The following is a 113,739-nucleotide window of genomic DNA, read 5'->3' on the forward strand; positions in this document are numbered from 1 at the left end:
TCGCCGGCGGGTTCGAAGACGATCCGGGACCGCAACTGGCGGAACCCGGTCCGTTCCAGTTCCGCCACCACCGCCACCCGGTGGGCGTCCACGTCGGCGACCACCTCCCGGGCGCCGCCGTCGGTCAGCGCCCCGACCGCCTCGGCCAGCAGTTCACCCCGGACTGCGTCGTCGAGCAGCCCGAGGTAGGCGATGAGGGGGTAGCAGGCCTGCCCGGCCGTGCCGACCAGGCCGACCGGCTCCCCGGCGTGCAACGCGACGCGCCAGTCCCCGACCGGGCCGGTCAGCCAGGCCAGCGGGTCGGTGGCCAGGTCCACGCCGCCGACCGCCAGTGCCATCTCCCTGCCGGTGAGCACGTCCGGGTCGGCGACCCGGGCGACCAGGGCATTGATCTCCGCCGCGTCGACGGCCGGCCGGAAGGTGTACCGCCCGGAGGCAGCCGGCAACGGCGCGCCCGTCCAGGAGCATCTCAGCCGCTCGCCGCGCTCGACGAGCCCGGCGAGCCGGGCCGCCGCCATCGGCGCCTTCATCACGGCCAGCACCTCCGGGCGGCGCCGCCAGTGCGCCGGCATGGCGGCGTAGTACCGCCGCGGACCGCCCAGCGCCTCGTGGGCGGCGCGCAACAGCGCCGCACCCACCGCCGGCTCGGCGGCCAGGTCGAACCGTTCCAGCCACGGGTCGCCGACGGCACCCGGCGGGAGGACCCAGGCGGCCCGGCCGACCACGCGGCCGGCACGGAGGGCGACCCAGGTGTTCTCCGGCCGGAAGCCGCCGCCGGCGAGCCCGTCGGCGTAGGCGACCTGGCGCAGTTGGGGTAGGGGGTCAGGCATGGAGTCGAACAGAGTTTCCTCGCCCGCGACGAGCGGGCGGATGACCAGATCGGTCATGGATTGATCCTCCGGAAAGCGAATGCCCCGGGTCAGATCCGCGTGGACGCCGGGACGCGGAGGGGGCGCAGAACATCGGACATTGTTCTGACCTCCTCCCGGCTCGACGGCGTGCCGAAGAACTTACTTGCCGGGCCGGCCCTCCGCAAGGCGATTGATCATCCGACCGGTGCCGCCGGCCGGCGCTGACGTCATTCGGCATGACAACGGCCGCAGCTCCGCTAGCCTGCACCGGAATGAGCTCACGATTCGGCCGACCAGTCGGAGGGTATCGGGTGCGGGTGCTTCCTACCGGTGACAACGACAACGCCGCCGACGGTTCCGGAGCGCGGGTCGCCCCCGCGGGACGGAAGCGTCGGCGCCAGCGCATTGTGATCTTCCTGGCCGTGTTCGCGCTGCTCGCCGGCTCCGGCCTGGTGGCCGGCGGCTACTACTTCGACAGCGTGCCCACCCCGGCCGACCTCAGGCTGCCGGAGTCGACCACGGTCTACTACGCCGACGGCCGTACCAAGATGGCGACGCTGGGCGCGGAAAACCGGACCATCGTGCCGTACGACCAGATGAACGACTCCGCCAAGCAGGCGATCGTGGCGGCCGAGGACCGCAGCTTCTGGACCAACCGGGGCATCGACTTCTCCGGCGTGCTTCGCGCCGCCTGGTCGAACGTGACCGGCGGCCAGCGGCAGGGCGCGTCGACGATCACCCAGCAGTACGCGCGGGTGGCCGCCGACCTCAACGGCGTCACCTACTCCCGGAAGCTCCGTGAGGCGGTCATCGCCTGGAAGCTCGACGACAAGTACTCCAAGGAGGAGATCCTCGGCTTCTACCTGAACACCGTGCCGTTCGGCCGGGGCGCGTACGGCATCGAGGCGGCGGCGCAGACGTACTTCGGCAAGACCGTCCGGCGCGACGCGCCGGCGGCGAACCAGCTGACCCCGGCGGAGGCGATGGTGCTCTGCGCGATGGTGAAGCAGCCGGAGGCCGACCCGAACGACCCCGAGGGCTCGCCCGGTTACGACCCGCGGCGCAACGCGAAGGCGAAGCAGAACTCGATCGACCGGTGGAACTACATCCGGGACGGCATGGTGCAGCTGGGCTACCTGTCGGCCGAGGACGCGGCGAACCTGGCGTATCCCGACGACGTGAAGCCGGTCGACCCGAACGCCGGCCCGTCCGGTCTCGACCGACCGACCGGCCTGGTGGTCAACCACGTGCTGAGCGAGCTGCGGCAGACCGACGAGTTCAAGGGCAAACCGGCCGACTTCATCCGCAACGGCGGCTTCAAGATCGTCACCACCATCGACAAGCGGGTCCAGGACGCGGCCGAGGCGGCCGCCGACATCCGGCGCGACAGTGCGCCGGAGGCGGTCCGCGGACAGCCGAAGAACTGGCAGGCGGCACTGGTGGCGGTGGAACCGGGCACCGGCCGGGTGCTGGGCTACTACGGCGGCAACGACGGCGCCGGCGCCGACTACGCCGGGTGGTACTACGACGAGAACGGGCAGGCCCGCGGCTTCGGCCAGCACCCGCCGGGATCGTCGTTCAAGGTCTACGACCTGGCCGCCGCCGTGCGCGACAAGATCTCGGTCAAGCAGCACTTCGACTCCCCGGAGACCAAGGAGTTCCCGGAGTCCGGCCGGACCAAGGGCAGTCCCGCCGGCCCGATCCGCAACGCCGAGCACGCGCCGTGCCAGCCGGACTGCGCGCTGTGGGAGGCCACCGTCGCCTCGCTCAACGTCACCTACTTCGAGCTGACCGAGAAGCTCGGCACCGCGAAGGTGATCGACATGGCCACCCGGGCCGGCGTCGACTCGATGTGGGCCACCGAGCGGGGCAACCCGCGGCCGCAGCGGGTCGAACTGCGCGGGCAGCCGGCCGAGGAGGTGGCGGGACGCTTCTCCACCGAGGTCGGCATCGGCCAGTACGGCATCGCCGTGCAGGACCACGCCAACGGGATGGCGACGTTCGCCGCCGGCGGCAAGCGGGCGGAGCAGCACTTTGTCCGGTCGGTCACCAAGGGTGACGAGCGCCTCTTCGAGGAGCGGCTGGTGCAGACCGACGTCGGGCTCGACGAGGAGGCGATCAACCAGCTCGACTGGACGCTGAGCCGGGTGAAGGCGGCCAAGCTGGACAACGGGTGGGACTCGGCCGGCAAGACCGGCACCTGGCAGGCCGGCCAGAGCACCACCCAGAACGTGCACACCTGGATGGTCGGCTACACCGGCGCGCTCGCGGCCGCGGTGTGGCTCGGCACCACCGACGGCAAGCCGCTGCGCACGAAGGACGGCAGCTACGAGGTGTACGGGTCTACCGGGCCGGGGCCGATCTGGCGGCAGTTCATGGAGCAGGCCACCGCCGCGCTGAAGCTCGACCCGGACAAGTACCGGTTCGGCACCCCGGAGTTCCCGGACGACGCCCCGGAACCCACCGCGACCCCGGAGCAGCCGGAGCCGACCAGCGCGTCCCCGACGCCTTCGGTCCGGCCGACGCCGAGCGCCCGGCCGACCTGCGACCCGGAGCCGTGCGGCAGCGCGAGCCCGCGCCCGAGCCCGAGCGGCCTGCCGACCCTGCTGCCCTCGCGGTCGCTGAGCCCTTCGCCGAGCCTGTCACCGTCGCGCACCAAGCCGCCACGGTGACGGCGACCGCGGGGCGCAGGCGTCAGCGCAGCCGGTTGGCCCACCGCCAGTTCGACAGGAAGCCGTGCTTGCGATCACCGAAGAAGTAGGACCAGGCGGGGCTGGCGACGTACGGGCCGATCTCGTCGAAGGCCGCCTTCGCCTCCGCCCGCCGGTCGGACAGGGCGTAGGCGAGGGCGAGCCAGTTGCGGCACACCATCGCGTCGGCGTGGGCGGGCGTCCCGGCCGCCCGCCACTTCGCCACGCAGGCGTCGAGTTCCCGCTGCACCTCGGGCCGCTGGAAGTACCGGCGGGAGGCGAGTAGCCCTTTCGGCGTGGGCGTACCCCAGTTGAACTCGCGCATCGCGTACTCGAATTGGGCGAAGACCGGGAGCATCGTCACGCCGGCGCCGGGCGGCGCGGCGGCGGCGGTCGACCGGGCCAGCCCGAACATGGCGTCGTGCGAGCCGAACCACTTCTCGCAGTGGAAGCTCACCGCCGCCAGGTGCGCCGCGAAGTGGAACCGGTCCCGGCGGCGCACCTCGGCGAGCGCCTCGGCGAACTCCTGCTGCCGGCCGCGGCCGCCGGCGAACATGGCCCACAGCACGTCGACCCAGGGCACGGGATCGTCCGGCGCCAGCGCGATCGCCTGCCGCCCCACCACGGCCGCCTGGGCCGACAGTTCGGCGAAGCCGACGAACCGCTCCGGGGTGGTGTCGGCCGCCGGGGCGGAGCCACGGGCGCGACTCGCCCGTTCCGCGAGGGTCGACGCCCAGATCGCCGCCGCCGTCGGGTCGTCCGGGATCGCCGCGCGCCAGGCGTCGAGCCAGGCACCGTCGTCCGCCGCCGCCACACTCAGCGTCCACACCCGCCGGCCCCGCCGTTCCCAGTCGGAGCCGGCGGCCTCGACCACGTCCCACGCGGCCTGCCAGTCGCCGCCGAACGCCTTGTCCCGCGCGGCCCGCAGGTCGAGGTCGTCGAGGGCCGGGTCGAGGTCAACGGCCGGCTCGACGGGCTGCGGACCACGGTTGAAGAGATTTCGGAACACGGCGGGAGCATAACGGCCAGGTCGGACGGGCATGGGCCCCGACGGCACCGCGGTCAGGGGGCCAGCACCAGTTCGCGCGGCGTGCCGTCGAGGGTCGGCGCGTCGGCCGGAAGCCGGCAGGGTCCCGGCCGGAGTGGCCGTCGCACGGGTCGGTCGACTGACCCGCCGACGCGCGAGGTGCCGGGTACGGAGGCAACCGCCTCCGTACCCGGCACCGGTTCGCTACAGCTCCCGGACCCGCACGTCGCGGATCTCGATCAGGTCGTTGGTGCCGTGGTTCTGCAACCCGACGAACCCGCTGAGGAACTGACGCAGGTCGGTGGGCGGGTCGCCCTGGCGGGACGATGCCTTGCCCGGCGTGTTGTCGAACTCGTTGATCACCACACCGTTGCGGATGATCGTGTAGTGCTGCCCGACGACGCGGACCTCGTAGTCGTTCCACTGGCCCTTCGGGGTCACGCCGGCCCGGTCCAGCCCGACCGGGTCGAAGTTGTAGATCGACCCGGTCTTCTGCGGCTCACCGGTGGACCCGTCGTAGATCTGGATCTCGTGGCCGCAGTAGATCGCGACCCAGGCCTGGGACGTCCGGGCCGACCCGACCGTGCCGCAACTGCCGGCCGGCCGCTGGTCCACCGGGGTCCGCGGATCGGGGAACCGGGTGAAGACGCCGCTGTTGGCGCTGACCCCGTCGGCGGAGACGTCCCGGAACTTCATCCGCAGGGAGAAGTCGGCGAACTCGTCCTTGGCGTACCAGAGCATGCCGAGGCCGCCGGAGCTGCGGATCGAGCCGTCGGCTCGCAGCGCGAACGATCCACCGGGGGCCTGCCGCCAGTCGGCCAACGACTGGGCCGTGCCGTCGAAGAGCGACCGGTACCCGGGGATCTTGCCGATCTCGGACTGGGCGGCCGCGGTGTTCAGCCTGGTGGCCTCCCGGTTGTCCACGACGTCGTCGGCGCGGAGCTGGGTGACCACGTCGGCGACGTGGCTGACGAACTGGCCGTGGTTCGGCCAGGCGCGCTCGTCGTCGATCAGGTCGTTGATCGTGCAGTTGCCGCCGGCCTGCCGGTTGGTCACCCCGGTGTCGGTGTCGAGCAGTTGCACCGTCTTGCGGCCGTCCGGCGCGGCGCAGCCAGCGACGACCTCGATCTTCGCGGTGGCCACCTCGCCGTCGGCGTAGGTCACCTTGAGCGTGGCCTGGTACGTGCCGTAGTCGGCGTAGGTGTGCGTGGGGTTGGCCTCGTGCGACGGCGCGCTGCCGTCACCGAAGTTCCACTCCCAGGCGACGCCGCCGGCCCTGGCGCTGGAGAAGGCGATCGTCTTCGGCTCGCTCTGCGCCACGGCCCGGGCCATGGCGTCGCCGGGCCGCGGCGTCGCCGGGCCGCCCTGGTAGGCGATCCGGATCAGTTTCTGGTTCGGGTGCAGGCTGAAGAAGCCACCGGCGTAGTCCAGCATGTACAGCGCGCCGTCCGGGCCGAACTTGGCGTCCATCCAGGACTGGAGCTGGTTGGCGCCGTTGCCGGAGCGGATGATCTGGCGCAGATCCTCGGCGAAGGCCGGCGGGCCGTGGTCCGCGACCTTGTCCGGGTCGACGGTGACGGCGACCCGGTTGTTGGCGTTGGACTGGTCACCGATGAACCACTTGTTGTCCCAGTACGCCGGCCAGGCGACGCCGCTGTCGGTGTCCACCTTTTCCCGCTGGTAGGTCGGTCCGTCCATGATGGCCTGACCGCCGCCCTTGAGGTACGGCTGGGTGAACGTCTCCTCGCCGGGCTGGTACGTCGGCAGGCCGCTGCCGTCGGTCCGCTTCGGGTAGACCGGACCGCCGCCCTGCGGCGAGTACCAGATCATGTTGTCCCGGGCCGGCGGGATGTTGACCAGCCCGGTGTTGCGCGGCGAGGTGTTCTTCAGGTTGGCGCAGTCGTACCAGCCGGTCAGCACGGTCGCGTCGGTGGTGCTGCGGTCCCGGTAGGGCTGCCGGTTGCCCATGCAGTACGGCCAGCCCTGGTTACCCGCCGAGGTGATGATCGTGGCGGTCTCGTACTTCGCCGGGCCGAGGTCCGGACTGGGGCCGCCGGCGTCCGGGCCGACCCAGGCGGCGGTCAGCCAGTGGTTGACCGGGTCCCAGGCGATCCGGGCGATGTTGCGTACGCCCATCACGTAGATCTCCGGGCGGGTCTTGCCGCCGCCCTCCTCCGTGCCGGTGAACAGGTTGCCCGACGGGATCGTGTAGGTGCCGTCCGCCTCCGGGTGGATGCGCAGGATCTTGCCGTTGAGGTCGTTGGTGTTGCCGGAGGTACGCCGGGCGTCCTGGAACGAGGTGCCCTTGTAGTCCTGGGTCCAGTTGTTGCCGGAGTAGCCGTTGGACCCGCCGGAGGAGTTGCTGTCACCGGTGCCGATGTACAGGTTGCCGCTCTCGTCGAAGGTCATCCCGCCACCGGCGTGGCAGCAGCTGTGGATCTGGGTGTCCCAGTGCAGCAGATCCTTGCGGGTGCCCTGGTCGATGGACTGCTTCGCGGCGTCGTAGGTGAACCGGGAGATCGTCCGCTGGCCGATCCGCCGGTCCCGGTCGATGGACTCGTGCGGCATCCAGTAGGCGTAGACCCAGCCGTTCTGCGCGAACTTCGGGTCGAGGGTGATGCCGACCAGGCCCTCCTCGTTCTTCACCAGCTCGCTACCGCTGCCCCGGTTGCCCATCACGGCGAGGGTGGTGAGCAGCTTGACCTGCTTGGTCTTCGGGTCCCACTGGTGGATCGTGCCGCAGCCGAGACCCACCTTGGGGTCGTCCCAGCTGGCGACCGGCCCGGTCGGGCAGGCCGCCTTGCCGATGTAGAAGACCTTCCCGTCGGGGGCGACGGTCAGGCCGTGCGGTTCGCCGATCTGGTCGAGCTGACCCGCCTGGTTGGTGGCGGTGAGCCGGTCGATCCGGTAGTTCGACGCGATGGTGGCCTGGCAGTCACCACGCACCATGCCGGTCGCCCACCTGATCGCGCCGGCCAGGTGGCCCTGGAACTGCTTGTCCCCGGTCCAGCTCTCCTCGGTGCGTCCCATGCCGGTGTAGAACGACCGGCCACCGTCGTAGTCCTGGCACCACGAGATGGGGTGGAACGGCCCGTTGCCGCTCAGCCCCGCGTTGTAGGTACCCTCCTCGACCTGCGCGACGGTGTGGACCCTGCCGGTCGGGCTCGGGTCCCAGTTGATCCACTGGTCCGAGCGGGTCCAGGTCAGCGGCAGCCCCTTGTTGGCCGGGTGCTGCCGGTCGGTGACGTCGACGACCGCCCGTTGCACGGTGCTGTCCGGGGCGGGCCCGGCGTCGGGGCCGATCAGCCACAGCTCGGCCAGCTGGATCAGCGGCTCCCCGCTGTTCGCGGTGATGTTCAGCCGGTAGTGCTGGTACGCCTTGCCGTTGGTGAAGCTGTACTGCTTGGTCTGGAACCGCTGCGGAAAGGTCTCCCCGGTCCGGGCGTCCAGGTCGGTCCAGGTGCTGCCGTCCTCGGAGCCCTGCAGGGTCCAGTTCTTCGGGTCCCGGCCCGGGAAGTCGTTGGCCGAGGTCAGCGCGTACCGGGAGACCACCACCGGCTTGGCCAGCTTCGCCGCCAGCCAACCGGTCGGGTTGAACGTCAGCCACTTGGTGCCCGTCGACCCGTCGATCGCCTTCGCGGCGGTCTCGTTCGGCGGGTTCTCGGCGCTCGCCGTGGCCGAGACCGGCTTCTCGGCGTTCGGCAGGCCGGCGGCCGGACGGCTGCCGATCAGGCCGGTGAACCACGACGACTCCGGCTGGGCCCGCGCGGCGTCGTGGACGCCGACGAAACCACCACCGCCCTTGACGTACGCCTGGAAGGCGGCTTCCTGGGCGTCGTTGAGCGTCACCCCGTTGGCGGACAGGAACACCACGCCCCGGTAGCGGGCCAGGTTGCCGAAGGTGAACACGGCCGGGTCGGCGGAGTCGTCGACGGTGAAGCCGTGCTGCTCGCCCAGCTCCCGGATGGTGGCGGTGGCCTTGGCGACCGGGTCGTCCTGCTTGTCTGTCGGGCCTTGGAAGACCAGCACCTTCACCGCCGCCGCGGCCTCGGCGGCGGCCGCCGGGGTGGGGCTGACGGCCTGGGCGGGCAGGGCCAGCACGCCGAGCGCCAGCGCGGCGCTCGACGCCAGGGCGCCGACGCGGCGCGCCGCGGGGACGCGACGGGTGGTGGTGAGGGTGGGTGGGGTGGGTGTGGTGGAACCCGTCGAGTCGGCGCGGAGGCGTCCGACCCAGCGGGAGAACCGGAAATGGCGACTGTGAGCCATCTCGACTCCTCCTGGGATGAGGGACAGGATCTTCCGGGTCGTGCCGCTGCCGGTGCGGTGAAGCGCTCACCGGAGCAGGATGGGACCAGCAGCCACCCGGTCCGCGGGCGTCGGTGACCGCGGACCGGACCGCTGGTCAGTCGTGCTGGTGCGCGGTGCCCTCGGTGGCCGGTGCGGCGGTGGTGCCGGCGGTGGCCGGCGCGGCCGCCGGGTGCTGGTGGTCCATGCCCGGCGGCATCTGCCCGTTCTCGTCGAGGACGTGCAGCATCGTGGACATGCCGGCGTCGGAATGGAACTGCATGTGGCAGTGCAGCATCCAGTGCCCCGGTCCGACCGAGTCGCCGGCCACCACCTGGAGGCCGAAGGAGTCGCCCGGGCCGAGCGTCTTGTTGTCGATGACCGGTACGGAGTCGGCGAACGGCTGCCCGTTGGCCACCATGCCGGTCCGGGTGTCCGCCCAGGAGTGCCCGTGCAGGTGGAAGGTGTGCATGTCGTTGCCGATCCCGATGACGACGAACTCCACCCGCTCCCCCTTGCGGGCGACCAGGCAGGTGGGACCGGGCTGCGGGTTGGCCGCGTCGCAGGTGTCGGTGGCGTCGCCGCGGCGCAGGTTGATGCTCTGCCGGTCGCCGAAGGCGGTCACGTAGGTCCGGTCCGGCTTCGGGTCGCCCGGCCGTCGGACGACCAGGCCGCCGAAGAGCCCGGCGGAGAGTCCCTGGGTGCCGTGCGGGCCACCCACCACGTGGTCGTGGTACCACCAGTAACCGGCCGTGCCCTGGGCGCCGGTCCGCTGGTTGCGGGGCGCGGCGTACCAGGTGTACGTGCGCGACTCACCGGGCGGGACGTACGACACGCTCTGCACCGTGCCGTCGGACTGCTGCGTGTACTTGACCCCGTGCACGTGCAGCGAGACGCCCAGCGGATGGGCCGGGTTGGTGCGCAGCGCCGTCAGCGTCTCGGCGGAGACCTGGTTGTGCAGGGTGATCGCCAGGCACTCCCCCTCCATCATCTCCATCGTCGGCCCGGGGTAGGAGGCCGTCTCCGGGGTGAGGCCGTAGCCGAGCCGGATCTGGGTGCCGTCCCTGGGCAGTTCCACCGCGTACAGCTGGAGGCTGCGATCCGGCTTGACGCAGCCGTCCGGACGCTCGGCGAACATCCCGGTGCCGGCGGCCGCCAGCCCGCCGGCGCCGACCAGGGTGAGCAGCACGACCGCCGCGACCACCAGCATCCGCCGCGCCCCGGGGCGCGGACGGTCGGGCCGGGGCGCGGGCTCCGAAGTCGGCTCGGCCTCCGCCAGTCGCCAGGCGCTCACCGGTCGCCCCGCAGCTCGACCATGCGCCCGTAACTGCGCTCGGCGGCGCCCAGCGAACCGGGCGGATTCGGCTGGGCGTTCGGCGCGGAGTCCTGCTCCCACAGGAACTCGAACCGCCCACGGCCGGTCAGCTCGCCGAAGAAGTCGGCGAACGGGATGACCCCGGCGCCGAACTCCACGTCCAGGTACGAGTTGCCCTGCTGCGGGTCGGGCAGCGGGACGCCGTCCTTGACGTGGAACAGCGGGAAGCGGTCGGGATGGGCGTTTACGTAGTCGACCGGGCGGAAGCCGGGGTACTTGCGGGCCCCGCCGTACGCCCAGAGGATGTCCATCTCCAGGTACACGTACCGCGGGTCGGTCAGCTCCAGGAACAGGTCGTACAGCCGTACGTCGGGGCGGTCGACCGCGAAGCTGAACTCGATCGTGTGGTTGTGCTGGTAGAGCTTGATCCCCCGGGCCGCGGCGGCGGCACCCCACGCGTTGAACTCCGCGGCGGCCGCGTGGTACCCGGCGATCGTGCGGTCGCCGGTGGGCGCCTGGGCGGTGCCCAGAGCCGGCATGCCGAGGGTCTCGGCGACGTCGAGCTCCCACTCGAGGTTGGTCCGGAAGTCGTTCAGGCCGCGGTGGCTGCCCGCCGCCTTCAGCCCGTTGTCGTCCAGCAGCCGCCGGATCTGCTCCGGCGTGATCGCGCCGACGGCACCCTGGGTGTAACCGGCGAACTCCACCTCCCGGTAGCCGATGCGGGAGAGTTCCTCGAAGACCGCCGCGAAGCCGACCTGCGCGATCTTGTCCCGGACGCTGTAGAGCTGGATGCCCAGGTGGCCGCGCGGGATCAGATGACCGTTCGAGTCGCTCGACGCGCAGGCCGGCGCGGCCCCGGTGAGGCTGGCCGCGCTGACCGCGACCGTGGACCCGGCGAGCCCGCGTAACAGCGTACGGCGATCGATCCTGTTCTTTGCCATGGTTGGTTCCCTTCGCTCGATCAGCAGCAGGTGGTCGAGTTGGCGGCGGTGGAGGCCGACCCGTTGGGGCAGCACGGGTTCAGCGGCGCGATCCGCACGTCGCGGAAGCTGATGACGTCGGCGGTGCCGTGGTTCTGCAGGCCGAGGTATCCGCGCGCGCTCTGCCGTCCGGCCCCGCCGGGGTCGTCGGCCCGGGGCGGGCTGAAGACCGCGTCCGGGGTGTTCACGTACTCGTTGATCAGCTCCCCGTTCCGGAAGACGGAGTAGTGCTGGCCGACCACCCGGATCTCGTAGTCGTTCCAGGTGCCCTTCGCGGTGACGTGGGCGCCGGCCAGGTCCACCCGGTCGAAGCCGTACACCGAGCCGCTCTTGTACTGGTCGCCGTCGGGTCGGTCGAGGATCTGGAGTTCGTGGCCGTACTTGATGGCCACCCACTCCGGACGCGACTCGGCGGGGTGCTGGCGCACGTCCGGGAAGCGGACGAAGACGCCGCTGTTGGCCCGGCCGTCCCCGGGTGCGTCGTCGCGCCACCGCAGCTTCAGCGAGAAGTCGCCGTACGCGGTGACCGGGAACCACAGCATGCCGAGGCCCGGTACGGGCTTGCTGGTGATCGAACCGTCCGCGTTCCGGGTGAATCCGCCCGCACCGACCTGCTGCCAGCGGCCGAACGAGGCGGCGGTGGAGTCGAGGATCGGCTGGTAGCCGTTCTTCTCGTCCGGCTTGCCGACGCCGGAGCGGCCGGCGGCGCTCACCAGTCGCCCGTGCTCCTGGTGGGTGATGACGCCCAGGTGGTGCAGGTGCTCGGCGACCGCGGTCAGGTAGGAGACGAACTCGCCGTGGTCGGGCCAGGCCCGCTCGTCGGCGATGACGTTGTTGATCGTGCAGTCGCCCTCGACGACCCGGTTGGGCACGCCGCTGTCCACGGTGCCGAGCCACACGGTCGGGCGGGTGTCCTTCACCGGGCAGTCCGGCCCCGGTCCGCTCGCCACCACGGTGAACGTGACCGACGCCGTGCCCGAGGTGTTGCCGGCCTTGTCGGTGGCCCGGTAGCTGAGGGTGTGCTGGCCGGGCTGGTTCACGGTGACCGGCATCGTGTACCGGCTGTAGGGCTGCCCGTCGAGGGAGTACTCGACCCGGTCGACGCCCGACCCCGCGTCGGCGGCCGACAGCGTGACCGTGGCGCTGCCCAGGTAGGCGCCGTTGTCGTCCAGCTGGCCGGTCACGGCGGCGGTCGCCGTGGGCGGGGTGGTGTCCGCCGGTGGCGTCTGCACCACCGTGAACGACACCGACTGCGCCGAGGACGTGTTACCCGCCTTGTCCGTCGCCCGGTACGACACCGCATGCTGGCCCGGCTGGTTCACCGTCACCGGCGCGGAATAGGCGGCGTAGGGCTGCCCGTCGAGGGAGTACTCGATCCGGTCGACACCGGAGCCGCTGTCGGTCGCCGAGAGGGTGACCGTCGCGCTGCCGACGTAGGCGCCCGTGGCGTCCTTGTCTCCGGTCACCGCTGCCGTCACCGTGGGCGGAGTGGTGTCGGCCGGCGGCGTCTGCACCACCGCGAACGACACCGACTGCGCCGACGAGGTGTTACCCGCCTTGTCGGTCGCCCGGTACGACACCGCATGCTGGCCCGGCTGGTTCACCGTCACCGGCGCCGCATAGGCGGCGTAGGCGCCTCCGTCGAGGGAGTACTCGATCCGGTCGACCCCCGACCCGGTGTCCGCCGCCGACAGGGTGACCGTCGCGCTGCCGACATAGGCGCCGGTGGCGTCCTTCTGGCCGGTGACCGCCGCGGTCACCGTCGGCGGAGTGGTGTCCGCCGGCGGCGTCTGCACCACCGCGAACGACACCGACTGCGCCGACGACGTGTTACCCGCCTTGTCCGTCGCCCGGTACGACACCGTGTGCTGCCCCGGCTGGTTCACCACCACCGGCGCGGAATAGGCGGCGTAGGGCTGCCCGTCGAGGGAGTACTCGATCCGGTCGACGCCCGACCCGGCGTCCGTCGCGGTCAGGGTGACCGTGGCGGTGTCCAGGTACGCGCCGGTGGCGTCCTTCTGGCCGAGCACCGCCGCGGTCACCGTCGGCGGGGTGGTGTCGGCCGGCGGCGTCTGCACCACCGCGAACGACACCGACTGCGCCGACGAGGTGTTGCCCGCCTTGTCGGTGGCCCGATAGGTGACCGTGTGCTGACCGGTCTGATTCACCGTCACCGGCGCGGAGTAGCCGGCGTAGGCGCCCCCGTCCAGGGAGTACTCGATCCGGTCCACGCCCGAGCCGCTGTCCGTCGCCGACAGGGTCACCGTCGCACTGCCGACATAGGCGCCCGTGGCGTCCTTCTGGCCGGTCACCGCCGCCATCACCGTCGGCGGGGTGGTGTCCGCCGGCGGCGTCTGCACCACCGCGAACGACACCGACTGCGCCGACGAGGTGTTACCCGCCTTGTCGGTGGCCCGATAGGTGACCGTGTGCTGACCGGTCTGGTTCACCGTCACCGGCGCCGAATAGGTACCGTACGTGCCCCCGTCCAGGGAGTACTCGATCCGGGACACCCCCGAGCCGGTGTCGGTCGCCGACAGGGTCACCGTCGCGCTGCCCACGTACGCGCCGGTCGCGTCCTTCTCCCCGGACACCGCGGCCGTCACGGTCGGTGCCGTGGTGTCCGATCCTCCGTCGGAGACGACCAGGAGTCCGGTCATGCCGCCGTGGCCCGGAATCGAGCAGAAGTACCGGTAGGTGCCGGGCGTGAGGACCACGTCGACCGTCCACCGGCCCCCGTTGCTGTCCGATGGATCGGCCAGGATGTTCACGTCGACGTCGCTGTTGTACGCGGGGTTCCCGGTCTCGAAGGTGAGGGTGTGCTGCATGCCGGTGGTGTTGCCGGTGGCCGCGCTGTTCTCGAACACGAGGGTGGCCGGTCCCGCCGTGGCGGTCGTCGGCGCCGACCGGTACGCCAGGAAGTTGTCGCCGGCGGTCCAGGTGAGGACCTGGGCCTGCAGTTGCGGCGACGGCGCGGTCACTCCGGCCGCCGCCGACCGTTCCGGTTCGGACGGGCGCGCGTTCGCCGGGGCCGCGTTCAGCCCGGCGGCGAGCAGCACCAGCGTGACGACGGCTGCCAACGATCTCCGCAGCCGGCTCCGGGAGAGCCGGCCTCGCGCTGGGTCTGGATTCATGGATGCCTCTTTCACGGTCCGGGTAACACCGGGCGGAGCGTGCGCGGCCCGTGTCATGGGTGGTGAGAGCTGCCGGTGGTGCTTCTCGGTCCCGCCGACCCCTCCCAGGCCGCACGGGATCCCCGGCCGTGGCCAGCGGTCACGGTCGTCCTATATGGAGGGACGGTGCACGGTCAGCGGCGAGCCGGATCGCACGCGGGATCGGACGCGGTAGCGCGTCGGAGCTGAGAAATCGGCGGGTACGGACGGACATCGGTCGACCCGTTGCGCATGCCCGCGCTGGGTCGCCGTGCTACGGCGCTGACCCGGGGTGGCCATCGCTGGCCGGTCGTGGCCCCCGGTCGTGTTGCGCCGGCCCGAGGCCACTGTCGAGACCTACCGTGCCGGTAGTTCATCTCGATGAAACATATTGATGCGCCTGACCCTACTAACTTCCTTTCAGGGTGTCCATAGCTTTCGTTGGTGCCACAACGACTTTTCGATGCCACAGACGAAAGTGGACTGACGAGTAGCTTGGCCCCCCATCGATACCGCTGGGTCGGGCCTTCGCGTCCTGGCCCGGACGGCGTGCCGTCGGCGGCGGGTCACGCCGGCGCGGCGAGGACATCACCCGAACAGCGGCGGCCCTGGGCGCCTGGGCGGAGGACCATCGTCCGTTCAGGGTCGCGCGACCGCCGGAAGGGTCGGGCGGCAGGGCAACTCGGCCGAGGGGCGAAGATGCACCATCTGCATCCAGCGGCAATCCGCGCAACTTGGGCGCAGGTCCGTCCGCTACCGAGTACATAAGGGCTGATCAGGGGCTATTGAAGATCATGGCTTCCTGAATCGACGGTGTCGCCGGCACATCGGCAAGAAGACGGTTGCCCCGGTCACCCATTGATCTGTACCGCTGCCCGTGTGATCGTGCTGCCACGAGTCACCGACCCCGGTGGCTCGGATGGTCGGTCAGTCGATCCGGGCACGCCGGCAGCTCCGGAGACCACCATCGTCCGCCCCGCAGCTTGCGCGCGGCGCGCGCCCCTACCGGGCTCCGTGCGCCGCCTAGGAACAGGAGCACACCCCCTTGAAGCTCTCACCCCGTCTCGTCGCGCTCTCCGGCGCGGCCGCGGCCGGACTGGTCGCCGCCGGCACCGCCGTGGCCGTCCAGGCCGCGCCGCCCAGCCCCACCCCCGACACGGCCCAGGCCCGCACCCTCGCCGCCAGCTCGGCCAGCGCGCTCGTCGCCAGCCGCCCCGGGTACCTGCACGCCAGCTCGGACGAGGCCTTCGTCCAGCAGCCCGTCATCACCTCCGAGGGCACCCAGTACGTGCCCTACGAGCGCACCTACCGGGGCCTGCCGGTGACCGGTGGCGACTTCGTCCTGGCCACCGACTCCGCCGGCAACCTCAAGTACGCCTCCGTCGCACAGCAGCGGAGCATCGGCAGCCTCGCCACGACGCCGAAGCTCAAGGCCACCGCGGCGGAGAAGACCGCGCGCGCCCAGCTCAAGTCGGTGAGCACCGTCGAGGGCACCGCGCTTGTCGTCTACACCCTCGGCAGCACTCCGGCCCTGGCCTGGGAGACCACCCTGCGCGGCACGGACGCGGAGGGCCCGAGCCGGCTCACCGTGGACGTGGACGCGGTGACCGGCAAGGTGCTGCGCACGCAGGAGCACATCGTCCACGGCAGCGGCAGCGGCGCGTGGAACGGGCCGGTCACCCTGAACACCACGCTGTCGGGCAGCACGTACTCCATGAGGGACCCGAGCGTCACCAACCAGAGCTGCCAGGACGCCGCGAACAACACGACGTTCTCCGGCCCGGACGACGCCTGGGGCAACGGCACCGCCACCAACAAGGAGACCGGCTGCGTCGACGCGCTCTTCGCCGCGCAGACCGAGCACAAGATGCTGTCGCAGTGGCTGGGCCGCAACGGCGCCAACGGCAGCGGCGGCGCCTGGCCGATCCGGGTCGGCCTGAACGACCAGAACGCCTACTACGACGGTACCCAGGTGCAGATCGGCAAGAACACCGCGGGCCAGTGGATCAGCTCGCTCGACGTGGTCGCCCACGAGATCGGCCACGGCATCGACGACAACACCCCGGGCGGCATCTCCGGTAACGGGACGCAGGAATTCGTCGCGGACACCTTCGGCGCGGCGACCGAGTGGTTCGCCAACGAGCCCTCCACCTACGACGCCCCCGACTTCCTGGTCGGCGAGAAGATCAACCTGGTGGGCAGCGGCCCGATCCGCAACATGTACAACCCGGCGACGCTGGGCGACCCCAACTGCTACTCCAGCAGCATCCCCAGCACCGAGGTGCACGCCGCGGCCGGCCCCGGCAACCACTGGTTCTACCTGCTGGCCATGGGCAGCAACCCGACCAACGGCCAGCCGACCAGCTCGACCTGCAACGGCAGCACCGTGACCGGCCTCGGCATCCAGAAGGCCATGAAGATCATGTACAACGCGATGCTGCTGAAGACCTCGTCCTCGTCGTACCTGAAGTACCGCGTCTGGACCCTGCAGGCGGCGAAGAACCTCTACCCCACCGGCTGCACCGAGTTCAACACGGTGAAGGCCGCCTGGAACGCCGTGAGCGTGCCGGCCCAGACCGGCGAGCCGACGTGCAGCAGCACCACGCCCACCCCGACCACCACGACCACCCCGCCGTCGGGGACGTGCTCCGGTCAGAAGCTGGTCAACCCCGGCTTCGAGTCCGGCAACGTCAGCTGGACCGCCTCGTCGGGCGTGATCACCAACTCGTCCAGCCAGGCCGCGCACGGCGGTTCGTACAAGGCGTGGCTCGACGGGTACGGCTCGACCCACACCGACACGCTGTCGCAGTCGGTGAGCATCCCGGCCGGATGCCGGGCGACGCTCTCCTTCTACCTGCACATCGACACGGCCGAGTCGGGCAGCACCGTCTACGACAGGCTGACCGTCAAGGCCGGCGGTTCCACCCTGGCGACGTACTCCAACGTGAACGCCGCCGCCGGCTACGTCCTGAAGTCCTTCGACGTCTCGTCGCTGGCCGGCACCACCGCGACCATCTCGTTCAGCGGTGTGGAGGACAGCTCGCTGCAGACCTCCTTCGTCGTCGACGACACCGCGCTCACCCTGAGCTGATCACCACCGGAGCGGTCGGTCGTCGTTTTCCCGGCGGCCGACCGCTTCCCGGTGTCAGCCGTAGGTGGGCTGCTGCGGCCAGCCTGTCCGACCGGAGCACCGACACGTCCCGGAGCCGTCGCCGGGCGGCCGCCGGCCCGCGGTCAGCCCGTCCGGCCGACCAGCCGGGCGGCGGCGTTCTCCATCGCCTCGCCGAACATCTCCAGCTGCCGCCTCGACTGCTCCGGCTGGCCGCCCAGCCGGGCGGCCAGGGCGTCCACGTCGGCCCGCGCCGAGGCGCTGACCTGAGCCTCCAGGTCGGCGAGGGCGGCGTTGGCGGCCACCACGATGTGTGCGCAGAGCGCCTCGATCCCCTGCGCGGACAGCCCCGGGTCGACGGTGACGGACGCCAGCCGCCCGCCCTGGACGGCCACGACCCGCACCAGCCCGCCGGCGGCCGTGCCCTCGGCGCGGAGCAACTGTTCCGCATCGCCGTCGGAGTGCTCGGCCGGCCGGGAGCGCATGGCCGACAACGCCTGCTGCGTCCGGGTCAGAAGCTCGTCGAGGCTCGCGGCTGCGGAGAACGGTTCGTTGGTCATAGCCGCGCTTTCTTCATGTCCTTCACGAGCACCGTGACGATAGCAATCACCGAGCGGGTCCGCCCGCCGCACCGGCCCGACCGCCACCAGCGGGGCGTGGGGACGGCGAACGCCCGGCCGGAGAGCCGGCCGGGCGTTCGCGGTGGCGCCGGGTCCGACCCGGTGGGCTCGGCTCCGGCGGTACGTCAGCGCAGGCGCAGCCGCTGACCGGGGAAGATGAGCCCCGGGTCGGCGCCGACCACGCGCTTGTTGCGCTCGTACAGCGCGTGCCAGCCGCCGGCCAGATCCCGCACGTCAGCGATCATCGACAGCGTGTCGCCCGGCTTGACCACGTAGCTGCCCGAGCCGCCCGTGGCCGGCGCGGTACGCCGCGAGCTCCGGGTGGCCGGCTGGTCGCCGCGCGAGGACCGCTTTGAGGAGCCGGCCTTCGACGTCGACCCGGAGTCCGAGCGGGACTTCTTCGTGGTCCCCGAGTCCGAGCGGGACGAGTAGTGCTTGGTCGAGCCGCCCTTCTTTCCGCAGACCGGCCAGGCGCCGATGCCCTGGCCGTCGAGGACCTTCTCGGCGATGGCGATCTGCTCGCTGCGGCTGGCGAGGTCGGCCCGGCTGGCGTACTTCTGGCCGCCGTAGCCGTTCCAGGTGCTCTTGGAGAACTGCAGGCCGCCGTAGTAGCCGTTGCCGGTGTTGATGTGCCAGTTGCCGCCGGACTCGCACTGGGCGATGGCGTCCCAGTTCACGCTGGCGGCGCTGGCCGGCGCAGCCGGGCCGAGGATCGCGGCGGCGCCGGTGGCGGCGCCGACGACGAGCGCCCCGACGGCGATCCGACGCGAGCTGGTCCGGCGGTGGCGTGCGGTGTGTTCAGTTGCCATGTGTGGTTTCCTCCACGCCGACGAGGTGAGCTGTCGGGTTCGGGCCGAGGAGCCCGGCCGCCGGTCGGCGGCTTCACCCCGAGGTGTCGAGCACCGAGGAACGTGTGGGTCCCCCGCTCCCGCCTGAGGTCGAGGTACCACCGGGCCGGCGGCGGGATTAGGCGTTGCCGGCCCGTGGTGTCCGCGATCGCGAACGGATACGACGTTAGGAACGGTTTGGCACGATCGCCCACTTCTTGTGAAGTTCTTCACCCGGCCGGGCGAAGGCGCGGGATTCCGAGTTGCGACACTCCCGAACGTGCAATAGGGAGGCCGCCGGGTTGTCGCCCGGCGGCCTCCGCGTACTCCCGTTCAGTACGTCAGGCCGTAGCCCTGGGCGAAGAGCGGTACCTGCCCGTCGCCGGCGTTGATCGGCTGCTGGCTGACCGCGTTCATCCAGGTCATCGGCAGTTTTCCGGTCGGCCCGGCACCGAAGAGGACATCCGCCACCCCGGCCCCCTCGGTGCCGGGCAGCCAGGACGCCAGCAGCGCGTTCCAGGCGGGCAGTTCGGTGGCGATGTCCAGTGGCCGGCCGGAAACCAGCACCACGATCACCGGCACGCCGGCGTTGCGCAGGGTCGAGATGGTGCGCAGGTCCTCCCGGTCCAGGCTCATGCTGCCGGTCCGGTCACCCTGGCCCTCCGCGTACGGCGTCTCCCCCACCACCGCTATCGCGGCCCGGTAGGTGCGGTCGATGCCGGTGCCGCGCTGGTTGTAGGTGATCGTCGTGGTCGGACCGACCGCGGTCCGGATGCCCTGCAGGATCGTGGTGCCCGGGGTGATGTTGCCGGACGAACCCTGCCAGGAGATGGTCCAGCCACCGCTCTGGTTGCCAATGTTGTCGGCGTTCTTCCCGGCCACGAAGATTTTGTTGTTGTCCCGGGCCAGCGGCAGCACGCCGCCGGCGTTCTTCAGCAGCACCTGGGACTCGCGGACGGCCTGCCGGGCGAGTGCCCGGTGCGCGGCGTTGCCGACGGTCGGGGTGAGGCTCCGGTCGGTGTACGGGCGCTCGAAGAGGCCGAGCTCGAACTTCTTGGTGAGGATGCGCCGGTTCGCGTCGTCGATCCGGCTCAGCGGGACATGTCCGTTCTGGACCTCGGCCCGGAGGGTGCTGATGAAGGTCTTCCAGGCGCTGGGCACCATCACCATGTCGATGCCGGCGTTGACCGCCGCGGTGACCTCGGCGGCGGTGAAGCCCCCGGCGCCGTCGATCTGGTCGATGCCGTTCCAGTCGGAGACGACGAAGCCGGTGAACCCGAGCTCCCCCTTGAGGACGGTGGTGATCAGGTACTGGTTGCCGTGCAACTTGACGCCGTTCCAGCTGCTGTAGGAGATCATCACCGAGCCGACGCCGCGCTGCACCGCCGCCTGGAACGGAGGCAGGTGGACAGCGCGCAGCTCCGCCTCGGTCAGCTGGGTGTCGCCCTGGTCGTCGCCGCCGGTGGTGCCGCCGTCGCCGAGGTAGTGCTTGGCGGTGGCGAGCACCGAGGTGGGCCCGCCGAGGGTGGCGCCCTGCAGGCCGGTGACCAGCGTGGACATGTCCGAGGGCAGATCGGGTGTCTCACCGAACGACTCGTAGGTGCGACCCCAGCGGTCGTTGCGGGCCACGCAGAGGCAGGGCGCGAAGTCCCAGTCGACGCCGGTGCCGGAGACCTCCTCGGCCACCGCCTGCCCGATCTGCTGCACCAGGGCCGGGTCGCGGGTCGCCCCGAGCCCGATGTTGTGCGGGAAGATCGTCGCCCCGGAGACGTTGTTGTGCCCGTGCACGGCGTCCACGCCGTAGATCATGGGGATGGCGAGCGGGGTGGCGAGGGCGGCCCGCTGGAAGCCGTCGTACATGTCGGCCCAGGCGGTGGGGGTGTTGGGGGTGGGAGCCGAGCCGCCGCCGGAGAGGATCGAGCCGAGCCGGTAGGTGGTGAGGTCGGCCTGGGTCACCGAGCCGCGCTCGGCCTGGGTCATCTGGCCGATCTTCTCGTCCAGGGTCATCCGGGCGAGCAGGTCGGCGACGCGGGTGGCGACGGGCAGCGTGGGGTCCTGGTAGGGGAAGCTGGCGGCGGTGGCCGGGCCGGGCACGGCCAGCGCGGTCACCGCGACGAGGAGCAGGGCGAGGCTGAGCGGACGGCGGACACGGTGGTGGCGGGTCACGGGTCACTCCTCTCGGAGGAACGGATGCCGGTGCACCGCACCATATGCGAACCGAACATCGATGGGCACCGCTGAACGCCCTGACCTGTGAAGAATCCTGCCGATTCCTCGGGACCGCTGATCGCCGGAAAACGCCCCGCCCCGCCCGCGGTGTTCCCGGGGTCGGCGTGACCTAGCTGACTTTTGGTTTCCTAAGTCAGCCGGGTAGCGTCACCGGCATGACCGACCTCCTCGCGCAGCGCGACTCCTGGCAGAACAGCAACTGCTCGATCGCCCGGGCGGTCGAGGTGGTGGGCAACCGCTCCACCCTGCTGCTGCTGCGCGAGGCCTCGTTCGGCACCCGCCGCTTCGACGACTTCGCCCGGCGGGTCGGCATCAGCGAGCCGGTCGCCGCGGCACGGCTGAAGCAGCTCGTCGCCGACGGCCTGCTCGAACGCCGCCCCTACCGGGAGCCGGGGCAGCGCACCCGGGACGAATACCAGCTCACCCGCAAGGGGCAGGAGTTGCTGCCCGCACTCACCGCGCTGCGGCAGTGGGGGGACGCCTGGGCCGCCGACGACGCCGGCCCGTCGGTCCGCGTCGAGCACCAAGACTGCGGCGCCGCCGTGCACGCCCGACTGCGGTGCGACGCGGGGCACGACGTGCCACCCGCCGAGATCGACGTCCGCCCGGGCCCCGGACTGCTGCCCGCCTGACCGGTCAACCGGTCGACCCCACCCTTCGAACATCAGGAGCTGGACATGAAGATCGCTGGACGCACCGCCCTCGTCACCGGGGCCAACCGCGGCTTCGGCCGCCACCTCGCCGCCGAACTGGTGGCCCGTGGCGCCACCGTGTACGCCGGCGCCCGCAACCCGGACAGCGTCGACCTGCCCGGGGTCACCCCGGTCCGGCTGGACATCACCGACCCGGACTCGGTGGCCGCGGCCGCCGAACTGGCCGGGGACGTCACGCTGCTGGTGAACAACGCCGGCATCAGCACCGGGGCGGACCTGCTCGACGCCGACCCGGCGACGATCCGGCTGGAGATGGAGACCCACTACTTCGGCACGCTGTCGGTGGTGCGGGCGTTCGCGCCGCGCATCGTCGCCAACGGCGGCGGGACCATCCTGAACATTCTCTCCGCGCTGTCCTGGGTGACCTTCCCCGGCGTGGGGGCGTACGGCGCGGCCAAGGCCGCCGAGTGGTCGATGACCAACGCGCTGCGGGCGCAGCTCGCCGACCGGGGCGTCCGCGTCGCGGGCCTGCACGTCGGCTACATGGACACCGACATGACGGCCACGGTGACCGCGCCGAAGTCGGACCCGGTCGAGATCGCCCGGATCGCCGTCGACGGCATCGAGGCGGACCGGTACGAGATCGTCGCCGACGAGACCTCCCGGCAGGTCCTCGCGGGCCTGTCCGGCGGGGTGGCCGCGCTCTACCCCGACCTGCCCTGACCAACCCGCGCGCGGCGGTCCCCGGGGGATCCGCCGCGCGCCGGGGCGGGTGGGCGCACAATGGCGGCATGCGACAGGGCTTCGCGCACCAGGCGGTCCTCGGCATGGGGCCGGACGATGACCCGGCCGCCCCCGGGGCCGCCATCACGACCGTCCTGTGCGGCCACTGGGAGCACCCTGCGCCGTGCCCGGTGGCGCCGCACCACACCCGCGCGGAGCGCGACGGAGACGAGCTGCGCCTGCGGGTCCTCTTCGCCACCGAGCCGGACCGGGAACAGCGGGTGCGGGCCGACATCGACCGGGCCCTCGGCGGCGGCGAGCTGACCGGCCCGGACGGGCGGACGGCCCGCTGGCGGCTGCTGCGCAGCGGGCCGGCCGAGCCAGCCGTCGAGGAGGCGGCGCACCTGGAGCGGCTGGCGCGCGGGTAGCGCCCGTCCGCCGGCCAGGGCAACGGCCGGCGGACGGGTACCCGTCACACCGTGCGGGCGAGCCGGTCGGCGAGGATCCGGGTGAACCGGGACGGGTCGGCCAGCTCCCCGCCCTCGGCGAGCAACGCCATGCCGTACAGCAGCTCGGCGGTCTCGGCCAGCGCCTCGGTGTCGGCGCCCTGCTCGTGGGCCTTGCGCAGCCCGGTGACCAGCGGGTGAGCGGGGTTCAGCTCCAGGATCCGCTTGACCCGCGGCACCTCCTGACCCATCGCCCGGTACATCTTCTCCAGCGTCGGGGTCATGTCGTGCGCGTCGCCGACCACGCAGGCCGGCGAGGCGGTCAGCCGGGCGGAGAGCCGGACCTCCTTGACGCTGTCGGCGAGGGCGCCGGTCAGCCAGGTCAGCAGCTCGGCGTAGTCCTTCCGCTCCGCCTCGGTCTTCGCCTTCTCCTCGTCGGTCTCCAGGTCGACCTGCCCCTTGGCGACCGAGCGCAGGGGCTTGCCGTCGTACTGGCCGACGCGCTCGACCCAGACCTCGTCGACCGGGTCGGTGAGGATCAGCACCTCGTACCCCTTGGCGCGGAACGCCTCCAGGTGCGGCGAGTTCTCGATGGTGCCGCGGGACTCGCCGGTCGCGTAGTAGATCTCGCGCTGGCCGTCCTTCATCCGCTCCACGTAGGCGCGCAGCGTGGTCAGCTCGGCCGGGTCGTGGGTGGAGGCGGCCCGGACCAGGTCCAGCAGCGCCTCGGTGTTGTCGGTGTCCTCGAGCAGCCCCTCCTTGACCACCGCGCCGAACTCCGTCCAGAAGGTGCGGTAGGACTCGGCCGGCATCTCCTTGAGGGTGGCGAGGATTTTCTTGACCAGGCGGCGGCGGACGGCGCGGATCTGCCGGTCCTGCTGGAGGATCTCCCGGGAGATGTTCAGCGACAGGTCGTGCGCGTCCACCACGCCCTTGACGAAGCGCAGGTAGTTGGGCATGAGCGCGTCGCAGTCGGCCATGATGAAGACGCGCTTGACGTAGAGCTGGACGCCGCGGCGGCCCTGCGGCGCGAAGAGGTCCAAGGGGGCGTGCGAGGGCAGGAAGAGCAGCGCCTCGTACTCGAAGGTGCCCTCGCCGCGCATGTGGATCGTTTCCAGCGGGTCGGCCCAGTCGTGGCTGACGTGCTTGTAGAACTCCTGGTACTCGGCTTCGTCGACCTCGTCCCGGGAGCGGGCCCACAGCGCCTTCATCGAGTTGAGCGTCTGCGTCTCGCGGGTGGTGGCGTCGCCCTCGCCGGGTCGCTCCACGGTCATCCGGATCGGCCAGGCGATGAAGTCGGAGTACCGCTTGACGACCTCGCGGATGGTCCACTCGGCGGTGTAGTCGTGCAGGTTGTCCTCGGTGTCGGCCGGCTTGAGGTGCAGCGTCACCGAGGTGCCCGGCGGCGCCTCGTCGACCGCCTCGATCGAGTAGGTGCCCTCGCCGGCGGACTCCCAGCGGGTACCACCGCTCTCCCCCGCCCGCCGGGTCAGCAGGGTGACCTTGTCGGCGACCATGAAGGTCGCGTAGAAGCCGACACCGAACTGGCCGATCAGCTCCGGCGAGGCGCCCGCGTCCTTCGCCTCGCGCAGCGTACGCAGCAGCTCGGCGGTGCCGGACTTGGCGATGGTGCCGATCAGGCCGACCACCTCGTCACGGGACATCCCGATGCCGTTGTCCCGCACGGTCAGCGTCCGGGCGTCCCGGTCGACCTCGATCTCGATGTGCAGGTCGGAGGTGTCGGCCGCCAGGTCCTTGTCGACCAGGGACGCCAGCCGCAGCTTGTCCAGCGCGTCGGACGCGTTCGAGATGAGTTCGCGCAGGAAGACGTCCTTGTTCGAGTAGATCGAGTGGACCATCAGCTGGAGCAGCTGACGGGCCTCGGCCTGGAACTCCAACGTCTCAACCCGGTCGCTCACACCGACTCCCTTCCACGTCGCGGGGTTTCCGCCGGACAGGATACGAGGCGTGGGCGCCCGGGCAGCAGAGGGTGGCGGCAATGCGACTGGTCCAACCAGTTGACGGGTTGATGTGTCCGGGGCCACACTGCTGCGCATGGCCTTCGCCCCCGTCCCGCGCGCCTCGGTCTCCGACCACGTCTTCGGCCAGCTCCGCGACGCCATCGTCAGCGGCCGCTACCAGCCGGACGAGACGCTGCCCGGCGAGCGCGAGCTGGCCGGCGCGTTCGCGGTCAACCGGCACGCCGTCCGGGAGGCGCTGCGCCGGCTTCAGCAGCTCGGGCTGGTCCGGGTCAGCCAGGGCGGCGCCACCCGGGTGCTGGACTGGCGGGTGCACGCCGGGCTGGACCTGGTGCTGTCGCTGACCCAGTCGGGCGACGTACTGCCGGTGGCGACGCTCGTCCGCGACATGCTGGAGATGCGGGCCTGCGTCGGCATCGACGCGGCCCGGCTCTGCGCCGAGCGCGGCGACCCGGCGCTCACGGCCGCGGTGGTCCGGGCCGCCGAGGAGTACGCGGCGCTCGCGCCCGACCTGCCACGGATGGCCGAGGCCAACATCGCCATGTGGCGGCTGATCGTCCGCGGCTCCGGCAACACCGCCTACCTGCTGTCCTTCAACAGCCTGGTGGCCGGGACGCTCGCCGTGGGCGACGTGCCACCCGACAGCCGGGCCGCCGAGCTGCTCGACGTCGCGGGGCACCGCCGGCTCGCCGCGGCCATCGCCGCCGGCCAGGGTACGGCCGCGGCCCGGCACGCACGGGCCCTGCTGACCGCCCCGGTAACCACCCCCACCACCACCCCGTCCGGAAGGGAAGCCCGAGCATGATTTCCGCCGTGCTCTACGCCGTCCCGGCGTTCCTGCTGCTCATCATCGTCGAGGCCCTCTCCTACCGGTTCGCGCCGGACGACGACGAACGCGGCTACGAGCTGCGCGACACCACCACCAGCCTCTCCATGGGCCTCGGCAGCCAGATCATCGGTTTCCCCTGGAAGCTGGCCACCGTCGGCCTGTACGCCGCCCTGTCGACGATCGCGCCGATCCACCTCTCCCCCGGTCACTGGTGGACCTGGGTGCTGCTGTTCTTCGCCGACGACCTGGCCTACTACTGGTTCCACCGGCTGCACCACGAGGTCCGGGTGCTCTGGGCCAGCCACGTGGTGCACCACTCCAGCGTCTTCTACAACCTGTCCACCGCGCTGCGACAGAGCTGGACGCCGATGACCTCGCTGCCGTTCTGGCTGCCCCTCGCCCTGCTCGGCATCCCGCCGTGGATGATCTTCCTCCAGCAGTCGATCAGCCTGCTCTACCAGTTCTTCCTGCACACCGAGCGGGTCAACGTGCTGCCCCGGCCGATCGAGTGGGTCCTTAACACCCCGTCGCACCACCGGGTCCACCACGGCTCCAACACCGAGTACCTGGACCGCAACTACGGCGGCATCCTGATCATCTGGGACCGGCTCTTCCGCACCTTCGAGCCGGAACGCGCCACCGTCCGGTACGGGCTGACCAAGAACATCGGCACCTACAACCCGCTGCGGGTGGCCACCCACGAGTACGCCTCGATCTGGGCCGACGCCCGGGCGGCCAGCTCCTGGCGGCACCGGCTCGGCTACGTGTTCGGCCGGCCCGGCTGGCAGCCGGCCCGGTGAGCCGGCGCTGGCTGGGACTGTTCGGCGGCGTCGCCGCCGTCGAGCTGATCGGCGTCGCGGCCGACCTGACCGAGGTGCAGTGGGTGGCCAAGCCGCTGCTCGCGCCGCTGCTGCTGGGCTACCTGCTCAGCGCGCGGCGGCGGGTCGACCCGGTGGCGGTCGGGTTGGTCTTCGCCGCCGCCGGGGACGTGGCGCTGCTGGTGCCCGGGCGGACAGCGTTCCTGGTCGGGATGGGCTGTTTCCTGGTCACCCAGCTCGCCTTCCTGACCGCGTTCCTCCGGCACCGCCGGCCGCCGGTCGCCGCCGTGGTGGCGTACCTGGCGCTCTGGGCGGTCGCCAACGCGCTGTTGTGGGGCAGGTTGGGGGCGCTGCGGCTGCCCGTGCTCGGCTACAGCCTGGCCCTGTCCCTGATGGCCGCGGCGGCGACCGGGGTGTCCCGGCGGACGGCAGTCGGCGGGGCGCTCTTCCTCGGCTCGGACCTGCTGATCGGGCTGGGCGCGGCCGGCGTCGCAGTGCCCAGGCACGACCTGCTGGTGATGGCCACGTACATCGCCGCGCTGGCGTCGATCACCACGGGCTGGGCGCGCGCATTGGCCACCGCCGAGCCCGCCAGCCGGCCGTCACCGCTCCCCCTGCGTCCCTCGCTGAGCTGAGCCGTCGGGGGCGCGGCCGGCCGCGACCAACCACCACCAGCCTCCGCAAATCTGGTCCGGCGACCGCTGACCCTGGGTGACCGCCCCGTCGGCGCCGGCGCCGACCGGTATCCTGCTCCGGTCGGCGAGGCGGAGGTGGAGCGCGTGTCCAGGGACACCGAGCGCAAGCTCGTCGCCTCGAACAAGAAGGCCCGGCACGACTACACCATCCTCAAGACCTACGAGGCGGGGATCGTGCTGGCCGGCACCGAAGTCAAGTCGCTGCGCGAGGGGCGGGTGTCGCTGGTCGACGCGTTCGCCCAGGAGCGCGACGGCGAGATCATGCTGTACGGCCTGCACATCGCCGAGTACGGCTTCGGCACCTGGACCAACCACCAGCCCCGGCGCACCCGCAAACTGCTGCTGCACCGGGTGGAGATCGCCCGGATCCTGGACAAGCTACGCGAGGGTGGCGGCGGGCTGACCCTGGTGCCGCTGTCGATGTACTTCGCGGGCGGCTGGGCCAAGGTCGAGCTGGGCCTGGCCCGGGGCAAGAAGTCGTACGACAAGCGGCAGGCGCTGGCCGAGCGGGACGCCAACCGGGAGATCGCCCGCGAGCTGGGCCGCCGGCTCAAGGGGGCGCGCCGGCCGACCCGCTGAGGGACCGGCCGGGCCGGTGGCACGGGGCAACGCCGCGCGTCGATTCTCGCTAACGTCGGCTGCGGACACCCGTACCGACCCGGGAGAATATGCATGAAATCCGTCGTCGCCTCGGCACGACTCCGGTCGCTGGCCATCGCCGCCGCGGCCATCCTCACCGCCACCACCGTGGGCGCCCCGCCCGCCGCCGCGCAGAGCCCGGTGGCGGTGTCCCGCCCCGCCCCGCTCACCGTCGAGCAGGCGCGCGGCTCGGTCGCCTACCTGCGGGCGGCGTACGGCATCAGCGAGCGGGAGGCGCTGCGCCGGCTGGAGTTGCAGCGCACCAGCGCCGAACTCGACGCCGCGCTGTCCGCCGGCTACCCGGACGACTACGCCGGCATGTGGCTCGACCAGGAGGCCGGCGGCGTGCTGGTGCTCGCCGCGACCCGCCCGGAGCGGGTCCGCTCCGCGCTGCGCTCGGCGCCCGACCAGGCACACCTGCGCACCGTCAAGGTCGGGCTGTCGCTGCGGCAGCTCAGCGCCACCCGGGACGCGCTCAGTGCGGAGCTCGCCACCGACACCAACGTCGCGCCGGCCACCGTGGTCATCGACGCCCGGGCCAACCGGGTGGCGGTCTACCAGCGGGCCGGCGCCGCCACCGCGGGCGCCCGGGCCACGGGCCTGGCCGCCCGGCAGGACGCCGAACGGCGGCTCGTCGGCGCCGCCGACACGCGGCTGACCGCGGCGGTGGCCCGGCACGCCGACCGCGCGGTGCTGCGGCAGCTCGTCGCCGGCAAGGAGCGGTCCGGCGCACTGACCCGGGACACCCCGGTGGCCGCCGGCTGCGACCCGCGCGACTGCGCGCCGCCGATGCGCGGCGGCATGCGGCTGACCGTGCAGCGCACCCAGGCCTCGACCAGCCCGGTCAGCCTCAACCCCTGGTGGGGGCAGTGCACCAACGGCTTCAACATGGTCGACAGCCGCGGCTGGAACTACGTGATGACCGCGGGCCACTGCATGACCGGCACCGACAAGCTCGGCATCAACTACTCGTACTCCACCGACCGCACCACCCCGGTCGGCACCGAGGTGCTCAACTTCGAGAACGGGCCGACCTGCGACGGGTGCAGTACCTACCCGGCGGACTACTCGATCCAGCCGTACCGGACCACATCGACGAAGAACTGGTACACGTACTGGGGTGGCTCGTACGCCCGCAACCAGGTGGTCTCCTGGTGCCAGTCGGCCTCCTCGACCTGGCAGGGCTGCGTCACCGGCTCGTATGCGATCAAGGGCTACTACGCCCTCGACCAGGTCAAGGTCGGCTGGGTGGTGTGCGGCACCGGCTCCGGTGACGACTCGGCCGACTCCGGCTACAGCACCAACGTCGGCTACCTGCCGGGCACCCGCTGCGGCACGGTCAGCGCGAAGGACGGCGGCCTGGTCACCAACCTCTGCACCCGCCCCGGTGACAGCGGCGGCCCGCTGTTCAGCGAGATCGACGGCAGGGCGTACGGCATCCTGCACGGCGGCACCGACGGCAACGGGCCCTGCCCGACCAGCCCGGCCGGCACCGAGTGGAGCAACTACTCGCCGATCAGCGTGATCCTCGCCCACGTGCAGCGGCAGACCCTCGACCTGGAGGGCAAGGACTACGGCTTCAAGGTGCGCACCACGCCCTGACGGGAGCGGCGCGCGGTGGCATGGGCCGGCCGGGGCATGTGAAGCCCCGGCCGGCGCCCGTCCCCCCACCTGATCCACACCGGGGCCCGGCTCCCCCGTGGCAGCCGGGCCCCGGTGTCCCTCAGCCGGTGACGCGGGCGAGCAGGGTGAACGCCCGGACCGGATCGCCGCTGAGCTGCGCGTGGTCGGCGTCGGCGAGCAGCCTCGCCCAGTCCGCCGGCGCGGTGCCCCGCACGACCGCCGCCTGGGCGGCGTCCCGGGCCACCCCGAGGATCGCGTCGACGAGCGCGCTGTCCCGGTGCCCCGCGCCGAGTTGGCGGCCGAGCAGCGGCAGCACCACGGGCGCGTTGCCCAGCGAGCCGTCGGCGGTCCAGTCGGCCGCCGCCAGCGCCGCCCGTACCTGCGGCCGGTCGCCGGCGACCGCGGCCAGCCGGGACCGCACCGGGTCGGTGCGCAAGCCCCAGCCGAACGGGTACAGCGGCCGGTAGTCGGCGTCACCCACGTTGATCGGCACCTGCGCCTCGGTGCGCGGCCAGGTGACCGGCAGGCGGCCGGTGAAGGGACGCCGGCCGAACAGGACGTCGGCCACGCCCGCGCCCTCACTTCCTGGCAGCCAGGACGCCACCAGCGCGTCGATCCCGCCAAGCTGGTCGGTGAGGACCTGCGGCCGGCCGGAGACCACCAGGACCACGCAGGTGGGGATCTCGGCGCAGACCTTGTCGATGACCCCCCGGTCACCGGGCTGGAGGCTCAGCGACTTCTCCTCCTGCTGCGGCACCGAGCACCAGCCGCACTCCGGACCGCCCACGTCGCCGTAGCCCTCCGCGTACGGAGTCTCGCCGACCACGACGACGCCCACCTCGGCGCCGCCCGTGGGCGCCGAGGCGTCCGCGCTGTAGGTGACCCGCGCGTCCGGCGCGACCTCCCGGATGCCGTCCAGGATGGAGGTGCCGGGGATGGCGTCGCCGGAAAGGCCCTGCCAGGTGATCGTCCAGCCGCCGGCCTGGTTGCCGAGGTCGTCGGCGTTGCGGCCGGCGACGTAGACCGAGGCGTCCGGTCGCAACGGCAGCGCCCGCCCGCTGTTCTTGAGCAGCACCTGCGACTTCGCCACCGCCTCCCGGCCGATGGCCCGGTTCCCCGCGCTACCGACCTGGTCGACGTGGGCCGCCGAGGCGTACGGGTGCTCGAAGAGCCCGAGTTCGAACTTCTTGCGCAGGATCCGGCGGACCGCGTCGTCGATGCGCGCCGGGCTGACCCGGCCGGCGGTCACCTCGGCCAGCAACAGCTGCTCGAACTGCTCGGCACTGTACGGCTCCATGAACATGTCGGTGCCGGCGTTGACGCCGACCCGCACCTTGTAGCCGGTCAGCCCGCCGTTGGTCGGCTCGGCGGGGTCGGGGATCTGGTGGATGCCCTCCCAGTCGGAGATCAGGAAGCCGTCGAAGCCCATCCGGCCCTTGAGCACGTCGGTGATCAGCTCGCGGTGGGCGTGCATCTTGGTCGGATTGCCCAGCCCGTCCTCGGTCCAGTCCACGCTGGAGAAGGAGGGCATGACGCTGCCGACCCGGTGGGCCCGCACCGCTGGCAGGTAGGGGGCGAGGTCGATCCGGGTGAAGTGCTCGCGGTCGGTGACGGTGACGCCCTGGTCGATCGGGTACTTCTGCTCCCACCACGGCTTGCCCTCGTTCGCGGCGGCGGTGGCCTCGTCGTAGTCGGCGTCGCCGTCACCGGCGTAGTGCTTGGCGGTCGCCAGCACCCGGTCGGCGTCGTCGAGCTGCCCGGGCCGGCGACCCTGGAGCCCCTCGATGACGGTCTCCATCGACACGACCAGCGCGGGGTCCTCACCGAAGCTCTCGTAGCTGCGGCCCCACCGCTCGTCGCGGGAGACGCACAGGCACGGCGCGAAGTTCCACGGGATGCCGGTGGCGCGCACCTCGGTCGCGGTGGCGTGCCCCACCCGCTCCACCAGTGCCGGGTCGCGGGTGGCGCCGAGGCCGACGTTGTGCGGGAAGACGGTGGCGCCGTAGACGTTGCCGTGGCCGTGCACGGCGTCGATGCCGTAGATCAGCGGGATTTGCAACCGGGTGCCCAGCGCCTGCGCCTGGAACCCGTTGACCATCTCGACCCAGGCGGCCGGGGTGTTGCTGACCGGCGTCGAGCCGCCACCGGAGAGGACCGAGCCGAGCTGCCAGCGGGCGACCGCGGTGGGGTCGTCGCTGACGGCCGCCCGCTCCGCCTGGGTCATCTGGCCGATCTTCTCGGGCAGCGTCATCCGGCCCAGCAGGTCGTCGACGCGCCGCTTCACCGGCAACCGGGGATCGAGGTACGGCAGGCCGTGCGCGTCGATCACGACGGTCGGTCCCGCCCCGACGGTGGTCCCGGCGGAGTCGGAGCTCAGCGCGACCGGGACCGTCTCGGCGGTCTCGGCCGCCCGGTCCCGGTGCACCGTGACGGCGAACGACCGGGCGGCGCCCGACGGACTGCCGGCGGGGAAGGTGAGCGTGCCGGACGCGGCGGCGTAGTCGAGGTCGGGTGTCGCGGTGCCGCTGCCGGTCGCGTAGCGCACGGTGCTCGCGGCGGCCAACGGCCGACCGTCGGAGGTGGACACCACGAGGTCCACCGGGACCCGGGTGCCCTCCGCCGCCGAACGGACGAGCCGGCCGGCGGTGACGGTGACGGTCTGACCGTCCGCCGCCGCCGCGGGTGGGGCCGGTAGCAGGGACGCGGCCAGGGCGCTGGCCCCGACGAGGACGGCGTACCGGTGCGGTCTCATCTCGTGCCTCCTCACGGGACCGGTCACCGGTGTCCCCGTCGGCCCGGGGCGGCCCACGTCCCGTCCCGCATCCTTCCGAAGTGGATCGTGTGACGTCAATATTTCGCGCCTGTTCCGGAACCAGGTCGAAGGATCCCGGGAAAGCGCTGTCTTGACAGCTCCCGGCTTCGTTCATAGCTTCATTGAAGCTTATCTTTATGGTTTGTTTACCGTTCGTCGGGAGCGCGCAGCGCCGAGCGGGGACGACCGCAACCCAAGGGAGGCACCCATGCGTCGCATCCGCACCATCGCCGCTGTGGCCTTGGCCAGCGTGGGCCTGACGGTCGCCCTGGCCGCCACCACGAGCACCCCCGCCGTGGCCGGTCCCGGCGCCGTGACCTGGTCCGACGACTTCACCGGCGCGGCCGGCGCGCCACCGGACGCCAACAAGTGGCGCTACGACATCGGCGGTGGCGGCTGGGGCAACAACGAGCTGCAGTACTACACGTCGAGCACCCGCAACGCCGCCCTCGACGGCAACGGCAACCTGGTGATCACCGCCCGCCGGGAGAACCCGGGCGGCTACGGCTGCTGGTACGGCAGCTGCCAGTACACCTCGGCCCGGCTGCTCACCGCCGGCACGTTCAGCCAGGCGTACGGAAGGTTCGAGGCGCGGATCAAGATCCCCCGCGGGCAGGGGCTCTGGCCCGCGTTCTGGATGCTGGGCAGCGACATCGCCACCAACCCGTGGCCCAGCAACGGCGAGATCGACATCATGGAGAACGTCGGCTACGAACCGTCCACCGTGCACGGCACCCTGCACGGGCCGGGCTACTCCGGGGCCAACGGACTGGGCGGGGCCACCTCGCTGCCCGGTGGCCAGGCGCTGGCCGACGCCTTCCACACCTACACCGTCGACTGGGCGCCCGACTCCATCACCTGGTACCTCGACGGCGTGGCGTACTCCCGGAAGACCCCGGCCGACGCGGGCAGCAACCGGTGGGTCTTCGATCACCCGTTCTTCATGATCATGAATGTGGCGGTCGGCGGCAACTGGCCCGGCTCGCCGGACGGCAGCACCGCCTTCCCGCAGCAGATGGTCGTCGACTACGTACGGGTCCAGGCCTGGGACAGCGGCAGCGGGACCGGCGGGCCGATCGTCGGGTACGGGAACAAGTGCGTGGACGTCGCCGGCGCCAACACCGCCAACGGCACGCCGATCCAGCTCTGGACCTGCAACGGCACCGCCGCCCAGCGCTGGACCTGGAACGCCGACGGCTCGGTACGCGCCCTCGGCAAGTGCCTCGACGTCACCGGCGGATCGACCGCCAACGGCACCCGGGTGCAGCTCTACGACTGCAACGGCACCGGCGCCCAGCGCTGGGTGTTCAGCTCGGCCGGCGACATCGTGAACCCGCAGTCCAACAGGTGCCTGGACGCCACCGGAGTCAGCTCCGCCGACGGCACCCCCCTGCAGATCTGGGACTGCACGGGCGGCGCGAACCAGAAGTGGCGACGGTGACCGGAGCACCGCGCCGGCGCGTCACCTGACGCCGGACAGGGCGGGGCCCGGCCCCTCATGGGAGCCGGGCCCCCGCCGTTGTTCGGCCCGTTCGCGGCGACGTCACCCTGCAACACGTCGCGGTCCCAGCCGCCGTATGGAACGCCGTCAGAACGGGGCGTCCACCGCCAGCCGCCGCACCTGGGTCAGGTACGGGTCCAGCTCTCCCACCTCGAACCGGCAGGTTCCGATGACGTGCCAGAACTGGCCGCCCGGGTCACCGTCCAGCTTGTACCGGCCGTCCGGGCTGACCGCCGCCCAGCCGTCCGGCAGCCCGATCAGGGTGGTTCGCAGCTGCGCGTGCTCCGGGTCGGCGACGTCCCAGAGCCGCACCGTGCCGTCGTCACCCGCGCTGGCCAGCAGGCTGCTGTCCGGGCTGAACGCCACCGCCCAGACCCGCCGGGTGTGCGCGGCCAGGGTGCCGTGCAGCCGGCCGGTGCCCGGGTCCCACAGCCGGATGGTCAGGTCATCGCCCGCGGTGGCCAGCAGGCTGCCGTTGGGGCTGAACGCGCAGCCCCAGAGCCGGCCGGTGTGCTCGGTGAGCACCGTGCGCCGCTCCCCGGTCAGCGCGTCCCAGACCACCGCCGTGCCGTCGTTGCTGGCGCTGGCGAGCAGCGTCCCGTCGGCGTTGAAGGTCACCGCGTACACCCGGTCGGTGTGCTGCTCCAGGGTGGTGCGGCAGGTCGCGGTGGCGGCGTCCCAGAGCCGGACGAGCTGGTCGTCGCAGCCGGTCGCGATGGTCTCCCCGTCCGGGCTGAACGCCACCGCCCGGACCCGGCCCCGGTGCGGGGTGAGGGTGGCGAAGTGCCGGCCCGTCCGCCGGTACCACAGCCGGACCGTGTCGTCGTCGTTCGCGGTGGCCAGGGCGTCGCCGTCCGGGCTGAACGCGGCCGCCCAGACATGGTCGGTGTCCACGTTGAGCTCCCGCTCGTCCGCGCCGGTGTCGGTGTTCCACAGGTGCACCCCGCCGTCCCCGCTGGGCGCCGCGACCAGCGGCTCACCGGGGCAGAACACCGCCGAGAGCAGCCGGTCCGCCGGGCTGCTGAGCTGCCGCACCAGCCGGCCGGTGCGCGGCTCCCAGAGCCGGACCACCCCGTCGTTGCCGCAGGTGGCCAGCATCTGGCCGTCGTCGCGGAACGACAGCGCGGTGACCCGCCGGCCGTGCCCGCGCAGGGTGTGCTGACACTGCCCGGTGCGCACGTCCCAGAGCCGGGTGGTGCCGTCGTTGCTGCTGGTCGCCACCTGCTGCTGGTCGGGCCGCCAGGCCACCGGCCAGACCGAGCCGCGGTGCCGGGTCAGCTCGTGTCGCGGCTGCCCGTCGGCGGTGTCCCAGAGCTGGATGGCGCCGTCGCTGGCCGAGGAGGCCAGCAGCGAGCCGTCGCCGTTGAACCGGACGCTGTAGATCGCGCCGCGCTGGCGGCCTAGGACGCGGACCGGCCGGCCGCTGTCCACCTCCCACAGCCGCAACGCGCCGTGGGTGTCCCCGGTGGCCATCAACTGGCCGTCCGGGTGCACGTCCAAGGCGTACACGTCGGCCTCGTGGCCGCGCGGCTGGCGCAGCACCTCCCCGTCGACGGCCCGGCGCACCCACACCCGGCCGTGCTGGCCGACGGCGACCAGCGCCCGGCCGTCCGGGGTGTGCACCACGCGGTAGACCACCTCCGGCTCGCGGACGGCGAACGCCAACGCCCCGGAGGAGACGTCCCAGCCGCGGACCACCCCGGCGCTGTCCACCACCACGACCCGCCGGCCGTCGGGGCTGAACGAGGTGCCCCAGATCGGCGCGGCGTGCCCGGGCCACTCGTGGCGCAGCCGGGCACTGCGGGTGTCGTAGAGCCGGACCACGCCGGCCGCGTCGCCGACCACCAGCCGGCCCCGGGCCCCGTCGGTGAGCAGCGGCCACACCCAGCCGGCGAAGACGTCCTCGATGACGTGCCGCACGTCGCCGTGGTCGGCGTCCCACAGCCGTACGGTGAGGTCCGCCGCGCCGGTGACCAGCTGGTGCGAGGCGGCGTCGAAGCGGACCGCGTAGACCCGCCCGCGGTGCCCCTGCAGGGTACGGACCGGCAGGCCGGTGACCGTGTCGCAGATCAGCACGCCACCGTCGTCGCTGCCCACCGCGAGCACCGTGCCGTCCGGGCTGTACGCCAGCGGGACCGGCAGCCGTCCCACCTCGAAGCCGTAGGAGACGCCGACCGCCGGCGGGGCGAGACCGGGCACCACCGGCCGGCCCGGCGCCAGCACCGCGCCGCGCAGCTCCGGTGCCCGCAGCACGGCCGCGTCGGCGGCCACATCGATCAGCGCCGCCCGACGCCAGCTGCTTCCGGTGATCAGCGCGCCCCGCAGGTCGGCGCGGAACAGCCGGGCCCCGGCCAGTTCGGCGCCGCGCAGGTCGGCCCCGGTCAGCCGGGTCTGGTCGAGGCGGGCGCCGCGCAGCCGGGCCCGCTCCAGCCGGGCCTGCGACAGGTTGGTCGCCACCAGGCGGGTTTCGCTGAGGTCCGCCCCGGTCAGGTCCGCCCCGGCAAGCTCCCGGTGGGACAGGTCCTCGCCGCGCAGCGAGGCGCCCCGCAGGTCGGCCCGATCCGGCAGGCGGAGCCGGGCGCTGAGCCGCAGCGCGTTGGCCCGGACCGTCTCGCCGGCGTCCTCGTCACCGAGCACCCGGGCCGTCCACTCGGTGCACCGCCGGGGGTCGGCGAGGTCACCGAGGAACTCCACGGTCAGCGCGGACAGCGGCCGCACCGCCAGCGCGGACGGCTCCTCCCCGCGGTTGAGCTGGGCGGCGATCCCCTCCGCGACCAGCCACTCCAGCACCGAGGTGTGGATGAAGCCGAACAGCCCGTCGTCGGTCCGCACCAGCAGGCTGCCGGCGCCCACCGCGTGCATCGCCTGCGGCTCGGACAGCCGCGACTCCGCCAACCCGGCGAGCTGGCCGGCGGCGTCGGCCAGCTCGGCCAGCCGCAGGTACGACTCGCCGCTCTCCCAGAGCTGGAAGGCGAGCCGGCTGACCGCGCTCCACAGCTCGGGCCGGCGCAGCGTCACCGGCGCGCCCGGCACCCCCTGGGTACGTCGCTCCTCGAAGTCCAACCAGGACTCCAGGATCTCCCGGTAGAGCGCGGCGGCGCTGAACGTGCCGCCGGCCCCGGCCACCGCGGTCAGCCGCCCGTCGTCCAGGTTGGCGATGAAGCCCAGCATCCGGGGATTGCGGGACAGGCCGAGCAGGTCCTTCACCCCGGCCAGCAGCTCCATCCGCTGCTGGGCGGCCCGCTCGTCCCCGTGGTAGCGGTGGCGCAGGAAGGTCTCGATCTGGCCGGGGGTGAAGTCCTCGATGGCCAGCACCCGGCGGTGCGGGAGCAGCCCGACCCGCTCCCCCAGGGCGGTCAGCACCTGCGAGTTGGTCTTGAAGTGCTGGGTCCGGCTGCTCACCACGATCTTGGCGTTCCCCTCGGCGGCCTGGAGCAGCGTCTCCAGATGGTCCGCCGCCCGGTCGTACGTGACCCGGGCCACGAGCTCGTCGAAGCCGTCGAAGAGCAGCACGATGCGCCCCTGCCGAAGCATGTAGCGGAACGCCTTGAGGTCGATCACCTGCTCGCCGTGGTTCGCCAGGTGCGCGGCGACCAGGCCGTCCACCGAGTGCGCCTTGTCCAGCGCGCGCAGCTCGACCAGGATCGGGATCAGGTCGGGCGCGGCGGTGGGCAGCCGGCGCGCCACCTCCCGCAGCGCGAACGTCTTGCCCCGCCCGAAGTCGCCGAGCACCAGCACGAACCGGCCGTCCGGCGCGGAGATCAGCTCCAGCAGCTCGTCGACCACGTCCTCGCGGACCCGCTGGTCGGCGCCGACCAGGTGCCGGTAGCGCTGCGGCACGTACTGCCCGGGCGGGTAGAGCCGGTCGGCTTGAAGCCGGGCGGTCTGCGCCGCCACGTACTCGCGCAGGTCCAGCAGGCCCTGGAACTCGGTCAGGTGCAGCACCCGCACCCCGCGCCGTTGCGCCGCCTCGGCCAGCCCCCGGGCGATCCGGTCGCCGTCGTAGACCAGCTCGGATCCGATGTCCGGGTCGGTGGCGTGCACCCGCCGGGCGAAGTCGTCGACGTCGGCGGCGGTCGGGGTCCCGACGTGCGCGCCGACCCGCTGCTGGCGGACGACCCCGTCGGCGCGGTAGGTGACGAACAGGTGCGGCGGGTCGGCCGGCACCCGGCGGACCAGCACCCGGTCGTACCGCGCCTCGCACACCTCGGCCAGCCGGTCCAGCAGCCGCTCCAGCGGCGTCGGCGCGACCACGGCCGGGGCGACGGCTGGCGCGTCGGGCACCCCGGCGCCCTGGGTCGGCCCCTCCACCGCGACCGGCAGCCGGGGATCGGGAACCTGCGCCGGGCCGGCCGCCCCGAAGGTGGCCGCCGTCCGGGGCCAGCTCACCGCGGTCGGCTCGCCCACGTCGTGCCGGTCGTCGCGGCCGAGCACCCAGCGGGTCATCCCGTCGGCGGCCAGCCGGAGCACCTGCGCCCGGCCGTCGCGGGACGCGGTGGACAGCGGCACCACCGGGTCGATCGGCGCCCGGGTCGGTGCGGCGTCGGAGAGCAGGAGGTTGAGCATCGGCCCGACCAGCCGGTTGAACGACCCGCGGTCGCGCAGGGTCACCCCGTCGGTGAGGGCCACCTCGTCCGCGTACGGGGTGCGCGGGCCCGGGGCGTGCGCCATCGCGCCGAGCCGCAGCCAACCGGACTGCTGGTAGTGCCGCAGCCGCTGGGCGAACCAGGTGGACTGCGCCTCGCCCAGGAAGCCGTACCGGTCCTCCTCGCGGTGGGTGATCGCGACCGTGGAGTTCAGCCCGGCCACCACGACCCGCAGGTCCGGCACCGGGAACAGCGTCCACGGCTGCTCGCTGTCGAAGATCCGGTCCTCGAGGCCCTGGTACAGCTCGTCGAAGAGCCGGGCGTAGTGCCGCCACTTCGGCCAGTACGGCGGTTGCGGGTCGACGTCGTCGGCCTCGCAGGTGGCGAAGTAGGCGCGGCTGGCCGCCATGGTCACGTCCCGCGGCCCGGGCACCACGACCAGGCGGTGTGGCTCCAGGCCGAGCAGCACCCGCAGCCCGGTCAGGAAGCTCAGCGCGTCGGAGAACTCGCGCGGGCTGCCCGACTCGGTGAGGTTGCCGGCCACCACCAGCAGGTCCGGCCGGGGCACCCCGTCGTTCATCAGCAGGGTGAGGTCACCCATCAGGTGTTCCTGCAGCTCACCGGGGGTGACCGGGGCGCCGGGCTCGATCACGCCCCGACCGAAGCGGGGGCCGGCGACCTGGAGCACGGTCAGGGTGGCGCGGGAGTCGGGCACCGCGGCCGCCGCCGGCGGGAACGGCGGTGGGTTGATCGGCGTACGCCGCGACCGACGCGGCGCCGGCAGGCCCGCTGCCGGCGCGGCGAGCACCCCGGCGGGCCCGGCCGGATGGTGCGGAAAGGTCGGTTGCAGGACCGGCTTGGCGCGGCCGTCGAGCGCCTCCCGGATCCGGTCGAGGACCCGGCCGCGGGCCTGCGCCGCGTCGGTGACGCCGACCAGGTCGACGTAGGTGATGGTGGCGAGCAGGCCGTCGATCGGGCAGTCCTCGACCCGGACGGTGACCAGCTTGTTGCCCGTGCCGTCGGGGTCGGCGCGCAGCGCCGCCTGCCACTCCAGCTTGCCGTACGTGGAGTGCAGGTAGCGTTCGGAGAGGACGGCCACCACCACGGCCGCCTCGCGGACGCCCCGGTCCATGAAGTCGATGAAGTTGGTGCCGGCGACGAAGTCCCACGCCTGGAGCAGGGTGCGGTAGCCGGCGGCCTCGAACTCCCACGCCAGCCAGGTCGCCCAGCGCTCGTCGGCCGGCGAGTAGCTGATGAAGAAGTCGATCGGGCGGTCGGACCGGGTGGGGTGCACGCCTACAGCCACAGGATCATTATGGCCACTCATCGTCAATCGGTGGACACCCTGGGCAGCCGCGTCGGCCCTGCCCCGTGGGCCCGGCCTGTGCGAGGATCATCCCTCGTGGAGACTGTCGGCGAGCCACCGTCCGCCGCGCCGGACCGATCCCGCTGGGGCCGGCTGCACGTCCTGGACTGGATCGCCATCGGGCTCGCCGCCGTCGGGGTGCTCAGCGTCCTCACCGGACTGCTGCCCCGGGCGGAGGCCGAGGTCACCGTGCGCCGGATCATCCCGATCCTGATCTTCCTCGGCACCGTGGTGGTGCTGGCCGAGCTGACCGCGGTGGCCGGGGTCTTCGACGCCCTCGCCGCCCGGGTGGCGATCGCCGCCCGGGGCAGCTACCGGGCGCTGTTCTGGCTCTGCGTCGCCTTCGCGTCGATCACCACCATCGCGCTCAACCTGGACACCACCGCGGTGCTGCTCACCCCGGTGATGATCGCCCTGGCCCGCAAACTCGGCGTGCCGCCGACGCCGCTGGCGATGACCACCGTCTGGCTGGCCAACACCGCCAGCCTGCTGCTGCCGGTGTCCAACCTGACCAACATCCTGGCCAGCAACCGGATCGGACTCGACCCGCTGCCCTGGGCGGCCCGGATGTGGTGGCCGCAGCTGGTCGCGATCGTGATCACCATGCTGCTGCTCTGGTGGTGGTACTGGCGGCCGGCCCGCGCCGGGGCCGACCCGTTCGTCCCGCCGCCGGCGCACGTGCCGCCGGACCGGGTGCTCCACCGCACCGCGCTGGGCGCCTGCCTGCTCTTCGTCGCCGGCATCCTGGCCGGCGTGGAGATCGGGCTCGCCTCCGGGGTGGCCGCTGCGATCCTGGTCGCCGGCTTCGCCCTCCGGGCCCGGCACAGCCTGCGCCCCGCGCTGATCCCGTGGCGGCTGCTGGTCTTCGTCACCGGGCTGTTCCTGGTGGTGCAGACCATCGGCGAACACGGCCTGGACCACGTGATGGGCGCCCTCATCGGCGGCGACCCGGGCACCGAGGGCTCGCTGCGGGCCGGCGCGGTCGGCGCGCTCTTCGCCAACGTGGTCAACAACCTGCCCGCGTACGTCGCCGGCGAGGCGGTCATCGACCCGGCCAACCACACCCAGCTTTTCGCCCTGCTGATCGGCACGAACGTCGGTCCCCTCGCCACGCCGTGGGCGTCGCTGGCCACGCTGATCTGGTACGAGCGCTGTCGGGCCGCCGGGGTCGCGGTGCCGCTGGGCCGCTTCGTCGCCACGAGCGCCGCCCTGGCCGCGCTGGCCACCACCGCCACCGTCGCCACCCTGCTGCTCACCCCGTGACGGGCACCCGTTTGTGACGCCGGCCAGCGGGTAGCCGCCGTCGCTCACCCGATGCCAACGACCTGGAAAGCTCGGCGATGGCCGCGCCGAGGCGAGGGAGTACGCGCATGGCGGTCCTACCCCGGCACGAGGATCCCCGCCTGATCCCGGTGCTGTCCGCCGACCGGTCTGGACCGGTGTCACCACCACGCCCGACGGGCGGATGTTCGTCACCTTCCCGTCCGTGGACCGGCCGGGCCTCCAGGTCGCGGAGGCCATGCCCGACGGCCGGCTCGTCCCGTATCCGGACGCCGGGTGGAACCGGGTCCGCGGCGACCACGACCCGGATGGGGCGTTCGTCTGCGTGAACGGGCTGCGGGTCGGACCCGACGGGCGGATCTGGATCGTCGATGCCGGGGCCCCCGGCGTCGGACTGCCCGCCGTGACCGGCGGCGGCCGCTTGATCGTCGTCGATCCGGCCACCGACGCGATCACCCGCAGCTACGACCTCGGTCCGGCGCTGCGGGAGTTGAGTTACCTCGACGATGTGCGCTTCAATCGGCGGACCGCCTACGTCACCGACGCCGGCGCGCCCGCGATCGTCGTGCTCGACCTGGGCAGCGGCCAGGCCCGGCGGGTGCTGGACAACCACCCGAGCACGGTCGACCAGCGCACCATGTACGCGGACGGGCAGGTCCTGCGCGGCCAGGACGGCGGAGAGCTGCGCATCCACGCCGACCAGCTCGAGGTGTCCCCCGACGGGCGGCACCTCTACTTCCAACCGTGCTCCGGACCACTTGCCCGGATCGAGACACGCTGGCTGGACGACCCGTCGGTTCCCGCAGCCATGCTGGCGGACCGGGTCGAGACCTGGCTCGACACTCCGACCACCGGCGGCACCGCCATCGACTCCGCCGGCACCATCTACCTCAGCGACGTGGAACAGCGCCGGATCCTGACCGTCTCGCCCGATCGGCAGGTGGAGACCCTCCTCGCCGATCCGCGGCTGATCTTTGCCGACGCGCTGTGGTTCGACGGTTCAGGTTGGCTGTGGATCCCCGCCACCCAGCTCAACCGGACGCCCGGACTGGCCGGTGGGGTGCAGTCGGTGGAGTACCCCGTCTGGATCTACAAGATGCGGATCGACGCGACCCCGCCGTGACGGCACGGCGCCCCCACCCCTCGGTGGCCACCCGCGCCACCACCCGGCCAGGGTTGACGCAACCGGTCAGTTGCTATACGTTATGGCAACTGGTCAGTTGCTACTTGGGAGGTACGAGATGGGGTTTCCAGATCGGATTGAGCGCACGGTGCGGGTCGATCGGCCGGTGGAGCGGGTATGGGCCGCCATCACGACCGCCGAAGGGCTCGGCGCCTGGTTCAGCGACAGCGCGGAGATCGACCTGCGCGTCGGCGGCACCGCGAAGCTGACCTGGGACAGCGGCGACGCGGCGCAGCTGCGCGTGGAGCGGCTCGAGCCGATGACGGTCTTCGGCTACACCTGGGGCATCAACGGCCTGCCCGACCACGACCCGCGTCGCACCTACGTGGAGTTCACCCTCACGCCGGACGACGGCGGCACCACGGTGAGCGTCGTGGAGACCGGATTCGCCCAGCTCGAGCCGGACGACTACCGCAAGGCGTTCGACAGCAACACCCGGGGCTGGGCGGCCGAGCTCGACGAGTTGGTCGCCTATCTTCATGGCTGACCAGGCGTCGGAGGCGGTCGCGGAGGCCGTGTTCACGGCATTGGCCGACCCGAACCGACGCGCCATTCTCGCGGCACTGGCCGCGGGCGGACCGGCCACCGCGACGGATCTGGCCGCCACCCTGCCGATCACGCGGCAGGGGATAGCCAAACACCTTGCGCTGCTTGCCGACGCGGGTCTCGTGGCGGCCGAACGCGGCGAACGGCGCAGGATCCGCTATCACCTGCAGTCCGGCCCGATGCGGGTGGCGCAGCAGTTCCTCGCCGCCCTGGCCCGCGACTGGGACGGCCCCCTCGCGGCGCTGCGCACGCATCTGGAATGACTGCCGGGCGCTCGGCCGCTGAATCGCCACGCCGCACAAGAAAACCGAAGGTTTGGCGCAGTCATTACCGCGGGCACAGGCTGAGCCTGGGGCCCGGTCCCGCTGGGGCCGGGCCTCGGCTTGCGCTTCGCCGTCGGGCTCCCCGGGCGAGATGCGTGACCCGGGCCACGTAGGTACTTGCTCAGTCAAGGAATCTCTGCCACTCTCCCCCGGTTGCTGATAGGCGTCAGGTACGACCGGTAGGAGCGAGGCAGGTGAGTTGGATGCAGTTCGGAATCTTTGGCGTGGGAGACGTGGCGCGCGACCCGGTGACCGGGCGGATGCCGTCCGAGCACGAGCGGATCAAGGCCGTGATGGAGTACGCGAAGCTGGCCGAGGAGGTCGGGCTGGACGTCTTCGCCATCGGCGAGCACCACAACCCGCCGTTCATCCCCTCCTCGCCCACCACCATGCTCGGGTACATCGCGGCCCGGACAGACAAGATCATTCTGTCCACCTCGACCACGCTGATCACCACCAACGACCCGGTGAAGATCGCCGAGGACTACGCCATGCTCCAGCACCTGGCCGACGGCCGCGTCGACCTGATCATGGGACGCGGCAACACCGGCCCGGTCTACCCCTGGTTCGGCCAGGACATCCGCAACGCCATCCCGCTCGCCATCGAGAACTACGACCTGCTGCGCCGGCTCTGGCGCGAGGACGTGGTCGACTGGGAGGGCAAGTTCCGCACCCCGCTGCAGTCGTTCACCTCGACGCCTCGGCCGCTGGACGGCGTGCCGCCGTTCGTCTGGCACGGCTCCATCCGCAGCCCGGAGATCGCCGAGCAGGCCGCGTACTACGGCGACGGGTTCCTGCACAACAACCTCCTCTGGCCCAAGAAGCACGTTCAGCGGATGGTCGGGCTCTACCGCCGGCGGTTCGAGCACTACGGGCACGGCCCGGCGGACCAGGCGATCGTGGGCCTGGGCGCGCAGGTGTTCATGCGGAGGAACTCGCAGGACGCCGTCCGGGAGTTCCGCACGTACTTCGACAATTCGGCGGCCTACGGGCACGGCCCGTCCCTTGAGGAGACGATGAACCAGACGGCGCTCCTCGTCGGCAGCCCGCAGGAGGTGATCGACCGCACCCTGGCCTTCCGTGAGTACGCCGGCGGCGACTACCAGCGCCAGCTCTTCAACGTCGACGGGATCGGGGTCCCCCGGAAGACCGTGCTCGAGCAGATCGAGATGTTGGGCGAGGTCGTTCAGGTACTGCGCAAGGAGTTCGCGGTGGGCCGTCCCGCCCACGTCCCGGACGCCCCGACCCACGCCTCGCTGAAGGCCGCGGCGCTGGCCGCCGCGGCGAAGGAGGTCTGATGAAGCGCACCATCGCCGTCATCTCGGCCGGCTTGCGGCAGCCCTCGTCGACCCGGATGCTCGCCGACCGGTTGGCCGACGCGGTGCGCCGCGAGCTGGAACGGCTCGGGGCCGAGGCCGACGTGGAACTGATCGAACTGCGCGACCACGCGCACGACCTGGTCAACAACCTGCTGGTTGGTTACCCGTCGGAGGAGCTCGAGCGGGTCCAGGAGATCGTCCTGCGCTCCGACGCGCTGGTCGCGGTGACCCCGACGTTCTCCGGGTCGTACAACGGGATCTTCAAGATGTTCGTCGACGTCCTCGACGACACCGCGCTGGTCGACAAGCCGGTGCTGGTCGCCGCCACCGGCGGCACGGGGCGTCACTCGCTGGTGCTGGAACATGCGCTGCGGCCGCTCTTCAGCTACCTGCGCGCGGTCGTGGTGCCCACCGCGGTGTTCGCCGCGCCCGAGGACTGGGGAGCCGGCGACGCGGCCCAGAGTTCGCTGGGGCGTCGGATCGACCGGGCGGCCGGCGAACTGGCCCGCGAGGTGGATCGGCGTGACCCGCCCACCGTCACCGACCCCTTCGAGGACCCGACGTCGTTCGAGCGGCTGCTCGGCGGCCAGTGACCGCCGCCCGACTCAGTCAACCGTCCCGACCCGCTGGAACGCGCGGGCCAACTGGATGAGGTCGAAGCCCTCGAAGTGGTCGAGGAACCGTCGCCGCACGGCGGCCAGGTGACTCGGCCAGGACTCTTGCAGGCGGGCGAAACCGGCATCGGTGAGGACGGCGTTCCAGCCGCGCGCGTCCTCCTCGCTCCGGACCCGCTCGACCAGGCCCTGCGTCTCCAGCCGGCTGATGGTGCGGGTCATTCCGCTCAGTGACAGTTGGCAGGCCGCCGCGAGTTCGTTCATCCGCATCTGCCGGCCCGGCGCTTCGGAGAGGTTCCTCAGGGCGGTGTATTCGGTGAGGGGCAGCTGGCGGTCGCCGACCATGTCGGCGTCGATCGCCCGGGGCAGGACGTACATCACCTGACCCAGGGATCGGACCAGCTCCTCCTCGTCGGGCGTGAGGGGGTGCAGGGCTTCTGCGGAGGTGCCGGACATGCCATCCATCCTAGTTGCTTGACCGAGCAATCCCCGCTTGAGGTGTGAGGGCAACCATAGAGCCGGCATTTGCTTGACCAAGCAATCACTCGCTAGCGTTCATGTCGCCAGACAAAGTCTTCTGAAAGGCGCCAACCATGACCAGGATCGGGATCATCCTCGGGAGCACCCGCCCGGGGCGTAACGGCGAAGCCGTCGCCCGCTGGGTCCTCGAGGTGGCCAAGCAGCGCTCCGACGCGCAGTTCGAGCTCGTCGACCTGCTCGACTACCAGCTGCCGCACCTCGACGAGGCGTACCCGCCGGCGATGGGCCAGTACACCCAGCCGCACACGCTGCGCTGGGCCAACACCATCGCGTCGTTCGACGGGTTCGTGATGGTCACCCCCGAGTACAACCACTCCACCTCGGGTGCCCTCAAGAACGCCATCGACTTCCTCTACGCGGAGTGGAACAACAAGGCCGTCGGGTTCGTCAGCTACGGCTCCGCCGGCGGCACCCGGGCCGTGGAGCACCTGCGCCTGATCGCCGGCGAGCTCCAGATGGCCGACGTGCGCTCTCAGGTGGCGCTGTCGCTCTTCACCGACTTCGAGAACTTCAGCGTCTTCAAGCCGAGCCAGTTCCAGCAGGACTCGCTCACCGCCACGCTCGACCAGGTCGTGGCCTGGAGCACCGCGCTCGCTCCGCTGCGCAACCGCTGAGCACGCCCCGAGCTTGATCCGGAATGGCCGCGGGATCTTCCCGCGGCCATCTCCGTGCTCGGCCCGCCACCGCCTGACCGCTGCGGCCGACCGAGCCGGCCAGCTACCGATTGGACGGCCCGAGCGAAGCTCACCAGCCGACGGTGGTGAGGCTGATCGGGGTGAGGTGGCGGACCTGCGGTTCGATCCACTGTGCCGCGGTGACCAGCTTGACCAGCCGGTCGATGCTCTCCGGCGGCCCGGCGACGAAGCTGCGCCGCTCGGCCGGGCACCCGTACCGGTCGTCGAAGCACCCGCCGTCGAGCGCCCGTATCACCATCCCCGCCTCGGCGGCCAGCAGCAGCCCGGCCGGCAGGTCGACGGCCTCCGGCCGGTACCCGACGATCCCGTCGATGTCGCCGCGGGCCAGCATCACCCAGGACAGCAGCGGGGCCCACAGTTGCAGCACCCGCCGGGCGGTGGAGTCCAGTACCACCTTCAACGCCCGGGCGGTGCTGTCGTCCCGGCGTACGTCGTGGCCCTGGGTCCAGGCCAGCACCGGCGCGGACGGCACGGGCCGGTGCGGCGCCCGCAGCGGCCGGCCGGACGGCCCGGCGGCGTGCACGAACGCGCCCTGCCCGCGCACCGCGGACCAGGTGCGGCCGGCGACCGGGTCGTGCACCACGCCGACCACCGGCGAGCCGCGCTCACAGAGCGCGATCCCGACCACGTACGCGGGCAGCCCGATCGCCACGTTGTTGGTGCCGTCGAGCGGGTCGACCAGCCACGCCCAGGCGTCGTCGGCGGCGTACTCGCCGCCCTCCTCGGCGATCACGCCGTGTTCGGGCCAGCGGGCGCGGATCCGGTCGACGATCAGCCGCTCGGCGGCCAGGTCGAGGTCGGTGACCAGGTCGCCGGTGGCATTCTTGGCGCGGGAGGCGACCCGGCCCCTGGTCCCCTCGCGTAACAGCCGCCCGGCGGCGCGTGCGGCGTCGACGGCGAACCGGTGCGCGTCACGCAGGTCCGGCCCGGGTCCGTCCGGCTTCACGTTCATGGCTCCTCCAGCCAGTCAGCCCCGTGCCACCAGTCGCGCGATCTCCCGTGCCATCCGCGCGGTCTCCGCCGCGCCACAGCGGTCCCGGCGCACCCGGTGGCTGCGCCCGTGCACCGCGCCGAGGCTCAGGTCGCAGCCGCCGGGGGTGGTCCGCCCCAGCGCCACCGTCACGGCCGGCCGCCCGGGGTCCACCTCAGAGGTGTGGAACCCGCCGGCGCGCAACGCGTACGAGTCGCCGGCGGAGTGCGTCTCCACGGTGGCGGTCGCCGCGGTCACCAGCCGGTCGGTGGCCGCCATCTCGTCGACGTCCGCGCGGCTGCGCACCTCGTACACCCGCCAGGCCGGCGCGGCGGGCGCGTCGATCACCTCGATCAGCTCGTTGCGGACGCTGCCGTGCAGTACGTGGCTGAGCAGGTCCCAGCTGTGCGAATGCATGGTGGAGGTGGTCGTCTGGACGGGCGGCGGCTCGGCCGGCCAGGCGTGCACGCAGATCCCGTCGGGCCCGGCGCGGTCCACCGGCAGGCAGGTGAAGCCGAGCGGGTGGCGGACCGCGCGCAGCGGCCGGCGCCCCGCCGCGACGTCGTCGAGGACGTCGAGCACCCAGCGGCGCAGCAGCTCCGGCCGGGTGCCCCGGTCGATCTCCCGTTCCAGGTCGGCGTAGGTCATCATGCGTAGGGGTCTCTCGCCTGGATGGCCTTGCCCACGATGTCGGCGACGTCGCGGTCGCCGAACGAGCGGGGCAGCGGCAGGCCGAGCGCGGTGAACAGCCGGCGGACCTGCTCCACGGACGGTTCGTCGTCGAGCTTCACCTGCGCGGCGGCCTCGATCGGCACCCGCCGGCTCTGCTCGCGGCTGGACTGCAACTCGATGTTGTAGCGGTTGTAGTACAGCTCCTTGCGGTCGATGCGCAGCGCCGGGGTCTGCGGATTCTCCTGGGTGACGATGACGCAGCTCGACGAGAGGTCGTAGCGGAAGGTGGTCATCCGCGGCGACAGTCGCACGTCGATGGTGAGCAGGCCGGAGCGTTGCAGGTGCCAGCAGGCGGCCAGCACGGTGGCGAAGGACTCCTTGCGGGTGCGATCCACCGTCCACCGCTCCCCCGGCGCGTCCGGCGCCAGGCTGCGCCGGAACCGCGCGTACCGCTCGCAGACGCCCTCGTCGGTCGGGTCGATGATCTCGATGGCGAAGCGCAGGGTGGCGTTGCGCTTGCGCGCATGGTCGAGGCACTCGGGCAGGGTGACCGCCCGGGTGTAGGTGCCCGTGCCGCCCTTGAAGTCCCACCGGTCGGTGTGCCGGCGGGCCTCGGCGAGGGCCTGCCCGACCTCGGTGCCGTTGAGCACCCGGACCATCGAGACGCTGTCGATGGCCTCGCGGGCCCGGTTCAGCGCGCCGTCGGGGCCGGTGATCTCCCGCATCTGCGGCACCAGCTCGGTGAGCCGGTCCCGGGTGTCGCCCAGCACGTGCCGCACCTGGTGCTCGTTGGTCTCCCGGCGCAGCCGGTCACGCAGCATGGCCTGGGCGAGCAGGGCGAGGATCAGCAGGATGGCGCTGTTGACCACCTCCTGGCTGACGGTGCTCGTCAGCCCGAGAATGGCGACGGTCAAGGCCAGGATCAGCCCGATGAAAGCGTCGAGATTGTTGACGACCCAGGTGAATAGGCGGGTCATGACATCCCCCGGTCCATGACGGTTCCCCCATGATAGCCCTTTGTCAATATCACGATCACACGCTGTTCGGTTGCCCCGTGACCCTCGGTGACGATGGCTCGGCGGGCCGCCGGGCCGCGCAGATCAGCGAACCTCCCAGCCCCGGCGCGAGGCGGGCGAGCAGCCGGGAGGTGACCCAGCGTCCACCCGGCAGCCGCCAACCGACCTGGTTGGAGCGGATCGACAGCGGCACGAACCCGGCCCGCCGCAGCACCCGGCGCAGCAACGACGCGGTGAACGGCCGGATGTGCAGCCAGAGGTAGGGGTGCAGCGGGTCCACCTGGCGTGGGGCCCGGCCGAGGAGGAAGGACACCCGGTCCTGGACGGTGGCCAGGTTGGGGGTGGTGAGCACCAGCAGCCCACCCGGGGCCAGCACCCGGTGGCACTCGCGCAGCAGTGCCACCGGGTCGTAGACGTGCTCGATCAGCTCACCGGTCAGCAGCCCGGCGAAGCTGCCCGAGCGGAACGGCAGGCCGCGGGTGACGTCCAGGCAGACCGGCAGGGCCCGGGGGCCGGCGGCCCGCCGCGCGCCGGCCAGCGCGGTCTCGGCGAGGTCCGCGAGCACCAGCGGCCCCGGCAGGTCCGCCGGGTCGAGCATGCCGCGCGGGCCGCAGCCCAGCTCCAGCACCGGCCGCGTCCCGGTCACGCCCTCGGCCACCATCCGGGCCGCGACCGCGCGGCGGATCCGGTGGTACGGGTCGTCGACGTACCCGTTGACCCTGCGGCCGTCGTGGTAGCTGCGCCGGTTGGCCCGGCGGCCGTGCGCCTGCACTCCGGTCGGTGGCTCCGCCATCGCGCCCTCCACTGTCGTCGTCGACCGGCGACCGTCCCGCCACCCAGCCTCGCATCGCGTGGCGGTGATCGGCGGGACCGGCGCGGCGGCGTGCGGAGACGCCGACGCGGCGGCCGGTGGCCGGCCGCCGCGTCGCAGGGATCGGGTCGATTCAGATGGCGCGGGCCCAGTCCAGCCGGCTGCTGTCGTCGTACTCGTCGCCCGGGATCCACCACGGCTCGCCGAAGCCGCTGGTCGAGACGATGATGTTGCCGCCGTCCGGGTACTCGTTGGTCGGCGGCACCGACAGCGCCGCGCAGTAGCGGCCGTCGGGAGAGAACACCGGCGACAGGTACACCCGGGGCTCGTCGGTGAGCCGCTTCAGGCCGGTGCCGTCGATGCGCACCGACCCGAGCGCCCGGCCGCCCAGGACCTCAGTGTCGCGGGTCCAGCGGTTGGTGCAGAACACCACGCGCTCGGAGTTGGGCATGAAGACCGGCCAGTCGAAGTGCTCGCCGGCCGCCTCGGGCAGGTAGATCCGCCGCAGCTTCCCGGTGGCCAGGGTCAGTGTCTTCAGCTGCGGCCCCTCCGAGCGGCTGTACCACCGCGTGACGATCATGGACCCGTCCCGGGACCAGTTTGGCAGGGACATGACGTGTCCCTGCACGAGCACCCGGATGGCGCCGGTGGCCACGTCGACCGTCACCAGGGTGTCGTGGTTGCGGACCAGGGCGAGCTGGGTGCCGTCCGGCGACCAGGTCGGGCTCTCCCAGTACACGCCCTCCTCCCCCGCCACCAGCGGCAGGGTCTCCCCGGTGACCCGGTCCCAGAGCGCCACGGCTGCCGGGCGCGGCTGGCCGGGGATGTAGGAGTTGTTGCGGAAGGCCACGTACCGGCCGTCGGGCGAGGCGGTGCCGTCGTCACCCTGCGAGAACAGCAACTTCGGCGTGGTGTGGCCCGGCTCGACCTGGAACACGCCCGCGGCGCTGACCAGCCACGGCCCGTTGACCACCTCGGTGGTGTCGGCCGCGCTCGCCGGCGCCGTCCCGGCCAGGCCGGTCACCGCCGCGGCCCCCGCCAGGGCGGCCCCGCGCAGCATCGTCCGTCGATTCAGTTCCATGTGTGAAACCCCCGTGTGAGAAGAACTCGTCCCACCCTCCAGAAGGGATCGGTTCCTCTCCATCGGGCGTCCGGCCCCCGTCGGATCGGCCGGTCGGGCAGTCGCACCCCTGCAGCCGCGTCACGGCGAAGCCGCGTCGGGGGCGGTGCCCGTCACCGACGGGCGTCGAGCGCCTCGCCCTGCTGTTCCCCGGCTACACCCGCCCGCGCCGGCCGGCAGCCCTGATCGGCGGGCGGCCGGGGGCCACGTCAGTGCGCTCGCGCACGCCCTTGCGCCGCGCGTTGTCCCGTTGCGGGATCGTCAATCAGTCCGGGTGCGGAGGCTCCGCGCCAGGGTGGGGATCATCACCGTCGCAGCCACGAGGTGTAGCCCGAGGAGGGCGGTGGTGGTGGCGGTGTTTGCCCCGGAGAGGAGGGGCGGGACCAACGAGATCGCGGTCAGCGACACTGCCGTCCACACGAATCGCTCGGCGGGGCGAGCGCTCCAACGAAGAAGGGCGACGGCAATGACGACGCCCACGACCGAGAAGAAGCCGGTCACCACGGCGAACCCGGACAACGGGACCGTCTCGCCACCATCGGGGACCTCGAAGTCGACGCCAACGGCCTGGGCAAGCGCAGCGGCGAGGGTGGTGGCCACCATCGCCGCGAGCGTGGCAATGAAGCCGGTGCCGGCGAGCCCGCGGAGTCGGTGGGTGTGGCTGGTCCGGCCGGATGCCATGCCCGCGGCGACCCCGGTGTCATTCATGCTGTTCATGTCGTTCCTCCATCATTCGGTAACTGGCGCAGGGGGTGTGTTGACCGGCAGGTGACGTCCTGGCCCTGGGGGTGACGATGCGCACCCTCGCCGTGCGACGGCCGGGGTCCCGTAGGGCGCGGACGCCGGTGCCGCGGAGCCAGAACCCGGCATCGCGTCCGAGGACCGGCCCGGGCTCGCCGTCGCGCAGCTCCAGCTGCACGCGCCCGCGGGTGACGACGCCGAACGCGTCGCACCACTCCGCCGCGACCACCGCGACACGCGCGCCACCGCGCAGCGTGAGCGTCCACACCGGGACTACTCGGTGCCGTCCGCCGGCAGGCGCTCCGGCAGCCGGAGCCGCGGGAACTGATCGTCGTGGAAGATGACGATCTCGGTGATCGCCCCGCCGGTGACGCGCAGGACGTCGATCGTCAGCGGCAGGTACGCGCCCTCCTGCTCCCGCCAGAGGTAGAAGGCGACGGCGGGCTGCCGGTTCACGGAGGTCAGGACGCCGCGCAGGTGCCCCAGGTCTGCGAAGCCATCCTCGACCCAGTCGTTCACCACCGCGTCGCGGCCGACGTACAGGCCCGGCGTGGGCGGCATCGAGCAGCGGACGTCGTCCCGCAGCATGGCGGCAAGCCCGTCGATGTCCTTGGCCACGCTGGCGTCGGTGAAGCGGCGCACCAGCTCGCGCGTCCCGGCGTCCTCCTCGCCGCCGGTCCAGTCCTGCCGCTCGGCGGGCAGGTGCTCCCGCATGCCGGCGCGGGCCCGCTGCAGCGCGCTGTTCACGGAGTTGACGGAGTCCCCGAGGAGCTCCGCGACGTCCTTCGCCGGCCAGCCGAGCACGTCCCGCAGGATCAGCACGGCCCGCGGGCGCGGCGCGAGGTGCTGGACTGCGACCAGGTACGCCAGCTCGATCGTCTCCCGCGCGACGGCGACGGTCTCCGGCTCGTCCGCGTCGCCCGCGGGCAGCTCGTCGAGCAGCCGGTCCGGGTAGGGCTGCAGCCACAGCACCTCGCCGCCGGTCGCAGGCTCCGGGCGGCACTTGGCGAGCAGGTCCAGGCAGGCGTTGGTGGCGATCCGGTACAGCCAGGCCCGGAACGTCGACCGCCCCTCGAAGGTCTCCCGGCGCCGCCAGGCACGGAGGAACGTCTCCTGCACGGTGTCCTCGGCGTCCTCGAACGACCCGAGCATCCGGTAGCAGTGCACGTGCAGCTCCCGCCGGTGCCGCTCCGCCAGCCCCGAGAACGCCGCCTCGTCGACCTCGCCCAGACCGCTCACGCCCAGCCCGCTCTCGCCCAGACCGCTCACGCCCAGCTCCTCCAGCCGCGTGTCCGCACTCATCACGTCATCCTTCCGTCTCGTCGTGTCCCGTCGTAGGTGTGACGGGTGCGGGCGCGACAACTCATCACCAGGGTCGGTCGGGCATGGCTGATCCAGTGACGGATCCGGTGGCGGAGCACGACGCGCGGTACGGCGAGGAGGGCGCGGGTCCGCCGGAGTGGGCGCGGGTGCGCGACCGCCTGGCGCGTGCCGGGGTCGCCTGGTTCACGACGACGCGGCGGGCATGGACGCACGGGCACGGCACGAGGTCCACCGAAACGGATGGGCTTGATCTTGTAGCCGGCCGGCACAACCTGGCGTGTTCCTCACCGAGGCGGACGCCGAGGAGGCGAAGCGACTCGTGGAGTCGCACGTGGCGAAGTGCTTCATCGAGCCGCTACCGATAGTGCTGTAGGACGGGTCGTAGCCTTGCTGCGGTGACCTCCGACGCCCTGCGCCGCGCCCTCGAAGAGCCCGGCGACCCGCCGCTGCGGCCGCTGCCCGACGAGGTCGCGGCCCTGCTGGCGGCGCTGCACGCGCCGCCGCGCCTGGCCGGGCACCTGCGGGCCGTGCACGACGTGGCCGCGCAGCTCACCAGCGCCCTTGCGGATTGGTTCCCGCAGCTCCCGTTCGACCGCGCGGCGGTGCTCTTCGGGGCCGCCACCCACGACATCGGCAAGGTACGGCATCCGGAGGAGTTGTCCGGATACGCTGACGTCCTGTCGCCCTCTCCGCCGCCGTAGCCGGTGCGGTCAGCCAAGGTGGTCCGGCAGCAGCGCCAGCGTCGGCGGGAGCTGCGAGTGCAGCGGGGTGGGCAGCGCGTCGCGGGTGAACCAGCCGAGCCGGTCGAACTTGTGCGGCTCGCCGATGGCTACCATCGCCGGGTCGACCCGGACCGCGAAGATCAGCGCGACCCAGTGCGACGGCGGGTCGTCGCGCAGCACGTTGCGGACCCCGAGCTGGCTGATCTCCAGCGGCGTCGTCGCGTACTCCTCGCCGACCTCGCGGGTGACGGCGGCCTCGAAGGTCTCGCCGTACTCCAGCGCACCCGCACCGGTGTCCCAGGTGCCGGGTTCGTCGCGGGCGCCGGCGCCGCCGGGCGAGCAGCAACCGGCCCGCGCCGTCGTGGCAGACGAAGACGCAGGACACCGAGGGGGTACGCGGGGAGCGGTCGGGCATCAGGTCATTCTGCGCCATCGGCCGCCTCGGGCGGACCGGCGCCGGCGATCAGCGCCTCCGCCGAGCTGGTCCGGGCGTAGAGCAGGAACCGTCCGACCCGGTGCGTGCCGATCAGCCCGGCGTCGCGCAGCGCGGTCAGGTGGTGCGAGACGGTGCCGGCTGCCAGCTCGCAGCGCCGGGCCGGTCTGCTCGGCCAACACGCGGGCGCCCGTACGCCGCTCTGGGTGGGCGCGGCCGGCGCCGCGCTGACCTGGCTGCCGCTCTACCGGTCGCCGCTGCGGACGCTCGCCGACCCGTCCGCACTCCCCACGGTCGACCGCTGACGGTCCCCGGGGCGGGACTGTCGGCGCGGACGGACCGCTGTTACCCGACGGTTACCCGGCTGCGAAGCCACTGTGGCGCGGCGCGCCGACTGTCGAGTCGGGACCGCTGGAGCAGGTCCCGCGACAGTCGACAGGGAGGGCACGATGAAACTGAGGAGAGTGCTGGTAGCGCTGACCGTGGTGCTCGGCGGGCTGCTCGCCGGCACGGGAGGCGCCGCCGCGGCGACCACGCCGTACTGCGGGATCACCTGGGGCAGCACCGCCAAGTCGGGCGGCGCGCTGAGCGGCGCCCCGCTCGCGGAGGTCCGCGCCGGGCGGCACGACTGCTGGGACCGGGTGGTGTTCGAGTTCGCCGGCTCGGCGAACGGCTACTCCGTCGCGTACGGCGAGACGTGGACCGAGGGGCAGGGGCTGGCACTGTCGCCGTACACGGCGGGCGGCGCACTGCTGCGGGTCTCGCTGCGGGCCCCGGCGTACGACGACAGCCACGTCGCCACCGTGCCGTACCGCACCGGTGACCACGCGATCAACGCGCTGGGCTACCGGACGCTGCGGGACGTGGTCTTTGGTGGCAGCTTCGAGGGCTACACCACCTTCGCGGTGGGGGTCCGGGCGCAGCTGCCGTACCGGGTGTTCGTGCTCGCCGGCCCGGGCACGCACAGCCGGATCGTGCTCGACGTGGCGCACCAGTGGCAGGCCTGACCACACCGGTGATGGGGGCCGGTCGGCCCTCATCACCGACCGTTGCGCCAGGGTCCCGCCGCGTCGCGCCGGAGCTACGCTGAGGTCGTCATGGAGGGCCGCGTGCTGATCGTCGAGGACGATGCCTCCATCAGGGAGGTCACCGCCCTCGGTCTGCGCCGGGCCGGGTTCCGGGTGGACACCGCGGTCGACGGGCCGACCGCCCTCGCCGGCTGGCGGGCCCGGCCGGCCGACCTGATCGTCCTCGACGTCATGCTGCCCGGCCTCGACGGCTTCGAGGTGTGCCGGGAGATCCGCCGAACCAGCCAGGTGCCGATCCTGATGCTCACCGCGCGCACCGACACCATCGACGTGGTGGTCGGGCTGGAGTGCGGCGCCGACGACTACCTGCGCAAGCCGTTCGACCTGCCGGAGCTGGTCGCCCGGGTCCGCGCGGTGCTGCGCCGGGCGGTCGCCCCGGTCGAGGAGACCACCCTGTGGGCCGGTCCGTTGGAGATCGACCCGGCCCGGTTCGTGGCCCGCAAGTCGGGCCGGGAGCTGACCCTGACCGCGACCGAGTTCCGGTTGCTGCTGGAGCTGGCCCGCCGGCCCGGCCAGGTGTTCACCCGCGAGCTGCTGCTGGACCGGGTGTGGGGGCACAGCTACCTCGGCGACTCGCGGCTGGTCGACGTCGCGGTGCAGCGGCTGCGGGCCAAGGTGGAGGACGACCCCGGCCAGCCGGCGCTGATCCGGACCGTGCGGGGCGCCGGCTACAAGCTGTCGACGGGGTGAGGTCATGGCCGGGCGGGTACCCGCGGGGCGCCTGCGGCGCCGGCTGGTCATCGCGTTCGTGCTGATCGCCGGGGTGTCCGCGGGGGTGCTGGCCGGCGGCTCCTACCTGATGCTGCGGCAGGCCCGGTTCGACGGCTCGCTGCAACGCGCGGCGGCCGACGCCCGCTACCAGCTGGTCCTCGCCGGGCAGTTCCTGCCGCTGACCGACGCCCGCCGGGCGGACCTGCTGGCCAGCTTCGAGGGCAACGGGCGGCACGTCCTGCTCGTCGCCGGGGACACGACGGCCTCGAACCCGCGCTACGCGCCGACGCCGGGGCCCGACCTGCGGACCGCGGTCGCCTCCGGGCAGCTCGCCTACCAGCGCTCCCCCGACGGCGCCCGGCCGCACCTGCTCGTGGTCGGCGGCCGGATCCCCGGCTCCACCGCCGAGCTGTACGTGGTGACCGTCGAGGACGACGTGGTCGACGGCCTGCACCAGCTCCGCACCGCGCTGGCGGTGGGCGGGGCGGGGGTGCTGCTGCTCGCCGCCGCGGTGGGGAACACCCTGGCCCGCCGGACCCTGGAACCGGTCGGACGGGCCAGCCGGGCCGCCCGGGCGGTCGCCGAAGGACTGCTCGACACCCGGCTGCCGGTGCGCGGCCGGGACGAGTTCAGCGCCTGGGCCGCCTCGTTCAACGAGATGGCCGCGGCGCTGGAGACGAAGATCGACGCCCTGTCCGCGGCCCGGGCCCGGGAGCGGCGGTTCACCGGCGACGTCGCGCACGAGCTGCGTACCCCGGTGACCGCGCTGGTGGCGGCGGCGTCGCTGCTCGCCGAGCAGCTGGACGCGTTGCCCGCCGACGCCCGCCGGGCCGCCGAACTGCTCGTCACCGACGTGGTCCGGCTGCGGCGGCTGGTCGAGGAGCTGATGGAGATCTCCCGGCTGGACGCCGGACGGGAGGTGCTGGCGGTGCGGCCGGTCGACGTGGTGGCGCTGCTGCGCGGCATCCTCGACTCCCGCGGCTGGACCGGCCGGGTGACGGTGACCGGCGACGCGACCCCCGTCGACACCGACCCGCGCCGGCTGGAACGGGTGCTGGCGAATCTGGTCGCCAACGCGGTCGAGCACGGCGGTGGGGCGGTCCGGGCCGAGGTGCGGCGGACCGCCGGGGTGGTGACCGTCGAGGTCAGCGACGAAGGACCGGGGATCCCCGCCACGCACCTGCCGTACGTGTTCGACCGGTTCTACAAGGCCGACCCATCCCGTACCGGCCCCGGCAGCGGCCTGGGCCTGGCCATCGCCCGGGAGAACGCCCGGCTGCTCGGCGGGCGGCTGGGCGTCCGCAGCGAGGTCGGCCGGGGCACCCGGTTCGAGCTGGAGCTGCCCGTCGAACCGCCGGAGGAGGCCGACCGATGCGACGCCTGACTGTTGCGCTCGCGCTGCTGGTGCTGCTCGCGACCGGCTGCGCGCCGGCCCGGACGGGCACCCTCGGACCGGCGCCGGCCGGCGCCTCCCCCACCGTGAGCGCCGCCCCCACCAGCGCGGGCGCCGGCCCGACCCCGGCCACCGGCGCGCCGAGCCGCCGTCCCCCGGCCACGTCCCCGGGCACGACGACGCCCGCCGCCAGCGAGGAGCCCAGCCCGAACGGGACGATCACCGTGCAGCTCTGGTTCGCCCGGGACGGGAAGCTGGTGCCGACCCGGCGCACGCTGCCGGCGACCCTCGCCACCTCCCGGCTGGCCCTCACCGAGCTGGCCGCCGGCCCCTCCGCCGCCGAGGCGGCGGCCGGCCTGACCACCGTGGTACCGGCTGGCGGCCAGGTGGTCCGCATCGCCGACCGGGTGGCGACGCTCGCCCTGCCCGCCGGCTTCGACGCCGGCGACGCGGCGACCGTACGGTTGCGCCGGGCGCAGGTGGTCTGGACGCTGACCCAGTTCCCCACCGTGGGACGGGTCGCCTTCACCCCGGGCGACGCCGCGCCGACCGGGCGGGGGGCTTACGCCGACCTGCTGCCGGCGATCGTGGTGACGGCGCCCGCGGTCGGCGACCGGCTCGCCAGCCCGGTGACGGTGACCGGCACGGCGGAGGTGTTCGAGGCGACCGTGAGCGTCCGGGTCCTGGACGCGGGCGGTCGGGAGATCGGCACGGCGTTCACCACCGCCGCCTGCGGCTCCGGCTGCCGCGGCGACTACCGGGCCACCGTCGGCTACCGGCTGGCCGCGACCGGGCCGGGCACGGTCGAGGTGTACGAGGTGTCCGCCCGCGACGGGCGCCGGATCAACGTGGTGCGGATCCCGGTCCTGCTCACCGCCCGGTGACCCGCCCGCCAGATCGGCCCGAAACGGTTCCGTTTTCCACGAGAGCTGCGACGCTGATCATATTCCCCCAAGGTCCGCAGGGAGCACCTGTCCACGGCCAACGCCGTGCACCTGGGCTGAACCGCCCGCGACGCACGACGCGGCCGCCGGCCACCATCGCACGGATGGTGGTCCGCGGCCGCGCCGCATTCCGGTGGACGGCAGGTCGAGCTCGTGGCCGGGCTCGACGGGCCTGCTGCTGCGAGCGGAAGATTCGAACTTCCCTCTCCTGTTCCAGAGACAGGTGTGCTGCCGACTGCACCAGCTCGCAAGGGTTCCACTCCGCCGTCGCGGATGCGGACCGTGCCCCGACCAGGATTCGAACCTGGGCTCTCCGGTTTCGTAGACCGGCGCGCTCTCCGCTGCGCCACCGGGGCGTACGACCGGCGCCCCCCTCGGGCGCCGGTCGGTCTAACCCTTCACGCAGACCACCTGCTTGAGGTGCGCGACCACCTCGACCAGGTCGTCCTGCTCCGCCATCACCTTGGTGATGTCCTTGTACGCGCCGGGGATCTCGTCGACCACCCCGGCGTCCTTGCGGCACTCCACACCGGCGGTCTGCCGGATCAGGTCCGCGGTGCTGTACGTCCGCTTCGCCTGGCCCCGCGACATCCGCCGCCCGGCACCGTGCGAGGCGGAGCAGTAGGCGTCGGCGTTGCCCTTGCCGCGCACGATGTACGAGCCGGTGCCCATCGACCCCGGGATGATGCCCAGGTCCCCCCGACCGGCCCGGATGGCGCCCTTGCGGGTCACCAGCACGTCCACGCCGGACGTAGGCCGTACGGGACTCGAACCCGTAACCGCCCGGCTGAGAACCGGGTGAGCTGCCCATTGCTCCAACGGCCCGTGCGGGGACGATGCGGAACATCCCCTCGTCCGGGACCGGGGAATCGAACCCCGTGTCTCTCGCGCCCAAGGCGAGCGGGTCAGCCAGCTCCCTCGTCCCGGATGTGTCACCCCGGCCGGCGCGTCGGGGCGCTGGCCGGCGTCGTGCTCATGTCGTCCACTGTGGAGTTGATAAGGAGCGACGTCGCCGGCCACGGCCAGGACGGTGTCGAGCAGAAGGAATCCGGTGCTCGTCCGGTTCAGCGACGCCCCTCGGGCGGGCACGGGTGACGAAAAACCCGCCCGGTCCCCTCGCGGGGCGGGCGGCTGCGCGTCTCGCGCCGGCGCTAGTCGCGCCGCCACCCCGATTGCCAGCGCTGCTGCCGGCACAGGCCTCGTTCGCCGGCAGGCAGCAGAGCACCGCCGCGCGGCATGGGCCGCGGGGCCTCGGTGCGGCTGTGCTGCGACACGGCGTACTCCCTGGGTTGATCCGGTTGACGTTGCCGATTGACGGTAAGCCCACCGCGGTGTGGGCGCAATTGATATCCGCCCGCCGCGCTGATTGACTCCGGCGGAGGGCAACGAGAAGGGGCTGGACGACGCCCGACGGCACCTGCTGCCCGGGTGACCGTGGCGGCTCACCGGGCCCTCGCCGGCCCGGCACGGTTCGGCCTTCGCCGAAGGATCGACGCCCTAACGTCACCGGCACGGGAGCGGGTGCGGGACGGAAGGTGGGCAGTGGAACTGAGGCGACGGGTGGCGGAGCGGTACCTCGAAGTCAACGGGGACCACCCGATGACGGCGGCGGACGACGAGTACGTCAGCGGGCAGTTCGTGGTCCTGGAGGCGCTGTGCGCCGGGACCGGTCGGGACCCGGACGACGTACGCCGGCTGATGCTGGACCGGCGGCTGCCGCTGCCGGGCTATCTGCGCTCGGACGGCGCGGAGATGGTCCCGGCCGACCTGTTCGCGTTGGCCGAACGGGCGGGCGGCCCGGAGCGGCTGGCGGCCTGGTTCACCGGACACTGGGCCGACCCGGCCACCGGCGCGGCCGAGTGGGAGGCCTACCTCAGCGGCCGGTACGTGTGTCTGCACTCGGTCGCGCCGGAGAACATCCGGCGCAAGGACGAGCTGACGGCGGCGATCCGGTCCGCGCCGGACGAGCCGGACGCCGGCTCGACGGCGTGGTCGGCGCGGCTGCACGCGCTGGTGGACGACCTGGATGCGCTGGAGCCCGCCTTCACGGGGTACGACCGGCTGCGGTTCGGTGGACCCACCTCCCGCGACACCTGCATCGACGCGGTCCGCGCCCGTTACCCGCGCCCTGGGCCGGTCACCGCTGCTCGGGGCGGGCGGTGACCCGGCGGGCGACGGCCAGCAGGTAGTCCTTGCGGTTGAGCGGGTTGTGGTCCCAGCGGGTCCGGCTCGGCGCCGGGCCACGGACGAGCCGGTAGTGGGCGAACTCGGATTCGAGGACGCCCTCGCCCCGGGTCAGGCTGGGCAGTCGCTGTTCCAGCGCGTGCACCCGCACGGCGGGCACCTCCCCCTCCACGAGGTAGGACGTGCCGCGCGCGGTGGAGGTGCGGGGCACGGCGTCGAGCCGGGCCAGCACGGGCAGGACCGCGCCGAACAGGTCCGCCGGCACGTCGAGGCGGAAGCGGTGCATCGGCTCGTACACCCGGGTGCCGGCCCGGGCGAGGGCGTCCATCAGCACCAGCGGGGTGAGGTTGCGGAAGTCCCCGGCCGTGCTGGACATGCTCTTGTCGAAGACGCCGTGGGAGTGGCTCTGCCGGGCCCAGTAGCCGCCGTGGGTCAGGGTGATTCGGCAGTCGGTGACCTGCCAGCCGTGCAGGCCCTGCCGGAGGGTCTCCCGGACCGTCTCCTCGATGGCCTTGAGGAAGGCCAGCGGCATCGAGCCGAGTTCGATGCCGAGCCGGAACTCGACGCCGCTGTCGATCGGCGCCGGCTCGATCCGCAGGCCCACCGTGCCGAGGAACGGGTTCGGCTCCTTGCCGATCCACTCGACGGCGGCGCCGACGCCCACCGGGCGTTCGACGCAGACGGGGGTGGTCTCCCGGAAGGTGACCGCCACGCCGTGCTCGTCGGCGAGGGTGGCCCGGATGACCTCCTTCTGCACCTCGCCGTAGAGGGACACCGAGATCTCCTGCCGGATGTCGTCCTGGCGTAGGTTGATCAGCGGGTCCTGCTCGGCGAGCTGGGTCAGGGCGGTGTGCAGGGCCGCCCGGTCGGCCGCCCGGCACGGCACGACGACCGTCTCCAGCGTCGGCGGGGAGAAGTGGTGGCGACCGGCCGGTCGGTCCGGCGGCGTGCCGAGCGGGTCGCCGATCCGGATGTCGTCCAGGCCCCAGAGCTTGGCGATCCGGCCGGCGCCGGCCGCGGGTCGCGGCACGGCGTTGCCGGCCTCGAAGACGCTGATCGCGGTGACCTTGGCCGCCTCGTGGCGCCGGTAGCGGACCCGGTCGCGGACCCGGACCATCCCGGTGAAGATCCGGGCGTACGCGATCTTCTCGCCGGCCGGGCCGCGCTCGACCTTGAAGACCGTGCCGGAGAGCGGCCCGTCTTCGTCGCTCTCGGCCGCAGGCAGCAGGTCGGCGATGCCCGTGATCAGCGCGTCGACGCCCGCCCCGGTGATCGCGGAGCCAGCGAAGACCGGATGCACGCGCGCCCGGCCGGTCTGCGCGGTGAGGACCGAGCGCAGCCGGCCCCAGGTCACTGCGCTCTCGTCCTCGACGTACCCGGCGAGCAGCCCGTCGTCGTGGGTGGCGAGGAGGTCGACCAGCCGGTCGGTGTAGCCGGCGTCGTCGGAGCCGAAGGGGACGCAGCGGGCCGCCCGGGTGCCGGGGGCGTCGACCCGACCGGTGGCGATAACCGCGGGCGTGAGCTTCTCCGCGAGCTGCCGCAGCACCCGCTCCGGGTCGGCGCCCGCCCGGTCCACCTTGTTCACGAACAGCAGCGTGGGGATGCGCAGCCGGTGCAGCGTACGCATCAGCACCCGGGTCTGGGCCTGGACGCCCTCCACGGCGGAGACGACCAGCACCGCGCCGTCGAGCACGCCGAGTACCCGTTCGACCTCGGCGATAAAGTCCGGGTGGCCGGGGGTGTCGATGAGGTTGACGGTGACCCCGTCGACCACGAAGGACACCACGGCGGAGCGGATGGTGATGCCGCGCTGCCGTTCCAGCGCCATCGTGTCGGTGCGGGTGCTGCCGTCGTCGACGCTGCCGAGCTCGTCAATGACGCCGGCGTTGTGCAGCAGCCGCTCCGTCAGGCTCGTCTTACCGGCGTCGACATGTGCCAGGATTCCCAAGTTCAACGTTTTCACGCAGCGTCATGTCCTCTGGGTAGGTGGCGAATCCCTTCTGGTCGGACATCGACGTTGCGCGCATTTCCTGGCTCCTCTGCTCGGGTTTCCTGGTCGGATTGCAGCAGCCGGCCCGGCGGCCGGCAACCGATTAACCCGTTCGGCGTAGAGCTGGTCAGTCCGGTCGGGGCGGCGGGGCGAAGTCCCAGGGCCCTGGACGACGGGCGGCCACCACGTCGACGTGCCGGCGGACCCGCTCGGCGATCAGCCGGGGCTCGGTCGGCGCGTCGTGGGCGGCCAGCACCTCGGCGCGGGCCCGCCGGGCCGCCGACACCAGGCGGTGGAAGTGCCGGACCGCGTGCACGTCGAACCCCGCCGCGCTGTCGGGCTCGGTGCACGACTCGTCGCCGTACCAGTGACCGCCCGCCCGGCCGATCAGGAGCGCCCAGTTGCGCAGCTGCTCGGGCAGGGCCGAGACGGTCAGCACGGATCCGTCGACGGCCAGCCGGGGCTGCGGTGCGGTCGGCAGGTGTTCGACCGGGGAGGGCATGCCGGCGTGACGCTGGTCGTACCAGCGGTCGAGGGCGTCCAGCGCGCCGGCGTAACCGAGTGTGTTCCAGGTGACGGTGCCGGCCGGCCGGGACCGCCAGAGGTGGGCGGCGCGCAACCCGCGGGCCGCCGCGGGCGTGAGCACGGCCCGGGCGGTCACCGAGAAGACCGTCGGTGGGCTGGGCTGCCCCTCCTCGTGGTCGGGCACCATCCGACCCGGCTCCAGCACCAGCAGCGTGTCCGGCCGACGCTGGTACGACAGGCCCCAGAGCAGCCGGCCGAGCAGCCGCGCGCCGGCCAGGTCCGAGCTGACGACGGTGAAGTGGTGCTCCACGCGGACGGCGAACCGGACCGGGTCGGTCGGACGGAGGGTGATCACCTGGTAGGTCCGACCGCCGTGGCACCACTCCCGCCGGTGCAGCCGGAGCCGGGTGGTGAGGGCCGCCGCGGAGGCCCGGTGCTGGTCGCTCATGCCCGGCGGCGGCGGTCGAGGTGCTCGCCGAGTGGGAGATCCGGCAGCTTGCGCCATGTCTTCGGGCGGCGGCCCCGCAGCCGCACCTCGACGACCTCGTCGATCGCCGGGTCGGGCGCGCCGGCGAGGGCGGTCAGCCGCTGGTGGTCGTGGTGGCGGTTGGCCCGGTGCGGGAGGCGCTTGTTGCGGCGGATGGCGCGGCGGGACGCCTTGTCGTTCGCCCCGTAGTCGTTGCGGCGGTCACGGGTGTAGGTCAACACCTTCTTCTCCCGCGGCGACCGATGACGCCCCATCCATCTCCCCCGTCCGGCTGGCCTGTCGACGGCCGGGACGCTAGCGGAGGAACTCCGGGATTGTCGTCGCTATTTCGCCAAGCCGTGCGTCTGGACGTGGTGCGGGTTGGTCATCACACCGAGCACGTTGCCGAACGGGTCGACGACCGACGCGGTGACGAAGCCGTGGCCCCGCTCGCGCGGCGGGTCGTGCACGACGGCCCCGGCGGCCAGCAGCCGGTCGAAGGCCGCCGACACGTCGTCGACGTGCCAGTAGACGACCGCGCCGCCCGGTCGGTCGGCCCCGCCCGGCGGCGCGAAGCGGCGGTCGATCAGGCCCAGCTCGTCCTGATGGTCACCGAGGCGGAACTCGTAGTAGGCGGGGTGGCCGTCCGGGCCGGACCGCTCGAAGTAGGGCTCGAGACCGAGCAGTTCCGCGTACCAGGCGCGGGCGGCGGACAGGTCGTCGGCCCAGAAGTTGACGGTGGCGAGCCCTCGCAGCACGGCGGTGTCCTCTCGTCGATGGCGCTCCTGCCGGCAGGCTAGGACCGGGGTATGACGGAACCGGGCGCACGTGGGATCACCGGCGGAACGGGTATCCGGGCCGGATGAACCGGGACGACACGGACGCGGTGGACGTCGCCGAGCCGCTCGCGGTCGGCGTACCGCCGGCTCCGCACGACGCCAGCGGCGAGCGCGTCCCGACCCGCGACCTGGCCGGCCTCGCGCCCCCGCCGCGCCCGGCGCGGCGGTGGACGCCGAAGCGGGTGGTGGCCACCCCGGCGGCGTGGGACCACCCGCACGGCCGGCGGATCGTCGACCGGGTCGAGTCGCTCGGCATCGAGGTGGAGCGGCTGCGCGGCAACCGGCTGACCGGGCTGCGCGGCGCCACCGAGCGGGAGACGTACGCGCGGGCCAAGTCGACGCTGGCGATCGTGGTGAGCCCGCCGTCGCGGCGGAAGCTGCAACCGATCGCGCCGAGCGCGGACTGGCGTTTCGACCTCGCCGAGGGCTGCCCGGCGCACTGCCAGTACTGCTACCTGGCCGGTTCGCTCTCCGGGCCGCCGGTGACCCGGGTGTACGCCGACCTCGACGACATCCTTGACGGCCTGGCCGGATACGTCGGCCAGGGCACGGTGACCAGCCGGAACTCCCGGCGGGACGCCGAGGGCACCACCTTCGAGGCGTCCTGCTACACCGATCCGCTGGCCCTGGAGCACCTGACCGGCAGCTGGCAGCGGGCGGTGGAGCACTTCGGCGCCTGGGACGCCCCGGTGCAGCTGCGCTGGACGACCAAGTACGACGACGTCGCCGGCTTCGTCGGGCTGCCGCACGCGGGGCGTACCCGGATCCGGTTCAGCGTGAACTGCCGCCCGGTGAGGGGCCGCCTGGAGGGCGGCACCAGCCGGGTGGAGGACCGGTTGGCCGCGCTGCGCCGGCTCGCGCGCGACGGCTACCCGGTCGGGCTGACCATCGCCCCGATCATGCCGTTGCCCGCCTGGCGGGCGCACTACGGCGAGCTGCTGGATCTGGTCGCGGCGGCGGTCGACGGGGTGTCCGGGCTGGACCTGACGGCCGAGCTGATCACGCACCGGTTCACCCCGGGCAGCAAGGAGGTGCTGCTCGGCTGGTATCCCCGGACGACGCTGGAGATGGACGAGGCGACCCGCACCCGCAAGTACGGCAAGTTCGGCGCGGTGAAGTACGTCTACCCGCGGGACACCATGGCCGAGCTGCGGTCGTGGTTCGAGCGGGAGCTGGCCGGCCGACTGCCGGCCTGCCGCGTCCTCTACTGGACCTGAGCGACCGAGGAGCGGACGGTCATCGGCTCCATGAACGGGAAGCGGGCGGTGAGCTCGGCGAGGGTCGCGCCGGCCCGCCACGCGGCGGCCACCTGGACGACCGGCAGCAGGTCGGTGGCATCGCCCCGGGCCCGGACCTCGCCCGCCACCCTGATGTCGATCATGAAGTATCGCGCCTGGGCGCCCAGTCCGACGCAGACGGCCCCGCGCTCGGAGGTCAGCTCGGCGCAGGTGAACCGGCTCCGGCCCTGTTCGGGATTGGTCACCCGGCCGACGTCGAGCTGGTGCTGGGCGGCGCACGCGGTGAGCCCGGACGCCAACCCGCCCCGTTCGACCAGGTCGGGATAGAGGCGCACACCCAGCGCCGTCGACACGTCGCTCATGACTGACTCCCACTTCCTCGTGACAGAGACCAGCGGCGCGCAGGTTACGCGGAGGTTTCCGGCGCGCGTGTGGCCATCCTGTCCCTCCTGGACGGCCAGGGCAATAGGAACGGTCGATTCATCCGCGAATGGGGCGGAACGCCGTTGACACCTGGACGCCGGCCTGGTCGCGGCCGCGGTCGTCGCGAGCGTCGTCGCGGTCGATCTGCGGCAGCTCCGGTACGCGCGCTGACCTGCCGGCGGGAGTGGCCCCGGGCCGGCTCGCCTAGCATCGGCGGGCATGGCCCTCGTACGGTGTGACTTCTTCTCCGAGGCGCTCGGCCTCAGCACGTCGATGACCGTGCTCCTGCCGGAACGCGCCAGCGCGCAGATCGGCCTGGCCGGCAGCGCCGTCGCGGGCGACCCGCCGGTGCTCTACCTGCTGCACGGCCTCACCGACGACCACAGCATCTGGCAGCGCCGCACCGCGATCGAGCGGTACGTGGCGCCGCTCGGCCTGGCCGTGGTGATGCCGGACGCGGGCCGCAGCTTCTACGCCGACGAGGAGCACGGCAACCGGTACTGGACCTTCCTCAGCGGCGAACTGCCCCAGGTGTGCCACGCGTTCTTCCGGCTCTCCGACCGCCGGGAGGACACCTTCGTCGCCGGGCTGTCGATGGGCGGCTACGGCGCGATGAAGTGGGCGCTGCGCGACCCGGGGCGGTTCGCGGCGGCGGCCAGCCTCTCCGGCGCCCTCGACGTGGCCCGGCGGCGGGAGCACCCGACCCACCCGGTGGACCCGGCCGTGTGGCACACCGTCTGGGGCGACCGCCAGGTACCCGGCACCGACGACGACACGGTCGCGCTGCTGGAGCGCGCCGGCGGCGACCTGCCCGCGCTCTACGTCGCCTGCGGCACCGAGGACTTCCTGTACGACGACAGCACCCGCTTCGTCGAGACGGCCCGGCGGCGCGGCGTGCCGCTCACCGTGGACTTCTCCCCCGGCACGCACGACTGGGCGTACTGGGACGCGAAGATCCAGGACGTGCTGGCCTGGCTGCCTCTGCGCCGGGCGGACGCCCACTGAGCACGGCCGCGGCGGGCAGGGCCGTAGCGCCCGTCGGCGGGGACGTCGGTCCCGGCCGATGGGCTCAGACGCCGACGGTGCCGTCGATCGCCTCGCGGAGGAAGTCGGCGTGGCCGTTGTGCCGGGCATACTCGTGCATCATGTGCAGCATCACCAGACGCAGCGACACGTCCTCGCCCCAACGCACCTGGTGGCCGGTCACGTCGAGCGACTCCGCCTCCCGCTCGATGCGGCGGGCGTGCTCGACCTCTCGCTGCCAGGCCTCGAACGCCGCGGACCGGTCGGCCGCGCGCGCGTCGTACGCCTCCTGGTAGTCGCCGGTCTCCGACCAGACCAGCGGGACGTCCTCACCGTTGATGACCCGGCGGAACCAGGCGCGCTCCACCTCGGCCATGTGCCGGACCAGGCCCAGCAGAGACAACGTCGACGGCGGCGAGGACTGCCGGCGCAGCTCGTCGTCGGTGAGCCCGGCGCACTTCAGGGCCAGGGTGGCCCGGTGGAAGTCGAGGAAGGCGCGCAGCGTCTCGCGCTCCCCGGCCAGCAGAGGCGGGCCGATCCGTTCGGTGTCCACGAGGGTCCTTCCTAAGCGACGGGAGGGCAACTGGCCTGCCCGTCGAGGGTTGGCACAGGTCGACGGGGGAGCCTAGTCTCACCCCACGGATCCACTCTCGAAGGGATCATGGAATGCATCCCCACGTCAGACGTTCGGCGCTGGTCGCCTCGGCGGTCACCGCGGCGCTGGTCGCCGGCGGCACGACCGCCCAGGCGGCCGCCGACCCGTATGGCCACACCGCCACCGCCACCGTCTTCGCGCCGAACCCCGTGCAGCAGCTGGGCGACCAGACGCTGACCGATCAGAAGGACGCTGACTACCCGGCGCTGGCCGGCGCGTACCGGTCGGTGCTGCTGACCAACCTGGACGGCTCGGGCACCCTCACCGGCCGGTACGTGGTGGTCAAGAGCAAGACCGGCACGCCGGCCCGGGTGGCCGACGGCGGCTACCCGGCGTGGCACCGCGACGCCGACCAGTTCGAGCAGGTCATGGGCTACCACTGGGTGAACACGGCGCAGGCGTACCTGCAGTCGCTCGGCTTCGGCAGCACCCTGCGGCCGGTCAACCAGCGGCAGATCGAACTGCGCATCGACCAGTTCGGCGGCGACAACTCGTTCTTCCGCGAGGACAAGGCGAACATCACCCTGGGCAAGGGCGGGGTGGACGACGCCGAGGACGCCGAGGTGATCGTCCACGAGTACGGCCACTCGGTGCAGGACGGGCAGGTGCCCGGCTTCGGCACCAACCTGGAGTCCGGCTCGATCGGCGAGGGCTTTTCCGACTACCTGGCCGTCGTGGTGACCAGCTGGGCGACCGGCACGCCGACGAAGACCCCGGAGGCCTGCGTGGCCGACTGGGACTCGGTCTCCTACACCCGGACCGTCCCGCACTGCCTGCGCCGGATCGACGGCACCAAGGTCTACCCGGCGGACATGGTGGGCGAGGTGCACCGCGATGGCGAGATCTGGTCCCGCGCGCTGTGGGACATTCGTACCGCGCTCGGCGACACCAAGGCCACCACGCTGATCGTGGACGCGCAGTTCGACTTCGCCCCGGACACCTCGTTCCGGGACGCGGCGCTGGCCACCGTGGCCGCCGCGCAGCGGCTCTACGGCACCCAGGCCGCCACGGCGACCCGGGCGGCGTTCGTCGCCCGCGGCATCCTCTGACCGGCAGCGCCGTCCCGGCCGGGTGCCGGCCGGGACGGCGCTCACGGTAGTGACGACCGGGCGACCGGGAAGTTGAAGTACGTCCGCGGGTACGGCTCGGCGGTGAACTGGTAATGCCACCACTCCCGCGGATAGTTCTGGAACCCCTGGGCGGTCATCAGCCGCCGCAGCAGCTCCCGGTTCGCTCGGGCGGCACCGGTGACCCGGGCGTCGGCGGTGTGGGCGAGCGGGTCGAAGCAGTCGAACCCGGTGCCCATGTCGACCGAGTTGTCGGGGAAGCGCTGTCCGGGCGGCGCGGTGCAGGCCACCGGCGGCTGCCCCGGCAGGTATCCGGGCTGGGTGGGCGGCGGGACGGGGACCAGGGTGAGGTCCAGTGTGCTGCCCCGGCTGTGCGCGGTCGGCGTGCCGACGTACCCGTCGGCGAAGAGCTTCGACTTGGCCACGTCGGGATAGAACTCGGCCTTCATCTGCTGTTCCCCCGGCAGCTTCGCCCAGGCCACGAAGTCGTCGACGGCGCGCTGGGGGCGGTAGCAGTCGTACACCTTCACGCTGCGCCCCTCGGCGAGCGCGGCGGCCTGCACCCGGCGCAGCGCCTCCGCCGCCGGACGGGTGAGCAGGCAGAGCGGCTCCGGGTAGCCGGCGATCGGACGACCGACGAAGTTGTGTGCGGTGGCGTACCGGATGTCGGTGTGGATGCTCGGATCGACGTCGGAGAGCGCGACGAAGTCGGCCGGGGCCCGCGGCCCGGTGGCGGACGGCGGCGGGCTCGGCGCGCTCGGCGGGCTCGGCGTAGGGGGGCGCGGTGCGGGTTGCTGGCAGCCCGCGCCGACGGCGGCCACGGCGACGAGCACGACCGCCAGGCGCCGGGCGGCGCCGGACGGTCTTCTCCCGCTGCTCACGCTGTCCTGTCTACCGGAGCGGCCGGGGCCGCGACGGGCCAACCCACGGACCGGCCCGGTACGACCGGGGCGGGCGGCGCTACCAGCCCTGACCGGTGGCACCCGAGCTGGCCCGCACGGCGTGCCGGCGACGCCTCGTGATCAGCACCGCTCCCCCGGCCACCAGCATCGCGCCGAGCCCGACGAGCGGCCCGGTCCGGGGCCAGGGTGCGGGCCCGCCGGCCTGGGCGCCGTGCAGCCCGGCACCGCCGGCAAGGGCCGACGGAGGCACCATGCCGGTCGGCGCGGCGCTGCCGGCGGTCAGCTCGCCCGGGCTGACCAGCCGGCCGACGGCGGCGTCCCGCGGCAGTCCGAAACCCCAGTCGAGCAGGGCAGCGCCCTGCTGCCACCCGCGCTGGGTGGGAATGTCCGCGCCGAGCAGGGTCGCCACGAGCCGCCGACCGTTGCGCTCGGCCGCGCCCACGTAGGTGTGCCGGGCCAGGTCGGTGTACCCGGTCTTGCCGCCCAGCGCGCCCGGATACTGGTAGAGGAGCTGGTTGTCGTTCTGGATCTGGAACGGCTTCTCCCGCAGGGCCGGCTGCCCGGGGATCTCGGCGGTGCGGGTCGTCGTGTACCGACGGAAGGCCGGATCGGCGAAGCAGGCCCGGAAGATCAGCGCCAGGTCGTACGCGCTGGTGAACTGGCCCGGGCCGTCCAGGCCGGACGGGGTGACCGCGTGGGTCTGGAGCGCGCCGAGCCGCCGCGCCTCCTCGTTCATCGCGCGGATCCCGCCGGCCTGCCCGTCCGGACCGCCGCCGAGCCGGGCCAGCGCATTGGCCGCCTCGTTGCCGGACTTGAGCAGCAGGCCCAGCCAGATCGTCTCGATCCGGTACCGGCCGTCCTCGGCCAGGCCGACCGCGGAGCTGCCCGGCTCGATGGCCAGGTCCTCGGCCGTCACGGTGACCTCCCGGTGCGGGTCCAGCCGGGGCAGCATGGTGGCGGCCAGCAGCAGCTTCTGCACGCTGGCCGGGACCCCGTACTCGTGCGGGCCGCAGCCCCCCAGCACCGCGCCGCTGTCCAGATCGGCGACCAGCCATGACGTGGCGGTCACCGCGGGCGGCGGGGGCACCGACGGGGGCACCACCAGGCCGGCGGAGGCGAGGGCGGGCCCGCCGACGGTCCGGGCGGCGGGGTCCGCCGGCGGCGGTGGCTGCGGGGGTCGGGTCGCCGGGGCGGACACGTTCGGGCAGGGCGGCACCGTGCCGGCCGGGGCGCGGTGACCAATGCCCGGTCGACCCCCGACGGGGGCCGCGGACGAGCGAACGGCGGCCGTGGGCGCCGCGGCGGCGGCCGTCGGGACGCCGGCGGCGGGCAGCAGCAGGGCGGTGAGCGCCGCGAGCGGCAGACCCCAAGCTCTCATGTTCAGCGACGGTAGCGACGGTTGCCCGATGGGTGGGCCGGTCAGCTAATCCCGCCCACCCCGGATGCCGGGACGCTAGGCTGCGCCGCCGGCCCGGTGACCGGCGGCGCAGTTGCCCGGGCGCGCCGCTCCCCGGCACCGTCCGGGATGGAGCGGCGGTCAGGTGTCGGCGTCCGCCGGCCGGGGTAGCCGGAGGGCAGGACATCGAAGGAGGAGACCATGAGTGACCCCAGGTACGTCCCGCTCGGGCTGGCCGCCGCCGGCGAGTTGACCGAGGAGACCGGCGAGCGCGCGGGCGGCCCCGTGGTCGGGGCGGACGACGCGCGCGCCGACGCCGCCCGCGCCGGGGCGGAGACCGACCTGACGGATGCCACCCGCGACTCGGACGGGACGCCGGTCGGCGACGCGGACGTCGAGGCCGACCGGGCGTGGGCCGCCGGTCAGGACAGCGACCCGCTACCGTGACGGCCAGCGCGTACGGCGTCCGCCGCTGGCCGCGCCGTCGCCGTCGTCGAGCCGGTTCCCGCCAGGGGGCGAGCTACGCGCGGCGGCGACCGGTCGGGCGGGTCCGCCGCCGGCGCGCGACGAGCAGGGTCACCAGCACGCCGACGACCGTGGCCGCGGTGCCGGCGACCGGCACGATGACCCGCCAGTCGCCCTCGGCCATCCGGTGACCGGCGGTCACCGCGGGGCCGCGCCAGGGGGCCGGCGCCGTCGGCGGGACCGGGGACCCGCTCGGGGTGGCGGCCTCCGCCGCGTCCAGCTCACCCGGCTCGACCAGCCGGCCGACCGAGGCGTCCCGGGGCAGGGAGAAACCCCAGTTGAGCAGTTGGGCGCCCTGCTGCCAGCCGCGTACCGGCCGCGCCTCCGCGCCAAGCAGGGTGACCACCAGGCGACGACCGCCGCGCTGGGCGGCCCCGACGTAGCTGTGCCGGGCCAGCTCGGTGAAGCCGGTCTTGCCACCGAGCGCGCCCGGGTAGCGGTAGATGAGCTGGTTCTCGTTCTGGATCTGGAACCCGCCCTTCTTCAGCGTGGGCTGGGCCGGAATCTGGGCGCGCTCGGTCAGCGTGTACCGGCGGAACAGCGGGCTGGCGAAGCAGGCCCGGGCGATCAGGGCGAGGTCGTACGCGCTGGTGAACTGCCCCTTGCCGTCCAGGCCGGAGGGGGTGACCGCGTGGGTCTGTCGGGCGCCCAGCCGGCGGGCCTCCTCGTTCATCGCGCGGACCCCGCCGGCCACCCCGTCGGCGCCACCGCCGAGCCGGGCCAGCACGTTCGCCGCCTCGTTGCCGGAGTTGAGCAGCAGCCCCAACCAGACCGTCTCCACGGGGTAGCGGCCGCCCACGAGCAGGCCGACGGCGGAGCTGCCGGGGGCGATGTCCAGGTCGCCCCGGGTCACGGTGACCACCTGCTTCGGGTCGAGCTTCGGCAGCATGGTGGCGGTCAGCAGCAGCTTCTGCGTGCTGGCCGGGGTGCCGTACTCGTGCGGGCCGCAGCTGCCCAGCACCGCGCCGGTGTCCAGGTCGGCGACGAGCCAGGACGTCGCGGTGACCGCGGGTGGGGCGGGCGCGCCGGCCGGCGTGGCCAGGCCCGGCGTGTCGAGCTGGGCGCCGCCGACGGCGCGGTCCGCGGGCACGGCCGGTGGGGGTACCGGCCGGGGCGGGCGGGAGACCTTGGGCGCCGGCGCCTTCGGGCAGGGCAGCGGCGCCCGGGCGGCCGAGGCGACCTGGGCCGCCGCCGGCTGGGCCGGCACCCCTGGCGCGACGGTCGCGAGTACGGCGGCGGTGGCGGCGGCCAGGACCCGAGCTCTCATGACCAGGCAGACTAACCCGCAAGATCCCTTCGGTGTCGTCGGCCCCGCACCCGACATGTTTCGAGCTAGTTCCGGATGCGCGCTGCAGGGTGCTCCGACCTATCACCGGCCCAGCACGACCAGCTCGACGCTCGGCATGTCCGTCACCAGGGCTGGACGGTCACCCCAGGCGGCGCAGCCAGCGCCGCTGCCAGGGGGTCTCCACCGCCCGGGGGTGGTAGCTGTCGCGCACCCAGTCCAGCGCCCGGTCGGCGGGCAGCCCGTCCAGCACGGCGAGCGCCGCGAGCGCCGTTCCGGTCCGGCCGACGCCGCCCCGGCAGGCCACCTCGACTCGTTCCCCGGCGTACGCCCGGCGCCTCGCCTCGCGCAGCGCGTCCAGCGCGTCGGCGCGGTCCAGCGGCAGCCAGAAGTCGGGCCACCGGATCCGTCGGTGCGGCCAGGCGGGGACCGGGTCGGGGGCGAGCAGCAGGGCGAAGTCGGCGGGTGTGGCCGGATCGCCGATCCGCCGCCCGCGCACCACCGCCCCGCCGGGCAGCGCCACCAGCCCGGCCCGGTCCACCCACGGCTCGCCCGCCCGCACCGCCCCATTGTGCCTGGGCCCGGACGGCGGGATGCCCACCGGACGGTTGTCCGGCGGGCATCCCGATCAGGTCCGGGCCCTGCCCGGTGCGGTCGGTCAGCGGCCACCCAGCCCGAAGCGCTCGCGGCGACGCCAGGCCAGGGTCAGCAGCACCATGAGGGCACCGGCACCCACCAGCCCGCCGCCGAGCTTCATCGGCGTGCTCATGCTCGAACCGGTCACCGGCAGGCCACCCTGGTGCGGCGGCTTGCGCGGCGGCAGGACGTAACCGGTGACCTCCCGGCTCTGGTTGGCGGAGTCCGTGGCCCGGAAGGTGTACGTCCCGACCCGGTTGGGCTTGTACTCGACCGTGAAGGAGCCGGTCGCGTCCGCCGTCACCTCGAAGTCCCGCGGCGCCGGCTGGGGCGCCGCCTTCTGGTACGCCACGGCGGCCATCGCGATGGTGCTGCCGTCGCTGCGGCGGGCGGTGCCCTGGACGGGCGCCGCAGCCGGCACGCCGGCGGAGATCGTCACGTGGATGCGCACCGGCCCGGGCGTGAAGCCGCTGCCCCGCAGGATGAAGACCTCACCCAGCCGGATGGTGATGTCGTCGAGCGCAAGGCTCGGACCCCCCGGGGGTGTGTACGGGGGCTGGGGCGTACTCGCCGACGGTGCTGGTTGCGGCTGGGCCGCCCCCGCCGCCGTCGGCACGGCCGCGACGGCCAGGCCGACCGTGAGCGCCATGATGATGCGGGATAGCCGCATGATGGATTCCCTCCTACTGATCACAGCTTGGTGCGGAAACAACTTGGGTGGTCCACGGGGTGGCGGTTGGGGTGAGTTGCAGTTCGGCCGTGCCGGCGCTGGTCTTCCCGGTGAGCAGCGTGACGTCGAGGGTCCGGGTCGCCCCGGGTTCCACCTCGACCCTCGCGACCGCCACCTGGCGTCGGTGGTCGGTCCCGCTGCCCACCGTGCCGACCTTCCCGTCGAGCCGGCCGGTGAGCACCGCCCCGCCGGCGGGGCTGTACACCGACACGAACGTGCGCGCGGTGTACGGATCGCCGGAGAGAGCGAGACCGGTGACCGAGTCGGACAGGCCCGACCTCGGTGCGGTCGAGTGCACGGCGACCCGGAGCCGAAGCTCCCGCCGGCCGTCCGACTGGCAGTCGCCGACCGTCAGGCTCGCCGAGAAGCGCAGGTAGTAGCCGAGCTTCGCGCCGCTGCCGTCGTTGAGGAACACGCCGACCGTCGGCACGGTGTCCTGCTCGGGGAGCGTCCCGGTCAACCGGCTGTTGCCCAGGACACGCTGCTCCTCGGGATGGACACTCCAGAACAATATCCGACGTTCCACCACAGAACGGTCAAATGCCGACAAAAGGGTCCTTACGTCCACGCTTCTGGTGAGGAACGCGTCGAACACCGCCGCCGCCGAGGCGGCGAAGTAGGCGTCCTGCTCCCTGGTGTCGAGGTCCCGGTAGGCGTCACTGAGCAGCGCGCGAACGACGCCGTCGGCGACCAGGGCCGAACTGCCGGGCACCGTGATGGGTCCGGTCGCCTTGAGCAGGTACGACAGGACCACCGGATCGACCGCCAGGACACCGTCCACGGTGATCCCGGTGCGCCGGCGCACCATCTCGCGGTACAGCGCGGCGGCCGTCGGGAAGTCCGGCCCCAGGTTGACGTCCGCCGGATAGATGCCCGGCAGGTCGTTCCAGAGCCGCCGCAGCGTGGGGTCGACGCGCAGCGGCGGGTTGAAGCGGGCGAGCTCCGCGCTGCTGCCCTGCCGGGTCAGCGCGACCCGGCCGCCGTCGGCCCGGATCACCGCGTAGGCACCGAACATGCCACCGGTCGCCCGCAGCTCCGCGGGATTCTGCGACACCAGGAGGTAGCGCCGGGGCCCGTCCGCACCGAGCAGGGGCGGCAGCAGGCGGGCGGCCTGGTCGGCGGCGCCGGTCAGCTCGGCCAGCCGATCGATGCCGGCGCGCAGGCTGGACAGGGCCTCCTCGAGCTGCGCGAAGAGGTCGTCGGTGGGGACGGCCGCCAGCCGGGACCGGGTCTGCTCCACCGCGCGGTCGGCGCCGGCGAGCTCGACCGAGACCGCCCGGAGGCGGGCCAGGTCGAGGCGTCCCTCGCGGGGCACCAGGCTGGCCAGGTCGGCCCGGAGCAGGGTGGGGAACGCCTGCCGGGCGAGGTCGTCGATGGCCACCGCGATCTGCCGCACGGCCGTCAGGTCGTCCCCGGCGTACGGGGTCCGCCGGCCGAGCCACCAGCCCGGGTCGCCCGTCGCGGCTCGAGCGGCGCCGGCCTGCTCCTGGAGCGCGGCGAGGGTGCGCTGCGCCCGGCCCGCGTCACCACCGATCACCTCGGCGCTGAGTTCCCGCGCGAACCCCGCGGCGTTGAGCAGGTGCGCCCGGGCCTGCCAGCCCCGGAAGCCCACCCACCCGCCGGTCACCAGCAGCAGCGAGCCGACCACCAGGCAGGTGAGCAGGGCTCGGCGTACCCGAGCCGTCGTTCGTCGGCGGGAGCTTCTTCGTCCGCGACGCGACACCCCGCGCTCCGTCACACCACTCTCCACTCCAGAAAACGGACAGAAATGACGTTCGGTCGATTTCTACCACGTATCTCCGGTGACTAAGGGCGGTCTCGCGTCTTTTACGTAGGGAATCCGGTCTGCGAATTTTGTTCGTTTCGCTTTGCCGTTCGGGCGGCCCGCGCCGAGGCGTCGTAGAGCATCTGCTCGATCCGGTCCACCCCGGCCCGCAGCGACATCTCCCGCAGATAGGCCTCGCGTCCCCGGCGGCCCATGTCGGCCCGGGCCGCCGGCGGGATCGCCGAGGCCAGCCAGAACCGGTCGGCCAGCGCCGCCCAGTCCTCCGGCGGGCAGGACAGCCCGGCCCGGGCCCGCTCGACCAGCGTGACCGTGTCCCCGCCGGCCGAGGCGACCACCGGCGAGGCGCAGGAGAGCGCCGCCTGCAACTTCCCGGGCACCATGCCCCGCAACTCGGGCAGGTCCCGCAGCATCACCAGCTGGTAGTCGGCCGCCGCGTACAGCTGCGGCATGTCGACCGGTGAGTGCCGCTCCACGAATCGGACGTTGTCCGCCCGGAGCTCGGCGGCGAGCCCCCGCACCCGCCGCTCCTCCGCGCCCGAGCCGACCAGGACCAGGTCCAGCCGGTCGTCCAGCGCCGCCGCCGCGCGCACCGCGGTCTCCAGCCCCTGCCGTACGCCGATCGTCCCGGCGTGCATGACGACGCAGCGGTTCCCACGGCGGATCAGCTGCCGGGCGGCCCGGCTCGGCTCGGTCGGCTGGAAGATCCGCTCGTCGGTCCAGTTCAGCACGATCCGGACCCGGCCGGGCTCGGCGCCACCGTCGGTCACCAGGTCCCCCATGGACGGCGCGCTGACCGCGATGCCGTCGGCCTCGGCGTAGAGCCGGCGCAGGGTGGTCCCGATCCGCCCGGACCAGCGGCGGCCGTCAACCCCGCGGGACGGCTCCCCCTCGGGCCACACGTCTTGCACGTGCAGCACGGTCGGGACCCGGCCGAGCAGCCGGAGCAGGCCCGCCGCGGCGAACGTGACCGCCGGGAGCTGGAAGACATACAGGGCGTCGACGTCGCCGAGGTAGCGCCGGCCGGTGAGCGCGACGCTGCCGGCAAAGGACAGCCAGCTCGCCATCCGCGCTCCGGCGGACCCGTCGCCGCCGGCGTACCGGGGCACCCGGCGGACGGTCAGCCGCTCGCTGTGCGTCTGGTGCCGCCAGCGCTGCTGCCAGCCCGGATAGACGTGCCCGCCCGGGTAGTCCGGGAAGCCGGTCAGCACGCGGACCTCGTGCCCGCGCGCGGCCAGCTCCTCCGCCAGGCTGCCCGGGATGAAGGCCGGCTCCGGCGGGAAGTGGTACGACAGGATGCCGATCTTCATGCGTCGGCCCCCGGCGCGGCTTGCCGGTACGCGGCTCCGCGCACCCCGTACGATGCCGACAACCCCTCTGCGTCCGGCCGCGACCGCCGGAACACCGCCGTCGCGGCACCACCTGCCGCGACCGCGCCGACGAGAGGGGTGCAGATGGTCGACGAGGTGCTCTTCGTCTGCCACGCCAACATGTGCCGGTCACCGATGGCGGAGTACATCGCGCGCCGGCTCCTCGCCGCGCACCCGGTCGCGGTGGCCAGCGCGGGCACGGACGCGGTCGACGGCGCGCCGATGCACCCGTACGCCGTCGACCTGGCGGCGGAGACCGGCGCGGACCCGACCGGTTTCCGCGCCCGCAGGCTGCGCCCGCAACACCTGGCCACGGCCACGCTGGTGCTGACCGCCACCCGGCGACAGCGCTCGCACTGCACCGCGTTGGCCCCGGAGGTGCTGCACCGGACGTTCACGCTGCGCCAGTTCGCCCGGCTGGCCGCGGCCGCCGAGGCGCCGAAGGACCTGGCCGAGCGGCCGTTGCGGGCGGCGGTCGAGGCGGCCGCCCGCGCGCGGGGGCGGCTGCAACCCGCCGCCCCCGACGCGGACGACCTGCGTGACCCGATCGGCGGCTCGCCGGCCGATTTCCGGCGGTGCGCCGAGGAGATCGAGCGGTCGATCAGACCGGTGCTGGCGCTCATCGGGACAGCCGGGTGAGTTCCTGAGTCCGGTCGCCGACCTCGTTCGTCCCGGCCGTCCCGCCCCGCCGGCCGGTAGGCACCGAAGGCGCGGCCGGCACGGTCACCCGGTACGCCTCGTACTGGTACGCGTCCCCCTTGGGCATCTTGGCCATGTTCAGCACGCAGCCGAGCAGCCGGACCGAGACCGAGTTCAGTGACCGCGCGGCGGCCGCCACCTGGCTGCGGGAGGTCCGGCCCTGCTGGGTGACGAGGAGCGCGCCGTCGGCCTGCACCGCGACCACCACGCCGTCGGTGACGGCGAGCAGGGGCGCGGTGTCGATGACGACGATGTCCGCGGACTCGCGCAGCCCCAGCAGCAGGTCCGCCATCGCCTTGGAGCCGAGCAGCTCGCTCGGGTTCGGCGGCGCGGAGCCACTGGGAAGCACCAGCAGCGACTTCTCGCCCCAGCGCTGCACGACGTCACCCACCTGGACATCGCCGACCAGGACGTCGGTGAGGCCGACGCCGCCGTCGAGGCCGAGGTAGTCGGCCACCTTGGGCCGCCGCAGGTCGGCATCGATGAGCAGCACCCGCCAGCCCGCCTCGGCCAGCGCGATGGCGGTGTTGCAGGCCATGGTGGTCTTGCCCTCGCCCTGGAGGGCGCTGGTCACCGCGATCACCCGGGCCGGCTCGTGCACGTCGACGAAGCGCAGGTTGGTACGCAGCTTGCGGACGGCCTCCGCGCGCGCCGAGTTCGCCGCCTCCCCCACGATCAGCGGGGCGTTGCGCGCGCTGCTCTCGAACGGGATCTCCCCCAGCAGCGGGCTGCCGGTCACCCGCTGGAGCGCGGCGGCGTCCCGCATCCGGACGTCCGCCAACCCGCGCAGCACGGCGAGCGCCATGCCGATCAGCAGGCCGAGCACGCCGCCGATGATCAGGTTGCGGGTCGGCTGGGGAGCGACCGGGCTGGCACTCACCCGGGGGCCGCTGACCACCTCCAGCTTGATCGGGGCGGACGTGGCCCCCGGCGGCGTCTCGACCTTCTGCACCAGCTCCACGAACTTCGCGGAGAGCGCCTCGGTGATCTTCAACGCCCGGGTCTGGTCGGTGTCGGTGACCGTGGCCTTGAGCAGCACCGTGCCCGCCTCGGTGGCGGTGGTGACGCGCCGCTGCACCTGGTCGGCGGTGAGGCCGACCGGGCTCTCGGCCACCACGCTCTGCGCCAGCCGGTCGCTGGTGAGCAGGTCGGCGTACGACTTCACGCGCTGCTGAAGGAAGAGCCCGCCTTGGTACGCGTCGGTGACGCCCTGGCTGGGCGTGGTGACGAAGAACGTCACCGAGGCCACGTAGCGGGGCGGCGTCCGCACCGTGATGAGGGCGGCCGTGCCCAGCGCCGCCATCAGGGTGATCAGCACGATCCACCAGTGGCGCCGGACCAGGCGCAGGTAGCTGCGGATGTCCATCACAGCCCCCTTCGCGTCGGCACGATTATCCGATCAAACTGCACGAAAGCCCCCTAAAACGCCCAGTACACGTGCCAGTGTCCAAAGCGGTCATCCTTCTCAGTGAATCACCCAACGAATGTAGACGATCAGAGCGGCACACAAGTACCAAATCCTCCCATTACCGGATCAGATGCAGAGGGCAACCATGGATCGGGAAGCCACCACCGCCGAAACCGCGACGGCGCCATCCGCCGGGGCCACCCACCGCCCACCGCCCGGCGACCCCGTCTCTGTTAACGCTGGACACGGTCGCCTGGTGCGCCGGATTTCTGGGTGCCGCCTGGACGCGCTTCGAATTCGGCCTGACCGCCGGTGCCGGCCAGCACTCCCCTGGTGGGCGCCGCGGTCGCCCTGCTCCTGATAGGTGCCGGGCGGGCCGCCTGGCGCGCCCGCCGGAAGCGCCGCCACCAGCCGGTCCGCAACGCCGAGCGGTGCCTCGTCTACGGGGTGGACGAGGCGGGCGAACGGCTGGTCCGCGTGCTGTGGGCGATCCGGGCGGCCGCTACCTCCCGGTCGGTCTGCTCGACGACCACCCCGGACACCGGGGCCTGCGCCTGGCCGGGCTCCGCGTGCTCGGTGGCCGGGAGCAGCTCGCTGAGACCGTCCGCCGGACCGGAGCGCGCACGGTGATCTTCTCGATGAGCGGGTCGGACGCCGAGCTGATGCGCGACGTCCGAAGCCGGACACTCCAGGCCGGCGCCGCCTTCAAGGTGCTCCCGCCGGTGCCCGAGCTGCTGGACCGACCGGTGGCGGTCACCGACGTGCGGGACATGCAGATCACCGACCTGGTCGGGCGGGCGCAGCGGGTGGCCGACCTGGTGGTGGAACGCAACGGGCTGGCCGGCCGACGGGTCCTGGTCACCGGCGCGGGCGGCTCCATCGGGTCGGAGCTGTGCCCCCCGTACGGCGACCCGGACGAGCTGATCAAGCGGTTGGCGGTGCTCTGCGCGGAGCGCGGTGCCGCTGACGGCGGTACCCGGACCGCGCTGACCACGCGGCGCGGTGGGACGGCCCGGTCCGGTCGGGCGCCCCCTCGCGCCCGTACCGCGGCTCCCGCCACCCGGTCAGCGCCGGCGCTCGGCCGCGCGCTCCTCCTCGGTCTCCTCGGTCTCCTCGAGCGCGTCGGCGAACGGCTCGGTGAAGTCGTCGCCCGGCACCGCGATCTCCTCGATCCGGTCCTGCTCGTCGGGGCGTCCACCGGGCGGTGGCTCCGGAGCCGTGGCGCCACCGGAAAAGCCGAACTCGTTGGGCTCGTCGTGCTTGCTCATGCGGTTGTCCTCCGGTCTTCTCCGTGTTCGCCTCTCGCCGCCAACGCTAAGCGGTGATCGTCTCCCGCGCAGCGCGGCGGCGATGTTGGGGCCGAACCCGGTGTGCCGGCGGCCAGGGTGACCCAGAGGACGCGCCGCAGGACCACCACGGCGGCCGCCACCGCCAGCGCCGTCCAGCCACCCGCCACCGAGAGGTGCAGCAGTCCGGCGGCGACCAGCAGGTCCAGCAGGATCCGCAGCGCGGCCCGCCAGGATCCGGTGGTGACCAGCGCCGCGAAGCCGGCGAGAAAGGCCAGCACGGTGGCCAGGTCGCCCAGCGGCTCCGTCACGGCGGCGGTCCGGTGCGCTCCTGGCTCACCTGCCGCTGCTCCTGGGCGATCTCCCGGCGGAGGAAGAAGTTCAGCCCCGTCCGGATGGCGGCGATCGCCGCGAGCTGCCCGATCTGGGTGAAGGTCGGCGAGACCGCGGTGCGCAGGATGTCGGCGGCGAGCTGGAACTCCAGCCCCAGAGTGAGGAACCGGCCCAGGGAGAGCCGGATCGGCGTGAACATAGCGGCGTCGCGGTGCCGCAGTCCGACGACCACGAACCGCAGCGCCGCCCAGAGCGCCCCGACGAAGATGATCAGCGCGCCGGCGACCTCCACCACGGCGACCGCGATCTGGTCGCCGTGGCGCAGGAGCTCCGACCACCGCACCCCGGGGCGTTACCCGTCCCTGACGGCGGTAGTCGGCGGGCTGACCCGGCCGGACGGCCCGGGGCTCAGGAGAGCTCGTTGACCGCCTCGAGGACCAGCCAGAGGCCGCAGATGGCGAAGAGCACCGCGGCGCCGTACCGGATGGCCTTCTCCGGCAGGTGCCGGCCGAGCAGCCGGCCGACCAGGATCGCGAGGGCGTCGGCGGCCACCATGCCCAGTGTCGAGCCCAGCCAGGTGCCGAACCAGCCGTACTTGGTGGCCAGGGTGATGGTGGCGAGCATGGTCTTGTCGCCCAGCTCGGCCAGGAAGAAGGCGACACCGACGGCGATGATCGCCGACTTGCCGGTCTTCTCGGCCTTGCGCCTCTCCTCCTCGGTGAGCTTGTCCCCGCGCAGGGTCCACGCGCCGAAGCCGAGGAACGCCAGGCCCGCGATCAGCGAGATCCAGCCGGTGGGCAGGGCCGCGTTGAGGCCGTACCCGATCGCCACCGACGCCAGGTGCACGACCGCGGTGGCGACGGTGATGCCGATCAGCACCGGCACGGGCTTGAACCTGGTGGCGAACGTCAGCGCCATGAGCTGGGACTTGTCGCCCAGCTCGGCGACGAAGATGACGCCGAAGCTGACCAGCAGCGCGACGAGGAAACCGTCCATGTGAACCTTCCCGATCAAGCCGGGAGGAGGTACGGGGCGCCCTCGACCCGGCTGCGACAGCCTGAGTCGAAGGTCTCGCCCGCCCCGGGAACGGGGCCGCGTGGCCGGATGCGGAACGCATCAGTATGTCGACCACGACATTGGGGGCTACTCCCCTTCGCGCCGACCACCCTAGCCCACCACGGGCGGCGGGACCGCCGCAGGTGATCACCCTCACCCCCGGCGCGGCCCCCGGCCGCTCAGTCGGCCTTGGCCAGGGTGACGCCGAACAGCCCCTCGGGGTCGGTCCAGAACGCCCGCGTCGCGAACCCGGCGTCGGTCAGCTCCGCCGCGATCCCCTCCGGTCGGAACTTCGCCGAGATCTCGGTCCGCAGCTCCTCCCCGGCGGCGAACTCGACATCCAGGTCGAGCACCCGCACCCGCATCCGACGCTCCGCGCGCAACCGCATCTCGACCCACTCGTGCTGCGGGTCCCAGACCGCCACGTGCGTGAACGCCTCCGGGTCGAAGTTCGCGCCCAGCTTCCGGTTGATCACCCGGAGCACGTTGCGGTTGAAATCGGCGGTCACCCCGGCCGTGTCGTTGTACGCCGGCACGATCACCGCCGGGTCCTTGACCAGGTCGGCGCCGAGCAGCAGCCAGTCACCGGCCTCCAGCGCGGCCCGCATCGAGGTCAGGAACTCCGCCCGCTCCACCGGCAGCAGGTTGCCGATCGTCCCGCCGAGGAAGAGCACCAGCCGCCGGCCGCCGGTGGGCAGCCGGTCCAGCTGCCGGGTGAAGTCACCGACGATGCCGCGCACCCGCAACCCCGGGTAGTCGGCGGCGATATCCACGGTGGACTGCCGGAGCGCGCTGACCGACACGTCCAGCGGCACGAAGGTGCCCAGCCCGCCGCGCCGGGTGAAGGCGTCCAGCAGCAGCCGGGTCTTCTCCGACGAACCGGACCCCAGTTCGATCAGTGTCTTCGCGCCCGTCCTCTCGGCGATCTGATCGGCTCGCTCCGCCAGCACGGCCCGTTCGGCCCGCGTCGGGTAGTACTCCGGCAGCCGGGTGATCTCCTCGAAGAGGTGGCTGCCCCGGGCGTCGTAGAACCACTTCGGTGGCAGCCATTTCGGCTCGGCGGTCAGCCCGAACCGCACGTCCTCGCGCAGGCTGCGGCCGAGGTCCTGCTCCTCCAGGTAGATCTCGAGTGGCTCCGCGCTCATGAGGTGTCCCTTCCGTTGGCGAACGTCCCTGTCCCACCTGCGAAAAACTCCGGCGTCACCCGTCCGCCAGGGCACGCGTACGCACCCCGCCCCGGGTGGCCACCACCAGTTGCCCGTCCGGCACCGGCCGCCAGTCGGGGTCGTCGTCGAGCGGTTCGGAGGCCAGCAGCACCGCGTCCTGCGTGGCCCGCATCGACAGGGCGTGGCCGGTGGCGCTGGCCACCACCGTCCGGCCGTCGGTGAGCAGCAGGTTCAGCCGGGAGCCGGGGGCGGCCGCCCCAACCGCCGCCACCGTCGCGGCGACCGCCGCGGCCGGATCCTCGCCGCCGCGCAGCCGGTGCCGAACCAGGGCCCAGAGCAGGGCGGAGTCGGTCGGCGCGTCCAGCGTGATCAGGTCACGCACCGGCAGCTCGGCGGCGAGCGGTACCACCGCGTCCGGCCAGCCCTGGACCACCCCGTTGTGGCTGAACAACCAACGGCCCTCGGTGAAGGGCGCGGCGGCGGACTCCTGCGTCGGCATTCCGACGGTGGCGGACCGGACGGCGGCCAGCACCGCACCGGCGACCGTGACGCCGGCCAGCCCGGGCAGGGTGGTGTCGCTCCACAGCGGTCCGTCGCGCCGGTAGCGGATCGGATCGCCGTCGGCCGGGTACCAGCCGACGCCGAAGCCGTCGGCGTTGATGGTGCCGCCGCCGCGCATGTCCCGCGGTGCCCAGGACTGCCGCAGCAACGAGTACGGCGGGTCGTACAGCAGGCTCCGCAGGCTGACCGGCGGCCCGAGGTAGGCGAGGTGGCGACACATCAGGCGGCACCGCCGCTCACGCCGCCGCCCCGCTGCGCTCCCCGGCGGCGCGAGGTGCCGCGCTGCTGAGCCGGATGCCTCGCTCGCTCCGCGCGCTCACGGGTGCGCCTCCTCGGGCCGGGCGTCGCGGGCGCAGCGGAACCCGCTGAAGATCTGCCGCCGGATGGGGTAGTCCCAGTTGCGGAACGTGCCCCGGCAGGCCGCCTTGTCGGTGCCGAAGGAGCCGCCCCGCAGCACCCGGTGATCGTCGCCGAAGAAGACCTCGGAGTACTCCCGGTACGGGAACGCGGCGAAGCCGGGATGGCCCCGGAACGCCGTCGAGGTCCACTCCCACACGTCGCCGATCAGCTGGTGCACGCCCAGCGGCGAGGCCCCCGCCGGGTACGCGCCCACCGGCGCCGGCCCCAGGTGCCGCTGCCCCAGGTTGGCGTGCTCGGCGGTCGGCTCCTCGTCGCCCCACGGGTAGCGGCGGGACCGGCCGGTCGCCGGATCCCAGCGTGCCGCCTTCTCCCACTCCGCCTCGGTAGGCAGCCGCCGGCCGGCCCACGCCGCGTACGCTTCCGCCTCGTACCAGCAGACGTGCACCACCGGCTCGTCGTCGCGGATCGCCGACCAATGGCCGAACCGCCGGTACGCCCAGCCGTCGCCGTCCCGCCGCCAGTGCATCGGCGCGGTCAGCCCCGCCTCGGTGCGGTGCCGCCAGCCGGCCTCGCTCCACCAGCGCGGCTCGTCGTACCCGCCGTCGGCGATGAACTCGCGGTACCGGCCGTTGGTCACCGGCGCGGCGTCGATCACGTACGCGGGCAGGTCGACGGTGTGGGCGGGACGCTCGTTGTCCAGTGCCCACGGGTCGGTGGAGGTGCCCATGGTGAACGGGCCGGCAGGGACCAGCACCTCGCCGGCCACCCGGACCCGCGGCTCGGGCGGTGGCGGGGCGTCGAGCACCGGTGGCCCGGAGCGCAGCTGGTGGGTGGCGAGCATTGTCTCGTCGTGCTGCTGCTCGTGCTGCACGATCATCCCGAACGCGAAGCCGTCGGCGACCAACTCCCCGTCGGCGAAGCGGATGCCGTCCAGCAGGTCGTACACCTTGTCCCGGACCGCGCGCACGTAGGCCCGCGCCTCGCCCGGCGGCAGCAGCGGCAGCGACGGCCGGTCCCGGCGGGGCTGCTTGAAGGCGTCGTACAGGTCGTCGATGTCCCGCCGCACCGGCTCGCGTCCGCCGACGTCGCGGACCAGCCAGAGCTCCTCCTGGTTGCCGACGTGGGCCAGGTCCCAGACCAGCGGGGACATCAGCGGGGAGTGCTGCCGCATCAGGTCGTCGTCGTCCACCGCGTCGGTGAGCAAGGCGGTGCGCGCCCGGGTCCGCTCCAGCTCCGCCGCGATCCGGCTGCGCAACGTCTCCGACTCCGTGCCCGGCCGCTGCATCGTGGTCACCGGTGCCCCCTCTCCGCGGCGGCGCGGCGCCGCCGGATTCCTCGGCTCGTCTCCTCGTGCGTCCCCGCCGGCAGCTCCAGGCGGGGCAGGGCCATCAGGGCCAGGTCGAACAGGGCCGCCGCCGTCACGGCGAGCGGCCGGTCACCGAGGCCGTACCGGGCCGCCGCGTGCCAGCGGTCGGCCACCGGGGCGGCGGCGGTGAGCGCGGCCCGGGTGGTGCCCGGGTCGGCGAACAGGGCGGCCAGCACCGCGAGCGGCAGCGTCCACTCCCGACGGGGCTGGGCGTCCAGGTAGCGGACCTCCAGGTAGCCGCGCGGGCGTACCGGCGGGAAGAGCGTGCTGACGTGGTATTCCAGGTCGTCCGTGGTGGGTGGCCGGGGCAGCGCCCCGGCGAGCCAGTCGGCGAAGGTGACTCCGGCCGGCGGGGTCCAGTCGGGACCGTCACCGCGCAGGCAGAGCAGCGGGGCGGCGAGGACGTACTCGGTCCAGTCCGCGACCGGGTCCCGGTCGGGTCGGGCCGGGGACCACACGGGCCGGGTCCGGGCCGGGTCGATGGCCAGCCAGGCGGCCATCCGGGCGGAGGCCCAGGCGGTACGCCGGCCGGCGTGCCGGTCCGCGGTGGCGAACGCGGCCAGCAGCGGCGGCCCCACGGCGTGCACCGCCGCCCAGCGCTCGGCCAGCCGCTCCGGCTCACCCGCGTCCAGGCAGACCTGCAACCCGGCGGTGCTGTACATCATGGTCCGACCGGCCGATCCCCGCCGGTCGAAGACGCAGCGCATGGCCTGGTAGCGAGGGGTCTCCACCACCGGTCGGGGGGCCCGCCAGGGGTCGATGCCGCTGTGGCCGAGGACCAGGCCGGCGGCATCCAGCGCGGCGGTCAACTCGGCGATGTCGGCCTCGGTGGCCGCGATCAGCGCGGCCAGGGACGATCGGGGCCGGGTGGAGATCTCCACCTGGCCACCCGGCTCCACGGTAACGGTGCCGCCGCCCGTCAGTGGTGCTGCCGGGCTCGCCCCGTCGATGGTGACGGGGCTGTGCCGTCCCAGCGCCCGGCGTAGTCGGTCGCGGTCGACGGGGCGGGCCGGGTCCGCGGCGTCGTGCACGGTCCATTCCAGTTCGACGCCGGTGAACGTCGGTGGGCCGGTCTTGAAGCAGATCCCGGCGAGGTGTCCGACCGCCCCGGCCGTGTCCTCCAGGACGGTGGCCCGGTCCAGCTCCGGCGACATCACCACGAGACGACTCCCTTCCCCGGGCGGCGCGACCCGCCGCGTGTACCCCGACGTCACGGATCGTGACCGACCGTGCGCCGGGCAGTCCCACCATCTTCTGTCTAGCAGACGGGATCGGCCTGCCCCCGGAGATGAATTTTTGTCCGGATCGGCGTGTCAGCCGGGGGCGGCGTGGGTCGGCTTGGCGCTGCGGGCGGCGTCGGGGGTGGGCGGCGTGGTGGACCGGGCGGTGGCGGCGGGCCCGGTCGACCGGGTGGGTTCGGCGCTGGACGGGGACTTCGGGGCAGGCTCGGGGACCAGCCGCAGGCAGTAGCGCTCCACCTGGTCGGCACCGTTGGCGGCGGCCACCAGATCGGCGAAGGCGGACGTCTCCAGCGCCCCGGCGCGCTGCCCGGCCGGCTTGGCGAGGTAGGCCCGGCACAGGCCGGTGAGCTGTTCCGTGCCGGCCGGCCGGCCCGGACCGCCGCTGGTGGCGCCGGGCGTGGTGGAAGGGCCGGTGGTGGGGGCGCCCGGGCCGCTCCCGGTCGGGTCTGCGCTCGGGGTACGCGACGGCGAGCCGTCTTCGCCGGAGCTGCCGGGCGTGGTGGCCGGCGGCGAGGCCGGCTCCTCCGGTCGGTCGAGACTGACCGCGGCGAAGGCCACGCCGGCGGTGGTGGCGGCGGCGAGCCCGGCGACCCAGGCCGCCGCGCCGGCCCGCCACCGCCGGTGCCGGCGCTGCCTGGCCGCCGCGGGGGCGGGCGCCGACCGGGCCGCCCGGAACGCGGCGAGAGCCTGCTCCTCCCCGGACAGCTCGGCCGGGTTCGCGGGCGCGGCCGCGGCCGCGAGCAGGTGCCACAGCGGGTCCGGCTCGGCGGGCGGCCGACCGTCCCGGGCCGCGTCGAGGAGACGCTCGGACTCCGCCCGGTCGGCGGGGCCGTCGGACCGGCGAAAGCTCATGCGAATCCCCTCACGTCATCCGTCCGCCGGCTCGGCGTGCGGCGCGCTGGGCGCCTGCCGTCCCCGGCCGGTACGGGGGCGGGGCGGGGCGGCGTTCCCGGCTCCGCCCGAAGGCTGGTCGGACTGGGCGCGATCCAGCAGGGCGGCGAGTCGGCGCAGCCCCCGGTGGGCGGCGGTGCGGACCGCTCCCGGGCGCCGGCCGAGGACCCGCCCGGCGGTCTCCGCGTCGAGCCCGATCACCGCCCGCAGCAGCACGGCCTCGGCCTCCCGGGGCGGCAGGGTGGAGATCAGTGCGAGCGCCGCCTCGGTACCGATGGTCTCTCCGGCCCGCTCGGCGGTGTCCGCGTCCCCCGCCAGCTCGCTGAGTGCCTGCACCGGCACCGGCAACGACGGCCGGCGCCGCTGCCGGCGCAGATGGTCCATGGCGCGGTTGCGGGCGATGGTCACCGTCCAGGCGCGGAACTCGCCGCCGGTGAAGCTGGGCAGGTCGCGGGAGATCTGCAGCCAGGTCTCCGAGGCGACGTCCTCGGCGTCGGCGCCGACCAGCGCGGTGAGGTAGCGCAACAGGCCGGGCTGCAGGCTGCGGTAGAGAAAGCGGAAGGCTTCCTCGTCACCCGCCTGCGCGGCGACGACCGCCTCGCTCAACTCACCGGTCATGGACCCGCCGTTCCCGCTGTCCCGACCCGTCGGGTCGGCCCTCGCCGCGACCAGCGTGCCCGGCGCCTGCTGCGTCCGGCAACCGGACTACCACCCGCACCATCAGCCCCCCGCTGATCCGATCGCCCCCCGGCGCCGAAGCGGCGGGCGGCACGTATGGACACTCGCCGTGAAGTACGGCCGTCGGCGGACATACCGTACCGGCGTCAAGGGACTGCCCGGAGCCGGGCTAACGCTAGGAGTGGATGGCGGGGGGGACAAGCCGGCGCCCACCTGGGAAAGAGTGAGATTTATCTACGCCGCCACCCGGCGCGTCGACGTAACGACCGATCATCGTCGGACGCTGCGACGCCGGCTGCCCGGGGTTGCCCGAAGGCGGACACACGAAGTGCGCAGCGGCTTTGCTGGCTGATAGTACCCATGTCGTCACGCTGAGCCGAACGGTGCGGGAGCCGGTACCCATTCAGCCCAGCGACTCCGAACCGGCCGCCGTTATCGACCGGAGAGATCGCGGGGAAATACTCCGCCGCCCCGCTGGGTACGGTATTGGGGTGTTGTCTTCGGAAGTCGTGCTCAGCGGTCGGTACCGCCTGGACGAACGCGTCGCCACCGGCGGCATGGGCGACGTCTGGCGTGCCAACGACCAGGTGCTGGGCCGCCAGGTCGCGGTGAAGGTTCTGCTGCCGGCGCTGGTCTCCGACCCCGATTTCATCGCCCGGTTCCGCGCCGAGGCCCGGATCATGGCCTCGCTGCGCAACCCCGGCATCGTGCAGGTCTTCGATTCCGGCGCGGACACGCTGCCCGACGGCAGCCACGCCGACTACCTGGTCATGGAGTTCGTCGAGGGCGAGCCGCTGTCGCGGCGGATCGAGGCTGCCGGTCAGCTCGAGGTCGGCGAGACCATGTCGATCGTGGCGCAGGTGGCCCAGTCGCTGCACGCGGCGCACGCCCGCGGCATCGTGCACCGCGACGTGAAGCCCAGCAATCTGCTGGTCCAGGAGGACGGCACCGTGGTGCTGGTCGACTTCGGGGTGGCCCGGTCGACCAACGTCACCAGCATCACCAGCACGAACGCCGTGCCCGGCACCGCCCTCTACATGGCTCCCGAGCAGGCCGCCGGCCGCCCGGTCTCCGGCGCCACCGACATCTACGCACTCGGCGCGGTGGCGTACTGCTGCCTCACCGGCGGTCCGCCGTTCACCGGCGACAACCCGCTCCAGGTCGCCGTCCGGCACCTCGACGACGAGCCGCCGGAGCTGCCGCACGACATCCCCCAGCCGGTCCGCGAGCTGGTCGCCCGGGCGCTGGCGAAGGACCCGGCGGACCGCTTCGCCACCGGCGCCGCGATGGCCCAGGCGGCCCGGGCCGCGATCTCCGACTCGCCCACCGCCATGGTGGCGCCGATGGCGCTGCGCCGACCGACCGGCCCGATGACCACCCGGGGCGACCTGCCGGCCGCGCCGCCGCCGGTCACCGTGGCCCAGCCCGGGCGCGCGGGCCGGCGCGGCACGCTGGTCGGCGCCCTGGCCGCCGTGCTGGTGGCGCTGGCCGCCCTCGGCGCGGCGCTGGGCGCGGCGAAGTCGGTCGGCAACAACCCGGCCACCACGATCGAGACCACCTCGCCGGGGGTCGCGCCCAGCGACGACGCGGCCGAGGCCCCGGCCGCCACCGAGGCCGCCCCGACCGATCGCGGTGATCGGACCTACCGCCCGGCCGGCCCGGGCAACCGTCCGTCCGCGTCCGCCTCGGCGACACCAACCCCGACACCGAGCGCTTCCACAGCGCCCTCGACGTCGCCCAAGCCCTCCTCAGTCGAGACCACGCCGCCGAGCACCGCGCCGGTGCCAACCGACACGACGACGACCACGGCACCGGTACCGACAGACACCAGCACCACGACGACCCCTCCGATCGTCGCGGAGGGCTGAGCGGCCCGACCTGTCGCCCGCACCGCTGCTCGCCTACTACCCGCCCGCTCGAACGCTCGGCACCACCTGCTCCGTAACGGCCGCCAGGTCCCACTGCTGACGGCCGGAGCGCCGTTGTCGACGGTGCTGGGCGGTGACGCGGCCGTACGACCAGGTCGTACGGCCGCTCAGCCGCCGGGGGTGACCAGCCCGCTCTCGTACGCCAGGACCACCGCCTGCACCCGGTCGCGGAGCTGGAGTTTCGCCAGGATGCGGCCGACGTGGGTCTTCACCGTCGCCTCGGCGACGTGCACCCGGGCGGCGATCTCCGCGTTGGACAGGCCCTGCGCGACGAGCAGCAGCACCTCCCGTTCCCGCTCGGTGAGCTGGGCCAGCCGGGGGTCCTCGGTGGGGCCGGGGCCGAGTTGGCCGGCGAACCGGTCGAGCAGCCGCCGGGTGATCGACGGCGCCACCACCGAGTTGCCCTCGGCGACCACCCGGATCGCCGCCAGCAGTTCCTCCGGCGGGACGTTCTTGAGCAGGAAGCCGCTGGCCCCGGCCTGGAGGGCGGCGAACGCGTCGGCCTCGGTGTCGAAGGTGGTCAGCACCAGCACCCGGGGCCGGCCCTGGGGCCGCCCGGCGCAGATCCGCCGGGTCGCCTCCACCCCGTCCAAGGTCGGCATCCGGATGTCCATCACCACCACGTCGGCGTCGACCCGGTCGAGCACCCGCAGCGCGTCGGCGCCGTCGATCGCCTCGCCGACCACTGTCAGGTCGGGCTGGGAGTCCAGCACCATCTTGAACCCGGCGCGCACCAGCGCCTGGTCGTCCACGATCACCACTCGGATCGTCATGCCGCCACCCCCTCGGCCGCCGACGGTAGCGGCAGCCGTACCTCGACCCGCCACCCCCCGGCCAGGCGCGGCCCGGCGGTGAGGCCGCCGTCGTACACGCTGACCCGCTCGCGCATGCCGACCAGGCCGTGCCCGCCGGACGGCCCCGGCCGGACCATCGGCCGGCCGCGGCCGTCGTCGACGACCCGGACCAGCACGGCGTCGTCGGAGTACCCGAGGTCCAGGTCGACGGCCGCGCCGACCCCGGCGTGCTTGAGCGCGTTCGTCAGCGCCTCCTGCACCACCCGGTAGACGGTCAACTCCAGGCCCGGCGGCAGCGCCACCGGCTCGCCGGTCACCCGCCAGCCGATCCGCAGCCCGGCGGCGCGGAACCGGTCCAGCAGCTCGGGCAGCTCGACCAGCGCCGGCCGACGGTGCACCGGCTCCGCCGACCACCCGTCGCCGTCGCAGGCACCCACCGCGCCGGGCGCAGCCACCGGCTCCGGCCGGCTAGTTTCCCGCAGTACGCCCACCAGCCGGCGCATCTCCTCCAGCGCCTGCCGGCCGGTGTCGGCGACCACCTTGACCGCCTCCCGGGCGGTGGCCGGATCCCGGTCGATGGTGAAGCGCGCCCCGTCGGCCTGGACGATCATCACCGCCATGCTGTGCGCCACGACGTCGTGCAGCTCCCGGGCGATCCGGGTGCGCTCCTCGGCCACCGCCGCCCGCGCCTCGGCCTCCCGCTCGCGTTCCAGGGTGGCGGCCCGCTCCTCCAGGGTGAGCACGTAGAGCCGGCGGGTCCGCACGTTGAGCCCGACCAGCCAGACCGCCCCGGTGACCAGCCCGAAGTAGATCGCGCTCGCCCACCACGCCCCCGGCCCCCTGATCTGGAGGGCGGCGAGCACCACCCCCACCGCGGCCACCATTCCGGCGAGGACGCCGTCGCGCAGCCGGTCGGCGTACTTGACCACGCTGTAGAGGGCGATGAGCACGGCGATGTCGTAGCCCAGCGGGCCCCAACCGGCGAGCACCTGGCTGAGCGCGAGCGCGGCCACCACGACCGCCACCGGCGTCGGGTGCGACCGCCGGAACAGCAGCGCCGCCGCCATCGCGAAGCCGACCGCGGTCGCCTTCCAGCCGCCGGGCTGGGTGACCACGCCGAGGACGGCGAAGAGGGCCACCAGGCCGGACACGGCGACGTCGAACGCGACGCCGCGCAGCGGCCGACCGAAGATGGCGGGGTTCACGGTCACCCAGCGTACGGGCCGTCCCACTCGTCGATGCTTACCGTCGGCCCCGCTTCGAAGCCAGCGGCCACGGCGACCGACCACGCGACCCACTCAGCGGCGAACCGCCCGCCCACCCGGTGCAACCTGGCCCGCCCCGGCGCGGGCCAAGCCGACCCGGTGATGGTCACTGTCCAGCCGTCGACCGCGCCAGGCGCCCAGTCGCACACCGCCCGGCTGAGGGCATCGGCCTCAGCGCGGGAACTCAGCGCGACCCGGATCTCCGTGTCGCCGACCAGCTCGGGCAACAACGCGGTCGCCCGTCTCAGGTGGGCCAGCAGGTGGGCGGTACCCGAGGCCCGCTCGGGGTGCCCTTCGCCGGCGGCCAACGTGACGCAGGCTGGCGTGCGGTCAGACGCCGGCCGATCGTCGTGCCCTCGCCGGCCGGTCCTCACGTGGAACGTTCGGCGACGAAGACGCCCAGACCCTGATGGCCGTACAGTTCGCCGGTCTCGATGAGGATCGTGATGGCCTGGCGAACCGTCGACTGACTGCCGACCTCGTACAGGTCGGCGAGAGCCTTGGTCGAGGGCAGCTTGTGTCCGGGAGGCCACTCGCCCGAGGCGATGCGTTCCCTGATATCGGCGATGATCCGCCGATAATGCGGCTCGAACTTCCGTGGTGCGGGCATGCGAAGTACTCCCAGCTAGGCCCACACATCTGATCACGCCGAGCGGGAGAACTTCAAGAGCAACGTTGGCTTTACCAGTATTGTCGGTAGGGTGCGGAGGTGAGGAAAGGCCCAGCTAGGCACTGCGGCCCCTTCCTTGGTCGGAGCAGCATCCGGACGGTCAACAGGGTTTGTCGGCCGTGGCGACCGGCTGACTGCTCCGACGCCAACGACATCCGCGGCGGCAGAGCGGCCGCCAGGAAGCAGGCCCGGGGTGGGTGCCGGGCTCCGGCCGGTGTGGGCGCGCGCTCACGCCGGCCGCCCCCGCCCGCCTCGGTGCCACCTGCCCATCGACCAGGGAGGGACATGGACCCGATCGACGACTCGCCCGACAGCCGGTGGCACCGGTGAGCGCGCCCCGCTGGATCGTGCACCTCCCCACCACCCTCACCAGCCTGGACGAGGCGATCTCCCTGACCGTCGCGCTGCGAAACTCACTGCGCCACGTCACGGCCATCGACTTCGGCGAGGCCACCCTCAGCGAGGAGGACCGCCAGTTCGTGCGTACCCGGGTGTGGTGCGACGCCCGGGCGAGCGGCTCCGCCCGCTGTCTCCTTCGAGCTGACCACGATGGACCCTGTACCCGACCGGACGGGAGGTCCCGGTAGAGAAAGGGGTGAGCCGTCAGGCGAACCGTTCGGTCGTCACGGGAATCAGCCCTTGCTGGCGCAGGACGGAGGTCAGCTCGTGCAGCACCGGCCTGACGGCGTCGTCGGCGTCGGTCGCCAACGAGGCGGTCAGGTCGAGGCACCAGGCGAGGTTCCGGCCGATCCTGCGGAGGTTCCAGGCGAAGAGATCAGCCCCTACCCGCATTCGGCCCGCGGGCATCCCTTGTGCCGCCGGATGGGCGACATCGCCTTCGGCCGACGTCCGCCAAACGGCATTGAGCTCCGCCAGTTGGTCCGCACGAAGGTCCCTGGCAAACAGGACCCGGTAGACCCGCTTCTCGTGGCATCCGTCCGGTGCGTCTGCCGGGCCGAGCCGGAGCGGCGGCGCGGTCGCGAACGGTTCGTAGTCACGGAAGTAGGTGCGCAGCACCGCTTCGGGGGGCAGCCGTCCGGCGCCAAGCTGCCGGAAGACCGCCTCGGCGACCCCACGGCCGACCGGCGTCACCCGCCCGGACAGTTCCGGGTCGGTACGCATGCCGCGGCTGAACGATGCGGAACTCCACCAGCGGCCGTCCGCCGGCGTCCATCCTGCGCTGTGCAGGCCCACCGTCACGCAGTGGCGGTCTCGGACGAACTCCTCGATCACGATCCCCTCCGGACTGGACGGACGGCCGTCGGCGGGCGAGAGGATCAGGTAGTAGTCGAGCTGGGCTCGCGACTCGGCGGAATCAACAACCGCTGCCATTCGCCCGGTCCGTCGCGGATCGGTGGTCATGTCGTGGTCAGCGAGCCAACAGCTCGTGCATGCGGTTGATCTCCACGGCCTGTTCGGTGGCGACGGAGTTGGCGAACTCCGACAGGGTGAGATCCGAGCCGACCTTGAGCAGATTCGTGGCCATCTCGACGGCACCCTGGTGGTGCTCGGTCATCATCCGCACGAAGAGCCGGTCGAACTCTGCGCCCCGGGCGGCGGCGAGCTGGTGCATCGCCTCCGGCGACTGCATGCCACGCATCGTGCCGTGGTCGTGCCCCGCCACCTCTGGCGAGAGGCCGCGGTTCTGCAGCCAGCCGCGCATCATGTCGATCTCCGGCCCCTGGCTGGCCCGGATCCGGTCGGCCAGGGCGCGGACGTCGGAGTCGGCGGCCCGGTCGGGGGCCAGCGCGGCCATCTCCAGGGCCTGCGCGTGATGCGGGATCATCATCCGCACGAACCAGACGTCCATTGAGTTGTGCGGGGCCGGACCGACGTCGCCGATCTCCCCGGCCGCCCGTACGGCCGCCGACTCACCCGGCCGCCCGGGCACGATGACTGCGGGGCCGGTCGGGGCGGGCGTGCCCGCCGGGGCGGAGCCGGGTCGTGCGGAGCCTGACCCGCCGGAGTGGACCACGATGAGGATCACCACCGGCAGCGCGAGGGCCAGTGTGACGATCGCCAGGGTCCGGGCGCGCCAGTTGGTCATGAGCCACTCCCTGAGGTCGAGGTCACCGCGATGGTATCCATTCACCAGGGCGCCGACATGTGACCCAGGTCACATCGATCGACATCAGCGGACGGTAAGGTGTGGACACTCATCATCCCCTTGCGAAGGGCTTGCCGATGATCAGATTTTCCACGCCCCTAACACGGCGGCTCCACGTCGTGAGCTTGGCCGCGGTCGGTCTCCTCATCACCAGTGTCGCGACCGCCGCACCGAGCAACGCCGCAGTGGCACCGCAGTCGGCGTCCGGCGCCACTGCGGACGCCGCGAACGCCCTCCCCGGCGTCGACGAGATCGTCAGCAGTCCCAACCTTCGGCAGATCGCCAACCTGCCGAAGCAGGCTCCGCTGAACGCCACCAACAGCGACATCGCCTTCCAGGGCAACTACGCCTTCGTCGGCAACTACAACGGCTTTGTGATCTACGACATCGCCCGTCCCAGCGCGCCGGTCATCGTGTCGCAGGTGCTCTGCCCCGGATCGCAGAACGACATCTCGGTCTACGGCAACCTGCTCTTCCTCTCCACCGACTCCTCGCGCAGCAACGACTCCTGCAACAGCGTCGGGCAGTCCGCGACCATCAAGGAGTCCTGGGAGGGCATCAAGGTCTTCGACATCAGCGACAAGACCAGTCCGCGCTACGTCAAGGCGGTCGAGACCGACTGCGGCTCGCACACTCACACCCTCGTCCCGGCCAAGGACGGCACCTCGGTGTACCTGTACGTGTCGTCGTACTTCCCGTCGGACGATTATCCCGACTGCCAGCCGCCGCACGACTCGATCTCCATCGTCAAGGTGCCACTGGGCACCCCGACCGATGCGGCGGTGGTGGCCACACCGAACCTCTTCCCCGATGGCGGGTACAAGGGTTCCAACACCTCGGCGACCAGCGGCTGCCACGACATCACCGCCTACCCGGCGAGGGACCTGGCGGCGGGCGCCTGCATGGGCGACGGCATTCTGATGGACATCTCCGACCGCGAGGCGCCCCGGGTGATCGACCGGGTGCGGGACACGAGGAACTTCGCGTTCTGGCACTCGGCGACCTTCAACAACAGCGGCACCAAGGTGGTCTTCACCGACGAACTGGGCGGTGGCGGCGCGGCGACCTGCAACAAGAAGGTCGGGCCGAACAAGGGCGCGGACGCCATCTACGATGTCACCGGCAGCGGTGACGCCCGGACCCTGGTTTTCCGCAGCTACTACAAGATCCCTCGGGAGAACGCCGACACCGAGAACTGCGTCGCCCACAACGGCTCGCTGATTCCCGTGCCCGGCCGCGACATCATGGTCCAGTCCTGGTACCAGGGCGGCGTCTCGGTCTGGGACTTCACCGACTCGGCCAACCCGAAGGAAATTGGCTACTGGGAGCGGGGTCCACTCTCGGCCACCCAGCTGACCTTCGGCGGCACCTGGTCGGCGTACTACTACAACGGACACATCTATTCCAGCGACCAGAAGGGTCTGGACGTGCTGGAGATCGACGAGCAGTCGATCCCGGGCGCGCAGGCGAGGCACTTCACCCAGCTCAACGTGCAGACTCAGGTCGAGTACCGGGACTGACCGGAGGGCACACCCGGGCCCGGCCCCCTTCAGGGGTCGGGCCCGTTCGTGTGCTGACTCAGTTCATCGAAAGCCGGCACCCTGAGATTTCACCGTGACAGACCCCCACTGTGACGGCGATCAGCGTCCGTCCATACCGGCCGGTAATATGCCACGCTCTCCCGGTCGAGGTGACAGCGATCCTGTCCATACCAAAAGGACGGTTGATGTGACCCAGGTCACATTGATAATGGTGATCCGTCGGTAAGGTGTGAGCCATCGTCATCCCCTTTCGGAGGGCCTCGCCGATGATCAGATTCCGTACCCCACCCGCCCGTCGACTCCGGATCGTCAGCCTGGCCGCCGCCGGCCTCCTCGTCGCCGGCATGGCCACCGCACCAAGCGCTCAGGCGACACCACGCCTCGGCGCGGAACCCGCCACGGTGGACACCGCCGGCCTCGGTGTCGACCAGATCTCCAGCAGCCCGAACATCCGGCAGATCGCCAACCTGCCGAAGCAGGCGCCGTTCGACACCGAGGGCGCCTTCGGCACCGACATGGCCTTCCAAGGGCCGTTCGCGTTTGTCGGCAACTACAACGGGTTCACCATCTACAACATCGCGTACCCGTCGAAGCCGAAGATCATGTCGCAGGTGCTCTGCCCGGGCTCCCAGAACGACGTCTCCGTCTACGGCGACCTGCTCTTCCTCTCCACGGACTCACCGCGCAACGGTGACTCCTGCGACAGCCAGGGCGTACCGTCCAGCGAGACGATCTGGGAGGGCATCAAGGTCTTCGACATCAGCGACAAGACGGCCCCCCGTTACATCAAGTCGGTCAAGACCGCCTGCGGCTCGCACACCCACACCCTGGTGCCGGCCAAGGACGGGACGTCGGTCTACCTCTACGTCTCGTCGTACGGTCCCCGGGACACCTACGTGGGCTGCCCGCCACCGCACGACTCGATCTCGATCGTGAAGGTGCCGCTCGCGACGCCGACCGACGCGGCCGTCGTGGCCACGCCCGTCCTCTTCCCGGACGGCGGCTACCCGGGTCGCCCGGGCGGCTCGGCGACCACCGGCTGCCACGACATCACCGCCTACCCGGAGAAGGACCTGGCCGCCGGCGCCTGCATGGGCGACGGCATCCTGATGGACATCTCCGACCGGGAGGCGCCCCGGGTGATCAACCAGGTCCGGGACACGGTCAACTTCGCCTTCTGGCACTCAGCCACGTTCAACAACACCGGCACCAAGGTCATCTTCACCGACGAGCTGGGCGGCGGCGGCGCGGCGACCTGCAACACGACCGTCGGGCCGAACCGCGGCGCGGACGCCATCTACGACATCACCGGCAGCGGCGACGCCCGGGCGATGGAGTTCCGCAGCTACTACAAGATCCCCCGGGACAACTCCAGCACCGAGAACTGCGTGGCCCACAACGGCTCGCTGATCCCGGTGCCCGGGCGGGACATCATGGTCCAGGCCTGGTACCAGGGCGGCATCTCGGTCTGGGACTTCACCGACTCGGCCAATCCAAAGGAGATCGGCTACTGGGAGCGGGGACCGCTCTCCGACACCCGGCTGATCCTCGGTGGTGCCTGGTCGTCGTACTACTACAACGGCAACATCTTCTCCAGCGACATCCAGAAGGGTCTGGACGTGCTGGAGATTGACCAGGCGTCCATTCCGGGAGCGGAGACGAAGCACTTCACCCGGCTCAACGTGCAGACCCAGCCCGACTACCGGGACTGACGTCTCGGCCACATCCGGGCCCGGTCCCCCGCACTCGGGGGGCCGGGCCCGAATCCGGTCAGCTCATCGGCAGCTGGTAGCGCCGCTCGCCGGCACCGGTCGCGGTCGCCAGCCGCACCTCCCCGGTACGCAGTCCGTACGTCACCGACCAGCGGGTGTGCGGCTGCCGTACCGCGTCGAGGATGCGCAGCGCGGCCGGCGCGTCGACCACGCCGCCGGCCCGGTCCAGCGCCGCGGCGATCATCCCGTACCGCCGGTCGCCGCGCAGCGTCCGGTCGGGCACCCCGATGACGGGCACGCTGGTCAGCGCCCGCCAGGTGCCGCTCTCCCGCGCGATCCGCATGGTGCCATCGACGAACTCGACCACGGCCGACGCGCCGCCGGCGTCGGCGAGCAGGTAGTGCAGCGGCGGCCCGCCGGCGAAGTCGAGGTTGTGCCGGGCGAACACGGCAATCGCCTCGTCCACGGTGGCGGCGGTGTCCAGGACCAGCCGGAGGATGCGGACCGAGCCGACCATCGGCCGGCCCGGCACCGGGCGCGCCGTCGCCGCGTCGTCGGCGGCCAGGCCCACGGCGAGGCCACGTTCGTTCATCCCGTCGAAGGGCAGCAGCGGCGCGTTGAGCAACCGGCGGTCGCCGGTCGGATCGCCGCCCACGCCCAGGTAGGCGATGTCCACCAGGGAGATCGAGGCGTAGCCGTCCGGCGGGTCGGTGCGCAGCACCAGGGCCGGGTTCGGTTCCCAGTCGAAGTTCCGGGCGAACAGCGGCCGGCTCCGGTCGCCCGACGCGACGAAGAGCGAACAGCCGAAGGGGCTCGCCGGGGCCGTGGCGGAAGTGCCGACCGTGGGGTCGTAGTCGCCGACGTAGGTCATCTCGTACAGCGGCAGGTCGTCGACCTTGCGCAGGCTGGCCAGGGTCCGCTCGACCTGGCCGGCGTCCTGCCGGGACGCGCTCGGCACCCCGGCCGGCGACGCCGCGGACCCTGGGGAAGCCGGAGACGTCGGGGAGGGCGGGCCGGCGCACGCCGTGACGCTGAGCAGCAGGGCGGCACCGCTGACGAGCACTCTCCCGCGCATGACATAGACGCTAGGTAGGGCCGTGACGGATGTCCATAGCGCGGCGGCACCGGCCGCCACGGCACCGTCCGCCGTCAGTCCGACGGGATTCGGACCAGCTGCTCCTCGATCGCCTCGGCGGTGAGGGCCGGCCGGCCGCCGGGATGGCCGACGGTGGCGCCGGCCGCCGCGACGGCGTACCGGGCCGTCCGCTCGGGCGGGTCGCCGCGGAGCAGGCCGACGGTGAGCGCGGCGACGAACGCGTCGCCCGCCCCGGTGCTGTCCACCGTGGGCGTCTCGCTGAGCGGCACGAATACCTCTCCGTCCGGCCACACGAAGGCATTTCCCTCCCCGGCCACCTCCACGGCGACCAGCGACGGCCCGCGCCCGCGCAGCTCCCGGCCGGCCCGCAGGCCGGCGTCGGCGTCCTTCGGCGGGTCGCCGACGAGCAGCCCCGCCTCCTGCGCGTCGGCGCGCAGCACGTCGGCGAGCGCGAACAGCTCCGCGGCGCCGTCCAGGTCGTCCGGCGCGCCGTCCAACACCACCAGCCGGTCGGCGGCGCGGCCGCACCGGGCCGCCGCCAGCGCCGCCGGCAGCGGCTGTTGCAGCTGTACGAGGACCGCCCGGGCCGCCCGCACGACCTCCTCGGCGCCGGCCACGTCCGCCTCGGTCAGCAGCATCTCCTCGCCGATGTCCTGCAGGTACCGCCAGCGCCCACCGGCATCGACCACGTCGACGATGAGCGCACTCGGCGCGCCCTCGCGGCGGACCACCGGGGCGACGTCGATCCCGTCGCTGCGCGCCCGACCGAGCAGCCGGTCCCCGACCTCGTCCTGCCCGACCACGCCCAGCAGGCCGACCCGGGCGCCGAGCTGGGCGAGGCCGACGGCCTGGTTGGCGCCCTTGCCACCGAGCAGTTCCCGGCGGCACCGCACCGACGCCGCCCGGGAGGCGTCGGGAACCTCGTCCACCAGCAGCACGAGGTCCCGCGCCACCTGCCCGACCACGATCGCGTCCAGTCCCGCCATGCGGGGCTGATACCCGGGCCGCCGCCGGTCACGCCAGCCTCGCCCGGACGGCTCAGCCCTCGGCCCGCTCGACGGTGAACATGTAGCAGCCGTACACCACGTTGCGACTGTGCAGCGCGACCACCGCCGGGTCGGCGAGGAGCGCGGCGATGACCTCCTCCGGGTCGCTGCCGTCGTGCTGTCGGCCGCCGTGGATGCGGCCCCGCCGGTCGTACGCCCGCAGCACCTGCGGACGACCCCGCCACGCGGCCGGATAGCCGCCGGCGGGGTCCGGCCCCGGGCAGTCCGCGTCGTGGGCGAAGATCGGCCCCACCTCCCGGTACGGCCCGGCCGCCGCCGGCGGCGGCGCGTACCCGAAGAGCAGCAGCGGCTCGCCCGGCGTCGCGTCGCGCAGGCAGCAGCGCAGCGGCTCCCCGCCCTCGGCGGTGAGCCGCTCCACCGGCTGCCCGGCGGCGTCGCGGCCGGTGGCCCGGACGCCGGCCAGCGCTCCGGCCGGCAGGGGGCGGACGAGGAAGGTGGTGCGGGTGGCGGTCGTCATGATCCCAGCCTGGCGCGGTCCGGCCCGGGATGCTGGCGGCGATCGGACCTCGCATCGGCCGTCGTGGCGGGGCCGGACGGGGTCCAGGGTTCAGCCGGGCAGCGGCGCCTCGTCACCGCCGCGGGTGCGGCGCGGGCCGACGAGCCGGCGAACCATCGGGGCGGCGTTCCACTTCGCCGCGCCGACCAGGTCCCGGGCGTGTTCCAGCACGGTGTAGTCGGGGCGGGCCAGCCCGTCGGCGATCGCGGCGTCCAGGTCGTTGCCGCAGCGGGTGAGCACGGTGTCGAAGTCCCGGCGGACCGGTTCCAGCAGGTGGTAGCCGAACGCGCGGTGCAGCCGGGCGAAGAACGGCTTGTAGAGCCGGGCCCGCTCGTGCAGCCCCGACGAGTACGACATCAGGCTCTTCGGCCGCCGCCGGACGTAGTCGGGCAGGACGTCGGCGAAGGCCCGCCGGACGATCCACTTCTCCTGCCCGTCGCGCAGCTTCAGCCCCAGCGGCAGCCGCATCGCCAGCTCCACCACGCTCAGGTCGAGGAAGGGCACCCGGGCCTCCACCCCGTGGTCCATGCTGGTCCGGTCGACCCGCTGCAACTCGGTGCGGCAGAGGTTACGGATCCGGTGCAGGAAGAGCCGGCGGGACCGCTCGGGGCCGGCCCGGTGGTACATCGGGTAGCCGCCGAACAGCTCGTCCGAGCCGTCCCCGGTGAGCACCACCTTGATGCCCAGCTGGCGCAGCCGGCGGAAGATCGGCACCGAGACCACGGCGTTGATGATGTCGCCGTACTCGGTCAGCTCGGAGATCCGGATCGCCTCCCGCACGTCGGCCAGCCGGATGTCGCGCGGGCGCAGCTCGACCACCTCGTGCGGCACGCCGAGGTCGGCGGCGAGCCGCCGGGCGTACGCCACGTCGGGGCTGTCCGGGACGCCGACGGTGACCGCCACGCAGTCCGGGTGCATCCGGTGGGCGTGCAGCAGCGCCAGCGAGCTGTCCAGCCCGCCGGAGAGGACCACGCCGACGGTCAGGTCGGTGTCCACCCGCATCCGGATGCTGTCGGTGAGCGCGGCACGGACGAGCAGGGCGGCCTCGTCCGGATCGTCGATCATCGGCAGTCCCGCGCCGAGGGTGAGCAGGTCGACGTGCGGGCGCAGCGCCACCCGGCCGTCGGGCTCGGCCCAGCCGTGGTGCCCGGGGGGCACCTCGCTGATCGGCGCGCCGTGCCCGACCAGCGCCTTGACCTCGGAGGCCAGGTGCAGGCAGCCCGGGCCGCGGGACCAGTAGAGCGGCTTCACCCCGAGCGGGTCCCGGGCCAGGTAGGCGCGGCCGGTGGCCCGTTCCACCACGGTGAAGGCGAACTCGCCGCGCAGCCGGCGTACCGCGTCCTCGCCCCACCGCAGAAAGGCGGCGAGCACCACCTCGGTGTCGCTCCCGCCCCGGAAGGCGTACCCCAGCCGCGTCAGCTCCACGCGCAGCTCAGGATGGTTGAAGACCTCGCCGTTGTAGCAGAGCAGGTACCGCTCGTCGGGCGAGACCCAGGGCTGCGCGGCCCGGTCCCGGTCGACGATCCGCAACCGGCGGACCCCGGCCAGCAGGCCCCGTTCCTGCCGGGTCTCGGTGACCTCGCCGCGCGGGGCGAGCACGGCGAGCATCCGGCGGAAGGTGGCCGGGTCGGCCTCCGGCCCGATGCTCAACGCGATACCGCACATCGGCGGTCTCAGGCACCCATCTCGGCCTCGTAGGCCCGCCGCAGCCGGCCCCGGGCGGTGGGCGCGAGGCAGAGGTGCCAGGCCTGCCCCTCGTCGACCACGTTGATCTCACCGGCGTCCTGCCGGGCCAGCAGCAGCCCGGCCAGGGTGTCCCGGACGCCGAAGCGCCGGAACCAGGCCAGCTCCACGTCCGCGGCGTAGCCGAGGCAGTGCCCGCTGGGCACCATCGCGGCGTACCCGAGGCGGCGCAGCCGGTACTGGTGCTCAGCGCTGCGGGCCAGGCTGGTCACCCAGAGCGGCGGGGTGCCGGGTGGGGTGGCCCGGGCGAACTCCCGGGCGATGTCGTTGAGCAGCGCGACGATCTCGCGGCGGGCCCGGCGGAACATCAGGCCCGCGGTGCGCGGGGTGGTGCCCGGCCGGAGCCGGCGGCGCACCGCGCGCAGGCTCCGGCCGAGGACGGTCGCCGGCTGCTCGTGGTACCGGAAGCTGAGCAGCCCGCGGCGGCGCAGCCACTCCAGGTCGACGAGATCGACGCTGCTGTTGACCTGCGCGTCGGTAAGGAAGGTCGGCGCGTCGCGCCACCACATCACGTCGATCCGGGAGAGCAGGTAGATCCGGACCAGCGCGGTGAGGTCGGCCGCCGAGCTGCGGGCGTTCGGCTGGTAGCGGGCCATCTCCAGCAGCAACGTCTCCCGCGCCCCGACGAACCCCTGTGGGGTGGCGTCCAGCACCACGGCGATCGCCGGCTCGCGCAGCCGCTGGTCGAGCAGCACCTGCCGGGCGGTGGCCGAGGGGGCGTCGGCCAGGGCACCCACCTCGACGAGCAGCTCCGCCACCGCGGCCCGGTACGCGGCCAGATCCGGCTCGTCGGGCGCCGGCCGGCCGGCCGGTGCGGTCGGGGGCAGACGGCGGACGGGGGCGGTCGACGCGACGGCGGCCCCGGGTTGCTGGCCTGGGCTTCGGCTGGGCACTCGCATGGTCGGGCCCTCTCTCCGGACAGGACACGGTGTGGCTGAACCTGAAACACACCGTAACCACCACGACCGCCGGATCCCCGAACAATCCTCCTATCTCCCCCGAACGACGCCTATCCGGTGTGGTCCGTCCCGAACCGCCCGGCCAGCCCCTGCACCCACCCGTACGACGGGACCCCGCCGGTCTCTCCGTCCCGCCCGGCCCGGACCGCGTCGGCGAGGTCGAGCGCCGCGCCGAGGGCCGCCCGGAACAGCAACGAGCCGGTGCTCACCCGGGCGACCCCGAGCCGGCCCAGCTCGGCCGGGCCTGGCCCGGCGGGCCGGTGCAGCACGTTCAGCGGCAGGCCGACCTCGGCCGCGAGCAGCCCGACGGTGTCGTCCGGGGCTGCGGGCACGAAGATCCCGTCGGCGCCCGCCTCCCGGTACGCCCGGACCCGGTGCAGGGCCTGCTCCAGCGGCTCGGGCACACCGCACCACCAGGCGTCGGTACGGGCGTTGAGGAAGAGCCCGGGGGTTGCCGCCCGTACCGCCTCGATCTTGGCGGCCATCAGCTCGACCGGCGCCAGGGTGTCGTCGGGGCGGCCGTCCTCCAGGTTGATCCCGACCACGCCGAGCGCGGCCAGCTCGGCGACGTACCCGGCCACCGCCGCCGGGTCGTCGCTGAAGCCGCCCTCGACGTCGACCGTGAGCAGCGCCGGCAGCCCACGCAGCCGGCGGGCCAGCTCCAGGTTCTCGGTCCGGGTGGCCGCCGCCGCGTCCGGCTTTCCGCCGGCCGCGGCGACCCCGAGGCTGGTGGTGCCGATCGCCGGGTGACCGCGGGCGGCGAGCGCCGCGGCGGAGGCCGCGTCCCACGCGTTGGGCAGCAGCAGCGGACGGCCCGGCCGGTGCAGGACGCGGAAGGCGGCGTACCGGTCGCTCATCCGAAGATCACCTCAAGCCTGGCGGGGACGCGCAGCGTCGGGTGCGGCTCGTGCCGGAGTTCGGTGCCGGTGCGGACGCAGCGGCCGCGCAGCGCGTCGACCACCCCGATGGCCAGCGCCAGGGCGTGCCGCTCCCCCGGACAGCCCCGGGGCCCGGCGCCGAAGGTCAACGCGCGGCCGGGCCGGCCCGGGACGAACCGGTCCGGCTCGGCGAAGACCGCCGGATCGCGGTTGGCCGCGTCGAAGCGGAGCAGCAGCGGGCTGCCCGCCGCGAGCTTCCGCCCATCGAGCCGCAGCGCGGCGGCGGCGACCCGGCGGGTGGCGCGGACCGGCGGGTCGAGCCGGAGCACCTCGGCGAGCAGCCCGGCCGTCGGCACCGACCGGACGTGATCGGCGGCGTCGCCGGCCGGCAGCGGCGGATCCAGCCGGCTCGCCGTGACCTCGGGTCCGGGGAGGACATGCCGGGCAGCGGCCCCGATCAGACCAGCCGTGGCATCGCACGCCTGCACCAGCAGTCCGAGCCGGTTCGCGGTGACCTCCGGCGGCGCCGGCCGGGACAGTTCCAGCAGAGTGCCGACCGCTCGGTCGGCGCGCGCCACCGCCGCCGGGGTCGCGCCCGGATGGTAGGCGGCGGCCACCGCCACCACCGCCGGCACGGCCGCCGTCGGGTCGGCCAGGCCGAGCCGGTCGGCCAGCACCACCACGGGTACGCGCCGCGCCAGCCGCGCCATCACGTCGAGTCTCCCGCCGGCCCGGTCGATCTCGTTCCCCGCCAGCCGGGCGGCGGCGGTCCGCAGCTCGTCCGGGTCGAGCCCGGCCAGCGCGGCCACGCCGACCGCCCGCCTGGCCGGGTGGCGCCGCGGGTCGCTGAACCGGCTCACCGTGCTTCGCAGCCAGGCCAGGGTGCCCGGTGGCCCGTCGGGGGCGGTCGGTACGACGCAGTCGGGGTGGGTCAGCACGGCCGTCACGTCGGCGTGCCGGGTGACCGACCAGGCGCCGTCGGCGTCGCGGACGGGCGGCCCGCAGCCGGGCGCGCCGGGGAGAACATCAATCGTCGACCAGCTCATGACCCGACGCTAGGCCCGCAACCCTTCGGCCCCCACCGAACCGTCCCCACCCAACCTTGGTGGGGTGGGTCAGGCGCGGCGGGGGGCGGTGTCGCGGGGTGGGGCGGGGGCGAGGTCGGTGGGGTCGAGATGGAGGGCGGCGGCGAGGGCCGGGACGCCGGCCGGGGTGAGGCGGATCGCCCGGCCGGTGCCGCGTACGGTCCAGCCGAGGTCGAGGAAGCGGTGGCAGAGTGCCGCGCCGAGGGCACCGGCCAGGTGTGGCCGCCGCTCCGTCCAGTCCAGACAGTCGCGCACCAGCGGTCGCCGGGCGGCCCGGAGCGGCTCGACCGGTACGCCGAGCCCGGTCAGCCAGTCCAGACCGGCGGGGGTGAGGGCGAGGCCGCCCGACCGGTCCAGCACGCCGCGGGCCAGCAGTGCGTCGTACAGCCGCACGCCGAGCCGCCCGGCCAGGTGGTCGTAGCAGGTCCGGGCGTACGCCAGGGCGGCGCCGGCCGACGCGGCGCGCAGGGTGCGGGGCGGAGCCGCCGGGGCCGGGGCGTGGCCCGCCAGGTCCTCGATGAGCTGGGCCACCGACGGGCCGGCCAGGCGGACGTACCGGTGCCGGCCCTGCCGCTCCTCGACCAGCAGCCCGCCGCGGACCAACCGGGTGAGGTGGTCGCTCGCGGTGGACGGGGCGACGCCGGCGGCGCGGGCCAACTCCCCGGCCGTCCAGGCCCGCCCGTCGAGCAGGGTCAGGCAGAAACTGGCCCGGGTCCGGTCGGCGAGCAGCGCGGCGAGGCCGGCGACCGAACCGCCGTCGGTGCTGGTCGGGGTCATGCAGCCATGCTGGCACGAGGACGGTTCGGTGCCCACCGAACGGTCCCGGCGCTCTTTACATCGTTGTATCCAACGTTGTAGAAACGGTGCACCGCAGTGACCTCTGTCGACACCGACCCGAGGCAGGTCTGATGGGACATCTCCACCGTGGTGGCGTGCTCGCCGCCGTACTCGGTCTGGTCCTGGCGACGGCGTCCTCGCCGGCCGCCGCCGGTTCCGGCCCCGACCGCTACCGCAACCCGATCTCCGCCGGCTTCGCCGACACCTTCGCCGACCCCGTCATCGTCCGCGGCGACGACGGCCTCTGGTACGCCTACGGCACCTCCGACCCGCTCCGCGAGGGCGAGAAGCAGGCCCACCGGGTGCCCACCGCCCGCTCGGCCGACCTGGTCCACTGGACGTACGTCGGCGACGCCTTCGCCCCCGACCAGCGCCCGTCCTGGGCCGCCCCCGGCGCCGCGTTCTGGGCCCCCGACGTGCGCCGCGTCGGCGACCAGTGGGTCATGTACGTGACGGTGACCGACACCGACGTCTCCACCGACACCTTCGACACCGCCATCGGGGCCGCCACCGCGCCCAGCCCGACCGGCCCGTGGACCTTCGTCGACCAGCCGGTGGTCGCCCCGCGCCCCGGCGGGGGCGGCGGCTACCTGTGGACCATCGACCCGAGCCAGTTCACCGACGTCGACGGCCGCAACTACCTCTACTTCGGCAGCTACTACGGCGGCATCTCGGTCACCGAGCTCACCGCCGACGGGCTGCGCGCGGTGGGCACGCCGAGCCTGGTCGCCATCGACAACAAGTTCGAGGGCAGCTACGTGCTGCGCCACGACGGCTGGTACTACCTCTTCGCGTCCACCGCGAACTGCTGTGCCGGCCCGGCCACCGGGTACTCGGTGCACGTCGGACGGTCGCGCAGCCCGCGCGGGCCGTTCGTCGACCGGGACGGCGTGCGGCTGGACGTCTCCCGGGCCGGCGGCACCCCGGTGCTGACCCAGAACGGCAACCGCTGGATCGGCACCGGCCACAACGGCTTCCTCACCGACCTGTCCGGCCAGGACTGGATCGTCTACCACGCGATCGACCGCGCCGACCCGTACCTGGACGAGCCGTTCGGGATCAACGAGCGGCCGATGCTGCTGGACCGGCTGGACTGGGTCGACGGCTGGCCGACGGTGAACGCCGGCGCGGGCCCGTCGGAAGCGCCGCGGCCCGCGCCGGTCACCACCGCCCGGCTCGACGAACGCTTCGACTCCGGACTCTCCGGGTGGCGCATCACCGCCGGCCGTTGGGAGGTCACCGACGGCAGGGTCAGCGGCACCGGCACGCTCGCCAGCCGTACGGTGATCGACGCCGACGTCCGGGCGGAGGCCGACCTTCGGTTGACCGGCGGCAGTTCCGCCGGATTCGCGCTGGGCGGACGGGATCGTGAGCGCGTCACCATCCTGGTGGACGCCGAGCGCGGCCAGCTCGTGGTCCGCGCTCCCGGCGGGCTCGCCGCAAGCGCACCGCTGCCGGCTGACTTCGCCGCAGGTGAGGTGCACAACCTGGCCGTCGAGGTACGCGGTGACCAGCTCGTCGCGGAACTGAGCCCTGCCCGTCTCGGCGACCAGCTGGCCGTCGTCACGGCCCGGCTGGGGTGGTCCCTCGACGGCGAATTCACGCTCGTCGCCCGTGACGGCCGAGCGGAGTTCGACAACGTGAGCGCGGCCGAGCTGTACCAGCCGGTAGACCGGACCGTGCCGGAACCGACCTCCGGCCCCCTCCTGTCCGACTACTCCGACGAGTTCGATGACGGGCTCGACGCGGACTGGCAGTGGGTCCGCGAGAACCCGGCGGCGACGGTGCGCGACGGTGCGCTGCGTTGGCCGGTGGAGTTGGCCGACCTGGTCGGTACCGGCAACACCGCCGGCGTGCTGCTGCGCGACGCGCCGACCGGCGACTACGTGGCGGAGACGAAGGTGACCCTCGACCTCGGCGAGGCGACGGTCCGCAACTATCAGCAGGCCGGGATGGTCGCGTACGTGGACGACAACCGCTTCGCCCGGCTGTCCCAGGTGGCGATCTGGAACACCCGCCAGGTCGAGTACGGCTACGAGCTGCCCTTCGCCGGCCAGCCGGTGTACGGCGGCAACATCGTCGGCACCCCGGCGACCACCACCTGGCTGCGGCTGGCCCACCACGTCGACCCGGCCACCGGGGAGCACGAGTTCCGGGCCGGCTCCAGCCGGGACGGCCAGCACTGGACCTGGGGTGGGGTCTGGACCTTCCCGGCCGACACCACGCCCCGGATCGGCCTGGTCGCGCACGGCGGCGCCGAGCCGCCGGTCACCGCGGAGTTCGACTACCTGCGGTTCCACCGCTGACCCGGTGGGGGCCGTCCGCCGACACGCGGACGGCCCCTACCGGCGGGTCGGGCGGCGCGGGGCTCAGGCCGGGACCAGCGGGCTGACCGTGCGGGCCTCGCCGTCGTAGCTGCGCGCCGCCACGAACTGCCCGCCCGGCCGGTCCGGGCCGGCCAGCGCCCGGGCCAGCCGCCGGTCGGCGTCGCGGAACCGCAGCGCGAGGCTCAGGTGCGGGATCCACCGCCCCGGCAGGTGCCACGGGCGTTGCCCGGGGGCGCCGGCCAGCACGTCCCAGACCGTGGCGTGCAGGGCGACCAGTTCCGGTACGGGCCGGACCAGCCAGACCAGCGGCGCGCTGCCGTCGAGCACCTCCACCCGGTCGAGGAGGGCGGGCACGGGCAGTGCGGCGGCGCAGACATCGGCGAGGCGTTCCTCGACCCCGGGCGGGAACTCGTCGACCGCGGCGAGGGTGAGGTGCGGCCGGTTGGTGGGGTGGATGTTGCGGGCCAGGCTGGGCAGCCCGGCGGCGGCCAGCCGCGCCCAGGCCGCCCGGACCGCCTCCTCCAGCGGCGCGGAACACACCAGTTCGACCGTACGCACCCCGTCACGCTAGTCGTCGGCCGTTATGGCCGCCGGCCCGCGGCGACGACCTCAGCGCCAGCCGGCCGCGCGGGCGGTACCGCTACCGGCGGCGTCTGGCGATCCGCACGCCGAACGCGACCGCGCCGACGACGAGCACGACGCCCAGTAACTGGAGGCCCGGCGAGTCATCGGCCTCCCCGTACACGATGCCGGCGACGCCGATCGCGATGGCGAGGATGGTGAGGATGGCGAGGAGGTACTTCATGTGGTCTCGGTTCCTTCCTCGACCCACTCGAGCAGGTCACCGGGCTGGCAGTCGAGCACCCGGCACATGGCTTCCAGGGTGCTGAAGCGCACGGCCTTGGCCCGACCGTTCTTCAGCACCGCCACGTTCGCCGGCGTGAGCCCGACCCGCTCGGCGAACTCGCCCACACTCATCTTGCGTTTGGCCAGCTCGACGTCGATACGCACGACGATGGGCATCAGATCACCGCTTCCATGTCGGTCCGCAGCGCGGTGGCCTGCCGCAGCAGCGCCCGCATCACCACCATCAGGAGCCCCAGCACGGTGACACCGATCGTCATCAGGAACAGCAGGAGCGGTAGTCCGGGGTCATCCGCGTTGAACCCGACGTAGAGAAACACGCCCACGAGCACCACCCACGCGGCAGCGATGGCCCACACGATCGCATCCACCCACGCCAGGGAGGCCGCGCTGAAGATGCGGTCGTTCTTGACCAGGGTGAGCAACTTCCAGGTGGACACGATCACCACCTGCACACAGAGCACCCAGAACACCGACACGGCAGTCGCCGGCCACCTCAGGTATGCGAAGTCCGGGGACTCCTCAGCCATGTACCTGAACTGTCCGGGCAAGGGAGAGGGTCTGGAAAACCACCAGGACCCCGAACAGCAACACAAGGAAGACTCTGAGAGCGGCTACCGCCCGATATTGGGTGACCATGCATCGAGTTTCGCTCATAACCTATCGAATGTCAATAGGCCGGCCATCCCTCAGGGGCACCCCGCCGCTGCCGGACACCCCTGCGGATCGGCACGTCCGGATCGAGGGCACCGGCGCCGCGGAGGGGGGCGGGACGTCTCCGGCTCGACGGTTGTGCCGGTCGCCGCGACGGGTCGGCGGGGGGAATGAAAGGCTTGTCGCATGAGTTCCGCACCAACACCGACCGACCCCACCCACGCCGTCGACGCCGACGAGGCGAGCGCCTTCGCTGATCTCGGCCTGCGCGCCGAGCTGCTGGGCGCGCTCTCCGCCCTCGGCTACGAGGAGCCGACCCCGATCCAGCGGGAGGCGATCCCGCCGCTGCTGGCCGGCCGGGACCTGCTGGGGCAGGCGGCGACCGGTACGGGCAAGACCGCCGCGTTCGCCCTCCCGCTGTTACAGCGAATGCCGGACGACCGCAGGGGCGGGGACCCGGTGTCGCTGGTGCTGGTGCCCACCCGGGAGCTGGCGGTGCAGGTCTCCGAGGCGTTCCACCGCTACGGCAAGGACCTGGGCGCCCGGGTCCTGCCGATCTACGGCGGCCAGCCGATCGGTCGGCAGCTGCGCGCGCTGGACATGGGCGTGGACGTGGTGGTGGCCACCCCAGGCCGGGCGCTGGACCACATCGCCCGGGGCACCCTGCGGCTGGGCGCGCTGGCCACCGTGGTGCTCGACGAGGCGGACGAGATGCTCGACATGGGCTTCGCCGAGGACATCGAGGCGATCCTGGAGCACGCCCCGGCGCAGCGGCAGACGGTGCTCTTCTCGGCCACCCTGCCGGCGCGCATCGACGGGCTGGCCCGTAAGCACCTGACCGACCCGCAGCGCATCCAGATCGAGCGTGAGCGGACGGTGGCCGGGGAGGCGCCCCGGGTGCGGCAGAGCGGGTACATCGTGGCCCGGGGGCACAAGCCGGCAGCGCTGGGTCGGGTGCTGGACGTGGAGTCCCCGACCGCGGCGATCGTCTTCTGCCGCAGCCGCGAGGAGGTGGACCGGCTCACCGAGACGATGAACGGCCGGGGTTACCGGGCCGAGGCGCTGCACGGCGGGATGAGCCAGGAGCAGCGGGACCGGGTGATGGGCCGGCTCCGCTCGGGCACCGCCGACCTGCTGGTGGCCACCGACGTAGCGGCCCGCGGGCTGGACATCGAGCAGCTCACCCACGTGGTCAACTACGACGTCCCGTCCGCGCCGGAGTCGTACGTGCACCGGATCGGCCGGGTGGGTCGGGCCGGCCGGGAGGGCGTGGCGATCACCCTGGCCGAGCCCCGCGAGCATCGGATGCTGAAGACCATCGAGCGGGTGACCGGCCAGCGGATCACCATCGACAAGATCCCCACGGTGGCCGACCTGCGGACCCGGCGGCTGGAGCTGACCCAGGCCGCGCTGCGGGAGAGCCTGCTGGAGGACGACCTCGATTCGTTCCGGGTGATCGTCGAGTCGCTGTCGGACGAGTTCGACATGGTGGAGGTCGCCCTCGCCGCGGTGAAGCTGGCCCACGAGGCGGCCGGGCCCACCACCGAGGACGAGGAGGAGATTCCGCAGGTCGCGGTCCGGGCTCCGCGGGAGGGCCGGCCGGAGGCCGCGGGTCGGGGCGACCGGCGCGGCGGCGCCAGGCCGCGCACTGGCGACACCACCCAGGTCTTCATCGGGCTGGGCCGGCGCGCCGGGGTCCGGCCGCAGGACCTGGTGGGGGCGATCACCGGAGAGACCGGCCTCAACGGCCGGGACATCGGCTCGATCGAGATCGCCGACCGGTTCTCCCTGGTCGAGGTGCCGGTCGGGGTCGCCGACGAGGTGATCACCGGGCTGCGGGGCAGCACCATCAAGGGCCGCAAGGCCACCGTACGGCGGGACCGGGACGGCGAGGGCGGCGGCGAGCGCCGCTTCGAGGGGGCCGACCGGCAGGAGCGGCGTGGCCGGGACTTCGGCGGGGACCGGCGCGACCGCCGCTGAGGCACGCACGCCGAGGCCCCCGGTCGGTCGACCGGGGGCCTCGGTGCGTCCCGCCGGGGCGGGTGGCGGTCAGGCCGCGCTGAGCGTCTGGCCGCCGAGGGTGTTGGCGTCCACGTCGGCCGGGCGCAGCGCCAGGGCGAGCACGTCGGCGACGTCGGCGAGGGTGTGGATGGTCAGCGCCTCGCGGACCTCGGCGGGCAGGTCGTCCAGGTCCGGCTCGTTGCGCTTCGGGATGATCACCTCGGTCAGGCCGGCCCGGTGGGCGGCGAGCAGCTTCTGCTTCACCCCGCCGATGGGCAGTACCCGGCCGGAGAGGGTCACCTCACCGGTCATCCCGAACTCGGGGCGGACCGGCCGGCCCGTCACCAGGGAGGCCAGCGCGGTCACCATGGTGATGCCGGCGCTGGGCCCGTCCTTGGGCACCGCGCCCGCCGGGACGTGCAGGTGGATCCGCCGCCCGGCGAGGGCGTTCGGGTCCAGCCCGTACCGCCGCCCGTTGGAGCGCAGGTACGACCAGGCGATGTGCGCGGACTCCTTCATCACGTCGCCGAGCTGGCCGGTGAGGGTCAGCCCCGGCTCGCCCTCCATGCTGGTGGCCTCGATGAAGAGCACGTCGCCGCCGGCGCCGGTGACCGCCAGGCCGGTGGCCACGCCGGGCACCGCGGTGCGCTCGGCCGACTCCGGGGTGAACTTCGGCCGGCCCAGGTAGCGGGCCAGGTTGCCGGTGTCCACCCGGACCGGGCTCGGGTCGGTGGCCAGCTCGACGGCGACCTTGCGCAGGATCTTCGCCAGTCCGCGTTCGAGCTGCCGCACGCCGGCCTCCCGGGTGTACTCCCCCGCGATCCGCGCGAGGGCCTCGTCGGCGACGGTGACCTCGGCGGCGGTCAGCCCGGCCCGCTCCCGCTGCCGGGGCAGCAGGTGGTCGCGGGCGATGGCCACCTTCTCGTCCTCGGTGTAGCCGTCCAGGGTGACCAGCTCCATCCGGTCCAGCAGCGGGCCGGGGATGGTCTCCACCACGTTGGCGGTGGCCAGGAAGAGCACGTCGGACAGGTCGAGGTCGACCTCCAGGTAGTGATCCCGGAAGGTGTGGTTCTGCGCCGGGTCCAGCACCTCGAGCAGGGCGGCTGCCGGATCGCCGGCGTAGCCGACGGCCAGCTTGTCCACCTCGTCGAGGAGCACGACCGGGTTCATCGAGCCGGCCTCGCGCAGCGCGCGGACGATCCGGCCCGGCAGCGCACCGACGTAGGTGCGCCGGTGGCCGCGGATCTCCGCCTCGTCGCGGACGCCGCCGAGGGAGACCCGGACGAAGTTGCGTCCCAGCGCCCGGGCGACGGACTCACCGAGGCTGGTCTTGCCGACACCGGGCGGGCCGGCGAGGCCGAGCACCGCTCCGGAGCCGCGCCCGCCGACGAGGCCGAGGTTGCGCTCGGCCCGGCGGTTGCGCACCGCGAGGTA

The 113,739-nt window shown here is 73.1% G+C and carries 102 protein-coding genes, 4 tRNA genes, 1 pseudogene and 1 riboswitch (1 of these 108 only partly in view); of the genes and pseudogenes, 37 read left to right on the forward strand and 70 right to left on the reverse strand.

Annotated features, from left to right (window positions below; genetic code table 11):
- Positions 1-887: acetyltransferase (locus I8N68_RS02380; RefSeq protein WP_200206986.1), on the reverse strand; the 887-nt coding region annotated here is incomplete at its 3' end.
- Between the two features lie 275 nt (positions 888-1,162).
- Here I8N68_RS02380 and I8N68_RS02385 point away from each other — a divergent pair.
- On the forward strand, positions 1,163-3,523 hold the full coding sequence (locus I8N68_RS02385; protein WP_307812511.1) for a transglycosylase domain-containing protein: 2,361 nt from the start codon (positions 1,163-1,165) through the stop codon (positions 3,521-3,523).
- A gap of 22 nt (positions 3,524-3,545) precedes the next feature.
- Here I8N68_RS02385 and I8N68_RS02390 read toward each other — a convergent pair whose 3' ends face one another.
- The 5 genes from I8N68_RS02390 to I8N68_RS02410 all read right to left on the reverse strand — a co-directional run bounded on the left by I8N68_RS02390 (position 3,546) and on the right by I8N68_RS02410 (position 14,281).
- Entirely contained in the window at positions 3,546-4,550 is a 1,005-nt protein-coding gene (locus I8N68_RS02390) for a hypothetical protein (protein WP_200206991.1), read from the reverse strand.
- A 222-nt stretch (positions 4,551-4,772) separates the two neighbouring features.
- Positions 4,773-8,834: a ThuA domain-containing protein gene (locus I8N68_RS02395; RefSeq protein WP_200207000.1), complete on the reverse strand. Its 4,062-nt coding sequence runs from the start codon at positions 8,832-8,834 to the stop codon at positions 4,773-4,775.
- Positions 8,835-8,970: 136 nt separating this feature from the next.
- On the reverse strand, positions 8,971-10,146 hold the full coding sequence (locus I8N68_RS02400) for a multicopper oxidase domain-containing protein (RefSeq protein WP_200207011.1): 1,176 nt from the start codon (positions 10,144-10,146) through the stop codon (positions 8,971-8,973).
- Positions 10,143-11,108 carry a sugar phosphate isomerase/epimerase family protein gene (locus I8N68_RS02405; RefSeq protein WP_200207014.1) on the reverse strand — a complete coding sequence of 322 codons (966 nt, stop codon included), beginning with the start codon at positions 11,106-11,108 and terminating at the stop codon, positions 10,143-10,145. Before I8N68_RS02405 ends, I8N68_RS02400 begins: the two co-directional genes overlap by 4 nt.
- A 20-nt stretch (positions 11,109-11,128) precedes the next feature.
- On the reverse strand, positions 11,129-14,281 hold the full coding sequence (locus tag I8N68_RS02410) for an OmpL47-type beta-barrel domain-containing protein (RefSeq protein ID WP_443673254.1): 3,153 nt from the start codon (positions 14,279-14,281) through the stop codon (positions 11,129-11,131).
- Positions 14,282-15,344: 1,063 nt separating this feature from the next.
- On the opposite strand from I8N68_RS02410, the gene I8N68_RS02415 reads away from it, so the two are divergent.
- Positions 15,345-17,390, forward strand: a complete 2,046-nt coding sequence (locus I8N68_RS02415; RefSeq protein WP_200207034.1) for a M4 family metallopeptidase — start codon at positions 15,345-15,347, stop codon at positions 17,388-17,390.
- A gap of 143 nt (positions 17,391-17,533) precedes the next feature.
- On the opposite strand, the gene I8N68_RS02420 is transcribed toward I8N68_RS02415, so the two are convergent.
- The 3 genes from I8N68_RS02420 to I8N68_RS02430 form a co-directional block, all read right to left on the reverse strand.
- Positions 17,534-17,968 (reverse strand): YbaB/EbfC family nucleoid-associated protein, encoded by a 435-nt coding sequence (locus tag I8N68_RS02420; RefSeq protein ID WP_200207038.1) that lies wholly within the window; start codon positions 17,966-17,968, stop codon positions 17,534-17,536.
- Between the two features lie 185 nt (positions 17,969-18,153).
- Complete coding sequence (locus I8N68_RS02425; RefSeq protein WP_200207045.1) at positions 18,154-18,837, reverse strand: LysM peptidoglycan-binding domain-containing protein; 684 nt, start codon at positions 18,835-18,837, stop codon at positions 18,154-18,156.
- Positions 18,838-19,011: riboswitch (cyclic di-AMP (ydaO/yuaA leader) on the reverse strand.
- 177 nt (positions 19,012-19,188) lie between these two features.
- A complete protein-coding gene (locus tag I8N68_RS02430; RefSeq protein WP_200207052.1) occupies positions 19,189-21,021 on the reverse strand; it encodes a glycoside hydrolase family 3 protein in 1,833 nt (610 codons plus the stop codon).
- Positions 21,022-21,239: 218 nt separating this feature from the next.
- Between I8N68_RS02430 and I8N68_RS02435 the strand changes: the two genes are divergently transcribed.
- The 3 genes from I8N68_RS02435 to I8N68_RS02445 all read left to right on the forward strand — a co-directional run bounded on the left by I8N68_RS02435 (position 21,240) and on the right by I8N68_RS02445 (position 22,888).
- Positions 21,240-21,716, forward strand: coding sequence for a winged helix-turn-helix transcriptional regulator (locus tag I8N68_RS02435; RefSeq protein WP_200207058.1), 477 nt, complete (start codon positions 21,240-21,242; stop codon positions 21,714-21,716).
- Between the two features lie 45 nt (positions 21,717-21,761).
- Entirely contained in the window at positions 21,762-22,460 is a 699-nt protein-coding gene (locus tag I8N68_RS02440) for an SDR family oxidoreductase (protein WP_200207064.1), read from the forward strand.
- A gap of 68 nt (positions 22,461-22,528) precedes the next feature.
- Positions 22,529-22,888, forward strand: a complete 360-nt coding sequence (locus I8N68_RS02445; RefSeq protein WP_200207067.1) for a hypothetical protein — start codon at positions 22,529-22,531, stop codon at positions 22,886-22,888.
- A gap of 44 nt (positions 22,889-22,932) precedes the next feature.
- Here the strand turns inward: I8N68_RS02445 and htpG are convergent, their stop codons facing one another.
- Positions 22,933-24,825 carry a molecular chaperone HtpG gene (htpG, locus tag I8N68_RS02450; RefSeq protein ID WP_200207068.1) on the reverse strand — a complete coding sequence of 631 codons (1,893 nt, stop codon included), beginning with the start codon at positions 24,823-24,825 and terminating at the stop codon, positions 22,933-22,935.
- 136 nt (positions 24,826-24,961) lie between these two features.
- Between htpG and I8N68_RS02455 the strand changes: the two genes are divergently transcribed.
- The 5 genes from I8N68_RS02455 (at position 24,962) to I8N68_RS02475 (ending at position 29,468) form a co-directional block, all read left to right on the forward strand.
- A complete protein-coding gene (locus tag I8N68_RS02455; RefSeq protein ID WP_200207070.1) occupies positions 24,962-25,690 on the forward strand; it encodes a FadR/GntR family transcriptional regulator in 729 nt (242 codons plus the stop codon).
- Entirely contained in the window at positions 25,687-26,514 is an 828-nt protein-coding gene (locus I8N68_RS02460; RefSeq protein ID WP_200207074.1) for a sterol desaturase family protein, read from the forward strand. Before I8N68_RS02455 ends, I8N68_RS02460 begins: the two co-directional genes overlap by 4 nt.
- Positions 26,511-27,167 (forward strand): lysoplasmalogenase, encoded by a 657-nt coding sequence (locus I8N68_RS02465; RefSeq protein ID WP_200207076.1) that lies wholly within the window; start codon positions 26,511-26,513, stop codon positions 27,165-27,167. The genes I8N68_RS02460 and I8N68_RS02465 overlap by 4 nt, the downstream gene beginning before the upstream one ends.
- A gap of 144 nt (positions 27,168-27,311) precedes the next feature.
- Positions 27,312-27,806: an SsrA-binding protein SmpB gene (gene smpB, locus I8N68_RS02470; protein ID WP_200207084.1), complete on the forward strand. Its 495-nt coding sequence runs from the start codon at positions 27,312-27,314 to the stop codon at positions 27,804-27,806.
- Positions 27,807-27,899: 93 nt separating this feature from the next.
- Positions 27,900-29,468, forward strand: coding sequence for a chymotrypsin family serine protease (locus I8N68_RS02475; RefSeq protein ID WP_200207086.1), 1,569 nt, complete (start codon positions 27,900-27,902; stop codon positions 29,466-29,468).
- Between the two features lie 121 nt (positions 29,469-29,589).
- Here the strand turns inward: I8N68_RS02475 and I8N68_RS02480 are convergent, their stop codons facing one another.
- A complete protein-coding gene (locus tag I8N68_RS02480; RefSeq protein ID WP_200207096.1) occupies positions 29,590-32,241 on the reverse strand; it encodes a glycoside hydrolase family 3 N-terminal domain-containing protein in 2,652 nt (883 codons plus the stop codon).
- 268 nt (positions 32,242-32,509) lie between these two features.
- On the opposite strand from I8N68_RS02480, the gene I8N68_RS02485 reads away from it, so the two are divergent.
- Positions 32,510-33,742: a glycoside hydrolase family 16 protein gene (locus I8N68_RS02485; RefSeq protein WP_200207099.1), complete on the forward strand. Its 1,233-nt coding sequence runs from the start codon at positions 32,510-32,512 to the stop codon at positions 33,740-33,742.
- Between the two features lie 147 nt (positions 33,743-33,889).
- Here the strand turns inward: I8N68_RS02485 and I8N68_RS02490 are convergent, their stop codons facing one another.
- Positions 33,890-39,694, reverse strand: a complete 5,805-nt coding sequence (locus tag I8N68_RS02490; RefSeq protein WP_200207106.1) for a WD40 domain-containing protein — start codon at positions 39,692-39,694, stop codon at positions 33,890-33,892.
- Positions 39,695-39,790: 96 nt separating this feature from the next.
- Here I8N68_RS02490 and I8N68_RS02495 point away from each other — a divergent pair, with 96 nt between their 5' ends.
- The 6 genes from I8N68_RS02495 to I8N68_RS02520 all read left to right on the forward strand — a co-directional run bounded on the left by I8N68_RS02495 (position 39,791) and on the right by I8N68_RS02520 (position 44,999).
- Positions 39,791-41,017 carry an ArsB/NhaD family transporter gene (locus I8N68_RS02495; RefSeq protein WP_200207109.1) on the forward strand — a complete coding sequence of 409 codons (1,227 nt, stop codon included), beginning with the start codon at positions 39,791-39,793 and terminating at the stop codon, positions 41,015-41,017.
- Between the two features lie 223 nt (positions 41,018-41,240).
- The gene (locus tag I8N68_RS02500; RefSeq protein WP_200207110.1) at positions 41,241-42,158 is read left to right on the forward strand and encodes an SMP-30/gluconolactonase/LRE family protein; all 918 of its coding nucleotides are present in this window, start codon (positions 41,241-41,243) and stop codon (positions 42,156-42,158) included.
- A 118-nt stretch (positions 42,159-42,276) separates the two neighbouring features.
- Complete coding sequence (locus I8N68_RS02505) at positions 42,277-42,705, forward strand: SRPBCC domain-containing protein (RefSeq protein WP_200207118.1); 429 nt, start codon at positions 42,277-42,279, stop codon at positions 42,703-42,705.
- Positions 42,698-43,027 (forward strand): ArsR/SmtB family transcription factor, encoded by a 330-nt coding sequence (locus tag I8N68_RS02510; protein ID WP_200207120.1) that lies wholly within the window; start codon positions 42,698-42,700, stop codon positions 43,025-43,027. The genes I8N68_RS02505 and I8N68_RS02510 overlap by 8 nt, the downstream gene beginning before the upstream one ends.
- A gap of 263 nt (positions 43,028-43,290) precedes the next feature.
- A complete protein-coding gene (locus I8N68_RS02515; protein ID WP_200207121.1) occupies positions 43,291-44,385 on the forward strand; it encodes an LLM class flavin-dependent oxidoreductase in 1,095 nt (364 codons plus the stop codon).
- Positions 44,385-44,999 (forward strand): FMN reductase, encoded by a 615-nt coding sequence (locus I8N68_RS02520; RefSeq protein ID WP_307812517.1) that lies wholly within the window; start codon positions 44,385-44,387, stop codon positions 44,997-44,999. The genes I8N68_RS02515 and I8N68_RS02520 overlap by 1 nt, the downstream gene beginning before the upstream one ends.
- Before the next feature lie 12 nt (positions 45,000-45,011).
- Here I8N68_RS02520 and I8N68_RS02525 read toward each other — a convergent pair whose 3' ends face one another.
- On the reverse strand, positions 45,012-45,476 hold the full coding sequence (locus I8N68_RS02525; RefSeq protein ID WP_200207122.1) for a MarR family winged helix-turn-helix transcriptional regulator: 465 nt from the start codon (positions 45,474-45,476) through the stop codon (positions 45,012-45,014).
- 137 nt (positions 45,477-45,613) lie between these two features.
- Here I8N68_RS02525 and I8N68_RS02530 point away from each other — a divergent pair, with 137 nt between their 5' ends.
- Complete coding sequence (locus tag I8N68_RS02530; RefSeq protein WP_200207123.1) at positions 45,614-46,174, forward strand: NADPH-dependent FMN reductase; 561 nt, start codon at positions 45,614-45,616, stop codon at positions 46,172-46,174.
- A gap of 130 nt (positions 46,175-46,304) precedes the next feature.
- On the opposite strand, the gene I8N68_RS02535 is transcribed toward I8N68_RS02530, so the two are convergent.
- The 7 genes from I8N68_RS02535 to I8N68_RS02565 all read right to left on the reverse strand — a co-directional run bounded on the left by I8N68_RS02535 (position 46,305) and on the right by I8N68_RS02565 (position 52,887).
- The gene (locus I8N68_RS02535) at positions 46,305-47,207 is read right to left on the reverse strand and encodes an inositol monophosphatase family protein (protein ID WP_200207124.1); all 903 of its coding nucleotides are present in this window, start codon (positions 47,205-47,207) and stop codon (positions 46,305-46,307) included.
- 15 nt (positions 47,208-47,222) lie between these two features.
- Positions 47,223-47,876 (reverse strand): hypothetical protein, encoded by a 654-nt coding sequence (locus I8N68_RS02540; protein ID WP_200207125.1) that lies wholly within the window; start codon positions 47,874-47,876, stop codon positions 47,223-47,225.
- Positions 47,873-48,874 (reverse strand): hypothetical protein, encoded by a 1,002-nt coding sequence (locus tag I8N68_RS02545; RefSeq protein ID WP_200207126.1) that lies wholly within the window; start codon positions 48,872-48,874, stop codon positions 47,873-47,875. The genes I8N68_RS02540 and I8N68_RS02545 overlap by 4 nt, the downstream gene beginning before the upstream one ends.
- Positions 48,875-48,929: 55 nt before the next feature.
- The gene (locus tag I8N68_RS02550; RefSeq protein WP_200207127.1) at positions 48,930-49,706 is read right to left on the reverse strand and encodes a class I SAM-dependent methyltransferase; all 777 of its coding nucleotides are present in this window, start codon (positions 49,704-49,706) and stop codon (positions 48,930-48,932) included.
- A 151-nt stretch (positions 49,707-49,857) separates the two neighbouring features.
- Positions 49,858-50,805 carry a TolB family protein gene (locus tag I8N68_RS02555; protein ID WP_200207128.1) on the reverse strand — a complete coding sequence of 316 codons (948 nt, stop codon included), beginning with the start codon at positions 50,803-50,805 and terminating at the stop codon, positions 49,858-49,860.
- A 300-nt stretch (positions 50,806-51,105) separates the two neighbouring features.
- A complete protein-coding gene (locus tag I8N68_RS32625) occupies positions 51,106-51,552 on the reverse strand; it encodes a DUF6069 family protein (protein WP_234038662.1) in 447 nt (148 codons plus the stop codon).
- A gap of 306 nt (positions 51,553-51,858) precedes the next feature.
- Positions 51,859-52,887 (reverse strand): RNA polymerase subunit sigma-70, encoded by a 1,029-nt coding sequence (locus I8N68_RS02565; protein WP_200207130.1) that lies wholly within the window; start codon positions 52,885-52,887, stop codon positions 51,859-51,861.
- Between the two features lie 416 nt (positions 52,888-53,303).
- On the opposite strand from I8N68_RS02565, the gene I8N68_RS02570 reads away from it, so the two are divergent.
- On the forward strand, positions 53,304-53,609 hold the full coding sequence (locus tag I8N68_RS02570; protein ID WP_234038663.1) for an HD domain-containing protein: 306 nt from the start codon (positions 53,304-53,306) through the stop codon (positions 53,607-53,609).
- Positions 53,610-53,618: 9 nt separating this feature from the next.
- On the opposite strand, the gene I8N68_RS02575 is transcribed toward I8N68_RS02570, so the two are convergent.
- Both I8N68_RS02575 and I8N68_RS34155 read right to left on the reverse strand, forming a co-directional pair.
- Positions 53,619-53,909, reverse strand: coding sequence for an NUDIX domain-containing protein (locus tag I8N68_RS02575; RefSeq protein ID WP_234038709.1), 291 nt, complete (start codon positions 53,907-53,909; stop codon positions 53,619-53,621).
- A 140-nt stretch (positions 53,910-54,049) separates the two neighbouring features.
- Positions 54,050-54,211 carry an ArsR family transcriptional regulator gene (locus I8N68_RS34155; protein ID WP_200208024.1) on the reverse strand — a complete coding sequence of 54 codons (162 nt, stop codon included), beginning with the start codon at positions 54,209-54,211 and terminating at the stop codon, positions 54,050-54,052.
- Between I8N68_RS34155 and I8N68_RS02585 the strand changes: the two genes are divergently transcribed.
- The 5 genes from I8N68_RS02585 to I8N68_RS02605 all read left to right on the forward strand — a co-directional run bounded on the left by I8N68_RS02585 (position 54,198) and on the right by I8N68_RS02605 (position 58,139).
- The gene (locus tag I8N68_RS02585) at positions 54,198-54,368 is read left to right on the forward strand and encodes a hypothetical protein (protein ID WP_200207132.1); all 171 of its coding nucleotides are present in this window, start codon (positions 54,198-54,200) and stop codon (positions 54,366-54,368) included. The two genes, I8N68_RS34155 and I8N68_RS02585, sit on opposite strands and share 14 nt — an antisense overlap.
- A 144-nt stretch (positions 54,369-54,512) precedes the next feature.
- Positions 54,513-55,070 carry an AMIN-like domain-containing (lipo)protein gene (locus I8N68_RS02590; protein ID WP_200207134.1) on the forward strand — a complete coding sequence of 186 codons (558 nt, stop codon included), beginning with the start codon at positions 54,513-54,515 and terminating at the stop codon, positions 55,068-55,070.
- A 90-nt stretch (positions 55,071-55,160) separates the two neighbouring features.
- On the forward strand, positions 55,161-55,841 hold the full coding sequence (locus tag I8N68_RS02595; protein ID WP_200207136.1) for a response regulator: 681 nt from the start codon (positions 55,161-55,163) through the stop codon (positions 55,839-55,841).
- A 4-nt stretch (positions 55,842-55,845) separates the two neighbouring features.
- Entirely contained in the window at positions 55,846-57,246 is a 1,401-nt protein-coding gene (locus I8N68_RS02600; protein ID WP_200207138.1) for an ATP-binding protein, read from the forward strand.
- Positions 57,234-58,139: a Gmad2 immunoglobulin-like domain-containing protein gene (locus tag I8N68_RS02605; RefSeq protein ID WP_200207144.1), complete on the forward strand. Its 906-nt coding sequence runs from the start codon at positions 57,234-57,236 to the stop codon at positions 58,137-58,139. Before I8N68_RS02600 ends, I8N68_RS02605 begins: the two co-directional genes overlap by 13 nt.
- 238 nt (positions 58,140-58,377) lie before the next feature.
- Here the strand turns inward: I8N68_RS02605 and I8N68_RS02610 are convergent.
- The 5 genes and pseudogenes from I8N68_RS02610 to I8N68_RS02630 form a co-directional block, all read right to left on the reverse strand.
- Positions 58,378-58,449: transfer RNA gene (locus tag I8N68_RS02610), tRNA-Gln, on the reverse strand.
- A 33-nt stretch (positions 58,450-58,482) separates the two neighbouring features.
- Positions 58,483-58,555 (reverse strand) — tRNA-Arg (locus tag I8N68_RS02615).
- A 34-nt stretch (positions 58,556-58,589) separates the two neighbouring features.
- Positions 58,590-58,946 (reverse strand): annotated as a pseudogene (locus I8N68_RS02620) (RtcB family protein); the annotation flags it as partial.
- 5 nt (positions 58,947-58,951) lie between these two features.
- Positions 58,952-59,024 (reverse strand) — tRNA-Glu (locus I8N68_RS02625).
- A 29-nt stretch (positions 59,025-59,053) separates the two neighbouring features.
- Positions 59,054-59,126: transfer RNA gene (locus I8N68_RS02630), tRNA-Pro, on the reverse strand.
- 615 nt (positions 59,127-59,741) lie between these two features.
- Between I8N68_RS02630 and I8N68_RS02635 the strand changes: the two genes are divergently transcribed.
- A complete protein-coding gene (locus I8N68_RS02635) occupies positions 59,742-60,362 on the forward strand; it encodes a DUF6058 family natural product biosynthesis protein (protein ID WP_200207145.1) in 621 nt (206 codons plus the stop codon).
- Here the strand turns inward: I8N68_RS02635 and I8N68_RS02640 are convergent.
- From I8N68_RS02640 to I8N68_RS02655, 4 genes are all read right to left on the reverse strand, one after another.
- Positions 60,337-62,346, reverse strand: coding sequence for an elongation factor G (locus I8N68_RS02640; protein WP_200207147.1), 2,010 nt, complete (start codon positions 62,344-62,346; stop codon positions 60,337-60,339). The genes I8N68_RS02635 and I8N68_RS02640 overlap by 26 nt on opposite strands.
- A 154-nt stretch (positions 62,347-62,500) precedes the next feature.
- Positions 62,501-63,346: a hypothetical protein gene (locus I8N68_RS02645; RefSeq protein ID WP_200207150.1), complete on the reverse strand. Its 846-nt coding sequence runs from the start codon at positions 63,344-63,346 to the stop codon at positions 62,501-62,503.
- The gene (locus I8N68_RS02650; protein ID WP_200207152.1) at positions 63,343-63,603 is read right to left on the reverse strand and encodes a hypothetical protein; all 261 of its coding nucleotides are present in this window, start codon (positions 63,601-63,603) and stop codon (positions 63,343-63,345) included. The genes I8N68_RS02645 and I8N68_RS02650 overlap by 4 nt, the downstream gene beginning before the upstream one ends.
- A 105-nt stretch (positions 63,604-63,708) precedes the next feature.
- Complete coding sequence (locus I8N68_RS02655; protein WP_307812520.1) at positions 63,709-64,122, reverse strand: VOC family protein; 414 nt, start codon at positions 64,120-64,122, stop codon at positions 63,709-63,711.
- 104 nt (positions 64,123-64,226) lie between these two features.
- Between I8N68_RS02655 and I8N68_RS02660 the strand changes: the two genes are divergently transcribed.
- Positions 64,227-65,420 carry a spore photoproduct lyase family protein gene (locus tag I8N68_RS02660; protein ID WP_200207154.1) on the forward strand — a complete coding sequence of 398 codons (1,194 nt, stop codon included), beginning with the start codon at positions 64,227-64,229 and terminating at the stop codon, positions 65,418-65,420.
- Here I8N68_RS02660 and I8N68_RS02665 read toward each other — a convergent pair.
- The gene (locus I8N68_RS02665) at positions 65,408-65,803 is read right to left on the reverse strand and encodes a hypothetical protein (RefSeq protein ID WP_200207155.1); all 396 of its coding nucleotides are present in this window, start codon (positions 65,801-65,803) and stop codon (positions 65,408-65,410) included. The two genes, I8N68_RS02660 and I8N68_RS02665, sit on opposite strands and share 13 nt — an antisense overlap.
- A 280-nt stretch (positions 65,804-66,083) precedes the next feature.
- Between I8N68_RS02665 and I8N68_RS02670 the strand changes: the two genes are divergently transcribed.
- A complete protein-coding gene (locus tag I8N68_RS02670; RefSeq protein WP_200207157.1) occupies positions 66,084-66,869 on the forward strand; it encodes an alpha/beta hydrolase in 786 nt (261 codons plus the stop codon).
- A gap of 64 nt (positions 66,870-66,933) precedes the next feature.
- Here the strand turns inward: I8N68_RS02670 and I8N68_RS02675 are convergent, their stop codons facing one another.
- Positions 66,934-67,440, reverse strand: coding sequence for a DinB family protein (locus I8N68_RS02675; RefSeq protein ID WP_200207158.1), 507 nt, complete (start codon positions 67,438-67,440; stop codon positions 66,934-66,936).
- Positions 67,441-67,553: 113 nt separating this feature from the next.
- Here I8N68_RS02675 and I8N68_RS02680 point away from each other — a divergent pair, with 113 nt between their 5' ends.
- Positions 67,554-68,591, forward strand: coding sequence for a M36 family metallopeptidase (locus I8N68_RS02680; RefSeq protein WP_200207159.1), 1,038 nt, complete (start codon positions 67,554-67,556; stop codon positions 68,589-68,591).
- A gap of 41 nt (positions 68,592-68,632) precedes the next feature.
- Here I8N68_RS02680 and I8N68_RS02685 read toward each other — a convergent pair whose 3' ends face one another.
- Positions 68,633-69,490, reverse strand: coding sequence for a M15 family metallopeptidase (locus I8N68_RS02685; RefSeq protein ID WP_372433668.1), 858 nt, complete (start codon positions 69,488-69,490; stop codon positions 68,633-68,635).
- A gap of 79 nt (positions 69,491-69,569) precedes the next feature.
- Positions 69,570-70,889 carry a D-alanyl-D-alanine carboxypeptidase family protein gene (locus I8N68_RS02690; protein WP_200207160.1) on the reverse strand — a complete coding sequence of 440 codons (1,320 nt, stop codon included), beginning with the start codon at positions 70,887-70,889 and terminating at the stop codon, positions 69,570-69,572.
- Positions 70,890-71,108: 219 nt separating this feature from the next.
- Between I8N68_RS02690 and I8N68_RS02695 the strand changes: the two genes are divergently transcribed.
- Positions 71,109-71,354, forward strand: coding sequence for a hypothetical protein (locus tag I8N68_RS02695; RefSeq protein ID WP_200207162.1), 246 nt, complete (start codon positions 71,109-71,111; stop codon positions 71,352-71,354).
- Positions 71,355-71,427: 73 nt separating this feature from the next.
- On the opposite strand, the gene I8N68_RS02700 is transcribed toward I8N68_RS02695, so the two are convergent.
- From I8N68_RS02700 to I8N68_RS02720, 5 genes are all read right to left on the reverse strand, one after another.
- Positions 71,428-72,699 (reverse strand): D-alanyl-D-alanine carboxypeptidase family protein, encoded by a 1,272-nt coding sequence (locus I8N68_RS02700; protein WP_200207164.1) that lies wholly within the window; start codon positions 72,697-72,699, stop codon positions 71,428-71,430.
- A 160-nt stretch (positions 72,700-72,859) separates the two neighbouring features.
- Positions 72,860-73,279 carry a protein-tyrosine phosphatase family protein gene (locus tag I8N68_RS02705; protein WP_200207168.1) on the reverse strand — a complete coding sequence of 140 codons (420 nt, stop codon included), beginning with the start codon at positions 73,277-73,279 and terminating at the stop codon, positions 72,860-72,862.
- Positions 73,280-73,375: 96 nt separating this feature from the next.
- Positions 73,376-74,023: a carboxypeptidase-like regulatory domain-containing protein gene (locus I8N68_RS02710; protein ID WP_200207170.1), complete on the reverse strand. Its 648-nt coding sequence runs from the start codon at positions 74,021-74,023 to the stop codon at positions 73,376-73,378.
- 13 nt (positions 74,024-74,036) lie between these two features.
- Entirely contained in the window at positions 74,037-75,806 is a 1,770-nt protein-coding gene (locus I8N68_RS02715; protein WP_307812522.1) for a DUF4012 domain-containing protein, read from the reverse strand.
- 104 nt (positions 75,807-75,910) lie between these two features.
- Positions 75,911-77,176 carry a glycosyltransferase family 4 protein gene (locus tag I8N68_RS02720; protein WP_200207172.1) on the reverse strand — a complete coding sequence of 422 codons (1,266 nt, stop codon included), beginning with the start codon at positions 77,174-77,176 and terminating at the stop codon, positions 75,911-75,913.
- Positions 77,177-77,320: 144 nt separating this feature from the next.
- Between I8N68_RS02720 and I8N68_RS02725 the strand changes: the two genes are divergently transcribed.
- Positions 77,321-77,875 (forward strand): arsenate reductase/protein-tyrosine-phosphatase family protein, encoded by a 555-nt coding sequence (locus I8N68_RS02725; RefSeq protein WP_200207175.1) that lies wholly within the window; start codon positions 77,321-77,323, stop codon positions 77,873-77,875.
- Here I8N68_RS02725 and I8N68_RS02730 read toward each other — a convergent pair.
- Positions 77,856-79,301: a tyrosine-protein kinase domain-containing protein gene (locus I8N68_RS02730; protein ID WP_200207178.1), complete on the reverse strand. Its 1,446-nt coding sequence runs from the start codon at positions 79,299-79,301 to the stop codon at positions 77,856-77,858. The genes I8N68_RS02725 and I8N68_RS02730 overlap by 20 nt on opposite strands.
- Before the next feature lie 375 nt (positions 79,302-79,676).
- On the opposite strand from I8N68_RS02730, the gene I8N68_RS32630 reads away from it, so the two are divergent.
- Positions 79,677-79,973: a hypothetical protein gene (locus I8N68_RS32630; RefSeq protein WP_234038665.1), complete on the forward strand. Its 297-nt coding sequence runs from the start codon at positions 79,677-79,679 to the stop codon at positions 79,971-79,973.
- A gap of 434 nt (positions 79,974-80,407) precedes the next feature.
- On the opposite strand, the gene I8N68_RS02740 is transcribed toward I8N68_RS32630, so the two are convergent.
- The 10 genes from I8N68_RS02740 to I8N68_RS02785 all read right to left on the reverse strand — a co-directional run bounded on the left by I8N68_RS02740 (position 80,408) and on the right by I8N68_RS02785 (position 88,221).
- Positions 80,408-80,611 (reverse strand): hypothetical protein, encoded by a 204-nt coding sequence (locus tag I8N68_RS02740; RefSeq protein WP_200208039.1) that lies wholly within the window; start codon positions 80,609-80,611, stop codon positions 80,408-80,410.
- Positions 80,608-80,940: a hypothetical protein gene (locus I8N68_RS02745; RefSeq protein ID WP_200207181.1), complete on the reverse strand. Its 333-nt coding sequence runs from the start codon at positions 80,938-80,940 to the stop codon at positions 80,608-80,610. The genes I8N68_RS02740 and I8N68_RS02745 overlap by 4 nt, the downstream gene beginning before the upstream one ends.
- The gene (locus tag I8N68_RS02750; protein WP_200207184.1) at positions 80,937-81,305 is read right to left on the reverse strand and encodes a DUF1622 domain-containing protein; all 369 of its coding nucleotides are present in this window, start codon (positions 81,303-81,305) and stop codon (positions 80,937-80,939) included. The genes I8N68_RS02745 and I8N68_RS02750 overlap by 4 nt, the downstream gene beginning before the upstream one ends.
- 65 nt (positions 81,306-81,370) lie before the next feature.
- On the reverse strand, positions 81,371-81,958 hold the full coding sequence (locus tag I8N68_RS02755; protein WP_200207186.1) for a TMEM165/GDT1 family protein: 588 nt from the start codon (positions 81,956-81,958) through the stop codon (positions 81,371-81,373).
- Positions 81,959-82,197: 239 nt separating this feature from the next.
- Positions 82,198-83,163 carry an L-histidine N(alpha)-methyltransferase gene (egtD, locus tag I8N68_RS02760; RefSeq protein WP_200207189.1) on the reverse strand — a complete coding sequence of 322 codons (966 nt, stop codon included), beginning with the start codon at positions 83,161-83,163 and terminating at the stop codon, positions 82,198-82,200.
- A 55-nt stretch (positions 83,164-83,218) separates the two neighbouring features.
- Entirely contained in the window at positions 83,219-83,965 is a 747-nt protein-coding gene (gene egtC / locus I8N68_RS02765) for an ergothioneine biosynthesis protein EgtC (protein ID WP_200207201.1), read from the reverse strand.
- 96 nt (positions 83,966-84,061) lie between these two features.
- On the reverse strand, positions 84,062-85,390 hold the full coding sequence (gene egtB / locus I8N68_RS02770; RefSeq protein ID WP_200208041.1) for an ergothioneine biosynthesis protein EgtB: 1,329 nt from the start codon (positions 85,388-85,390) through the stop codon (positions 84,062-84,064).
- A 5-nt stretch (positions 85,391-85,395) separates the two neighbouring features.
- Positions 85,396-86,631, reverse strand: coding sequence for an ergothioneine biosynthesis glutamate--cysteine ligase EgtA (egtA, locus tag I8N68_RS02775; RefSeq protein WP_200207203.1), 1,236 nt, complete (start codon positions 86,629-86,631; stop codon positions 85,396-85,398).
- 153 nt (positions 86,632-86,784) lie between these two features.
- Positions 86,785-87,564: a prolipoprotein diacylglyceryl transferase gene (locus I8N68_RS02780; RefSeq protein ID WP_200207204.1), complete on the reverse strand. Its 780-nt coding sequence runs from the start codon at positions 87,562-87,564 to the stop codon at positions 86,785-86,787.
- Positions 87,565-87,579: 15 nt separating this feature from the next.
- Positions 87,580-88,221 (reverse strand): RNA polymerase sigma factor, encoded by a 642-nt coding sequence (locus tag I8N68_RS02785; protein WP_200207205.1) that lies wholly within the window; start codon positions 88,219-88,221, stop codon positions 87,580-87,582.
- Between the two features lie 551 nt (positions 88,222-88,772).
- On the opposite strand from I8N68_RS02785, the gene I8N68_RS02790 reads away from it, so the two are divergent.
- Positions 88,773-90,149 carry a serine/threonine-protein kinase gene (locus I8N68_RS02790; protein WP_200207209.1) on the forward strand — a complete coding sequence of 459 codons (1,377 nt, stop codon included), beginning with the start codon at positions 88,773-88,775 and terminating at the stop codon, positions 90,147-90,149.
- A 167-nt stretch (positions 90,150-90,316) separates the two neighbouring features.
- Here the strand turns inward: I8N68_RS02790 and I8N68_RS02795 are convergent, their stop codons facing one another.
- From I8N68_RS02795 to I8N68_RS02810, 4 genes are all read right to left on the reverse strand, one after another.
- Positions 90,317-90,982: a response regulator gene (locus I8N68_RS02795; protein ID WP_200207211.1), complete on the reverse strand. Its 666-nt coding sequence runs from the start codon at positions 90,980-90,982 to the stop codon at positions 90,317-90,319.
- Complete coding sequence (locus tag I8N68_RS02800) at positions 90,979-92,214, reverse strand: sensor histidine kinase (protein WP_200208043.1); 1,236 nt, start codon at positions 92,212-92,214, stop codon at positions 90,979-90,981. The genes I8N68_RS02795 and I8N68_RS02800 overlap by 4 nt, the downstream gene beginning before the upstream one ends.
- Positions 92,211-92,576, reverse strand: a complete 366-nt coding sequence (locus I8N68_RS02805) for a hypothetical protein (protein WP_200207213.1) — start codon at positions 92,574-92,576, stop codon at positions 92,211-92,213. The genes I8N68_RS02800 and I8N68_RS02805 overlap by 4 nt, the downstream gene beginning before the upstream one ends.
- Positions 92,577-92,638: 62 nt before the next feature.
- On the reverse strand, positions 92,639-92,878 hold the full coding sequence (locus I8N68_RS02810; RefSeq protein WP_200207215.1) for a GntR family transcriptional regulator: 240 nt from the start codon (positions 92,876-92,878) through the stop codon (positions 92,639-92,641).
- Positions 92,879-93,264: 386 nt separating this feature from the next.
- Between I8N68_RS02810 and I8N68_RS02815 the strand changes: the two genes are divergently transcribed.
- Positions 93,265-93,525, forward strand: a complete 261-nt coding sequence (locus I8N68_RS02815; RefSeq protein ID WP_372433669.1) for a hypothetical protein — start codon at positions 93,265-93,267, stop codon at positions 93,523-93,525.
- A gap of 16 nt (positions 93,526-93,541) precedes the next feature.
- Here I8N68_RS02815 and I8N68_RS02820 read toward each other — a convergent pair whose 3' ends face one another.
- Positions 93,542-94,300: a hypothetical protein gene (locus I8N68_RS02820; protein WP_200207220.1), complete on the reverse strand. Its 759-nt coding sequence runs from the start codon at positions 94,298-94,300 to the stop codon at positions 93,542-93,544.
- A gap of 7 nt (positions 94,301-94,307) precedes the next feature.
- Positions 94,308-94,985: a DUF305 domain-containing protein gene (locus I8N68_RS02825; RefSeq protein ID WP_200207221.1), complete on the reverse strand. Its 678-nt coding sequence runs from the start codon at positions 94,983-94,985 to the stop codon at positions 94,308-94,310.
- Between the two features lie 137 nt (positions 94,986-95,122).
- On the opposite strand from I8N68_RS02825, the gene I8N68_RS02830 reads away from it, so the two are divergent.
- Positions 95,123-96,565 (forward strand): LVIVD repeat-containing protein, encoded by a 1,443-nt coding sequence (locus tag I8N68_RS02830; RefSeq protein ID WP_200207222.1) that lies wholly within the window; start codon positions 95,123-95,125, stop codon positions 96,563-96,565.
- A 287-nt stretch (positions 96,566-96,852) separates the two neighbouring features.
- Positions 96,853-98,298 carry an LVIVD repeat-containing protein gene (locus tag I8N68_RS02835; protein ID WP_234038666.1) on the forward strand — a complete coding sequence of 482 codons (1,446 nt, stop codon included), beginning with the start codon at positions 96,853-96,855 and terminating at the stop codon, positions 98,296-98,298.
- Between the two features lie 58 nt (positions 98,299-98,356).
- Here the strand turns inward: I8N68_RS02835 and I8N68_RS02840 are convergent, their stop codons facing one another.
- The 8 genes from I8N68_RS02840 to I8N68_RS02875 all read right to left on the reverse strand — a co-directional run bounded on the left by I8N68_RS02840 (position 98,357) and on the right by I8N68_RS02875 (position 106,399).
- Positions 98,357-99,373 carry a carcinine hydrolase/isopenicillin-N N-acyltransferase family protein gene (locus I8N68_RS02840; RefSeq protein WP_200207225.1) on the reverse strand — a complete coding sequence of 339 codons (1,017 nt, stop codon included), beginning with the start codon at positions 99,371-99,373 and terminating at the stop codon, positions 98,357-98,359.
- A gap of 74 nt (positions 99,374-99,447) precedes the next feature.
- A complete protein-coding gene (locus tag I8N68_RS02845; RefSeq protein WP_200207227.1) occupies positions 99,448-100,380 on the reverse strand; it encodes a PfkB family carbohydrate kinase in 933 nt (310 codons plus the stop codon).
- A 52-nt stretch (positions 100,381-100,432) separates the two neighbouring features.
- Positions 100,433-100,918 carry a DUF1203 domain-containing protein gene (locus I8N68_RS02850; RefSeq protein WP_200207229.1) on the reverse strand — a complete coding sequence of 162 codons (486 nt, stop codon included), beginning with the start codon at positions 100,916-100,918 and terminating at the stop codon, positions 100,433-100,435.
- 90 nt (positions 100,919-101,008) lie between these two features.
- On the reverse strand, positions 101,009-102,622 hold the full coding sequence (locus I8N68_RS02855) for an asparagine synthetase B family protein (protein ID WP_200207236.1): 1,614 nt from the start codon (positions 102,620-102,622) through the stop codon (positions 101,009-101,011).
- 8 nt (positions 102,623-102,630) lie between these two features.
- On the reverse strand, positions 102,631-103,599 hold the full coding sequence (locus I8N68_RS02860) for a hypothetical protein (RefSeq protein ID WP_200207238.1): 969 nt from the start codon (positions 103,597-103,599) through the stop codon (positions 102,631-102,633).
- Between the two features lie 110 nt (positions 103,600-103,709).
- On the reverse strand, positions 103,710-104,516 hold the full coding sequence (locus tag I8N68_RS02865) for an isocitrate lyase/PEP mutase family protein (RefSeq protein ID WP_200207240.1): 807 nt from the start codon (positions 104,514-104,516) through the stop codon (positions 103,710-103,712).
- The gene (locus tag I8N68_RS02870; RefSeq protein WP_200207241.1) at positions 104,513-105,583 is read right to left on the reverse strand and encodes a cytochrome P450; all 1,071 of its coding nucleotides are present in this window, start codon (positions 105,581-105,583) and stop codon (positions 104,513-104,515) included. The genes I8N68_RS02865 and I8N68_RS02870 overlap by 4 nt, the downstream gene beginning before the upstream one ends.
- 69 nt (positions 105,584-105,652) lie before the next feature.
- Entirely contained in the window at positions 105,653-106,399 is a 747-nt protein-coding gene (locus I8N68_RS02875; RefSeq protein WP_200207242.1) for an ArsR/SmtB family transcription factor, read from the reverse strand.
- A gap of 131 nt (positions 106,400-106,530) precedes the next feature.
- Here I8N68_RS02875 and I8N68_RS02880 point away from each other — a divergent pair, with 131 nt between their 5' ends.
- Complete coding sequence (locus tag I8N68_RS02880; RefSeq protein ID WP_200207246.1) at positions 106,531-108,765, forward strand: family 43 glycosylhydrolase; 2,235 nt, start codon at positions 106,531-106,533, stop codon at positions 108,763-108,765.
- Positions 108,766-108,828: 63 nt separating this feature from the next.
- Here I8N68_RS02880 and I8N68_RS02885 read toward each other — a convergent pair whose 3' ends face one another.
- The 4 genes from I8N68_RS02885 to I8N68_RS02900 form a co-directional block, all read right to left on the reverse strand.
- A complete protein-coding gene (locus I8N68_RS02885) occupies positions 108,829-109,344 on the reverse strand; it encodes a 2'-5' RNA ligase family protein (protein ID WP_200207247.1) in 516 nt (171 codons plus the stop codon).
- A gap of 82 nt (positions 109,345-109,426) precedes the next feature.
- Positions 109,427-109,591, reverse strand: a complete 165-nt coding sequence (locus tag I8N68_RS02890; protein ID WP_200207248.1) for a hypothetical protein — start codon at positions 109,589-109,591, stop codon at positions 109,427-109,429.
- Entirely contained in the window at positions 109,588-109,809 is a 222-nt protein-coding gene (locus tag I8N68_RS02895) for a helix-turn-helix domain-containing protein (RefSeq protein ID WP_200207249.1), read from the reverse strand. The genes I8N68_RS02890 and I8N68_RS02895 overlap by 4 nt, the downstream gene beginning before the upstream one ends.
- Positions 109,809-110,180, reverse strand: coding sequence for a DUF2975 domain-containing protein (locus I8N68_RS02900; RefSeq protein WP_234038667.1), 372 nt, complete (start codon positions 110,178-110,180; stop codon positions 109,809-109,811). The genes I8N68_RS02895 and I8N68_RS02900 overlap by 1 nt, the downstream gene beginning before the upstream one ends.
- Positions 110,181-110,490: 310 nt before the next feature.
- On the opposite strand from I8N68_RS02900, the gene I8N68_RS02905 reads away from it, so the two are divergent.
- Positions 110,491-112,284, forward strand: a complete 1,794-nt coding sequence (locus I8N68_RS02905) for a DEAD/DEAH box helicase (RefSeq protein ID WP_200207250.1) — start codon at positions 110,491-110,493, stop codon at positions 112,282-112,284.
- A gap of 69 nt (positions 112,285-112,353) precedes the next feature.
- Here I8N68_RS02905 and lon read toward each other — a convergent pair whose 3' ends face one another.
- Positions 112,354-113,739, reverse strand: partial view of an endopeptidase La gene (lon, locus tag I8N68_RS02910; RefSeq protein WP_200207251.1) — the 3' portion only. Its footprint extends 951 nt past the window's final position; the window shows 1,386 of its 2,337 coding nt (coding positions 952-2,337); the start codon falls outside the window, past its right edge; it ends in the stop codon at positions 112,354-112,356.

The sequence above is a fragment of the Micromonospora coerulea genome (assembly GCF_016598485.1).
Classification (GTDB): domain Bacteria; phylum Actinomycetota; class Actinomycetes; order Mycobacteriales; family Micromonosporaceae; genus Micromonospora; species Micromonospora coerulea.

Coding starts and splice junctions, on each gene's coding strand:
- I8N68_RS02545 (WP_200207126.1), bottom strand. CDS start 48,874: ATGACCCGCCTATTCACCTGGGTCGTCAACAATCTCGACGCTTTCATC.
- I8N68_RS02720 (WP_200207172.1), bottom strand. CDS start 77,176: ATGAAGATCGGCATCCTGTCGTACCACTTCCCGCCGGAGCCGGCCTTC.
- I8N68_RS02505 (WP_200207118.1), top strand. CDS start 42,277: ATGGGGTTTCCAGATCGGATTGAGCGCACGGTGCGGGTCGATCGGCCG.
- I8N68_RS02695 (WP_200207162.1), top strand. CDS start 71,109: ATGAGTGACCCCAGGTACGTCCCGCTCGGGCTGGCCGCCGCCGGCGAG.
- I8N68_RS02880 (WP_200207246.1), top strand. CDS start 106,531: ATGGGACATCTCCACCGTGGTGGCGTGCTCGCCGCCGTACTCGGTCTG.
- I8N68_RS02475 (WP_200207086.1), top strand. CDS start 27,900: ATGAAATCCGTCGTCGCCTCGGCACGACTCCGGTCGCTGGCCATCGCC.
- I8N68_RS02440 (WP_200207064.1), top strand. CDS start 21,762: ATGAAGATCGCTGGACGCACCGCCCTCGTCACCGGGGCCAACCGCGGC.
- egtD (WP_200207189.1), bottom strand. CDS start 83,163: ATGAGCGCGGAGCCACTCGAGATCTACCTGGAGGAGCAGGACCTCGGC.
- I8N68_RS02590 (WP_200207134.1), top strand. CDS start 54,513: ATGAAACTGAGGAGAGTGCTGGTAGCGCTGACCGTGGTGCTCGGCGGG.
- I8N68_RS02425 (WP_200207045.1), bottom strand. CDS start 18,837: ATGGCAACTGAACACACCGCACGCCACCGCCGGACCAGCTCGCGTCGG.
- I8N68_RS02825 (WP_200207221.1), bottom strand. CDS start 94,985: ATGACCAACTGGCGCGCCCGGACCCTGGCGATCGTCACACTGGCCCTC.
- I8N68_RS02855 (WP_200207236.1), bottom strand. CDS start 102,622: ATGTGCGGTATCGCGTTGAGCATCGGGCCGGAGGCCGACCCGGCCACC.
- I8N68_RS02660 (WP_200207154.1), top strand. CDS start 64,227: ATGAACCGGGACGACACGGACGCGGTGGACGTCGCCGAGCCGCTCGCG.
- I8N68_RS02600 (WP_200207138.1), top strand. CDS start 55,846: ATGGCCGGGCGGGTACCCGCGGGGCGCCTGCGGCGCCGGCTGGTCATC.
- I8N68_RS02565 (WP_200207130.1), bottom strand. CDS start 52,887: ATGAGTGCGGACACGCGGCTGGAGGAGCTGGGCGTGAGCGGTCTGGGC.
- I8N68_RS02680 (WP_200207159.1), top strand. CDS start 67,554: ATGCATCCCCACGTCAGACGTTCGGCGCTGGTCGCCTCGGCGGTCACC.
- I8N68_RS02830 (WP_200207222.1), top strand. CDS start 95,123: ATGATCAGATTTTCCACGCCCCTAACACGGCGGCTCCACGTCGTGAGC.
- I8N68_RS02780 (WP_200207204.1), bottom strand. CDS start 87,564: ATGAGCTTTCGCCGGTCCGACGGCCCCGCCGACCGGGCGGAGTCCGAG.
- I8N68_RS02810 (WP_200207215.1), bottom strand. CDS start 92,878: ATGCCCGCACCACGGAAGTTCGAGCCGCATTATCGGCGGATCATCGCC.
- I8N68_RS02690 (WP_200207160.1), bottom strand. CDS start 70,889: ATGAGAGCTTGGGGTCTGCCGCTCGCGGCGCTCACCGCCCTGCTGCTG.
- I8N68_RS02785 (WP_200207205.1), bottom strand. CDS start 88,221: ATGACCGGTGAGTTGAGCGAGGCGGTCGTCGCCGCGCAGGCGGGTGAC.
- I8N68_RS02900 (WP_234038667.1), bottom strand. CDS start 110,180: ATGGCTGAGGAGTCCCCGGACTTCGCATACCTGAGGTGGCCGGCGACT.
- I8N68_RS02905 (WP_200207250.1), top strand. CDS start 110,491: ATGAGTTCCGCACCAACACCGACCGACCCCACCCACGCCGTCGACGCC.
- I8N68_RS02860 (WP_200207238.1), bottom strand. CDS start 103,599: ATGCGAGTGCCCAGCCGAAGCCCAGGCCAGCAACCCGGGGCCGCCGTC.
- I8N68_RS02875 (WP_200207242.1), bottom strand. CDS start 106,399: ATGACCCCGACCAGCACCGACGGCGGTTCGGTCGCCGGCCTCGCCGCG.
- I8N68_RS02740 (WP_200208039.1), bottom strand. CDS start 80,611: ATGAGCAAGCACGACGAGCCCAACGAGTTCGGCTTTTCCGGTGGCGCC.
- I8N68_RS02845 (WP_200207227.1), bottom strand. CDS start 100,380: ATGGCGGGACTGGACGCGATCGTGGTCGGGCAGGTGGCGCGGGACCTC.
- I8N68_RS02795 (WP_200207211.1), bottom strand. CDS start 90,982: ATGACGATCCGAGTGGTGATCGTGGACGACCAGGCGCTGGTGCGCGCC.
- I8N68_RS02455 (WP_200207070.1), top strand. CDS start 24,962: ATGGCCTTCGCCCCCGTCCCGCGCGCCTCGGTCTCCGACCACGTCTTC.
- I8N68_RS02550 (WP_200207127.1), bottom strand. CDS start 49,706: ATGGCGGAGCCACCGACCGGAGTGCAGGCGCACGGCCGCCGGGCCAAC.
- I8N68_RS02420 (WP_200207038.1), bottom strand. CDS start 17,968: ATGACCAACGAACCGTTCTCCGCAGCCGCGAGCCTCGACGAGCTTCTG.
- I8N68_RS02595 (WP_200207136.1), top strand. CDS start 55,161: ATGGAGGGCCGCGTGCTGATCGTCGAGGACGATGCCTCCATCAGGGAG.
- egtC (WP_200207201.1), bottom strand. CDS start 83,965: ATGTGTCGCCACCTCGCCTACCTCGGGCCGCCGGTCAGCCTGCGGAGC.
- I8N68_RS02460 (WP_200207074.1), top strand. CDS start 25,687: ATGATTTCCGCCGTGCTCTACGCCGTCCCGGCGTTCCTGCTGCTCATC.
- I8N68_RS02890 (WP_200207248.1), bottom strand. CDS start 109,591: ATGAAGTACCTCCTCGCCATCCTCACCATCCTCGCCATCGCGATCGGC.
- I8N68_RS02710 (WP_200207170.1), bottom strand. CDS start 74,023: ATGCGGCTATCCCGCATCATCATGGCGCTCACGGTCGGCCTGGCCGTC.
- I8N68_RS02445 (WP_200207067.1), top strand. CDS start 22,529: ATGCGACAGGGCTTCGCGCACCAGGCGGTCCTCGGCATGGGGCCGGAC.
- I8N68_RS02700 (WP_200207164.1), bottom strand. CDS start 72,699: ATGAGAGCTCGGGTCCTGGCCGCCGCCACCGCCGCCGTACTCGCGACC.
- I8N68_RS02835 (WP_234038666.1), top strand. CDS start 96,853: ATGATCAGATTCCGTACCCCACCCGCCCGTCGACTCCGGATCGTCAGC.
- I8N68_RS02520 (WP_307812517.1), top strand. CDS start 44,385: ATGAAGCGCACCATCGCCGTCATCTCGGCCGGCTTGCGGCAGCCCTCG.
- egtB (WP_200208041.1), bottom strand. CDS start 85,390: ATGCAGCGGCCGGGCACGGAGTCGGAGACGTTGCGCAGCCGGATCGCG.
- I8N68_RS32625 (WP_234038662.1), bottom strand. CDS start 51,552: ATGAATGACACCGGGGTCGCCGCGGGCATGGCATCCGGCCGGACCAGC.
- I8N68_RS02725 (WP_200207175.1), top strand. CDS start 77,321: ATGGTCGACGAGGTGCTCTTCGTCTGCCACGCCAACATGTGCCGGTCA.
- I8N68_RS02850 (WP_200207229.1), bottom strand. CDS start 100,918: ATGACGACCGCCACCCGCACCACCTTCCTCGTCCGCCCCCTGCCGGCC.
- I8N68_RS02665 (WP_200207155.1), bottom strand. CDS start 65,803: ATGAGCGACGTGTCGACGGCGCTGGGTGTGCGCCTCTATCCCGACCTG.
- I8N68_RS02410 (WP_443673254.1), bottom strand. CDS start 14,281: ATGAATCCAGACCCAGCGCGAGGCCGGCTCTCCCGGAGCCGGCTGCGG.
- I8N68_RS02435 (WP_200207058.1), top strand. CDS start 21,240: ATGACCGACCTCCTCGCGCAGCGCGACTCCTGGCAGAACAGCAACTGC.
- I8N68_RS02540 (WP_200207125.1), bottom strand. CDS start 47,876: ATGATGACCTACGCCGACCTGGAACGGGAGATCGACCGGGGCACCCGG.
- I8N68_RS02645 (WP_200207150.1), bottom strand. CDS start 63,346: ATGAGCGACCAGCACCGGGCCTCCGCGGCGGCCCTCACCACCCGGCTC.
- I8N68_RS02525 (WP_200207122.1), bottom strand. CDS start 45,476: ATGTCCGGCACCTCCGCAGAAGCCCTGCACCCCCTCACGCCCGACGAG.
- I8N68_RS02840 (WP_200207225.1), bottom strand. CDS start 99,373: ATGCGCGGGAGAGTGCTCGTCAGCGGTGCCGCCCTGCTGCTCAGCGTC.
- I8N68_RS02535 (WP_200207124.1), bottom strand. CDS start 47,207: ATGAACGTGAAGCCGGACGGACCCGGGCCGGACCTGCGTGACGCGCAC.
- I8N68_RS02515 (WP_200207121.1), top strand. CDS start 43,291: ATGCAGTTCGGAATCTTTGGCGTGGGAGACGTGGCGCGCGACCCGGTG.
- I8N68_RS02480 (WP_200207096.1), bottom strand. CDS start 32,241: ATGAGACCGCACCGGTACGCCGTCCTCGTCGGGGCCAGCGCCCTGGCC.
- I8N68_RS02865 (WP_200207240.1), bottom strand. CDS start 104,516: ATGAGCGACCGGTACGCCGCCTTCCGCGTCCTGCACCGGCCGGGCCGT.
- I8N68_RS02605 (WP_200207144.1), top strand. CDS start 57,234: ATGCGACGCCTGACTGTTGCGCTCGCGCTGCTGGTGCTGCTCGCGACC.
- I8N68_RS02730 (WP_200207178.1), bottom strand. CDS start 79,301: ATGGACATCCGCAGCTACCTGCGCCTGGTCCGGCGCCACTGGTGGATC.
- I8N68_RS02755 (WP_200207186.1), bottom strand. CDS start 81,958: ATGGACGGTTTCCTCGTCGCGCTGCTGGTCAGCTTCGGCGTCATCTTC.
- I8N68_RS02395 (WP_200207000.1), bottom strand. CDS start 8,834: ATGGCTCACAGTCGCCATTTCCGGTTCTCCCGCTGGGTCGGACGCCTC.
- I8N68_RS02870 (WP_200207241.1), bottom strand. CDS start 105,583: ATGAGCTGGTCGACGATTGATGTTCTCCCCGGCGCGCCCGGCTGCGGG.
- I8N68_RS02555 (WP_200207128.1), bottom strand. CDS start 50,805: ATGGAACTGAATCGACGGACGATGCTGCGCGGGGCCGCCCTGGCGGGG.
- I8N68_RS02895 (WP_200207249.1), bottom strand. CDS start 109,809: ATGCCCATCGTCGTGCGTATCGACGTCGAGCTGGCCAAACGCAAGATG.
- I8N68_RS02670 (WP_200207157.1), top strand. CDS start 66,084: ATGGCCCTCGTACGGTGTGACTTCTTCTCCGAGGCGCTCGGCCTCAGC.
- I8N68_RS02485 (WP_200207099.1), top strand. CDS start 32,510: ATGCGTCGCATCCGCACCATCGCCGCTGTGGCCTTGGCCAGCGTGGGC.
- I8N68_RS02530 (WP_200207123.1), top strand. CDS start 45,614: ATGACCAGGATCGGGATCATCCTCGGGAGCACCCGCCCGGGGCGTAAC.
- I8N68_RS02405 (WP_200207014.1), bottom strand. CDS start 11,108: ATGGCAAAGAACAGGATCGATCGCCGTACGCTGTTACGCGGGCTCGCC.
- I8N68_RS02510 (WP_200207120.1), top strand. CDS start 42,698: ATGGCTGACCAGGCGTCGGAGGCGGTCGCGGAGGCCGTGTTCACGGCA.
- I8N68_RS02820 (WP_200207220.1), bottom strand. CDS start 94,300: ATGACCACCGATCCGCGACGGACCGGGCGAATGGCAGCGGTTGTTGAT.